The sequence below is a fragment of the Micromonospora sp. NPDC049004 genome, assembly GCF_040649315.1.
GTDB lineage: Bacteria > Actinomycetota > Actinomycetes > Mycobacteriales > Micromonosporaceae > Micromonospora.
In genome coordinates this window covers 230,928-343,987 of record NZ_JBEZFG010000007.1, presented here as the reverse complement: position 1 = coordinate 343,987, position 113,060 = coordinate 230,928, and the positions used below count along the sequence as shown (strand labels likewise).

Annotated in this window: 105 protein-coding genes, 1 tRNA gene and 1 pseudogene (2 of these 107 cut by a window edge); 54 read left to right on the top strand and 53 right to left on the bottom strand. The window is 71.9% G+C overall.

Features of this window, described 5'->3' with window-relative positions; genetic code table 11:
* Positions 1–355 carry the final stretch of an alpha/beta hydrolase gene (locus AB0B97_RS22720; protein ID WP_357496155.1) on the top strand. It extends 707 nt beyond the left edge of the window, so only the last 355 of its 1,062 coding nucleotides appear in the window; its start codon lies off the left edge, out of view; the stop codon is at positions 353–355.
* 244 nt (positions 356–599) lie between these two features.
* Here AB0B97_RS22720 and AB0B97_RS22715 read toward each other — a convergent pair whose 3' ends face one another.
* Positions 600–1,295, bottom strand: a complete 696-nt coding sequence (locus AB0B97_RS22715) for a hypothetical protein (protein WP_357496153.1) — start codon at positions 1,293–1,295, stop codon at positions 600–602.
* 158 nt (positions 1,296–1,453) lie between these two features.
* Here AB0B97_RS22715 and AB0B97_RS22710 point away from each other — a divergent pair.
* The 3 genes from AB0B97_RS22710 (at position 1,454) to AB0B97_RS22700 (ending at position 3,049) form a co-directional block, all read left to right on the top strand.
* Positions 1,454–1,526: transfer RNA gene (locus tag AB0B97_RS22710), tRNA-Arg, on the top strand.
* Positions 1,527–1,736: 210 nt separating this feature from the next.
* Positions 1,737–2,483, top strand: a complete 747-nt coding sequence (locus AB0B97_RS22705) for a class I SAM-dependent methyltransferase (protein ID WP_357496151.1) — start codon at positions 1,737–1,739, stop codon at positions 2,481–2,483.
* Between the two features lie 185 nt (positions 2,484–2,668).
* Positions 2,669–3,049 (top strand): VOC family protein, encoded by a 381-nt coding sequence (locus AB0B97_RS22700; RefSeq protein WP_234582169.1) that lies wholly within the window; start codon positions 2,669–2,671, stop codon positions 3,047–3,049.
* Positions 3,050–3,083: 34 nt separating this feature from the next.
* Here the strand turns inward: AB0B97_RS22700 and AB0B97_RS22695 are convergent, their stop codons facing one another.
* The gene (locus AB0B97_RS22695) at positions 3,084–3,344 is read right to left on the bottom strand and encodes a hypothetical protein (RefSeq protein ID WP_357496149.1); all 261 of its coding nucleotides are present in this window, start codon (positions 3,342–3,344) and stop codon (positions 3,084–3,086) included.
* A gap of 277 nt (positions 3,345–3,621) precedes the next feature.
* Between AB0B97_RS22695 and AB0B97_RS22690 the strand changes: the two genes are divergently transcribed.
* The 3 genes from AB0B97_RS22690 to AB0B97_RS22680 all read left to right on the top strand — a co-directional run bounded on the left by AB0B97_RS22690 (position 3,622) and on the right by AB0B97_RS22680 (position 5,677).
* Complete coding sequence (locus AB0B97_RS22690) at positions 3,622–4,101, top strand: hypothetical protein (RefSeq protein ID WP_357496144.1); 480 nt, start codon at positions 3,622–3,624, stop codon at positions 4,099–4,101.
* A gap of 77 nt (positions 4,102–4,178) precedes the next feature.
* Entirely contained in the window at positions 4,179–4,691 is a 513-nt protein-coding gene (locus AB0B97_RS22685) for a DUF3592 domain-containing protein (RefSeq protein ID WP_357496142.1), read from the top strand.
* Positions 4,692–4,783: 92 nt separating this feature from the next.
* Positions 4,784–5,677 carry a septum formation family protein gene (locus AB0B97_RS22680; protein WP_357496140.1) on the top strand — a complete coding sequence of 298 codons (894 nt, stop codon included), beginning with the start codon at positions 4,784–4,786 and terminating at the stop codon, positions 5,675–5,677.
* Positions 5,678–5,683: 6 nt separating this feature from the next.
* Here the strand turns inward: AB0B97_RS22680 and AB0B97_RS22675 are convergent, their stop codons facing one another.
* Complete coding sequence (locus AB0B97_RS22675; protein ID WP_357496138.1) at positions 5,684–6,703, bottom strand: hypothetical protein; 1,020 nt, start codon at positions 6,701–6,703, stop codon at positions 5,684–5,686.
* A gap of 277 nt (positions 6,704–6,980) precedes the next feature.
* Between AB0B97_RS22675 and AB0B97_RS22670 the strand changes: the two genes are divergently transcribed.
* The 6 genes from AB0B97_RS22670 (at position 6,981) to AB0B97_RS22645 (ending at position 11,822) form a co-directional block, all read left to right on the top strand.
* Entirely contained in the window at positions 6,981–7,364 is a 384-nt protein-coding gene (locus AB0B97_RS22670; RefSeq protein ID WP_357496137.1) for a hypothetical protein, read from the top strand.
* Positions 7,365–7,451: 87 nt separating this feature from the next.
* Positions 7,452–7,847 carry a VOC family protein gene (locus tag AB0B97_RS22665; protein ID WP_357496135.1) on the top strand — a complete coding sequence of 132 codons (396 nt, stop codon included), beginning with the start codon at positions 7,452–7,454 and terminating at the stop codon, positions 7,845–7,847.
* A gap of 118 nt (positions 7,848–7,965) precedes the next feature.
* Positions 7,966–9,144: an ATP-binding protein gene (locus AB0B97_RS22660; RefSeq protein ID WP_357496133.1), complete on the top strand. Its 1,179-nt coding sequence runs from the start codon at positions 7,966–7,968 to the stop codon at positions 9,142–9,144.
* 79 nt (positions 9,145–9,223) lie between these two features.
* Positions 9,224–10,351, top strand: a complete 1,128-nt coding sequence (locus AB0B97_RS22655) for a hypothetical protein (protein WP_357496262.1) — start codon at positions 9,224–9,226, stop codon at positions 10,349–10,351.
* Positions 10,324–11,037 (top strand): response regulator transcription factor, encoded by a 714-nt coding sequence (locus tag AB0B97_RS22650; protein ID WP_234582114.1) that lies wholly within the window; start codon positions 10,324–10,326, stop codon positions 11,035–11,037. The genes AB0B97_RS22655 and AB0B97_RS22650 overlap by 28 nt, the downstream gene beginning before the upstream one ends.
* A gap of 71 nt (positions 11,038–11,108) precedes the next feature.
* Complete coding sequence (locus AB0B97_RS22645; protein WP_234582113.1) at positions 11,109–11,822, top strand: hypothetical protein; 714 nt, start codon at positions 11,109–11,111, stop codon at positions 11,820–11,822.
* A gap of 30 nt (positions 11,823–11,852) precedes the next feature.
* On the opposite strand, the gene AB0B97_RS22640 is transcribed toward AB0B97_RS22645, so the two are convergent.
* From AB0B97_RS22640 to AB0B97_RS22625, 4 genes are all read right to left on the bottom strand, one after another.
* A complete protein-coding gene (locus tag AB0B97_RS22640) occupies positions 11,853–12,605 on the bottom strand; it encodes a lysophospholipid acyltransferase family protein (protein WP_357496130.1) in 753 nt (250 codons plus the stop codon).
* A gap of 93 nt (positions 12,606–12,698) precedes the next feature.
* The gene (locus AB0B97_RS22635; RefSeq protein ID WP_357496128.1) at positions 12,699–14,759 is read right to left on the bottom strand and encodes a glycogen debranching N-terminal domain-containing protein; all 2,061 of its coding nucleotides are present in this window, start codon (positions 14,757–14,759) and stop codon (positions 12,699–12,701) included.
* Entirely contained in the window at positions 14,759–15,130 is a 372-nt protein-coding gene (locus AB0B97_RS22630; protein ID WP_234582110.1) for an SCP2 sterol-binding domain-containing protein, read from the bottom strand. Before AB0B97_RS22630 ends, AB0B97_RS22635 begins: the two co-directional genes overlap by 1 nt.
* A 368-nt stretch (positions 15,131–15,498) precedes the next feature.
* The gene (locus AB0B97_RS22625) at positions 15,499–15,915 is read right to left on the bottom strand and encodes a CBS domain-containing protein (RefSeq protein WP_234582109.1); all 417 of its coding nucleotides are present in this window, start codon (positions 15,913–15,915) and stop codon (positions 15,499–15,501) included.
* Positions 15,916–16,125: 210 nt separating this feature from the next.
* Between AB0B97_RS22625 and AB0B97_RS22620 the strand changes: the two genes are divergently transcribed.
* A complete protein-coding gene (locus AB0B97_RS22620) occupies positions 16,126–16,707 on the top strand; it encodes a nucleotidyltransferase family protein (RefSeq protein ID WP_357496125.1) in 582 nt (193 codons plus the stop codon).
* A gap of 74 nt (positions 16,708–16,781) precedes the next feature.
* Here the strand turns inward: AB0B97_RS22620 and AB0B97_RS22615 are convergent, their stop codons facing one another.
* The 4 genes from AB0B97_RS22615 to AB0B97_RS22600 form a co-directional block, all read right to left on the bottom strand.
* Entirely contained in the window at positions 16,782–17,222 is a 441-nt protein-coding gene (locus AB0B97_RS22615; RefSeq protein WP_357496123.1) for a PPOX class F420-dependent oxidoreductase, read from the bottom strand.
* Between the two features lie 137 nt (positions 17,223–17,359).
* A complete protein-coding gene (locus AB0B97_RS22610) occupies positions 17,360–18,385 on the bottom strand; it encodes an aspartate-semialdehyde dehydrogenase (protein WP_357496121.1) in 1,026 nt (341 codons plus the stop codon).
* A 157-nt stretch (positions 18,386–18,542) separates the two neighbouring features.
* Positions 18,543–19,880, bottom strand: a complete 1,338-nt coding sequence (locus AB0B97_RS22605; RefSeq protein WP_357496119.1) for a pitrilysin family protein — start codon at positions 19,878–19,880, stop codon at positions 18,543–18,545.
* Complete coding sequence (locus AB0B97_RS22600; RefSeq protein WP_234582105.1) at positions 19,877–21,169, bottom strand: pitrilysin family protein; 1,293 nt, start codon at positions 21,167–21,169, stop codon at positions 19,877–19,879. The genes AB0B97_RS22605 and AB0B97_RS22600 overlap by 4 nt, the downstream gene beginning before the upstream one ends.
* A 93-nt stretch (positions 21,170–21,262) precedes the next feature.
* On the opposite strand from AB0B97_RS22600, the gene AB0B97_RS22595 reads away from it, so the two are divergent.
* Positions 21,263–22,024: a phosphodiesterase gene (locus AB0B97_RS22595; protein WP_357496117.1), complete on the top strand. Its 762-nt coding sequence runs from the start codon at positions 21,263–21,265 to the stop codon at positions 22,022–22,024.
* Here AB0B97_RS22595 and AB0B97_RS22590 read toward each other — a convergent pair.
* On the bottom strand, positions 21,991–22,209 hold the full coding sequence (locus AB0B97_RS22590) for a hypothetical protein (RefSeq protein WP_357496115.1): 219 nt from the start codon (positions 22,207–22,209) through the stop codon (positions 21,991–21,993). The two genes, AB0B97_RS22595 and AB0B97_RS22590, sit on opposite strands and share 34 nt — an antisense overlap.
* A 274-nt stretch (positions 22,210–22,483) precedes the next feature.
* On the opposite strand from AB0B97_RS22590, the gene AB0B97_RS22585 reads away from it, so the two are divergent.
* The 3 genes from AB0B97_RS22585 to AB0B97_RS22575 all read left to right on the top strand — a co-directional run bounded on the left by AB0B97_RS22585 (position 22,484) and on the right by AB0B97_RS22575 (position 24,359).
* On the top strand, positions 22,484–23,578 hold the full coding sequence (locus AB0B97_RS22585; RefSeq protein WP_357496113.1) for a 3-deoxy-7-phosphoheptulonate synthase: 1,095 nt from the start codon (positions 22,484–22,486) through the stop codon (positions 23,576–23,578).
* A gap of 313 nt (positions 23,579–23,891) precedes the next feature.
* Positions 23,892–24,116 carry a hypothetical protein gene (locus AB0B97_RS22580; protein ID WP_234582101.1) on the top strand — a complete coding sequence of 75 codons (225 nt, stop codon included), beginning with the start codon at positions 23,892–23,894 and terminating at the stop codon, positions 24,114–24,116.
* Between the two features lie 48 nt (positions 24,117–24,164).
* Positions 24,165–24,359 carry a hypothetical protein gene (locus AB0B97_RS22575; protein ID WP_007464327.1) on the top strand — a complete coding sequence of 65 codons (195 nt, stop codon included), beginning with the start codon at positions 24,165–24,167 and terminating at the stop codon, positions 24,357–24,359.
* Positions 24,360–24,423: 64 nt separating this feature from the next.
* On the opposite strand, the gene AB0B97_RS22570 is transcribed toward AB0B97_RS22575, so the two are convergent.
* The 3 genes from AB0B97_RS22570 to AB0B97_RS22560 are packed head-to-tail and all read right to left on the bottom strand — an operon-like array spanning position 24,424 to position 25,681.
* Entirely contained in the window at positions 24,424–24,966 is a 543-nt protein-coding gene (locus AB0B97_RS22570) for a DUF1360 domain-containing protein (protein ID WP_357496110.1), read from the bottom strand.
* Positions 24,967–25,016: 50 nt separating this feature from the next.
* On the bottom strand, positions 25,017–25,343 hold the full coding sequence (locus AB0B97_RS22565; protein WP_357496108.1) for a hypothetical protein: 327 nt from the start codon (positions 25,341–25,343) through the stop codon (positions 25,017–25,019).
* Positions 25,343–25,681, bottom strand: coding sequence for a DUF6158 family protein (locus AB0B97_RS22560; protein WP_234582098.1), 339 nt, complete (start codon positions 25,679–25,681; stop codon positions 25,343–25,345). The genes AB0B97_RS22565 and AB0B97_RS22560 overlap by 1 nt, the downstream gene beginning before the upstream one ends.
* Positions 25,682–25,811: 130 nt before the next feature.
* On the opposite strand from AB0B97_RS22560, the gene AB0B97_RS22555 reads away from it, so the two are divergent.
* Together AB0B97_RS22555 and AB0B97_RS22550 are read left to right on the top strand one after the other, a co-directional pair.
* Entirely contained in the window at positions 25,812–26,234 is a 423-nt protein-coding gene (locus AB0B97_RS22555) for a hypothetical protein (RefSeq protein ID WP_357496105.1), read from the top strand.
* Positions 26,235–26,260: 26 nt separating this feature from the next.
* Positions 26,261–26,587, top strand: a complete 327-nt coding sequence (locus AB0B97_RS22550; RefSeq protein WP_234582096.1) for a DUF3817 domain-containing protein — start codon at positions 26,261–26,263, stop codon at positions 26,585–26,587.
* A gap of 54 nt (positions 26,588–26,641) precedes the next feature.
* On the opposite strand, the gene AB0B97_RS22545 is transcribed toward AB0B97_RS22550, so the two are convergent.
* The gene (locus AB0B97_RS22545) at positions 26,642–27,124 is read right to left on the bottom strand and encodes a DUF6232 family protein (protein ID WP_234582095.1); all 483 of its coding nucleotides are present in this window, start codon (positions 27,122–27,124) and stop codon (positions 26,642–26,644) included.
* A 582-nt stretch (positions 27,125–27,706) separates the two neighbouring features.
* On the opposite strand from AB0B97_RS22545, the gene AB0B97_RS22540 reads away from it, so the two are divergent.
* A complete protein-coding gene (locus tag AB0B97_RS22540) occupies positions 27,707–28,639 on the top strand; it encodes a C40 family peptidase (RefSeq protein WP_234582166.1) in 933 nt (310 codons plus the stop codon).
* A gap of 72 nt (positions 28,640–28,711) precedes the next feature.
* Here the strand turns inward: AB0B97_RS22540 and AB0B97_RS22535 are convergent, their stop codons facing one another.
* The 4 genes from AB0B97_RS22535 to AB0B97_RS22520 all read right to left on the bottom strand — a co-directional run bounded on the left by AB0B97_RS22535 (position 28,712) and on the right by AB0B97_RS22520 (position 33,061).
* Positions 28,712–29,701, bottom strand: coding sequence for a sigma-70 family RNA polymerase sigma factor (locus AB0B97_RS22535; protein ID WP_083915936.1), 990 nt, complete (start codon positions 29,699–29,701; stop codon positions 28,712–28,714).
* Between the two features lie 400 nt (positions 29,702–30,101).
* Positions 30,102–31,025, bottom strand: a complete 924-nt coding sequence (murQ, locus tag AB0B97_RS22530) for an N-acetylmuramic acid 6-phosphate etherase (RefSeq protein WP_234582094.1) — start codon at positions 31,023–31,025, stop codon at positions 30,102–30,104.
* A 29-nt stretch (positions 31,026–31,054) separates the two neighbouring features.
* Positions 31,055–31,969 carry a MurR/RpiR family transcriptional regulator gene (locus AB0B97_RS22525; protein WP_234582093.1) on the bottom strand — a complete coding sequence of 305 codons (915 nt, stop codon included), beginning with the start codon at positions 31,967–31,969 and terminating at the stop codon, positions 31,055–31,057.
* A gap of 75 nt (positions 31,970–32,044) precedes the next feature.
* Positions 32,045–33,061 (bottom strand): NAD-dependent epimerase/dehydratase family protein, encoded by a 1,017-nt coding sequence (locus AB0B97_RS22520; protein WP_357496101.1) that lies wholly within the window; start codon positions 33,059–33,061, stop codon positions 32,045–32,047.
* A gap of 93 nt (positions 33,062–33,154) precedes the next feature.
* On the opposite strand from AB0B97_RS22520, the gene AB0B97_RS22515 reads away from it, so the two are divergent.
* Complete coding sequence (locus tag AB0B97_RS22515) at positions 33,155–33,847, top strand: SDR family NAD(P)-dependent oxidoreductase (protein ID WP_357496099.1); 693 nt, start codon at positions 33,155–33,157, stop codon at positions 33,845–33,847.
* Here the strand turns inward: AB0B97_RS22515 and AB0B97_RS22510 are convergent.
* Positions 33,832–34,620 carry a thymidylate kinase gene (locus tag AB0B97_RS22510; protein WP_357496260.1) on the bottom strand — a complete coding sequence of 263 codons (789 nt, stop codon included), beginning with the start codon at positions 34,618–34,620 and terminating at the stop codon, positions 33,832–33,834. The genes AB0B97_RS22515 and AB0B97_RS22510 overlap by 16 nt on opposite strands.
* 5 nt (positions 34,621–34,625) lie before the next feature.
* On the opposite strand from AB0B97_RS22510, the gene AB0B97_RS22505 reads away from it, so the two are divergent.
* The 5 genes from AB0B97_RS22505 to AB0B97_RS22485 all read left to right on the top strand — a co-directional run bounded on the left by AB0B97_RS22505 (position 34,626) and on the right by AB0B97_RS22485 (position 37,226).
* Positions 34,626–35,387 carry a nucleotidyltransferase gene (locus AB0B97_RS22505; RefSeq protein ID WP_357496097.1) on the top strand — a complete coding sequence of 254 codons (762 nt, stop codon included), beginning with the start codon at positions 34,626–34,628 and terminating at the stop codon, positions 35,385–35,387.
* Positions 35,384–35,659, top strand: a complete 276-nt coding sequence (locus tag AB0B97_RS22500) for a hypothetical protein (protein ID WP_234582088.1) — start codon at positions 35,384–35,386, stop codon at positions 35,657–35,659. Before AB0B97_RS22505 ends, AB0B97_RS22500 begins: the two co-directional genes overlap by 4 nt.
* A 10-nt stretch (positions 35,660–35,669) precedes the next feature.
* Positions 35,670–36,446 (top strand): metallophosphoesterase, encoded by a 777-nt coding sequence (locus tag AB0B97_RS22495; RefSeq protein WP_234582087.1) that lies wholly within the window; start codon positions 35,670–35,672, stop codon positions 36,444–36,446.
* Positions 36,437–36,580 (top strand): GPGG-motif small membrane protein, encoded by a 144-nt coding sequence (locus AB0B97_RS22490; RefSeq protein WP_007464364.1) that lies wholly within the window; start codon positions 36,437–36,439, stop codon positions 36,578–36,580. Before AB0B97_RS22495 ends, AB0B97_RS22490 begins: the two co-directional genes overlap by 10 nt.
* A 151-nt stretch (positions 36,581–36,731) precedes the next feature.
* A complete protein-coding gene (locus AB0B97_RS22485; protein ID WP_357496094.1) occupies positions 36,732–37,226 on the top strand; it encodes a TspO/MBR family protein in 495 nt (164 codons plus the stop codon).
* 54 nt (positions 37,227–37,280) lie between these two features.
* Here AB0B97_RS22485 and AB0B97_RS22480 read toward each other — a convergent pair whose 3' ends face one another.
* On the bottom strand, positions 37,281–38,054 hold the full coding sequence (locus AB0B97_RS22480; protein WP_357496092.1) for a peptidoglycan DD-metalloendopeptidase family protein: 774 nt from the start codon (positions 38,052–38,054) through the stop codon (positions 37,281–37,283).
* 250 nt (positions 38,055–38,304) lie between these two features.
* Between AB0B97_RS22480 and AB0B97_RS22475 the strand changes: the two genes are divergently transcribed.
* The 5 genes from AB0B97_RS22475 to AB0B97_RS22455 all read left to right on the top strand — a co-directional run bounded on the left by AB0B97_RS22475 (position 38,305) and on the right by AB0B97_RS22455 (position 44,542).
* Positions 38,305–39,651, top strand: coding sequence for an ABC transporter substrate-binding protein (locus AB0B97_RS22475; protein WP_234582084.1), 1,347 nt, complete (start codon positions 38,305–38,307; stop codon positions 39,649–39,651).
* Positions 39,652–39,721: 70 nt separating this feature from the next.
* Positions 39,722–40,771: a sugar ABC transporter permease gene (locus tag AB0B97_RS22470; protein ID WP_357496090.1), complete on the top strand. Its 1,050-nt coding sequence runs from the start codon at positions 39,722–39,724 to the stop codon at positions 40,769–40,771.
* On the top strand, positions 40,768–41,736 hold the full coding sequence (locus AB0B97_RS22465) for a carbohydrate ABC transporter permease (protein ID WP_357496088.1): 969 nt from the start codon (positions 40,768–40,770) through the stop codon (positions 41,734–41,736). The genes AB0B97_RS22470 and AB0B97_RS22465 overlap by 4 nt, the downstream gene beginning before the upstream one ends.
* A gap of 67 nt (positions 41,737–41,803) precedes the next feature.
* The gene (locus AB0B97_RS22460; RefSeq protein WP_234582081.1) at positions 41,804–42,850 is read left to right on the top strand and encodes a LacI family DNA-binding transcriptional regulator; all 1,047 of its coding nucleotides are present in this window, start codon (positions 41,804–41,806) and stop codon (positions 42,848–42,850) included.
* 33 nt (positions 42,851–42,883) lie between these two features.
* Positions 42,884–44,542, top strand: a complete 1,659-nt coding sequence (locus AB0B97_RS22455) for a glycoside hydrolase family 13 protein (RefSeq protein WP_357496258.1) — start codon at positions 42,884–42,886, stop codon at positions 44,540–44,542.
* A gap of 107 nt (positions 44,543–44,649) precedes the next feature.
* Here AB0B97_RS22455 and AB0B97_RS22450 read toward each other — a convergent pair whose 3' ends face one another.
* The 3 genes from AB0B97_RS22450 to xylA form a co-directional block, all read right to left on the bottom strand.
* Entirely contained in the window at positions 44,650–46,083 is a 1,434-nt protein-coding gene (locus AB0B97_RS22450; RefSeq protein WP_357496086.1) for an MFS transporter, read from the bottom strand.
* Between the two features lie 84 nt (positions 46,084–46,167).
* Positions 46,168–47,592: a xylulokinase gene (gene xylB / locus AB0B97_RS22445; protein WP_234582079.1), complete on the bottom strand. Its 1,425-nt coding sequence runs from the start codon at positions 47,590–47,592 to the stop codon at positions 46,168–46,170.
* A 9-nt stretch (positions 47,593–47,601) separates the two neighbouring features.
* Positions 47,602–48,789, bottom strand: coding sequence for a xylose isomerase (gene xylA / locus AB0B97_RS22440; RefSeq protein ID WP_234582078.1), 1,188 nt, complete (start codon positions 48,787–48,789; stop codon positions 47,602–47,604).
* Positions 48,790–48,867: 78 nt separating this feature from the next.
* On the opposite strand from xylA, the gene AB0B97_RS22435 reads away from it, so the two are divergent.
* Both AB0B97_RS22435 and AB0B97_RS22430 read left to right on the top strand, forming a co-directional pair.
* Positions 48,868–50,106 carry an ROK family transcriptional regulator gene (locus AB0B97_RS22435; protein ID WP_234582077.1) on the top strand — a complete coding sequence of 413 codons (1,239 nt, stop codon included), beginning with the start codon at positions 48,868–48,870 and terminating at the stop codon, positions 50,104–50,106.
* Positions 50,107–50,223: 117 nt separating this feature from the next.
* Positions 50,224–51,897, top strand: a complete 1,674-nt coding sequence (locus AB0B97_RS22430; protein ID WP_357496083.1) for a SpoIIE family protein phosphatase — start codon at positions 50,224–50,226, stop codon at positions 51,895–51,897.
* A gap of 1 nt (position 51,898) precedes the next feature.
* On the opposite strand, the gene AB0B97_RS22425 is transcribed toward AB0B97_RS22430, so the two are convergent.
* Positions 51,899–52,504 carry a MarR family transcriptional regulator gene (locus AB0B97_RS22425; protein WP_357496081.1) on the bottom strand — a complete coding sequence of 202 codons (606 nt, stop codon included), beginning with the start codon at positions 52,502–52,504 and terminating at the stop codon, positions 51,899–51,901.
* A gap of 132 nt (positions 52,505–52,636) precedes the next feature.
* On the opposite strand from AB0B97_RS22425, the gene AB0B97_RS22420 reads away from it, so the two are divergent.
* Positions 52,637–53,767, top strand: coding sequence for a PP2C family protein-serine/threonine phosphatase (locus AB0B97_RS22420; RefSeq protein WP_357496079.1), 1,131 nt, complete (start codon positions 52,637–52,639; stop codon positions 53,765–53,767).
* 10 nt (positions 53,768–53,777) lie between these two features.
* Here the strand turns inward: AB0B97_RS22420 and AB0B97_RS22415 are convergent, their stop codons facing one another.
* From AB0B97_RS22415 to AB0B97_RS22380, 8 genes are all read right to left on the bottom strand, one after another.
* Positions 53,778–55,262: a sugar transferase gene (locus tag AB0B97_RS22415; RefSeq protein WP_357496077.1), complete on the bottom strand. Its 1,485-nt coding sequence runs from the start codon at positions 55,260–55,262 to the stop codon at positions 53,778–53,780.
* A 213-nt stretch (positions 55,263–55,475) separates the two neighbouring features.
* Positions 55,476–57,230 (bottom strand): substrate-binding domain-containing protein, encoded by a 1,755-nt coding sequence (locus AB0B97_RS22410; protein WP_234582072.1) that lies wholly within the window; start codon positions 57,228–57,230, stop codon positions 55,476–55,478.
* Positions 57,231–57,395: 165 nt separating this feature from the next.
* Complete coding sequence (locus AB0B97_RS22405) at positions 57,396–58,433, bottom strand: lactonase family protein (protein WP_234582071.1); 1,038 nt, start codon at positions 58,431–58,433, stop codon at positions 57,396–57,398.
* A 151-nt stretch (positions 58,434–58,584) separates the two neighbouring features.
* The gene (locus AB0B97_RS22400; protein WP_234582070.1) at positions 58,585–59,187 is read right to left on the bottom strand and encodes an ATP/GTP-binding protein; all 603 of its coding nucleotides are present in this window, start codon (positions 59,185–59,187) and stop codon (positions 58,585–58,587) included.
* Entirely contained in the window at positions 59,168–59,557 is a 390-nt protein-coding gene (locus AB0B97_RS22395) for a DUF742 domain-containing protein (protein ID WP_234582164.1), read from the bottom strand. The genes AB0B97_RS22400 and AB0B97_RS22395 overlap by 20 nt, the downstream gene beginning before the upstream one ends.
* Positions 59,547–59,969: a roadblock/LC7 domain-containing protein gene (locus AB0B97_RS22390; RefSeq protein ID WP_234582163.1), complete on the bottom strand. Its 423-nt coding sequence runs from the start codon at positions 59,967–59,969 to the stop codon at positions 59,547–59,549. The genes AB0B97_RS22395 and AB0B97_RS22390 overlap by 11 nt, the downstream gene beginning before the upstream one ends.
* Positions 59,969–62,413: a nitrate- and nitrite sensing domain-containing protein gene (locus AB0B97_RS22385; RefSeq protein WP_357496073.1), complete on the bottom strand. Its 2,445-nt coding sequence runs from the start codon at positions 62,411–62,413 to the stop codon at positions 59,969–59,971. Before AB0B97_RS22385 ends, AB0B97_RS22390 begins: the two co-directional genes overlap by 1 nt.
* Positions 62,414–62,656: 243 nt before the next feature.
* Positions 62,657–64,147: a catalase gene (locus AB0B97_RS22380; RefSeq protein WP_357496071.1), complete on the bottom strand. Its 1,491-nt coding sequence runs from the start codon at positions 64,145–64,147 to the stop codon at positions 62,657–62,659.
* A gap of 229 nt (positions 64,148–64,376) precedes the next feature.
* Here AB0B97_RS22380 and AB0B97_RS22375 point away from each other — a divergent pair, with 229 nt between their 5' ends.
* The 5 genes and pseudogenes from AB0B97_RS22375 (at position 64,377) to AB0B97_RS22355 (ending at position 68,852) form a co-directional block, all read left to right on the top strand.
* The gene (locus AB0B97_RS22375; RefSeq protein ID WP_234582068.1) at positions 64,377–64,976 is read left to right on the top strand and encodes a hypothetical protein; all 600 of its coding nucleotides are present in this window, start codon (positions 64,377–64,379) and stop codon (positions 64,974–64,976) included.
* A 326-nt stretch (positions 64,977–65,302) separates the two neighbouring features.
* Positions 65,303–65,545: pseudogene (locus AB0B97_RS22370) on the top strand (hypothetical protein); the annotation flags it as partial.
* Between the two features lie 819 nt (positions 65,546–66,364).
* A complete protein-coding gene (locus tag AB0B97_RS22365) occupies positions 66,365–68,023 on the top strand; it encodes a sodium:solute symporter family protein (RefSeq protein ID WP_234582066.1) in 1,659 nt (552 codons plus the stop codon).
* A gap of 16 nt (positions 68,024–68,039) precedes the next feature.
* Entirely contained in the window at positions 68,040–68,348 is a 309-nt protein-coding gene (locus AB0B97_RS22360) for a hypothetical protein (RefSeq protein ID WP_357496068.1), read from the top strand.
* A 117-nt stretch (positions 68,349–68,465) separates the two neighbouring features.
* The gene (locus tag AB0B97_RS22355) at positions 68,466–68,852 is read left to right on the top strand and encodes a hypothetical protein (protein ID WP_234582064.1); all 387 of its coding nucleotides are present in this window, start codon (positions 68,466–68,468) and stop codon (positions 68,850–68,852) included.
* Between the two features lie 121 nt (positions 68,853–68,973).
* Here AB0B97_RS22355 and AB0B97_RS22350 read toward each other — a convergent pair whose 3' ends face one another.
* Entirely contained in the window at positions 68,974–70,779 is a 1,806-nt protein-coding gene (locus AB0B97_RS22350) for a glycoside hydrolase family 6 protein (RefSeq protein WP_357496066.1), read from the bottom strand.
* Positions 70,780–71,364: 585 nt separating this feature from the next.
* Here AB0B97_RS22350 and AB0B97_RS22345 point away from each other — a divergent pair.
* Both AB0B97_RS22345 and AB0B97_RS22340 read left to right on the top strand, forming a co-directional pair.
* A complete protein-coding gene (locus tag AB0B97_RS22345; protein ID WP_357496064.1) occupies positions 71,365–72,666 on the top strand; it encodes a hypothetical protein in 1,302 nt (433 codons plus the stop codon).
* Between the two features lies 1 nt (position 72,667).
* The gene (locus tag AB0B97_RS22340; protein WP_234582061.1) at positions 72,668–73,375 is read left to right on the top strand and encodes a class F sortase; all 708 of its coding nucleotides are present in this window, start codon (positions 72,668–72,670) and stop codon (positions 73,373–73,375) included.
* Between the two features lie 72 nt (positions 73,376–73,447).
* Here AB0B97_RS22340 and AB0B97_RS22335 read toward each other — a convergent pair whose 3' ends face one another.
* The gene (locus AB0B97_RS22335; RefSeq protein WP_357496062.1) at positions 73,448–78,529 is read right to left on the bottom strand and encodes an NAD-glutamate dehydrogenase; all 5,082 of its coding nucleotides are present in this window, start codon (positions 78,527–78,529) and stop codon (positions 73,448–73,450) included.
* Between the two features lie 286 nt (positions 78,530–78,815).
* Here AB0B97_RS22335 and AB0B97_RS22330 point away from each other — a divergent pair, with 286 nt between their 5' ends.
* On the top strand, positions 78,816–80,780 hold the full coding sequence (locus AB0B97_RS22330; protein ID WP_357496060.1) for a penicillin-binding transpeptidase domain-containing protein: 1,965 nt from the start codon (positions 78,816–78,818) through the stop codon (positions 80,778–80,780).
* Between the two features lie 133 nt (positions 80,781–80,913).
* Here the strand turns inward: AB0B97_RS22330 and AB0B97_RS22325 are convergent, their stop codons facing one another.
* The 5 genes from AB0B97_RS22325 to AB0B97_RS22305 all read right to left on the bottom strand — a co-directional run bounded on the left by AB0B97_RS22325 (position 80,914) and on the right by AB0B97_RS22305 (position 86,135).
* Positions 80,914–82,272: an arginase family protein gene (locus tag AB0B97_RS22325; protein ID WP_357496058.1), complete on the bottom strand. Its 1,359-nt coding sequence runs from the start codon at positions 82,270–82,272 to the stop codon at positions 80,914–80,916.
* Positions 82,273–82,357: 85 nt separating this feature from the next.
* A complete protein-coding gene (locus tag AB0B97_RS22320; RefSeq protein WP_357496056.1) occupies positions 82,358–83,281 on the bottom strand; it encodes a tetratricopeptide repeat protein in 924 nt (307 codons plus the stop codon).
* 161 nt (positions 83,282–83,442) lie between these two features.
* The gene (locus tag AB0B97_RS22315; RefSeq protein WP_234582057.1) at positions 83,443–85,131 is read right to left on the bottom strand and encodes a methylmalonyl-CoA mutase family protein; all 1,689 of its coding nucleotides are present in this window, start codon (positions 85,129–85,131) and stop codon (positions 83,443–83,445) included.
* A 198-nt stretch (positions 85,132–85,329) separates the two neighbouring features.
* On the bottom strand, positions 85,330–85,590 hold the full coding sequence (locus tag AB0B97_RS22310; protein WP_357496054.1) for a hypothetical protein: 261 nt from the start codon (positions 85,588–85,590) through the stop codon (positions 85,330–85,332).
* A 134-nt stretch (positions 85,591–85,724) separates the two neighbouring features.
* The gene (locus AB0B97_RS22305) at positions 85,725–86,135 is read right to left on the bottom strand and encodes an Asp23/Gls24 family envelope stress response protein (RefSeq protein WP_234582055.1); all 411 of its coding nucleotides are present in this window, start codon (positions 86,133–86,135) and stop codon (positions 85,725–85,727) included.
* A 156-nt stretch (positions 86,136–86,291) separates the two neighbouring features.
* On the opposite strand from AB0B97_RS22305, the gene AB0B97_RS22300 reads away from it, so the two are divergent.
* Together AB0B97_RS22300 and AB0B97_RS22295 are read left to right on the top strand one after the other, a co-directional pair.
* Entirely contained in the window at positions 86,292–86,858 is a 567-nt protein-coding gene (locus AB0B97_RS22300) for a LemA family protein (protein ID WP_357496052.1), read from the top strand.
* 3 nt (positions 86,859–86,861) lie between these two features.
* On the top strand, positions 86,862–88,565 hold the full coding sequence (locus AB0B97_RS22295) for a hypothetical protein (protein ID WP_357496050.1): 1,704 nt from the start codon (positions 86,862–86,864) through the stop codon (positions 88,563–88,565).
* A 33-nt stretch (positions 88,566–88,598) separates the two neighbouring features.
* Here the strand turns inward: AB0B97_RS22295 and meaB are convergent, their stop codons facing one another.
* Together meaB and AB0B97_RS22285 are read right to left on the bottom strand one after the other, a co-directional pair.
* The gene (meaB, locus tag AB0B97_RS22290) at positions 88,599–89,603 is read right to left on the bottom strand and encodes a methylmalonyl Co-A mutase-associated GTPase MeaB (protein WP_357496048.1); all 1,005 of its coding nucleotides are present in this window, start codon (positions 89,601–89,603) and stop codon (positions 88,599–88,601) included.
* On the bottom strand, positions 89,600–90,799 hold the full coding sequence (locus AB0B97_RS22285; RefSeq protein ID WP_234582051.1) for an acetyl-CoA C-acetyltransferase: 1,200 nt from the start codon (positions 90,797–90,799) through the stop codon (positions 89,600–89,602). Before AB0B97_RS22285 ends, meaB begins: the two co-directional genes overlap by 4 nt.
* Before the next feature lie 62 nt (positions 90,800–90,861).
* Here AB0B97_RS22285 and mce point away from each other — a divergent pair, with 62 nt between their 5' ends.
* From mce to AB0B97_RS22260, 5 genes are all read left to right on the top strand, one after another.
* On the top strand, positions 90,862–91,335 hold the full coding sequence (mce, locus tag AB0B97_RS22280; RefSeq protein ID WP_234582050.1) for a methylmalonyl-CoA epimerase: 474 nt from the start codon (positions 90,862–90,864) through the stop codon (positions 91,333–91,335).
* Positions 91,336–91,827: 492 nt separating this feature from the next.
* The gene (gene ccrA / locus AB0B97_RS22275) at positions 91,828–93,183 is read left to right on the top strand and encodes a crotonyl-CoA carboxylase/reductase (protein WP_357496045.1); all 1,356 of its coding nucleotides are present in this window, start codon (positions 91,828–91,830) and stop codon (positions 93,181–93,183) included.
* Positions 93,184–93,468: 285 nt separating this feature from the next.
* The gene (locus AB0B97_RS22270) at positions 93,469–94,731 is read left to right on the top strand and encodes a cell division protein DivIVA (protein WP_234582048.1); all 1,263 of its coding nucleotides are present in this window, start codon (positions 93,469–93,471) and stop codon (positions 94,729–94,731) included.
* 177 nt (positions 94,732–94,908) lie between these two features.
* Positions 94,909–97,107 carry a hypothetical protein gene (locus tag AB0B97_RS22265; RefSeq protein WP_357496043.1) on the top strand — a complete coding sequence of 733 codons (2,199 nt, stop codon included), beginning with the start codon at positions 94,909–94,911 and terminating at the stop codon, positions 97,105–97,107.
* Positions 97,108–97,449: 342 nt separating this feature from the next.
* On the top strand, positions 97,450–98,544 hold the full coding sequence (locus AB0B97_RS22260) for an AI-2E family transporter (protein ID WP_357496256.1): 1,095 nt from the start codon (positions 97,450–97,452) through the stop codon (positions 98,542–98,544).
* Positions 98,545–98,547: 3 nt separating this feature from the next.
* On the opposite strand, the gene AB0B97_RS22255 is transcribed toward AB0B97_RS22260, so the two are convergent.
* The 7 genes from AB0B97_RS22255 to AB0B97_RS22225 all read right to left on the bottom strand — a co-directional run bounded on the left by AB0B97_RS22255 (position 98,548) and on the right by AB0B97_RS22225 (position 104,884).
* Positions 98,548–99,396, bottom strand: a complete 849-nt coding sequence (locus AB0B97_RS22255) for an alpha/beta hydrolase (RefSeq protein ID WP_357496254.1) — start codon at positions 99,394–99,396, stop codon at positions 98,548–98,550.
* Between the two features lie 19 nt (positions 99,397–99,415).
* On the bottom strand, positions 99,416–99,745 hold the full coding sequence (locus tag AB0B97_RS22250; protein WP_053658704.1) for a hypothetical protein: 330 nt from the start codon (positions 99,743–99,745) through the stop codon (positions 99,416–99,418).
* Positions 99,746–99,783: 38 nt separating this feature from the next.
* Positions 99,784–100,839 carry a hypothetical protein gene (locus AB0B97_RS22245; protein ID WP_357496041.1) on the bottom strand — a complete coding sequence of 352 codons (1,056 nt, stop codon included), beginning with the start codon at positions 100,837–100,839 and terminating at the stop codon, positions 99,784–99,786.
* A complete protein-coding gene (locus AB0B97_RS22240; RefSeq protein ID WP_357496039.1) occupies positions 100,836–101,330 on the bottom strand; it encodes a SigE family RNA polymerase sigma factor in 495 nt (164 codons plus the stop codon). Before AB0B97_RS22240 ends, AB0B97_RS22245 begins: the two co-directional genes overlap by 4 nt.
* Before the next feature lie 40 nt (positions 101,331–101,370).
* A complete protein-coding gene (locus AB0B97_RS22235; RefSeq protein WP_357496037.1) occupies positions 101,371–103,161 on the bottom strand; it encodes a 3-hydroxybutyryl-CoA dehydrogenase in 1,791 nt (596 codons plus the stop codon).
* A gap of 120 nt (positions 103,162–103,281) precedes the next feature.
* Positions 103,282–104,385, bottom strand: a complete 1,104-nt coding sequence (locus tag AB0B97_RS22230) for an alpha/beta hydrolase (RefSeq protein WP_357496035.1) — start codon at positions 104,383–104,385, stop codon at positions 103,282–103,284.
* A gap of 133 nt (positions 104,386–104,518) precedes the next feature.
* Complete coding sequence (locus tag AB0B97_RS22225; RefSeq protein WP_357496034.1) at positions 104,519–104,884, bottom strand: FHA domain-containing protein; 366 nt, start codon at positions 104,882–104,884, stop codon at positions 104,519–104,521.
* Positions 104,885–105,191: 307 nt separating this feature from the next.
* On the opposite strand from AB0B97_RS22225, the gene AB0B97_RS22220 reads away from it, so the two are divergent.
* Together AB0B97_RS22220 and AB0B97_RS22215 are read left to right on the top strand one after the other, a co-directional pair.
* Positions 105,192–106,688, top strand: coding sequence for an aldehyde dehydrogenase family protein (locus tag AB0B97_RS22220; RefSeq protein ID WP_357496032.1), 1,497 nt, complete (start codon positions 105,192–105,194; stop codon positions 106,686–106,688).
* 79 nt (positions 106,689–106,767) lie between these two features.
* The gene (locus AB0B97_RS22215) at positions 106,768–107,427 is read left to right on the top strand and encodes a class I SAM-dependent methyltransferase (protein ID WP_357496030.1); all 660 of its coding nucleotides are present in this window, start codon (positions 106,768–106,770) and stop codon (positions 107,425–107,427) included.
* Between the two features lie 4 nt (positions 107,428–107,431).
* Here the strand turns inward: AB0B97_RS22215 and nucS are convergent, their stop codons facing one another.
* Positions 107,432–108,091, bottom strand: coding sequence for an endonuclease NucS (gene nucS / locus AB0B97_RS22210; RefSeq protein ID WP_234582038.1), 660 nt, complete (start codon positions 108,089–108,091; stop codon positions 107,432–107,434).
* 71 nt (positions 108,092–108,162) lie between these two features.
* Between nucS and AB0B97_RS22205 the strand changes: the two genes are divergently transcribed.
* Positions 108,163–108,780 carry a DUF4126 domain-containing protein gene (locus tag AB0B97_RS22205; RefSeq protein WP_234582037.1) on the top strand — a complete coding sequence of 206 codons (618 nt, stop codon included), beginning with the start codon at positions 108,163–108,165 and terminating at the stop codon, positions 108,778–108,780.
* 203 nt (positions 108,781–108,983) lie between these two features.
* On the opposite strand, the gene AB0B97_RS22200 is transcribed toward AB0B97_RS22205, so the two are convergent.
* Positions 108,984–109,547, bottom strand: coding sequence for a hypothetical protein (locus AB0B97_RS22200; protein ID WP_357496028.1), 564 nt, complete (start codon positions 109,545–109,547; stop codon positions 108,984–108,986).
* Positions 109,548–110,771: 1,224 nt separating this feature from the next.
* Between AB0B97_RS22200 and AB0B97_RS22195 the strand changes: the two genes are divergently transcribed.
* Complete coding sequence (locus AB0B97_RS22195; RefSeq protein WP_357496026.1) at positions 110,772–111,068, top strand: DUF1540 domain-containing protein; 297 nt, start codon at positions 110,772–110,774, stop codon at positions 111,066–111,068.
* Between the two features lie 14 nt (positions 111,069–111,082).
* Here the strand turns inward: AB0B97_RS22195 and AB0B97_RS22190 are convergent, their stop codons facing one another.
* Positions 111,083–113,060 carry the 3' portion of a protein meaA gene (locus AB0B97_RS22190; RefSeq protein WP_357496024.1) on the bottom strand. The gene runs 23 nt beyond the window's last position, so 1,978 of the gene's 2,001 nt are visible here — the last part of the coding sequence; the start codon falls outside the window, past its right edge; its stop codon occupies positions 111,083–111,085.

The following is a 113,060-nucleotide window of genomic DNA, read 5'->3' as shown; positions in this document are numbered from 1 at the left end:
GGTGCTGCTGGCCTGCTCGACCCGCTCCTTCCGGGGCACCAGATGGCACGACAACGCGACAGTGGCCGACGCCGTGCTGGACGTCGAACACATGGTGCGGTACGCGCCCCGCCTCGGCCGGCACGTCACAGTCGCCCGCTTCGACGGCGGGTTGCACGATCTCACGCTCTCCGGCCCCGCCGTACGCGCCAAGGTCTTCGACGAGGTCGGCCGCTGGGCCGAGGCGTTCCTGGCCGCCGGCCCCACCGCCCCGGCCGCCGACCCCACCGCCGACGATCCCGCCGATGCACCCACGCTGCCGCAGAGCCGACGCCCGTCGACCGGCCACGCCGAGACGACGGCGATCGGCGACTGACGAGCTGACCGCCACGGCCGCGCAGCGCGACGCCCCCGCTGCCGACCTGACCGCCGCCCCGCCGCCCCGCCGCAGCTCGAACGACCAGCCGCGGCGAAGCCACGACGTTCGGCGACTGACCCGCCCCGGCTCGAACGACCGGCCCCGGCGAAGCGACGGCGCTCGACGGCCGCTGACCCCGCCGCAGCTCAGGCGACCGCACGCCGGAGCGCCGGCGCTCGGTGACAGGTCAGTCGAGCCGGGTTCAGGCGTCGCCGGGCGTGGCCGGGAGGACGGCCCGGATCCGGTCGAAGGTCGCCACCGGGTGACCGTCGACGCCGGGCAGCACCAGGCCCAGGCAGTACAGCGAGACGTCGCCGGTGGCGTCGGCCTGCACGACGAAGACGGGCGCACCGACGTACCCCGACGGCAGTTCCGTGGTGATCCGCACGTCGTCCCCGTCGCGGACCACGCGCTCGATCCCCACCTCCAGGGGGCGCGAGGCGTCCTCGCGTACCCCATGGGCCAGCACGAAAGCGGAACTGCCGTCGGCGCCGAGGCGGGCGACGGCCTCGGGCCCGGCGGCGATCCCCGCCGGCACCGGCTGCACGCGCCACCGCCAGCCGCCGTCGCCGGCGTACCGGTGCAGGCCAGCGGTCGGCAGCACCGCGACGCCATCGCTCGCAAAGCGCGCCCAACCGGGCACGATCTCGCCCTCCGCGATGACGTCCGGGGCGACGCCGGCCGGCTCGGTGACGCTCTCCCGCAGGCCCAGCTCCCCGCCCGCAGGGCCGACGAGGTCGGCGGCCGTCAACAGCGCCTCCCCCACCGGGTCGTCGCCGTCCTGAAAGAAGAAGGCGGTGCCGTAGGCGTCGGCCGTCCGGTACGGCAGGATGGCGCGGCCGACGACCTGGCACAGCTCGTAGGCGACGCCGCTCTCGGCGTCGGGGTCCAGCAACACCAGCCGAGGGTACGGGCCGACGCACGGCCATTCGGCGGGAACCCGGATGCCAGGCGGGGAGGCTCCGTGAGACCCTGCTCGGCAACGTGGACGCGGGCACCCTTTTCGTCGTCGGGCAGCCGGACGGCGGTACCCTCTGGGCGCGACATCCACACCGCGCGCCCGTAGCTCAGCGGATAGAGCAGGGGACTTCTAATCCCAAGGCCGCAGGTTCGAATCCTGCCGGGCGCACCCTTACCACCACAGGTCAGCGGCTCGCCTGCGCCGATCGGGCCACAATGCATCGGGGGTTACGCTGACCCGGTGGCGAGGGACAAGTGGGCCCAGTGGCTCTTGACCCGCCGGGACGGCGACAGCGCAGGCCTGCGCGCCCGCAACGCCCTGGATCTGGCGGCGTTCCGGGACGGCGTCCTTGAGGGAGCTGGCCTGGCGGCCGACGACGTGGTCCTCGACGTGGGCTGCGGGACGGGGCTGATCGGTTTCGGCGCGCTGGATCGGCTCGGCCCGGACGGCCGAGTCATCTTCAGCGATGTCTCACCGGATGTGCTCGACGAGTGCCGGCGTACCGCCGATGGCGACGGGCGGTGCAGCTTCGTGGTCGCGTCGGCCGATGATCTCGTCGGAATCGCTGACGCCTCTGTCAACGTCGTGACCCTTCGGTCGGTGCTCATCTACTCTGAGCGCAAGGCCGCCGCCTTCGCGGAGTTCTTCCGGGTCCTGCGGCCGGGCGGACGGATCTCCCTGTTCGAGCCGATCAACGGCTTCGCGGAGCGGCTCCGGCCCGATGATCTGTTCGGCTTGGGCGACTCGCCCGTCAACGACGTGGTCGCCAAGGTCAGCGATTTCCACCGGAGCACCACCGCGGAAACCACCCGACCGATGATGGACTTCGACGAGCGGAATCTCGTCGACTGGGCGTTGGCCGCCGGCTTCGAGGCGGTGGAACTGGACTATCGCGCCCAGATCGACGTGCCCGCCGACCCGGTCGGGGACTGGGAAACACTCAAGCGCGTGGCGCCCAACCCGCTGGTCCCCACGTACGGCGAAGCGATCGCCGCCGCCCTGACCGACGACGAACGCGAGCGTCTCGACACGTACATGACCGCTCTGGCTGCGGCCGGCACACCAACGCGGCGCACGATGGCCACGGCGTTCCTTCGCGCACGGCGTCCGCACAGGACGCGCTGAGGACGCACGGCGCTGCCACCGAGAACGACGGGGTGAAATCACGAATGCAGCGGTTTCACCTTCCGATATGCGATCCACCACCCTGCGGCGTCGCGGTACCGACTGGCTGATCTGCTCGACCCGACCAGGACCGGGCGCTGACGCGGATCGGCCGAAACCCACGCTGATAGCGTCGTCGCGTGTCGATGTTCCGGACTCCGCAGGTGATCCTCTTCAGCGAGGACGTCCCTCGCGCCGCCGAGTTCTACGCCGGCCTCGGTTTCACCGAGACCTTCCGGGTGCCGACCGAGGGCGAGCCGATCCACATCGACCTGGCGCTCGACGGCTACAAGATCGGTATCGCCTCGGTGGCCTCCACTCGCGACGATCACGGACTCGACCCCGTACCGCAGGGGCAGCGGGCCGCGGTGATCCTCTGGACCGACGACACCGCTGGCGCGTACGCGGCCCTCACGGCGAACGGCGCCCCGGCCCTGGCCGCACCGCACCGGTGGCTCGACCGCCTGCTGATCGCGTGGACGGCCGACCCGGACGGCAACCCGATCCAGATCGTCCAGCAGCTCTAACGACTTCAATCGTCTGCGGCGAAAGGCGTAGCGCCTACTCGTAGAAGCATCCGGCGCGCAGGGCGTCCGCGAGGAGTTGCCAGGTCGGTTGCGCCGGGAGAGGTTGGCCGGCACGCTTCTGCAGGCGGCTACGGTCCTGGAGGTACGCGGCGCACGCCTCCAGGTAGCGGTCTGTGGTCATGTTCTCGACCGTGTCCGGATCGCGAGCGACATCGTCAGCTATCCACCGCAGCCAGGTAACCAGGTCGTCCAGGCTGTCGACCCGCTTCAGCGGGCGGTTGTCGTCCTCGGTCATTGCCGCCCCTCCTGCATGCCGCCACCACCATCCGCGATGTCCTTCTCATGACAACGCCGCAGGTTCGAATCCTGCCGGGCGCACCCGAGCCATCGTGCTGCCCGTGGTCTTGGTGGGTTCGGACGATGGGCCGTTCAGGTCACGTCCGGCGAGCGACGTGGTCTTCAGCGCGGGGCGGCAGCGTCGACTCGGTCAGTCGGCACATTGGCGTAGCCCGCGTGTACGTTCTCCCGGTCGCCCCACAGATGGTGACGTGTCAGCCGATCGGGAGGCTTTCGTGGGTGTGCTGTACGACTACTTCCGCGCTTCTGACGACGAGGCCGTCGCGAAGCTGATGGCCGTCACCGACGGCGGCCCGGTGGTGTGCGAGGGAGATTCTTCCGTCGAGGATGCGGTGGACGGCAAGGGGATCGATCCGCCCGTCGTCCTCGGCCAGGTCGTCTCGTTCGCCCTCGACGTGCCGTGGGAGCCCAACCTTGTCGGGGAGCGGCTTATCTGGCCGGACGGTGCTGCCGAGGACCGTGAGTACGAAGGACCGTGGGTCGTCGCGTTGAGCGATCGCACCCGGGACGTGCTTGCGGAGATCCCGGATGACCGCTTGCCGAGCCTGGCCGAGCAGTGGTCACGCATCGAGGAGCTGTCCCACTACAGCGACACGGGACCGGAGGTCATGCTGTCGCGCTTGCGGGAGTTCGTTGGACTGGCCCGACGAGCAAGCACGAACGGGGAGCACATCTACTGCTGGATCTGCCTGTAGCAACGGCCGACAGGCGACGTCGACCACCCCGACTCCTGGTGACGTCGACTGTTGCGCGTGCGATGGACGATGGCCGGATGACCAGACGACGGCGTCAGTCGCCGCCACCCGCTCCGACCGGTCTGCGTCCGCGCACGCGCGTGCTGCTGACCGCGCTGCCCATGCTGCTGCTAGGTGTGGGCCTCGTTGTCGGCGCGGTCGCCTACCGCTGGCGCGTGTCGTCGGAGGCGGACCGTCTGCGGGCCGAGGGCGTTCGGGTCACGGCCTACGTCTCCGATCGGGCCGGGGGCCAGGGACGGGGCAGCGGTGTCGACCGGATCGAGGTCTCCTACCTCTACGAGTCGAGGTCGTACAGCACCTGGATCCCCTGCGCTGGCGAGACCGGCTGCCGCCAGACTCCCGGTCCGACGATGGACGTGTGGGTGGACCCGGACGCACCTGGCACGTTCGTGGCGGCAAACGGGCACACCGATGGCTCGCTGTCGTTCCTGATGTCCTGGACGATCCCTCCCGTCGGGCTCCTCCTCGCCGCCGTCGGCACCATCCTGCTGGTGCTTGTCGTCCGCACGAGGGACGAACAGTGGCGGTAAGGCCGGCTCAGCCCCACCGGAAGCCGGTGCCGACCCGTCGCGCCGGTGCCATATGCTGCGCGCGTCCACACGGGGGCCACGGGGAGAATCACATGCGACGGTACGGCAGGGCAGCGCTCGCGGCTGCGTTCCTCACTGTGGCGCTGGCGGGCTGCGGCACGCCTGCCGGCACGGACGGTGACCTGTCCGACGACTGGCGACCGATGGCTGCGGCGCAGCAGTTCACCCCGAAGGCCGACGAGTGCCACGTGATCGACGAGGCCACGTCGTACCTGAGCAGCTACTCCCCCGTCAACTGCGTCCAGACCCACAAGGTGGAGACCTTCTACGTCGGCACCTTCACCGGAGCTCTGGCCGCCCGGACCGCGCCGCCCAAGACGGAGTCGGCGTCGATGCGGTCGACCTTTGCCGACTGTGACAGCCGCGCCAAGAAGTTCGTGGGCGGCGAATGGCGCGATGCCCGACTATCGGTGCAGGTCGCGCCGACGTCGCCAGCCGCCTGGGCGGGTGGCGCGCGCTGGTACCGGTGCGACATCTTCGAGTTGGACGAGATCAACGGCCCGAACGGCGAGAGCGATGCGGCGATCCAGCGGTCCGGCTCGCTACGCAACGCCCTGGCCAGCAGTTCCCCGCTGCACTACGGGTGCATGAACGAGGACAAGTGGGGGATGCTGCGTCCGGTCGCGTGCACTGCCGGGCATCAGTTCGAGTACGCCGGCGCCTGGACCGCGCCGGATCGCTCCTGGGCGGACGCGACCCGGGACGAGGCCTCCATCCACTCGGCCTGCCGGACGGTCATCGCCCGGTACGCGAAGGTGCCCGTGGACAGCAACCTGCAATACCGCACCGGGACCTCGTACCGCTTCCCGAACCGCCTGCTGTGGGAACGCGGTGATCGTGGCGTGCGCTGCTACTACTGGTCCGGCGGCCCCATGATCAAGCGTTCGATCGCTGGCGGCGGCACGAAGGCGCTGCCGATCCGCTGAGGCGGGTCAGATCGGTCCCAGCAGCGCCGCCAACGCGGCGTCACCCTGCCCGAGTTGCGTTCCACCGGGTGAGGCCACGACCAGGAAGCGTCGGCAGGCGTCCAGCTCGACGTACCACTCGGGCCCACCCCCGTCCAGGGACCGGAGCACCGCGAAGCGGGACGCCGGGGTGGCACAGTCGGCCGCCGGTCGAGTCGTGGCCAGCGCTTGGAGCGCCTTCGCCTGCCGCTGCGGTGGCAGCGGCCCGCCGTACACGAAGTCGCCTGCCGGTTTGCCGCCGCCGCGCTCGGACGGGGGCACCTCGTAGACGCAGAGGCGCAGCGGCCCGGCCTTCGGACTCGCGCCGGGCACGACACGTCCGGGACGTCCGAGGTGGGTCTCCACCCACACCATGTCGGACCACCGCTGCTCGCAGCCGGCGGTCTCGGCCGCCGACGATTCGACAAGCCCGACCGTGCGGGTGTCGACAGTGGTCAGGCGCAGCCCGTCCAACGCCGCACGCACCTCCGGGCGCGGCTTGCCGCACGAGTCCGTCGGCAGGTACGGCCGCAGCCAGCGGCCCCGGTCGTCGAGCAGCGCCAGCCAGGGTGGGACGAGCAGGTCCAGGGTGCAGGCGACCTCCCCTCGACCCCGGCCCTGGTCGGGCAGGCGCAACGCGGCCAGCAGCGCTGCGATCTCGTCGGCGCGGCGCTCGGTGGCCACCTGTTCCCGGCCGCCACCGGCCCGTGGCCGGACCTCGCGGCCGCAGAGCACTGCGGCGACCGGAACGAACGCGGGGTCGATCCGCCCGATCGTCGGCTCGGTCCCGGCGGGCGTCGGCGCCGCGGGCCCGTCCGACCCCGGCGGTACGGGCAGCACGACGCCGGCCTGCGGCGCGACCTCGGCGCAGGAGGTCCACTTCCCGACGATCTCGGCCGGACCGGGATCGTTGGGCGTGTTGGCCGGCCCCGCGCAGCCGCTCAGTACCAGGCCGCACAGCCCCATGCCGAGCAGCGCCACCGCAAGTGTCGTTCCGCCCGAGCGCATCCGGCTCACCACCTCTCGCCAGGAGATGAGACGGCCGGTGCCGCTCCCCGGTTCCGGCCGTCGAGACGGCCGGCGCGATGCTCACCCCGACTGGCGAATCCGACCCCTGCGGGAACGCGTGCCGGTCCTGCCGCGTCGCATGGGAATGGATGCGAAGACCCTCGCCCGGATGGCCACTCTCGCCGTTGCGCCGCTGCTGGCCGCGGCAGGCTGCGCAGGGTTCGCCACGTCAACGAACCCGCCTCCCCCGGTATCGCGCGACGCAACGCCAGGGTCCGTGGTCTCGCACCCGCCTCCCAGCGCGACACCAGCCGCCATCCGCCTCGTCGACGAGGACTCGGCCGACCTGCACCTGTGGGTGAGCAATCAGTCGTTCGAGGACGACCGGGTCACCGTCGTGGTCAGCATCGACGGCACCCGGCTCGTCGATCAGCCCTTCGACGTGCAGAGCCAGCACAACTGGATCCTGTTCCCCATCAAGCTCCCGCCGGGCAGCCACGAGGTGACCGCCACCTCGCCGACGGGCGCCGAGACACACCAGCGGCTCACCGTGCCCGAGCAGGGACGCCGGTACGCCGTGCTCAGCTACTGGACCGAGCCGGGCCGAGACAATCGTCAGCTGAGTTGGTCAGTCCAGTCCCACCCGGTCGCCTTCCAGTAGACGAGCCAGCCGCTGGCCAAGGGTGATGTCGCCGACGCCGGGCGGCGCCGCCGGTCGGACCACCTCGCCCGTCGGCATGATGGCCCGATGGCACATCTGGGACTGGTCTCGGTACTGGTACGCGAGTACGACGAGGCGATCGACTTCTACGTGGGCGGCCTCGGCTTCGAGCTGGTGGAGGACACGGCCCGCCCGGACGGCTCGCGCTGGGTGGTGGTGCGGCCCGCGGGGGCTCGGGAGACGGCGTTGCTGCTGGCCCGGCCGAGCAGCGCCGAGCAGCAGGCCCGGGTGGGTGACCAGACCGGCGGCCGGGTCGGCCTGTTCCTGCACACCGAGGACTTCGCCCGGGACCACGCCCGGATGGTCGCGGCCGGGGTGCGGTTCCTGGAGGAGCCCCGGCACGAGGCGTACGGTTCGGTGGCGGTATTCGTCGACCTGTACGGCAATCGGTGGGACCTGATCCAGCCTCGCAGCGCAGAGTGACGACAAGGCGACACCATGCGTACGGTGGGTGAACGCTCACCGTACGCCATGCTATTCTCCGATGTCGATCTCTGCAGCGCGGACCCGGACCGGGTCGTTGTCGGAAGGACAGCTCCCGATGCCGGCGACTGCCGCCCCGACCGTGCCACCGCCCGTCCTGGACAGTCCGGCCGGCGGGGCGTTCAGCCTCATCTTCACCACGCTGCCGGCGCTGCTGCGGCTGACGTGCGGGCTGGTCGGCGCCGCGGTGGCGCTGTCGGTGCGTACCCCGCCGGTCGATGAGGCCCTGCTGTGGCCCGGCGTGGCCGCGCTCACCGGATGGTCGCTCTGGTATGCCGGCCGCGCGCTGCGCCACGGGATCACCCCGGCACTGGTCGCCGGTGACGTCGGGATCACCGCGCTGGCCTGCCTGCTCATCCCTCGCCTGGTGGCGCCCGAGGTGCTGCCCGGCGAGGGCAGTTGGATCGCGGTGCTCGCCAGCACCACGGTGATCAACGCGCAGGCCACCGCCCCGGCCCGCTGGTCGGTCCCGGCCGGGCTGCTGGTCACCGCGACGTACGTGGTCGGCGCGCAGGCGGCCGGCAACCCCGCCGAGTCCCGGGCGCACGCCGCCACCCTGCTGGTGCAGACGGCCTGCACGGCGATGATGACGGGGGTGATGCGCCGCCGGATCGGGCGGGCCGACCGGGCGTTCGCCGAGCACCAGCGGTTGACCCGGGAGGCGTTGGTCGCCCGCGCCGCCCGCGAGGCGGAGCGCCAGCAGAATCGGGACCTGCACGACACAGTGCTCGGCACCCTGACCATGGTGGGGCTCGGCGCGGTGGCTGGCCCGTCGGCCGCGTTCCGCGACCGCTGCGCCACCGACCTGCGTACTCTCGTCGCGCTGACCGACCTGGGTCCGGCGCCCGGCGACGGCCCGGTCCCCCTCGACGCTCGGTTGCGGACGGTGCCCGACCGGCTGCCCGAACTGTCGGTCGGCCTGGAGCTGGCCTCGTGCGCGGTGCCCGCCGGGGTGGCCGACGCGATCACCGAGAGCGCCTACGCGGCACTGTCCAACGTGGTCCGGCACGCGCCGGGCGCGCAGGCCACCCTGCGGCTGACCCGCGACGCGGTCGCCGTCGTGGTCGAGGTGGTCGACGACGGCCCCGGGTTCGACCCGGGCACCGTCCCGGCGCACCGGTACGGGCTGCGGGAGTCGATCCGCGGTCGGATGGCTGCGGTCGGCGGGCGGGCCGAGGTGCGCTCCGCGCCCGGTGCGGGCACCCGGATCCGACTGGAGTGGCCCGGTGTCGGCTGACCTCGGCGCCTCGGCGGAGCGCACGCGCATCCGCGAGGCACGCGTTCCGAGGCCGTCGCCCGGCCCCGCCGACGGGCCCATTCCGCCCGAGCCCGCGGTGCTCGCCGCGCCGGCCGCGGTGGCGCACGCCTCCGACCGGGGGGCCCGGATCGTCGCCGTCGCCATCGCGCTGGCCTGGCATGTCGCGATCGGACTTCCGGCGGTGCTGGCGATGCGGACGCAGTTCACCGCGCCGACGGTGGTGCTCGGCGGTTGGATCCTGGTCGCCGTGACCGGCGCGGTGGCGGGCGTCCGGCTGCTGCGGGGAGCGCCGCTGCCGCCCTGGCCGCTCGCCGGGCTGCTGCTCGCCGTCGACGCGGCCGTCTTCGCGGCGGTCGGCGAACGGCAGCTCTTCGCCGCCGCGAACTGGGTGTGGGGCACGCTCGGCTGGTTCTTCGTGCTGGCGCTGTGGGGTCGGCGGGTCAGCGGTCTGGTCGCGCTGCTGACCACGCACGCGCTGATCGCACTCGCCGCCGTCCTCGCGCACGGCCCCGGCGCGGCCGACCTGGCCCGCTACACCATGTACGTCTACGGCACCTTCTCGCTGCCGGTGGCGGTCTTCGTCGGCAGCGCGGTGATCGTCGGCCTGGCCCGGGAGCGGGCCGCCGCAGCTGCCGCGATGCACACGCTCGCCGCCGAGCGGGCGGCCGCCGAGCGGAGCCGGCAGGAACGCCGGGACCGGCTCGCCCTGGTCGGCGCGGCGGCCGGACGGGTGCTCGGCGAGCTGGCCGCCGGCGAGGTCGACCCGGACGACCCGGAGGCGCAGCGCCGTTGCGTGCTGGCCGCGGCCCGGCTGCGTCGCCTGATCGCCGAGTCCGACGACGTGCCCGACCCGTTGCTGCACGAGCTGCGGGCCGCCGCCGACCTGGCCGAACGCAACGGACTGCCGATCGACCTGATCGCCATCGGCACCCCACCGCCGCTGCCGGTCCAGATCCGCCGCCGGCTGGCCGACCCGCTCACCGGCCTGCTCGCCGACGCCCGGGGGTGGGCGCGTCTGACCGTGGTGTCCGGCCCCGACGAGGTGGTGGTCAGTCTGGTCACGCCGGACCGGGAGGGACCGGACGCGACCGGCCCTCCACCCGGGGAGCACGACGACGGGCCGGTGCAGCACCTCTACGAACGGGACGGGGACATCAGATGGGCGCAGACCCGGTGGTTGGGGTGACCGGTGACCGGCTGGTCGGGGTGGCGATCGTCGACGACCACCCGGTGGTCGTCGAGGGGGTGCGCGCCTGGCTCGCCAGCGAGCCGCGACTGACCGTGCTGGCCACCGGGGACGACCCGGACGAGGTGCTGCGCGCGGCACCGGACGCCGACGTCGTCCTGCTCGACCTGCGGCTGCACGGCCGGATGGCGCTGGACAAGCTGGCCGAGTTGAGCGCCACCGGGCGACGGGTGGTGGTCTACTCGGAGCACACCGACCCGGGGACGATGCTCGCCGCGCTGGACGCCGGAGCCGTTGCCTTCCTGGCCAAGCACGAAGGTCGGGAGCACTGCGTGGCGACCGTGTTGGCGGCGGCGAGCGACCGCCCGTACGTGCCACCGGCGCTGGCCGGCGCGATGGTCGGCGATCCGAGGCCGGACCGGCCGATGCTGTCCGACAAGGAGCGTGAGGCGCTGCTGCTGTGGTTCCAGTCGATGTCCAAGGCGTCGGTGGCCCGTCGCATGCGGATCAGCGAGCACACGGTGAAGCAGTATGTGGACCGTGCGCGGATCAAGTACACCCGGGCGGGGCGGCCGGCAGCCACAAAGGCGGCGCTGCTCGCCCGTGCGATCGAGGACGGGCTCGTCCGCCCGGAGGAGATCGGCATCTACCGGTCACAGGCGACGCACGACCGGCCGACCCCCTAACGGGCGTCATGACAGTGGCCGGCGGATCGGCGAGGCTCAACCCACAGCCAGCTGACCGGGAGGTCGTGACGATGCACGCCGACGCGTCCCCCTTTTTCATCGGCCCACACCGGTTCGACGCGCCGGACGACGATGTGGGCCCGACCCTCGACCGGCGTTACGACATGCGCCCGCTGCCCGGCGAGAAGGTGCTCGGCAGGCACCGGCTGCTCGTCGCGGGCTACCTGCTCGGGCCGACCGAGACACGACGCGGCTGGCAGCTTCCGGGGCCGGTCTCGGTGACCGTCACCGACCAGCGGATCTGCTGGGTGGGCACCGGCTCGCAGCTGTCCCTGGTCGCCGACGACGCGCCGCGGCCCCGGCCGGCGGGGCGGCTGACCGGGCTGATGACCGGCCAGATCCGCTGGCAGTGGCCGTCCCGGCTGGAGCTTCCCCCCACCGATCCGGCACAGCTGATGATCGTCTGCGACGCGTTGCGGACCATTCAGCAGCCGGCGCTGGCCCTCGGCGGGTCACCTGGTGAAATCATCGCCCTGGCCCGGCAGGTGCGCCGGGCGGTGGCCATGTTCCGGCTCACCCGCCCGCAACTCGTGGACCTCTCCGCGCAGGAGCGCGACGTTCTGCTGCTGCGGGCCGGTCCCGCGCTGCCCGCCGGGGAAACCCGGATCACCCTGCCCGGCTCGCTGCCGGTGGAGTTCCGCTCCCGCGACGACTACTACCGCTCGGGACCGGAGCCGACCTCCTGGGACGGTTTCGCAGGCGGCGCGGCGTCCGGGCGTTGGTGAGGCCGCGCCGCGCGACAGGTCTGATCGTTCTCAGACGCTCGGGGTGCGCTCCTCGCCGACGGCGTCCAGCGTGGCGGCCTCCTCCGGCGTCGGCGCGGTGCCACCGAGGTGCGCCGGGAGCCACCAGCTGTCCTCCGGGCCGGCCGGCGCGTCCGGGTAGTCGCGCTGGGCCCGCTCGACGAGCGCGCTCAACCGGGTGGTCAGCTCGGCGGCCAGCAGGTTCGGGTCCGGGAAGTCCGCCGGCTGGATCGGCTCGCCGATCAGGATGGTGATGGGGGTGTGCCGACGGGTGAGGGTGCGGGGCCGGCCCTTGGTCCAGAGCCGCTGCGTGCCCCAGAGCGCGACCGGCAGCACCGGCACCTTCGCCGAACGCGCCATCCGGACGGTGCCGCTCTTGAGCTCCTTGACCGTGAACGACCGGCTGATCGTGGCCTCCGGGAAGACGCCCACCACCTCGCCGCGCTTGAGCGCGGCGACTGCCGAGCGGAACGAGGCGGCACCGGCCTCCCGGTCCACCGGGATGTGGCGCATGCCGCGCATCAGCGGGCCGGAGATCCGGTGCGTGAAGACCGACTGCTTGGCCATGAACCGCACCAGCCGACCCGACGCGTTGGCACCCAGGCCGGCGAAGATGAAGTCGAGGTAGCTGACGTGGTTGCTGGCCAACACCGCCCCGCCGGTGCGGGGTACGTGGTGGGCGCCCTCGATGGTGATCTTCAGGTCGAGGACCCGGAACATCGTCTTGGCGGCGGCGATAACGGGCGGGTACACGAGCTCCGGCATCCGCAGAATCTACCCTGCCCGGCTGGGGATCGCCTGGGTGGCGGCCCGGCGGCGACGCGGGTGGCGCCCCGCCGCCGGTACGCCGGCAATGCCTCAGTCGGCGAGACTGTTCAGATCGAGCCGACCCCGGGCGAAGGCGTCCACCCGACCCCAGCGGCCCGGGATGTCCAGCACCTCGATCCGGCCCATCCCGACCGGCAACCGCGGTTCCACCGCCAGGTGCCCCTCGTGCGGTTCGAGGCCGAGCATGGTGCGCAGCAACAGCAGGGGCGTGCCCGTCGACCAGGCCTGCGGGCTGCACGCCGTCGGATACTCCACCGGGAACTTCGTCAGCTCCCGCGGGTAGCCGCCGAACGCCTCAGGTAGCCGCCCGTCGAAGTAGGTGGCCGCGTCCAGGATGCCGTTGGCGAGGGTGGCGGCCTCCTCGGCGAAGCCGTACCGGCGCAGGCCCCAGGCGATGAAGGAGTTGTCGAACGGCCAGATCGTGCCGTTGTGGTAGCCGATCGGGTTGTACCGCGTCTCCCCCTCGGCGAGGGTCCGCACCCCCCAGCCGGAGAACAGTCGCGGCCCGACCAGGTGCGCCGCCAGCTTCTCCGCGCGCTCGGGCAGGACGATCCCGCTCCAGAGCAGGTGGCCGATGTTGGAGCTGAGAACGTCGCACTGACGGCCGTCCGGGTCGAGGGCCAGGGCGTAGTACTCGCCATCGGCAACCCACCAGTCCCGGTTGAACCGCTCCTTCAGCTCCGCCGCCTCCCGCTCCAACTGGTCCGCGAACTCCGGGTCACCCCAGAACTCGCGGGCCATCCGCGCCGCGCGGACCTTCGCGTCGTACGCGTAGCCCTGCACCTCGCAGGTCGCCCGCGGGAAGGGCGGCAGGGTGCCGTCGGAGTAGGAGATCGAGTCCCAGGAGTCCTTCCAGCACTGGTTCTCCAGGCCGGTCTCGGTGTTGCGCCGCTCGTACCAGATGTAGCCGTTGCCGACCAGGTCGGCATAGCTGTCGATCCACTTCAGCGCGGCCCGGGACTCCTGCTCCAACTCCTTGACCAGCGCGACGTCCCCGGTCCACCGCTCGTACTCGTCGAGCAGCACGACGAACAGCGGCGTGGCGTCCACCGACCCGTAGTACGGCGAGTGCGGCTGCTCCTCGAACGCGGCGGTCTCGCCGTAGCGCATCTCATGCAGAATCCGCCCCGGGTCCTCGTCCCGGAAGTCGTCGAACCGGCTGCCCTGCAGCGACGCCAGGATGCGCAGGGTCGTCTTCGACAACTGCGGGGTGAACGGCAGCGTCTGCAGGCAGGTGAGGATGCTGTCCCGGCCGAACATGGTCATGAACCAGGGCAGGCCGGCGGCGGGCAGCGTGGCGCCACCGAGCGAGAGGGGCGAGAAGCGCAGCGCCGCCAGGTCGATCAGGCTGCGCCGGTACGTGCTGGCCACCCGGCCGTGCTCGCTGTTGACCTTCGGGGCGTCCGCGATCCACTGCTCCAGGTCATGTTGCAGGGCCAGCCGCTCACCGCCGTGCACCCGCAGCCCCATCCGCAGGTCCCGGTCGCCGGGCCCGACCGCGCGCGTCTGCACGTCGATCGCCGCCTCCCACTGCTCGTTCGGCTCCAGGTGCACGGTGTACGCGAAGCCCTGACTGTCGTACCGGGCCGCCATCGACGAGGAAATGATCGTCTCGCGCCGGAAGTTGCCCCGGCGGTAGCCCAGACGCAGTTTGTCGGCCTCGACCTCGGTGTAGATCTCGCCCTTCTTGTTCAGGATCTCGTCCTTGACCTGGAACAGGTCAGCGAAGTCGGACGCCGCGTCCATCCGTATTTCCAGGTCGACAGCCTTCTCGTCGTGGTTCAGGATGGTGAGCTGCTCCCGGAAGCTGCCGCCGACCGCACGCTCCCGGATGATCGACAACTTCGCGTCGACGTAGTGCGTGGCCATTCCCGGCACCAGGAAGAACCGCGACTCGAAGTACTGCAGGTCGTCGTACGACAGCGAGTTGAGTCGTTCACCGTTCACGCTCAGGACCCACGTGGACAGGAACCGGGTGTCGATGGAGAAGAGGCCGGTCGGCTCACTCGGTGTCGCCTCGATGTCACCGGTGTCCTCGCAGACGACGAACGTGTTGCCGTCCAGGATCCGGATCGTGTTGCTCTGGCCCATCAGCGCACCTCCCCCGCGAAACGGCGACGCGGCCCACGGGCGTCCGGCGACCCGGGGAAGATCCGCTCCACCAGCACCACCAGCCGAGCGTCGCCGGACACCGTCATGTCCCCGCGCAACAGGGCGGCCAGGCCGTGCTCACGGCCGGCCGCGATCTCGTCGAACAGCATTGGGCTGGCGCCGATCACCGTGTCGGCCTCCCGGTCCTCCTGACTGACGTTGAGTCGCCCGTGGTCGATCGCGAGCAGCCAGTGCCGGGTCTGCGCCCCCTCGTGCAGGTCGATCCGCAGTGTCCCGGAGGTCTTCGCCAGCAGAGGCTCGTACCCCCGCCGGTCCAGGTCCTCAAAGAACCTCGTGGTCGCGTCCACCATCGGGTCACTCCTCCCAGTTGGCCGGGCCCGGGATCCCACCCGGCGCGCTCGCGTCGCGCGCACGGCCGGCGTTGCACGTCCCCGCACGGGTCCCCGAGCCGCGCACGCCCAACCTCGCCCACATCGGGTGACCCCACCCCCACCCACCACCCCCCGCCCCGCCCGGCCCCGCCCCGCCCGGCCCCGCCCCGTTCCGGTGATCAAGAGGTTTGCGTCACCGCTTCCGGCGTGTCGTGACGCGAACCTCTTGATCACCGAGGCAAGGCGAGGTGGGGCAGGGCCGGGCGGGGCGCCGAGGGCGGGGTGGGGGCAGGGCGGCGCCGGCCCTCCCCCCGAAGGGAGAGGGCCGGCGCGTTGGCTGCGGGTCGTCAGTTGTTCGGATCGTCCGCGCTGATGTCGGCCAGCACCGACTGCGGTTCGCGCTCGACCGCGAGGTCGCCCATCGAGACGAGGCCGACCAGGCGCCCGTCGTCGATCACCGGCAGCCGGCGTACGGCGTACGTGCGCATCAGGTCCGCGGCGGACACCGCGTCGTCGTACTGGCTCACGGTGATCACGTCGCGGCTGGTGATCTCGTTCAGCCGGGTCGAGCCCGGGTCCATGTTCTCCGCGACACCACGGACCGTGATGTCCCGGTCCGTGACGATACCGACGACACTGTCGCCATCGGTCACCACCACGTCACCTATCGCGCTGTCGCGCATCTCCTGCGCGGCGGCGATGAGCGTGTCGTTGCCGTCCATCGTCACCAACCGGGTCGTCATGAACTCTCCGACCGTTGTCATGGTGCTCCCCTCTCGGTGTCGGCACGCCCCGTCTACCCGCCGCCCGGGAGGGGGTAACGCCGGCGGCGGTGCGGTGCGGGCCGCCATTCGCGTGGGGCGGCGGGAAGAAACCCCGCGACACCGCCTGATCGACAACCGTTGTGACGCCGGGCGAGTTAATGGCACAGACCCCACCAACTCGCCGAGGGCGGCACCGCCTAGCGTGGTGGGGTGCTGACGGGCGAGCGGGAGCTGAGGGACCTCGTCGGCGGCAACGCCTGGCTGACCCGAGCGCTGACCGTGGTCCGCGACTCCGGACTGCCGGACGCCTGGATCGGCGCGGGCGCCCTCCGCGACCTGGTGTGGGGCGAGCGGTACGGCGACGGGTTCGACCCGGCGACGGTCCGCGACGTGGACGTGGTCTTCTTCGACCCGACGAGACTGTCCCGCGACGACGACCGCCGGGCCACCGCCCGACTCGCCGCGGCGTGGGCGGCGCCGCCGTGGGAGGCACGCAACCAGGCGGCGGTGCACACCTGGTACGCGTCGACGTTCGGCGGCGATCCGATCGCCCCGTACCGCAGCGTCGCCGAGGCGGTGGCCACCTGGCCGGAGTACGCGACAGCCGTGGCCGTGCGGCTACGCCCGAGCGGTGGGCTGGAGGTGTGCGCCCCGTACGGCCTGGCGGATCTGCTGGGCGGAGTGTGGCGGCACAACCCGGCCCGGGTCGGCGTCCCGCTGTCCCGGCAGCGACTGGCTCGCCACCGGCCCGCGCAACGCTGGCCCGGCGTGACAGTGATCGAGCCCGGCTGAGCCGGGCGGGGGCGGTCGTCAGTCGCGAAGCGCGGTCTGCGGCCGCTCAGGCACGGGCGTGGTTCCCGACCCTCTCAGGCGCGGGGCGCGATCCCGTAGACGCGCTCCACGTGCAGGCGCAGCACCAGCCGCCGTTCGGCGACCATCGCGTTGCGGTATTCGGCCCAGTCCGGGTGCTCGCCCCGAAGCGCCCGGTAGAGCCCCACCAGCTCCTCGACCGTGGCGTCGTCGACGCCGGCTGCCGGAGCGGTCAGCTCGGCCCGAGCCTCGACCACCGCGTACGCCCAACCATCCTCGCTGCTGACGTGGAAGCTGGCCCGCGGGTCCCGGCGAAGGTTGGCGGTCTTGGCCCGGCCCTCGGTGACGGACACCCGGATCAGGCCGGCCGCCCGGTCGAACGAGTAGACCACTGTGGACAGCTGGGGTCGCCCGTCGCGTTTGACTGTGGCCAGCACGCCCATCGAGCGGCTGGCGATCAGGTCGGTCAACGCCTGCTGGGTGGGGTCCTCCGGCACGGCTTCCTCCAGGTGGCACGGTTGGCTACGTCCATCCAAACATGACCGGCGTGCTCCCGCCCCCGATGAGCCGCCGCCCGCCACGGACTGCGGGCCCCCCACCGAGACCGGCCGGGAGCCCGCAGTTGTCGCAACTGTCAGCGTCGCTCGGCGGCCACCAGCTCGGCGAGCTGTACGGCGTTGAGGGCGGCGCCCTTGCGCAGGTTGTCGTTGGAGCAGAAGAGCGCCAGCCCGTACTCGACGGTCTCGTCGGCGCGGATGCGGCCCACGTAGGTCGGGTCCTGCCCGGCGGCCTGCAGCGGCGTCGGCACTGCGGTAAGCGCGACACCGGGCGCGTCGGCGAGCAGCTCGTGGGCCCGCTGCGGGGTGAGCGGACGGGCGAAGCGGGCGTTGATCTGGAGCGAGTGGCCGGTGAAGACCGGCACCCGGACGCAGGTGCCGGAGACCTTGAGGTCGGGGATCTCCAGGATCTTGCGGCTCTCGTTGCGGAGCTTCTGCTCCTCGTCGGTCTCGAACGAGCCGTCGTCGACGATCGAGCCGGCCAGCGGCAGCACGTTGAAGGCGATCGGCTCGGCGAACGAGCGCGGCGCGGGGAACTCCACGGCCGACCCGTCGAAGGCGAGGCCGGCGGCGTGCTCGGCGACCTTGCGGACCTGCTCGTCCAGCTCGGCGACGCCGGCCAGGCCGGCGCCGGAGACCGCCTGGTACGTCGAGACGACCAGGCCGACCAGCCCAGCCTCGGCATGCAGCGGACGCAGCACCGGCATCGCGGCCATCGTGGTGCAGTTGGGGTTGGCGATGATGCCCTTCGGGCGGTCGGCGGCGGCGTGCGGGTTGACCTCGGCGACCACCAGCGGCACCAGCGGGTCCATCCGGAACGCCGACGAGTTGTCGATCACCACGGCGCCGGCCTCGGCGACCCGGGGCGCCAACTCCCGGGCGGTGCCCTTACCCGCCGAGAAGAGCACGATGTCCAGCCCGGAGTAGTCAGCGCTCGCGGCGTCCTCGACTGTCACCTCGCCGTCGCGCCACGGCAGCGTCCGCCCGGCGGACCGCGCCGAGGCGAACAACCGCACCTGCTCCGCCGGGAACTCCCGCTCCGCCAGCACCTGCCGCATCACGCCACCGACCTGGCCGGTGGCCCCCACAATGCCGATCCTCATGCCCGGAGGCTACCCACCCCACAGCCGAAACCGGGACCCCTTTCCCACCCCCCGGGTCCCACCTCACACCCGACCCCCTCCCCCGTCGATCATGAAGTTGTTGCCGCGACACGCCGTGACGAGTGACAACAACTTCATGATCAACAGGGACCGTGGGTCAGGGGAGGAGGTCTCCCAGGGCGGCCGATTCCAGGTCGTTGCGGATTACTGCGGCGTCGCCTTCGATGACCAGGGTCAGCGCTTCCGGGTGCAGGTGGGTGGCCGCCGCCGCCGAGACCTGGTCCACGTCGGCGGTGAGCAGTTCCTCGCGCAGCCGGGCGTGGTAGTCGTCCGGCAGGTCGTGCACCACGAGCGTGGTCAGCGCGGACGCGATCGCCCGGGGGCTCTGCAACTCGACCGACAGCTGCCCGGCCCGCCAGGAACGGGCCACCGCCAGCTCGTCCTCGGTCACGCCGCCCGCCTGCGTACGGGTGATCTCGCCCACCGCCTCGACCAGGGCCGGCGCGGTGACGGCGGTCTGCACGCCCGAGCTGACCGCGAACCGCCCGAACCGGCGGGACGAGGCGAATTCGCCCCGGATGCCGTACGTGTAGCCGCGCACCTCACGGATCAGGTGGTTGAGCCGGGAGGTGAACGCCCCACCGAGCACCGTGCCCGCGAGCGTCATCGGCACGTGGTCGGGGTGCGCCCGGTGCGGCGACGGGTGGCCCAGCCGCAGCGTGGACTGCACCGAGCCGGGCCGGTCCACCAGGATGATCCGGCGGTTGGTGTGCAGCGGGACCTCGATCGGGCCGCCCCGCTCGGCCGGACCGCCGCCGGTGCCGGCGAACGCCGCGCCGGCCAACGCGTCCAGGTCGATCCGGTCCAGGTCACCGGCGACAATCAGCGTGCCGGGGCGCAGGAACCACTCGGAGTGAAAGACGGTGATGTCCTCCACGTCCAGGGCGGCCACCGAGTCCGGATCGCCGTACATCGGTCGGCCCCAGCGGGTGTCGGCGCCGAACAGGTCGGCGCGCAGCGCGGCGTCGGCGCGCGGGCCGGGGTTGGCCCAGTCCATCCGCAACGCGGTGGCCTCGTCGTCGCGGACGCGCCGGACGTCGGCCGGGTCCAGCCGGGGCGTCCGGACGGCCTCGGCGAGGAGCTGCACCGCGGCGGTCAGCCGGTCCACCGGGACCTGGACGCTGATCTGGAACGAGTCCCAGTCCAGCCCGGTCACCAGCTCGGTGCCCAGCGCCTCGATGGCCAGCGCGTACGCCGTGGCGTCCCGCTGCGCGGTGCCCTCCTCCAGGGCCTTGGCGAGCACGCCGCCCAGCCCTTCCTTGCCGGTCAGCTCCCGGCCGGCGCCGGCGTCGAGCAGCAGCAGCGCGACGGCGAGGTTCTGCCCGGGCAGGTGCGCGGCGACCACCTGGCCGCCACCCGCCGCGCGGCGGACCACCGGCGGGAACCGGTACGGGCGAGCGGCGCCCGGGCCGGGACGGTCGGCGATCAGCGTCATGCGGTCTCCTCGGGCAGGTAGGTCAGGGTCACCCGGTCGGCGGCGCCGAGCACCTCGGCGGCGGTCTCGGCGATCTGCTCGGCGGTCACCGCGAGCCAGGCGGGCAGCCGGTCGGCGGCCCGGGCCGGGTCGCCGAACTGGGTCGTGTACCGGCCGAGCGTGTCCGCGCGGCCGTCCACTGTCGACATCTGCCGCCACCACGCGGTGCTCAGCAACGCCTTCGCCCGGTCCAGCTCGGCGGCGGTCACCGGCACGGTGGCCAGTTCGTCGACGACCTCGGCCAGCCCTTCGGCCAGCCGCTCGCCGCTGATGCCGGGGCGGGCGGTGGCGGTGGCGATCAGCGGCGCCGGGGCGTGCGCGAGGTCCACCCCGTACGCGCCGACCAGGTCGGGTTGCGCGATCCGCTCACCGTCGGCGAGCCGCTGGTAGAGCCGGCTGCCCCGGCCGCTGCCGAGGACTGTGGCGAGGACGGTGAGCACGTCGTAGCCGGGGCTGCCGAACGGGTGGCCCCGATGGGCGATGTAGACGCGGGGCGCCGGCACGTCGGCGGTCACGATCTCCACGGCGGGCTCACCGGTCGCCGGGACGCTGCGGCCGTCGGGCGCTGGCGGGATGTCGTCGCGGGCGGGCAACGCCCCGAAGTACTTCTCGGCCAGCGCGAACACCTCGGCGGCCGGGGCGTCGCCGACGACGGTGAGCACCGCGTTGTTCGGCGCGTAGTACGTCTCGTGGAACGCCTGGAAGGTGGCGAGGTCGGCGGCGTTCAGGTCGGCCATCGAGCCGATCGTCGAGTGGTGGTACGGGTGCCCCGGCGGGTAGAGCAGCGGGAGCAACCGCAGCCAGGCGTCCCCGTACGGGACGTTCTCGTACCGCTGCCGCCGCTCGTTCTTCACCACGTCGCGCTGGTTGTCGAGCGTCTCCTGGGTGAGCGCCGGGACCAGCCCACCCATCCGGTCGGCCTCCAGCCAGAGTGCCAGCTCCAGGTGCTCGGCCGGGACCGTCTCGAAGTAGTTCGTCCGGTCCGGGTTGGTGGTGGCGTTGAGCGAGCCGCCGGAGCCCTGGATCAGCTTCATGTGCTCGGTCTTCGCCACGTTCACCGAGCCCTCGAACATCAGGTGCTCGAAGAGGTGGGCGAAACCCGTCTGCCCGGCCGGCTCGTGCCGGGATCCGACGTCGTACCAGAGATTGACGGCCACCGCGGGTGCGGTGCGGTCCTCGCTCACCACCACACGCAGGCCGTTGTCCAGTCGGGACGTCTCGATGGGCCAGGGGTAACCACTGTCGGGCATGGCACGACGCTATCCGATCTCGCGGGCGGAAAGGTGACGTGCCGCCGGTCGGCGAGCCGGCATCGACTCCGCCGGTCGGGGTACCGCAGAGCAATGACCCCACCGACCCCCACCCCGCCCGCGCGCCGCACCGTCGGACCGGCCGCCCGAGCCGTCGAACGCGCCACCGCCGCGCTCGGCCGGCTGCGCCACGGCCGGCGGCTGCTGCATCCGGCCGGGCTGTCGTTCGCCGGCGAGGTGACGATCTGGGGTACGCCCGGACCGCCCACCGGGGTCGCCCTGCTGGACGACCCCGGCCGGTACGCGGCCACGGTCCGGCTCTCCAGGGGTACGCCCACGCCGGGCGGTTGGCCGGACGTGCTGGGCCTGGCGGTGCGCGTGCACTCCCGGACCGGCCGCCCGTTCGACCTGCTGGTCAGCTCCAGCGGCGCCGCTCCGGTGCTGCGGAACCTGCCGCTGCCCCGCCGCGGCTTCACCGGGACGTACAGCACGATCATGTGTTACCGCGTGGGCCGGCGTCGCCTCTGGTTGGCCGCGTTGGCCGACCCGGACTCGGTGGACCTCGGCCGCACGCTGGCCTCCGTCGCCGCCGCGGCCCGGGCGGACGCGCCGCGCGTGGTGCTCGCGGTCGCGTCCGCCGTCGGGCCGTGGCGGCCGGTCGGCCAGGTCAGCATCGGTGCCCCGCTCGATGCCGGGGAGGACGCCGCGCTCGCGTTCGACCCGGTGGGCAACCTGCCACCCGAGCTGCGGGCGGCCGGCCCACTCACCTGGCTGCGCGAGCAGACCTACCGGGGGTCACGCCGGGCCCGCGGCGCGCGGGCTCAGTCCGGCGGTTCGACGGCGGCGACCGTCTGATCCGAGGTACGGCGTTCCAGCACCGTGTCCGGGGCCGCGTTCTGGTCCTCCTCGCGGATGTCCGACTCGGCGAGGATGGCCTCCGCCTGCGCCTGGGGGTCATCGCTGCCTACGGCCGCCTCCTCGGGGAGGAGGTGGTGCGCGCGGGACTCCACCCGCTCCTGATCGCTCTGCTCGTCACTCATGGCACAGCTGTTACCCCGGGCCCGGCCTCGGCACGCGATGTTCACCCCGCATCTTGGGACGATGCCCCGGGCATCCCCGCCCGGTCGGGTACGCTGGCCCCCGTGACGCGTTCCTATCGATGGTTTAGGCAGCCGGCTCCCACGCCGGTGACTTCACCATGAACTGACGTCACCACGGACCGAGCCGGCTGGGCAGGAGCTGTCGTTCCTGCCCTTTTGCGTACGAGCAGCCGGCTCGTCCCGGGCACCGGCCCCGGGCACGGTCGGCGGAAGGATGCCCACCGTGACGACCCCGGAGACCGATCGGGTCAGCGATCAGCGGATCGACCGTGTCGTGCCGCTGACCACACCCGCCCTCCTGCACCACGAGCTGCCCCTGGACGCCCCGCTCGCCGCCGCCGTGCTGACCGGCCGACGCGCGGTGGGCCGCGTGCTGGACCGCGAGGACGACCGCCTGCTGGTGGTGGTCGGCCCGTGCTCGGTGCACGACCCGGCCGCCGCCCTCGACTACGCCGAGCGTCTGCGCGCCGCCGCCGACCGGGTCGCCGACGACCTGCTGATCGTCATGCGGGTCTACTTCGAGAAGCCGCGCTCCACCGTGGGGTGGAAGGGCCTGATCAACGACCCGGGGCTGGACGGCAGCGGCGACGTCAACACCGGCCTGCGCCGGGCACGGGCGCTGCTGCTCGACGTCCTGCGCCTCGGCCTCCCGGTGGGCTGCGAGTTCCTCGACCCGATCACCCCGCAGTACATCGCGGACACGGTGGCCTGGGGTGCGATCGGCGCCCGCACCGTGGAGAGCCAGGTGCACCGGCAGCTCGCCTCCGGCCTGTCGATGCCGATCGGCATGAAGAACCGCCCCGACGGCAGCATCGGCACCGCCGTGGACGCGATCCGCGCCGCCGGAGTGCCGCACGTCTTCCCGGGCATCGACTTCTCCGGCACGCCGGCGATCATGCACACCCGCGGCAACACCGACGGGCACCTGGTGCTGCGCGGCGGTGGCGGTCGGCCCAACTACGACGCGGAGTCGGTGGCGGGCGCGCTGGACCTGCTCCGGGCGGCCGGGTTGCCGGAGCGCCTGGTGATCGACGCCAGCCACGCCAACAGCGGCAAGGACCACCGCAACCAGCCGCTGGTCGCCGCGGACGTGGCGGCGCAGATGGCCGCCGGCCAGCGCGGGATCACCGGTGTGATGCTGGAGTCGTTCCTGCTGCCCGGCCGGCAGGACCTCGACCCGACCCGTGAGCTGGTGTACGGCCGTTCGGTCACCGACGCCTGCCTCGGTTGGGACGACACCGCCGAGGTGCTCGACCACCTGGCCACCGCCGTACGGGCCCGCCGGGCCACGCTGCCGACCCGGGCGTGACTGTGTGACGGCCGGCACTGCGGTGCGCGGAACATGCGACGGTGGGGCCTGGTTAACTGAGGTGTCGGTGTGCTCAGTGTCCCCGGGCCTCACCTAAATAGCCCTCGCGGAATACCGTTCGGCTGGAGCCGCGTCGCGCCACTCGCCGAGAGGCGACCTACACACCGACACCAGCGCCGCCCCCGGCCCACAAGGCTCGGGGGCGGCGCTGTCTGCTGCGGTGCCGCTGCCCGGAACGCGGGCTGTGCCGCTGCCCGGAACGCGGGCCACCGGCGCGACGTTTGACCGATTCCGCCCCGGGTAGCTGATCGGCGTGACCGACGACGCATCTGTGGCCGACGAGCCGGACACCCGCGCCCTCGACGACCTGCTCGACGACATCTTCCGAGGTCAGGAGCGGGTCACCCAGGCGGACATCTATCGCCGGGCGGTGGCGGCCGACCTTCCCGCGGAGCTGCTCGCGCGCATCGACGCGCTGCCCGAGGGCGAGTACGCGGTGGACGAGGCCAGCGACCTGCTGGGCGGCACCGTCGCCTGAGCCGCGCCAACGCAACAAGCGAAGCCAGCGACCCGAAGGGACACCACCATGACGCACCACGAGGACCATGACGAGAAGGTCCCGGCGCTGGGTCAGCCGCCGAAGGGCCGGGACACGACGCCCGAGCCGGACTTCGCCAACGAGCACGACCGCACGGCGGTGGACCGGGACATCATCACCGGCGAGGACGAGGACGAACGGGAGCCGGAGTCGCCGCACGGCTGGTCCGGCATGCAGCGCTGACGCGTACGACAGCGGGGGCCGGCGAATCCGCCGGCCCCCGCTGTGCTGCGCTCGTCAGGTCGCTTCAGTCCTCGTCGTCGTGCCCACCCTCGGCGGCCTGCTGCGCCGTGGCGTACGCCATCTGGAGGAAGTCGGACACGGCCACCGCCGTCAGCGCGGTGGCCACCAGACGCGTGAGGCGGGGGGCGAGCACCAGGCCCCCGGTCAGCCCCGTGGCGACCCAGACCGCCAGGCAGAACGGGCAGCTGAGCAGCTCGCCGATGGCGTGCCGGGTGGAGCTGCCCGAGTCGCGGACCTGCTCCATCACCTCACCGCTGCCGATCGGCCGGTCATAGCGGGTGAACGGTGCCCGCAACGGGCTGGTGACCGCGTCCTTGGACAGCAGCCGGCTGAGCTTGTGCGTGGCGATGGAGAGCAACACGACGTCGGCGGCTGCGGGACGTTCGGGCACCGGGCGGCCGGTCACCTTGACCAGACCGGCCAGCGCCCCGGTCACCCCGGCGTAGGTGCCCATCGCCACCAGGTAGCCGCCGAGCGGCCGGTGCTCGTGCGGCGCGTACGCCCGGCGCAGCCGCGCCGCCTTCTGTCGCAGGCCAGTGTCGCTCACCGTTCTCCTCACATGTCGTCGTGGTGCGAAAGCGGCCGTCGGTGCCGGTGTCAGCCGGCCTGGAGGTTGTCGGCGACCTCGCGGGCGAGGTTGGTCAGCGCCTCGTCGGCCAACTGGTCCGGGTCGGTGTCCGAGCCGTCGGTCAGGTCGAGCTGGACCCGGGCGCCACCGGAGTCGGCCGGAGCCACCCGGATCTCGGCGGCCCAGTCGGCGTCGCCCCAGCGGGCCCGCAACTCCTCGCCGCTGATCTCGGCGGGTGGGCTCCCGTCGGAGCGCAGTGGCGCCGGCAACCAGGCCGACGCCCGAGCCGGGTCGGTGGCCGTGTTGAAGACCACCTCGGGTGGCGCGGACACGCCGCGCACGGCTCGCGCCGGCATCAGGCGTCCCGCAGGCGGCTCGGGTCGACCTCCCGGCCCGGGTGACGGGCGAGGTACTCGGTCTCCAGTTCGGCAGTGCGCCGCAGGTGGTTGGCGAGCGCGGAGTCCGCCGCGTGCCGGAGGGTGTCCAGTCGGGTGCGGTGCAGGCTGTGCATCTCGCGGATCAGATCGTCGTCGGTCAGCTCCGTCGGGTCGACGCCGAGCGCGTCGCCGTCGAGATCGGCACCACCGGAGTCGGCGAGGTGGTCGCCGCCCCACTCGGGCACCCGCTGCTCCGGGCTCATCTCCGTGCTGCCGCTGGACCCAAAGCCGTCCTCGCGTACCGATCCGGTCATCATCGCCCCCCTGGTCTCGTTTGGGCTGGCGTCTAGACGGATGCCCACACCGGGTGACGCCAAACCATCGGACCCACGTGGCACCTACGACACGGTGTCGGAGACCGCAGCCGTTCCCGGTACCCTCGACGCCATGAGGAGGCTCTGGACCCCGGCGTGGATCGCACGTCACGTGGCCATGGTCGTGCTGGTCGTGGGCTTCCTCGGGCTGGGCTGGTGGCAGATCAGCCGGGCCACGGCCGGCAACAACCTCAGCTGGGGGTACGCCGTCGAGTGGCCGATCTTCGCCGGCTTCGTGGTGTACGTCTGGTGGCGCGAGGTGCGGCTGGCCCGCCGCAGCGCGCACGGGGCCGCCGAGCCACCGGCGGACCCCGCCGTCGAGCCGCCGCCGGCCGCGACCGTCGGCTCCCGTCCGGCGGTACGCCGACCGGTGCGGGTGGCCCGGGTGCCGGTCGACGCGACGCGCGGCGACGACGCCGACCTGGCCGCCTACAACGACTATCTGTCATGGTTGAACGCCAATCCGGGCGCCCGGCCCGGTGACTATCCCGGCTGAGCCGGGGCTCGGAAGGACGGACGAAGGTGGGCGCAGCCCTTACCCGGTACCGCGTGATCGCCTGGATCGTGGGCGTGGTGCTGATCCTGCTGGTAGTTGTCGGCATGCCACTGAAGTACGCGTTCGACAACCCGGTGGTGGTGGAGACGGTCGGGCCGGCGCACGGCTTCCTCTACATGATCTACCTGGTGGCCGCGTTCGACCTGAGCCGCCGGGCCGACTGGCCGCTGAAGCGGATGCTCCTGGTGATGCTCGCCGGCACCGTGCCGTTCGTCTCGTTCTACGCCGAGCGTCGCGTCACCGCCTGGCTGGACCGGCCCGCGACCCGTACGCCGGAGCCGGTCGCCAGCTGACCGGCCGGCGGGAGCCGAGCAGGGCCGGGGCCACCACACCACCGGCGGGTCTGGTCAGCGGTTCGGCCGCCAGGGGTCGGTTGAGGCCAGCGGGTCGACCCAGCCGCCGTACCGGTTGACCTCCCGGGCACGCAGCAGCGCCCGGGTGACCTGGCCGAACTGCCTCTCGTCGTCGGCGGTGAACAGCAGCACCTCGGCGCCCCGATGCCATCCCCACAGCTCGTACGGCGGCGGGCGCCAGCGGTCCCCGACCAGGGCGAGTGCCGCCGGCAGCAGGAGCACCGCCCCGAGGATGAGGTACGCCTCGGCGGTCAACCGTTGCAGGCCGCCGCTGAAGCCGAGGAGCAGGCCGACCACGCCGATCATGGATGCGGTGATCACGACGGCCCGGACGGCGATGCGGTCGTGCGGGCCCCGGGTGGTGCGTAGGTGGGTCAGGTCGACGATGCGATAGCTGGTGCGGCCGACGGTGAACCGGTCGACGGTGACGATGATGCCGGGCCGCGCGTACAGCAGCGTGGACCTGGCTCCGGGCACCGTTCGTTGCGGTCGCGTCTTTGCGCCTTCACGATTCACGGTTCCTCCCGTGGGGCGGTCTGCCGGGTTCGGTCCGTGGCCGGGCATCGCTGCCCGGGGACGGGATTCCCGGCTGCGGCTCCATTGTGTTGGGGCACCGCCACTCCACCTGGGCATTTACGATTCCGACCTGCTCACCCGACCGGGGGACATCGTCGCGAAACAGCATCCATTTCAGCTTTTATCGGATATTGGCGGAGGTCATCCGACGGCATACGCCCGGAACGACGAAAGTCAGATATCGGTCAGTGAATGCGAAAAGGGACTCACGACGATCCCCCGTTCCGCGTCAGCAGCCCCGCTGGTGTCACCGACAGCAGCGGCACTTCCCGCCACTTCGCCAACATTCGCCCCTGCTTCAACTGCGCGGCACAACCGTCCCGGGTTAGGTTGGGCGAGCCGGTCCGGCCCAGTGCCGTCCACCCGGGTGGCCCCGGCCGGTGTCGCCGAGGGCGTCAGCAGCCCCGTCGGCGACCGTGGGAGAGGGGCCCTTCGCTCTTGTCATCCCTGAGAACCCTGCTGCGTACCGCGGTGCTGGCCGGCATGTCGGCCGCACTGATCGCCCCGACGGCGGTGGCCCACGCCGAGCCGTCCCCCGCCGACCTGACCCACCGGATCGAGACCTCCTCGGCCGAGTTGGAACGGATCGTGGAGTCCTACAACAAGCTCACCGAGGACATCAAAGTCAACAAGACCGCGGTGGCCCGATTACAGGCCCGCATCGGCCCTCTGGAACAGCAGGCCGAGCAGAGCCGCGCCGACGTCGCGGCACTCGCCAACACCGCGTACAAGAGCGGTGGCCTGAGTACGGCGGACGCGCTGCTGCGTCCCGGCGGCTCCGTCGCTCTGCTCGACCGGCTCGGCACCCTCGATCAGCTGACCCGCCAGCGCCAGGAGCGCATCTCCGGCTTCACCGCGAACCAGCGGCGGCTGCTCGACGAGAAGACACGCCTGGACGCCACGCTGGCCCGGCAGGCCGCCCAGGCCCGCGAGCTGGCGGCGGGCAAGAAGCGCATCGAGAGTGACCTGGCCGACCTGTACGAGCTGCGCCGGCAGGCGTACGGGGCCGCCACCGAGCGACCCGCGCCCAAGGCGGCGGAGGCCGAGGCCAGGAACGTGCCGGCAGTGGCCGGGGACGCCGGCGCGGCGGTGCGCTACGCCTTCGGGGCGATCGGCAAGCCATACGTCTGGGCCGGCGACGGGCCGAACGGCTACGACTGTTCCGGACTGACCCTCGCGGCCTGGCGGGCGGCCGGCAGGTCGCTGCCGCACAGCGCACGGCTGCAGTGGGGAGCGGTCGCCCACATCGGTCGGGGTGACCTGCGGCCGGGAGACCTGATCTTCTACAGCGGGCTCGGGCACGTCGCTCTGTACGTGGGCGACGGTCAGGTCATCGACGCGCCGAGCGCCGGTCGCAACGTGCTCAAACGCGGCATGAACATGATGTCCATCCACGGCTACGGCCGGGTCCGCTAGCCCGACCCAGTGACGGCGAACGGCCGGCGTCCCCCTATCGGACGCCGGCCGTTCGCCGTCATTACTACCAGGTCAGGCTGCCTGCAGCCCCTCTGCCCGGGCCAGCTCGCGGAGCCGGCCGAGGGCCTGGATCTCCAGCTGCCGGATCCGCTCGCGGGACAGCGAGAAGCGGGACGCGACCTCGGTCAGCGAGTGCTCGCGGCCGTCCTCCAGCCCGTAGCGGGCCCGCATGATGCCCGCGGACCGGTCGTCGAGGTGGTTGAGCAACCCCTCGATGCGCTGCCGCTCCAGCCCGCTGAGGACGATGTCCTCCGGCGACGGCGCGTCGCTGTCGGCGACCAGGTCGCCGAGGTTCGTGTCGCCGTCGTCGCCCACCGGGGTGTCCAGCGAGACGGTGTCCTGCGACCAGCGGCGCAACTCGTTGACCCGCTCGACGGTGACGCCGAGCGACGCCGCGATCTGCTCCGGCTCCGGGTCGCTGCCCAGCTCACGGGTGAGCTGCCGGGTCACGTTGCGCATCCGGTTGACGTCCTCCACCAGGTGCACCGGCAGACGGACGGTGCGCTCCTGCTGGGCGATCGCCCGGCTGATGGCCTGGCGGATCCACCAGGTGGCGTAGGTGGAGAACTTGTAGCCACGCTCGTAGTCGAACTTCTCGACCGCCCGGACGAGGCCGGTGTTGCCCTCCTGGATCAGGTCCAGCATGGGCATGCCCGAGCGCACGTAACGACGCGCGATCGACACGACCAGTCGCAGGTTGGCGCGGATGAAGAGGTCCTTCGCGCGCTCACCCTCGACGACCAGCCGCTCCAGGTCGGCCCGGTCGACACCGTCGGGGACGGCGTCCTCGCCGAGCAGGTGCTCCGCGTAGAGGCCGGCCTCGATCGCCTTGGAGAGATCGACCTCCTTGGCGGCGTCCAGCAGTGGCGTCCGGGAGATCTCGTGCAGGTAGACGCCGACCAGGTCGCGCTCCTCGGCAACCTCGTCGGTGCGCATGCCGATGTTCTTGTCCACGTTGCCCACGGTCCCCTCGCTCGCGCCGGTTGCCCGGTTCCTTGCCATTCCCCACGTCCGGTCAGCCCCTGGTAACTTCTGCTGTGCCCACCGTCGCTGACACCTACACAACAGATGAGACGTGTCGGGGATTCCATGTCGTGAGTCGAAAGTGTCACGAATGCCTGAGTAGTTGCTGAGAGCACGGTCCATGTTTGCTGTCAGCACCCGTCGGGTGGCTCGCCGCTGGGCACCTCGAACGGGTTGGTGGGTCGACGAATCGCTGATCGCCCGCACCATGGCAACACCGCCCGCTGTGCCGGCACAGCGACCCGGGTCACCTCCGTGCTGCGATCCTGGTCACTGCCAGATACGCAGCGATGGAGCCGTCGGTTCATCCACGGGGGTGTTATTACCCCCCGCCCCGATGAACAATCCGGAGCCCCGTTCGCTTCCCGGGCGGTACGGGCTAGGAGGCGAGCAGGGCGAGAGCCCCGCGAACCTGGTCGGCGGAGCGCGCCAGGGCGGCTCGGGCGGCCGCCACCTCGGCTCCGGAGACCAGTGAGACCAGCGCCGTCTTCAGGTCGCCGTCGGCCTCGTTGAGGGCCCGCCGGGAGACCTCCTCCGAGCAGCCGGTCGCCTCGACCAGGATCGAGATCATTCGTCCCCGGAGCTTCGCGTTGGTGGCCACCATATCGATCATGAGGTTCGAGTAGACCCGACCCAGGCGCACCATGACGGCGGTCGAGAACGTGTTCAGCACCAGTTTCTGCGCGGTGCCCGCCTTCATCCGGGTCGACCCGGTGACCACCTCGGGTCCGGTGTCCACCCCGATGAACACGTCGACCGACCGGGCGGCCTCCGCCTCCGGATTGGCGCACAGCAGCACCGTCGAGGCGCCCGCGGCGCGGGACGCGGCGAGCGCCCCGAGGACGTACGGGGTGCGTCCGCTGGCCGCCAGACCGACCACCAGGTCACCGGCGCGCACACAACCGGCAGCCTCGTCCGCCCCGTTCCGGTCGTCGTCCTCGGCGTCCTCCACGGCCCGCCACATGGCGTCCGGGCCGCCGGCCAGATGGGCGCAGAACCAGTGCCGGGGCGAGTTGAAGGTGGGAGCCAGCTCGGCCGCGTCGAGCACGCCCAGCCGGCCGGAGGTGCCGGCCCCGAAGTAGTGCACCCGGTGCCCGCCGCGCAACGCCGCCACCGCCAGGTCGACTGTGGTGGCGATCTCGTCGAGCACCGCGGCGACAGCCGCCGGCACCCGCCGGTCGGCCTCGTTGATCACGGTGAGCACGTCCCGGGTCGACATCAGGTCGAGGTCCGCGCTGAGGGGGTTGCGCCGTTCGGTGGGTGCGCCCACCCGGACCGTCGGGCGGGCTGGCGGTGCTGACATGTCTTCGTCCGGCTCCACCGAACCGGGCGTCATGCCCGCCTCCGACTGGCACCCACCCGGTGCGACTGAACCGCCTCGGCGGTCGCCTCCAGGGCCTTGCGGGCCCGGGACCGGTTGCGGGCGGCCACCCCGACGAAGAGGCAGTCGACGACGGTGAGCTGGGCGAGCCGGCTGGCCGTCGCTCCGGAGCGGTAGGTGGTCTCGCGGGCCGCGGTCGTCAGCACGAAGTCCGCGACCTCGGTGATCGGCGAGCGCGGGAAGTTGGTCAGCGCCACGGTGACCGCGCCCCGCGTCCGGGCCTGCTCCAGCACCTCGATGACGTCGGAGGTGCTGCCGGTGTGCGAGATGCCGACCGCGACGTCACCGCGGCCGAGCAGGGCGGCCGACGTCAACGCGGTGTGCACGTCCGGGAAGTAGAAGGCGATCCGCCCGATGCGGTGCAGCTTCTGCTGAAAGTCGGAGGCGACGAAGCCGCTGGCGCCGGCGCCGTAGATGTCGATCCGGCCCGCGCCCGCGATCGCCTCGACCACCTGCTCGCAGACGGCCGGGTCGAGCTGCTCGGCGGTCTCCTCGACGGCTCGGGCGTCATTGAACGCGATGGTGGCGATGATCTGGGCGAGGTCCGCGCCGGGCGGGATGTCGCCGCCGACGACCCGGGCGTCCGGCGGCTCGATGCGGCGGGCGGCCTCGGCTGCCAGCCGGATCCGCAGCTGTGGATAGCCGTCCATGCCTACCGATCGGCAGAACCGGATGACTGTCGCCTCCGACGTCTCCGCTGCGGTGGCGAGGTCGGTGATGGTCCGCCGGGCGGCAGCGGCCGGATCGGACACGACCAGCCGGGCGACCCGCTGCTCGGCGGGCGACAGCGATGGCAACAGCCCGCTGATGTGGACGATCAGCCCACCAGGCTCGTGACTCGCAGAAATCTTCGGACTCTTCGCCACGGATGAAACTTACTTTCACGAGGCGTGAGCGTCAACCATGACCACATGTAGTGGGAAAAGTGTCGACGACCGGGATCACGCGTTCCGCCCAGCCTGCCACTCCTGGAGAATCGCCGCCTCATCCGCCGGGTCGAGTCCACCTTGCCGTACGGCGTCGGGCCGCGCTGTCATCCAGGACACTGTCGCCCGAACGGTGTCGGACAACTGACGGACCGTCAGACCCGCGTCCAGTGCCGGCCGGGCGTCCCGGTCCATCAGGCCAGCCGACTCCGGCAGCCGCACCCAGAGCGGCAACGCCCGCTCCCCCGACCATTCGCGTACGTCGTGGGCCGACAGGAAGTCCTGATCGATCCAGGTGAGGCGCGCGTCGGTGGCACCCAGACCGGCCGCCACACCGGTCAGCAGATCGGCGCGGGACATCGCCGGGCCGATGCCGTCGTACGTGCCGGCGAGGCGGGAGTCGGCGGCGTGCAGCAGCCAGCCGGCCAGGTCGGCGACGTCCACGAACTGCACCCGGTCGGTCGGCCGTCCGGGCGCGAGAACCTCCCCGCCGCGCGCCAACCGGCGCACCCAGTACGGGAAGCGGTCGCTCGGGTCCTCCGCGCCGACGATCAGCCCCGCCCGGCAGATGAACGACGGCCGCGCGCCCCTCAGTTCGCGGACCAGCCGCTCGATGCTGACCTTGCACTCGCCGTACCAGCGGTGGTCCGGGCCGACCGGAGCGTCCACGTCCGGCGGGGCGGGCGACAGCAGCGGCGCGTCCGCAGCGGTCTGACCCGGGGTGGTGTTGTCCGCGTACACCGAGATCGTGGACACGAACGACCAGTGGCCGACGTGGTCGGCAAGCGCGGCGAGCGCGTGCCGGGCATGGCTGACCTGGCGGGTCACGTCCACCACCGCGTCGAACCCGGCGCCGGCGAGCGGCACCAGCGCCTCGGGGTCGTCGCGGTCGACCGGCACGAACCGCGCACCGGTCGGCACGACACCTGACACGCCCCGAGCCGCGCAGGTCACGTCGTGGCCCTGCGCCACGGCGAGCCGGGCCACCGCCCGGCCGAGAAACCGGGTGCCACCGAGAATCAGGATCCGCATCCGCCGATCCTGCGCCGAGGCCGACCAGAAAGACGAATCCCTCTGCTCTCGGCAGACAGCACCCCGCTCGGTGGACGCGTTAGCGTGTGGCGCATGGCGGAGCGCAGCGTGGTGGTGACCGGAGGCACGGGTGGGCTCGGCGGGGCGGTCGTCGCCTCGTTCGTCGAGGCGGGCTGGCGGGTGGTCGTACCGCAGCGGGCCGCCCGGCCCGGCTCGGAGCCGGCGGCGGACGGGGTGGTCCCGCTCGTCGCGGACCTGACCGATCCGGCCGGCGCGGCCCGCGTCGTCGAGGCCGCCGTCGGCGACCCCGCGGCGCCGCTGCGGGCGGTGGTCAACCTCGTCGGCGGGTACGCGAGCGGTGGCCTGGTGCACGAGACACCTGTCGAGGAGTTCGAGCGGATGCTCACCGTCAACCTGCGACCCACCTACCTGGTCACCCAGGCCGCGCTGCCGCACCTGGTCGCGGCCGGTGGCGGCGCGGTGGTGTGCGTCTCGGCCCGTGCGGCCCTCACCCCGTTCGCCGGAGCGGCCGGCTACGTCACGGCCAAGGCTGCGGTGTTGGCGTTCGCCAACGCGGTGGCGGTCGAATACCGCTCCCGCAACGTGCGCTGCAACACCGTGCTGCCCAGCGTCATCGACACCCCGGCGAACCGGGCCGCGCAGCCCGACGCCGACCACTCCCGCTGGGTCACGCCTGCCGAGATCGCGCCGGTGATCCGCTTCCTCGCCTCGACGGACTCCGCGCCGACCACCGGGGCCAGCGTTCCGGTCTACGGACGCGCCTGAACGAGCAGGGACGCGACCTCGCCGCGCCCGGTGCGCTCCTGCGGCGGCGCGGCGGGCGGGGGCGCCGGCTGCGCCGACGCGGGCGGGGACGCCGGGTGCGGCTCGTCGGGGGGCGGCGGTCCCTCCGCCGCTGCACCTGTGGGATCCGGGCGGACGTCCGAGCGCAGCCAGGTCGCCAGGTGCGCCTGGATCTGCTCGGTCACCTCCTCGGTCGAGCGGCCCGCGTCGACGAGGACGAAGCTCGGGAACTCGGGCAGGGTCCGATAGGCGGTGTCCGCCGCCGTGAGCCAACCCATCGACTCGTGGTCGGTGCCGCGCTCCTCGATGCGCTGGTACGCCACGGCCGGGTCGACGGCGAGCAGGAAGGTCACCTGGGGCATCGGAAACAGCCGGTAGCCGGCCCGGGCCAGACGCTCCCAGCGGTGCCCGCCGTGCGCGCGGATGCTGGCGTACTGGCAGGCCGAGTAGCGGTCCATCACCGCCGTGCGGCCGGTGAGCAGGCAACTGAGCAGGGCCACGGCGATGGCGAGCCAGCGCAGCACGGACTCCACCGCGAGCACGCCGTCGCGCCCGACGAGCCGCTGGGCGTCCGGGAGGCCGAGCCGGTGCGCGACGCGGCCGAGCCAGCGACGCCCGCTGGCGTTGCGGCGGTACGTCGCGGGGCGGCCGGCGGCGGTCAGCGCGTCGGCGAGCCGGTGTGCCTGCGTGGTCTTGCCCGAGCCGTCGATGCCGATCAGGGCGACGGTGCGCAATCGGGCTCGGCCGCGTCGCATCCCCGATGATCTGGCCACCCTCGACAGAATATCCGACCGATGCTTGCGCGCCGCGCTGTTTGTGGCCGTTTGTCCCCGTTGGCACCCGAGCGCGACGACAGCAGGTGTGGGCGACCGGAATGCCGGGTACGGGAGTTCGAATCCAACCGCCTGTCCACCAACACGACCGACGGGAGATCCAGATGGCTGAGCGCGGGGACGAGAGTCTGGTGCACACCCTCAAGAAGGTCGCCGCCGTGCTCAAGCAGTCCGAGATCCCGTTCGCCCTGGGCGGCAGCTTCGCCGTCTACGCCCACGGCGGCCACTCGAGCGACCACGACGTCGACTTCCTGATCCGCGAGGCCGACGTCGAGCGGTCCCTGGAGGCGCTCGTGGCAGCGGGCTTCCGCGCCGAGCGGCCGCCGGAGGACTGGCTGGTCAAGGTCTTCGACGACGGGCGGATGGTGGATCTGATCCACCGGCCGATCGAGACGCCGGTGACCGAGGAGACGTTCGCCGACACCGTCGTGCGGCCGGTGGACGCCATCCACATGCCGGTCCTCTCCGCCACCCAGCTCATGGTGCACAAGCTGCTGAGCTTCTCCCAGCACTACTGCGACTTCGCCCGCGGCCTGCCACTGGCCCGGTCGCTGCGGGAGCAGATCGACTGGGAACGGGTACGCAAGGAGACGCAGCACTCGCCGTACGCCGAGGCGTTCCTGGTGCTGCTGGACCGGCTGGAGGTGGTGCCGGAGCCCGGCACCACGGCAGGAGAGGAGACACCGTGACGAGCGATCAGGCCGGTGGCGCGGCGCCACCCGACGAGTACGTCGAAGCGGAGATCCAACGGCTGCTCACCGAGGATCCGGCTGTCGCCGAACAGGGGATCACCGTCATCCGCCGGGAGGACACCCTCGTGCTGTACGGCGAGGTGGAGAGTGCGCACCGGCGGGAGGAGATCCTGCGCCGGGTGGCGGAGCGCTTCCCGGACGTGCCGATCTCCAGCGACATCGGTGTGATCCGCGCCCAGGCGCCCACGGAGATCGAGCAACTGCCCTGAGGGAGGTTTCATGGTGATCCGGATCGCCGCCGTGGGCGACGTGCATCTGGACGAGGACGTGGTCGGCCGGTTCCGCCCGGCACTGGAGGAGCTGCCGGAGTGCGCCGACGTGCTGCTGCTGGCCGGCGACCTGACCCGGCACGGCACCGAGGCCGAGGCGCGCTGCGTGGCGCAGGAGTTCGGCGGGTTGGCCGTGCCGGTGGTGACCGTGCTGGGCAACCACGACCACCAGTGTGACCAGGTGCCGCAGGTCGTGAAGGTGCTTGAGGACGCGGGCATCACCGTGCTGGAGGGCGACGGCGTGGTGCTGGACTGCGCGGGCGGCCGGCTCGGCATCGCCGGCGTGAAGGGCTTCGGCGGAGGGTTCGCCGGCCGGTGCGCGAGCGACTTCGGCGAGCCGGAGATGAAGTCGTTCGTCCGGACCACCAACGAGAGCGCGGAGCGCCTCGGTGCGGCCCTGCGCTCCCTGGACTGCGACATGCTCGTCGCGCTGACCCACTATTCGCCAGTCCCGGACACGTTGGTCGGTGAGCCGCTGGAGATCTACCCGTTCCTGGGGTCGTACCAGCTCGGGCAGGCGATCGACTCGGCGCCCACGGCGCTGGCCGTGCACGGGCACGCCCACGCCGGCACCGAGCGCGGCACCACCCCTGGAGGCGTCCGCGTCCGCAATGTGGCGCACCCGGTGATCAAGCAGGCGTACAGCGTCTTTCATGTCGGGGATCAACTCGACACCGACCAGGTTTCCCCGATCGGAGGGTCGGGTAGTCAGAGGTCATGGAGCTGATTCTCTGGATTCTCGCAGTCGTACTCGTGGTCGCCGGCATCCTCGCGCTGTTCCGCCGGCAGATCCTGTGGGGCATCGTCCTCATCGTCGTCGGGCTGTTGGTCGGCCCGGGTGGTGTCAGCATCTTCAATTGACGTTCGCACCCTCTGACAACTCATCGGAACACCGGGACCCGTCGGGGTCGCCGCGACCGGAGCTTCGTCCTCCCGACAGAAGCACCGGCCGCGGCGGCCCCGGCGCTGCTGTGTGGGTTTGACCCGACGGTCGAGCGGCAATATCTCGACCATGGAGACATCTCGCGAGGCACGGCCCACGTCCGGCCGACGGTCGCGCTGGGCGCTCGCCGGCTTCGCGGCGGCGGTCTTCGTCGCGGCCGCGATCGGCGGACTGGGTGTGCAGGGCACCACCGACGAGTACGCGAGCCTGCGACAGCCGGGCTGGGCACCGCCGTCCTGGCTCTTCGGCCCGGTCTGGACGGTGCTCTACGCGCTGATCGCCCTGGCCGGCTGGCTGGTGTGGCGTCGGGTCGGCTTCTCCCCCGCGCTCTGGGCGTGGACCGCGCAACTCGTCCTGAACGCCATCTGGACGCCGCTGTTCTTCGGCGCGGGGCGGTACGGGCTGGCGTTCGCCGAGATCGTGGTGATGTGGCTGGCGATCGGCCTCACCGTGGCGCTCTTCGCCCGGGTGTCCCGGGTCGCGACCGCGCTGCTGCTGCCGTACTGGGCGTGGGTCACGTTCGCCGCCGCGCTCAACCTGGCGATCTGGCGGCTGAACACCTGACCGGCGAGGCCCCCGGCAGGCGCTCGCCTACCGGGGACCACCGTGCGCCTGCGTTCAGCAGCGGGGGATGCCCGGGATGTAGCCGTCGTAACCGGTGTAGACGTACGCGTCGGCGATGAAGCGCCCGCTGCCGATGCGGTCCCAGATCGAGCTGGTGCCGTACGTGCCGGTGACCGTGGTGCCGCTGATCTGGCAGGCGATTGTCACCCGGGTGCCGTCGGCGACGGTGCCGACCGAGGCGTAGCCCGTGCCCGGGCCGGAGCGGACGGTCAGCGGCGTGCCACTGGTGTCGACCGTGGCGTTGCCGGTGCCCGACGAGCAGCCGTTGTTGCTGGTGTAGGTCTTGGTGCCCCAGTACAGGGCCAAAGTGCCGTTGAACCTGACCTTGATGTCGCTGCCGTTGAGGCGCTGCTCGTAGTGCAGGTGCGGGCCGGTGGATCCGCCGGTGCTGCCCACCCAGCCGATCACCTTGCCGTAGCCGACGGTCTGCCCCACCGAGACGTTGAAGCCCTGGAGGTGGGCGTAGTAGGTCGTGTAGCCGCCACCGTGGTCGATCCGGACGTACTTGCCGTAACTGGTGCCACCGAGGTCGGTCACCCGGTCGACCGTACCGGGGGCGCTGGCCACCACCGGGTCGCCGACGTCGTCGGTGCGGTTGAAGTCGACCGCGTTCGCCGGGCTGTGATCCGACCGGGTCTGCCCCGACCAGGACTGGCCGCACGGGAACGGCACCTTGAAGGTCGGCGCGGCCAGCGCCGGGCTCGCCGGCGCGAGGACTCCCCCGACGAGCAGGCCCGTCACCAGCAGGCTGATCCACCGCTTACGCATCCAGCTCCTCCTATGTTCAAAACCTTCGATGAGGTGGCCTCAGCCTGACAGATATCGCCAATCTTCGAAAGAGGCGGGATTCCCGACTGGGAGCGCGCCCAACCAGCGGCCACGAGGTTTCGGGATTGTTACTCGCTCGTGTCTGACAGGGGGTGGACCAGACCGGATGCAAGCGCTTACATGTGTGCACGCCCAATCGGACCGGCGAGGGTCACCAGCGGAGACCACGCCGGCTAGGAAGGAGGACGGCATGGCGGTCTTTACCAGACCACGCCAGGCCTTCGTGATCGCCGGTGTGCTCGGGCTGGCGCTCAGCGCCACCGCTTGCGGTACCGGTGACGACAAGAAGAGCGACAAGGCGGGCTCCGCGGAGTGCGCCCCATACGAGAAGTACCAGGGCAACGACGGCAAGAAGGTCTCCATCTACGCGTCCATCCGTGACGCCGAGGCCGACCTGCTCGAGCGCTCGTGGTCGCAGTTCACCGACTGCACCGGCATCGAGATCGCGTACGAGGGCAGCGGCGAGTTCGAGGCCCAGCTCCCCGTGCGGGTCGACGGCGGCAACGCGCCCGACATCGCCTTCGTGCCCCAGCCGGGCCTCGTGAAGCGGTTCGCGGACGCCGGCAAGCTGAAGTCCCTCGGCGCCGACACCAAGGCCCTGGCCGAGCAGAACATGCCGGCCGACTGGCTGAAGTACGGCACCGTGAACGGGACGCTCTACGGCGTGCCGCTCGGCGCCAACGTCAAGTCCTTCGTCTGGTACTCGCCCAAGACGTTCAAGGAGAAGGGCTGGGAGGTTCCGACCACCTGGGACCAGCTCATCGCCCTGAGCGACAAGATCGCCGCCAGTGGCATGAAGCCGTGGTGCGCGGGCGTCGAGTCCGGTGACGCCACCGGCTGGCCGGCCACCGACTGGATCGAGGACGTCCTCCTGCGTACGGCGGGCGCCGAGGTCTACGACCAGTGGACCACCCACCAGATCCCGTTCAACGACCCGAAGATCGTCGACGCGGTCGACCGCGCCGGCAGCATCCTCAAGAACGAGAAGTACGTCAACGGCGGCTTCGGCGGCGTCAAGAGCATCACCACCACCGCCTTCCAGGAGGCGGGCCTGCCGGTGACCACCGGCAAGTGCGCCATGCACCGACAGGCGTCGTTCTACGCCAACCAGTTCCCCGAGGGCACCAAGGTGGCCGAGGACGGCGACGCGTTCGCCTTCTACTTCCCGGCCATCGACGCGGCCAAGGGCAAGCCGGTGCTGGGCGCGGGCGAGTTCGTCGTCGCCTACGCCGACCGTCCCGAGGTGCAGGCGGTGCAGACCTACCTGGCCTCCGCCGAGTACGTGAACAGCCGCGCGAAGCTCGGCAACTGGGTCACGGCGAACAACAAGCTGGACATCGCCAACGTCGCCAGCCCGATCGACAAGCTCTCCGTCCAGCTCCTGCAGGACAAGACCGGCGTCTTCCGCTTCGACGGATCCGACCTGATGCCGGCCGCCGTCGGCGCGGGAACGTTCTGGAAGGGCATGGTCGACTGGCTGAACGGCAAGGCGACCGCCCCGGTGCTCCAGGGCATCGAGAGCAGCTGGCCTAAGTGATCCCGGCGGTGGCCCGGTCCGCGAGCGCGGACCGGGCCACCGGCCGAGGTGGACCCGGAAGGGAGGGTTGATGGAGTTCGACTTCGCCGACGAGCAGCCGAAGCTCCTCATGCTGATGTACGGGCTGGTCGCCTTCGTGCTGGTGGTGGGTGGTCTACTCCTGCTGCTCGACGCGGTGCCGGCCTGGTTCGCCCGGCGACGGGAGGCGCAGCTCGTCGCCGCCTCGGCGAGTGGAGCTCCCCTCCCCCGCCGAACGCGGCCACGGGAGGGAATCTTCGCGTTCTTCTTCCTGCTGCCCACGCTGTTGCTGCTCGCCATCGGCCTGGTCGTGCCGGCCATCCGCACTCTGCTGCTCTCCCTGATGAACAGGACCAGCACGGAGTGGGTGGGGCTGGACAACTTCGGCTGGATGTTCTCCGACGACTCGATCGTCCGAGTCCTGATCAACACCCTGGTCTGGGTGCTCCTGGTCCCCCTGGTGGCGACCGGGTTCGGCCTGATCTACGCCGTGCTGGTGGACAAGGCCCGGTTCGAGGCAGTGGCCAAGTCGCTGATCTTCCTGCCGATGGCCATCTCCTTCGTCGGCGCGAGCATCATCTGGAAGTTCATCTACGCGTACCGCGGCGACGGCGACCAGATCGGCCTGCTCAACCAGATCGTCGTCAGCCTCGGTGGTGAGCCCAAGCAGTGGCTGCTCGAATCACCCCTGAACACGCTGCTGCTGATCGTCATCATGATCTGGATCCAGGCCGGCTTCGCCATGGTGGTGCTCTCCGCCGCGATCAAGGCCATCCCCGGTGACATCGTCGAAGCCGCCCGGCTGGACGGTGTCAGCCCGTGGCAGATGTTCTGGCAGATCACCCTGCCGAGCATCCGGCCGGCGCTGATCGTCGTGGTGGTGACCCTCACGATCGCCACGCTCAAGGTCTTCGACATCGTCCGGACCTCGACGAACGGCAACTACGACACGAGTGTGATCGCCAACGAGATGTACAACCAGGCGTTCCGGTACGGCGAGAACGGGCGGGGTTCCGCGCTCGCGGTCTTCCTCTTCATCCTGGTCATCCCGGTCGTGATCTACCAGATCCGTAACCTCCGTCAACAGCGGGAGGGCAGATGACCACCGCAACGCCCACCGTCGCCGTCGGCGCACAGCAGACCGAGGGCACTCCGACCACCACTGCCGGCCGGGTCCGCAAGCGCCTGAACAGCCGCACCGCGACGCTCGTCTCGATCGTCATCGCGCTGGTCTGGACCATTCCGACCTTCGGTCTGTTCGTCTCCTCCCTCCGCCCGGAGGACGAGATCAAGACGACCGGCTGGTGGACGGCGTTCACCAACCCGCAGTTCACGTTCGAGAACTACCAGCAGGTCCTGTTCGGGCGGTCCTCGTCGTCGGGGCAGCTCGCCAGCTACTTCATCAACTCGCTGGCGATCACCATCCCGTCCGTGCTGTTCCCCCTGGCCTTCGCATCCCTGGCCGCGTACGCGCTGGCGTGGATCAACTTCCGCGGACGGGACTGGCTCTACATCGGGATCTTCGCGTTGCAGATCGTCCCGCTGCAGATGGCCCTGGTGCCGTTGCTGAAGTTCTTCTCCACAGGCGTCACCCTCGGCGGCGTCACCCTGATGCCGGCCTGGGACCTGGTCGACGAACAGAAGTTCGCCCAGGTGTGGTTCGCGCACACCTGCTTCGCGCTTCCGTTCGCGGTCTTCCTGCTGCACAACTTCATTTCGCAACTCCCCGGAGACCTGATGGAGGCGGCCCGGGTCGACGGGGCCACCCACCCGAAGATCTTCCGGACCATCGTGCTGCCGCTGATCACCCCGGCCCTGGCCGCGTTCGGCATCTTCCAGTTCCTCTGGGTCTGGAACGACCTGCTGGTCGCGCTGATCTTCGCCGGTGGCGGCAACGAGACCGCCCCGCTCACGGTCCGTCTGGCCGAGATGGCCGGTACGCGGGGCAACGAGTGGCAGCGACTGACCGCCGGAGCGTTCGTCTCGATCGTTGTTCCGCTCGTCGTATTCCTGTCCCTGCAGCGCTTCTTCGTGCGAGGTCTGCTCGCCGGCAGCGTCAAGGGCTGACCCGTCTGCCCGCCGCCGCCCGGCCCCTGAAGGCGGCGGCGGGCGAGGGGTATCGAGCGGGGGAACCGTGACGAAGATTGATGATGTGGCTCGGTTGGCCGGGGTCTCCACGGCAACCGTCTCGCGGGCCCTACGCGGGCTGCCGACGGTCTCGGCCGCCACCCGACGCCGAGTCCTCGCCGCCGCCGAGCAGCTCGACTACGCGGTGTCGCCGAGCGCGTCCCGGCTCGCCGGTGGCCGCACCGGCACGGTCGCGGTGGTCGTACCCCGGATCACCCGCTGGTTCTTCAGCACGGTCGTCGAGGCCGTCGAGGAGTATCTGCACCACTCCGGCTACGACCTGCTGCTCTACAACCTGGGCGGTCGGGAGCAGATCCGCCAGCGGGTGCTGCGCACCGCCAACCTGCACAAGCGGGTCGACGCCATGATGCTTGTCGCCACACCGCTGCGCCCGGCGGACCTGACCGCGCTGGCCACCCTGGACCTGCCCGGCGTGACCATCAGCTCGGGTAGCCGGGTGCCCAACTGGCCGTGCGTACGGATCGACGACGTGGCCGCCGCGCGGATGGCCACCCGCCACCTGCTCGACCTCGGCCACCGGCGGATCGCGCACATCTCCGGGGACCCCGACGACGAGCTGGCCTTCACCACCCACCTCGACCGGCGCCGGGGCTACCAGGCGGAGCTGCGGGCCGCCGGCCTGCGACCCGACCCGAGCCTGGACGTCGAATCGTCGTTCACCATCGACGGCGGCAACCGGGCCGCCGCCGAACTGCTGGCCCGCGGTGTTCCGCCGACCGCGATCGTCGCCGCCTGCGACGAGATGGCGATGGGCGCGATGACGGCCCTGCGCGACGCCGGGCTGCGCGTACCGCAGGACGTCAGCGTGGTCGGCATCGACGACCACGACCTCGCCGGCGTGCTCGGGCTCAGCACCGTCGCCCAGCCCGCCGCCGAACAGGGCCGGCTGGCCGCCCGGATGCTGCTCGACCCGCTCGGCGCCCGCAACCTGAGCCCGATCATCGGTCAACGGACCGCCGACGGCGACACGCCGGTGATCCTGCCCACTCGGCTGGTGGTCCGCGAGTCCACCGCGCCGCCGCGGGCACACTGACACATCAACCGCAGCACGACACAGGAGACGACCCTGAACACCGACCCGACTCAGCAGACCACCACCGGCTGGTGGACCGAGGCCGCCATCTACCAGATCTACCCACGCTCGTTCGCCGACTCCGACGGCGACGGCATCGGTGACCTGCCGGGCATCACCGCCCGCCTCGACCACCTCGTCGAGCTGGGCGTGGACGCGGTGTGGCTCTCCCCGTTCTATCCGTCGCCGCAGGCCGACGCCGGTTACGACGTGGCCGACTACCGGGACGTCGACCCGCTGTTCGGCACGCTCGCCGACGCGGACAAGCTGATCACCGAGGCCCGCTCCCGCGGCCTGCGGGTGATCGTCGACCTGGTGCCGAACCACACCTCGTCGGCGCACCGCTGGTTCCAGGCCGCGCTGACCGCCGCGCCGGGCAGCCCGGAACGGTCCCGGTACATCTTCCGCGACGGCCTCGGCCCGGCCGGTGACCAGCCGCCGAACGACTGGCAGAGCGTCTTCGGCGGGCCGGCCTGGACCCGGACGGTCGACCCGGACGGCCGACCCGGCCAGTGGTACCTGCACCTGTTCGACACCGGCCAGCCGGACCTCAACTGGGACAACCCGGAGGTGCACCAGGAGTTCCTGGACGTGCTGCGGTTCTGGCTGGACCGCGGGGTGGACGGCTTCCGCGTCGACGTGGCCCACGGCCTCGTCAAGCAGGCCGACCTGGCCGACTGGCAGGAGCCCCAGGAGATCCTCTCCGGCAACGAGGTGGACAAGCCGCGCCCGCCGATGTGGGACCAGGAGGGCGTCCACGAGATCTACCGCCAGTGGCGGCGGGTCCTGGACAGCTACCCCGGCGAGCGGGTGCTGGTCGCGGAGGCGTGGGTGGAGCCGGCCGAGCGGCTGGCCCGCTACGTCCGCCCGGACGAGATGCACCAGGCTTTCAACTTCGAGTACCTGCTCGCCTCCTGGACCGCGCCGGCCCAGTACGCGGTGATCACCCGCTCCCTGGAGGCGACCGACTCGGTGGGGGCGCCGACGACCTGGGTGCTGTCCAACCACGACGTGGTACGCCACGCCTCGCGGCTCGGACTGGCCATCGGCGGCGGCCGGCCCAACGGCATCGGCATCGGCGACCCGCAGCCGGACGCCGCGCTCGGCCTGCGCCGGGCCCGAGCGGCCACCCTGCTGATGCTCGCCCTGCCCGGCTCGGCGTACCTCTATCAGGGCGAGGAGCTGGGCCTGCCCGAGCACACCACGATGCCCGACGAGGCCCGGCAGGACCCGACCTGGGCGCGCAGCGGGCACACCCAGCGGGGCCGGGACGGCTGCCGGGTGCCGATCCCGTGGGAGGCCGATGCCCCGTCGTACGGCTTCGGGCCCACCGACGCCAGCTGGCTGCCGCAACCGCCGTCCTGGGCGGAGTACGCGCTGGACCGGCAGCGCGACGTGCCCGGCTCGACGTACGAGCTGTACCGCTCGGCCCTGCGGCTGCGCCGCGCGCACGGCCTGGGCCGGGGCACGCTGGAGTGGCTGTCCTCCAACGACGAGGTGCTGGCCTTCCGCAACGGCGAGCTGACGGTCCTGACCAACTTCGGCGACACGCCGGTGCCGGTTCCGGCCAACGCCGAGGTGCTCGCCTCCAGCGCACCCCTGGACGACCAGTCCGCGATCCCGACCGACGTGACGGTCTGGCTCCACGCCTGACCTACCTACCCCGCGCCGATCTTGCACTTTCGGTCGATGGTATGAGGCACTTCGCCCATATTGTCGGGACAGAAAGTGCAAGATCGCGGGATGGGTGGGTGACGGGGTTAGAGGCGGTTGGCGCGGGTGTGGAGCAGGTTGTGGACGTTGTCGATGTCCCGTGGTGAGGTTCGCGAGGCGAGCCAGTACATGACGCCGGTGGGAATGAAGAAGAGCTGGAACGCGGCCAGCCCGACGGCGAAGTTCAGCGGTGGCGGGAAGGCCGCGCGCAGTCCCTGGAACGCCACGCCGACCAGCCCGTTGCCGGCCGCCCGGCCGACCCCGTTGACCAGGTTGCCGAGGCTGTAGACGGTCCCCCGGTGCTCGGGTGGGTTCACGTCGGCGATCAGCGCGAACCAGTTCGGCGAGTTGGCCGAGGTCAGCGCGAGCGCCACCACGGCGGTGAGCAGGCTGAGGCCCACCGACGGCTCGGTGACCACGCTGGACAGCACCGCGCCGATCACCGCGCCGGCGCTGCCACCGTCGGGCACGTCGATGGTCACCGGCACGAAGAACAACACCAGGTAGAACGGCAGCGCCGCGAGGATGCCGACCGCCGCGACCAGGGCCCGCCCCCGGGGGGTCCGCCGCTGCACCGCGTCACCGACCAGCCCACCCACGATGGAGAGCACGCCACCGAGCTGGAACAGCGTGGCGAAGACGCTCCCCACCACCACTGCTGTCGACTCCGAGTAGCCCTGGGCCTCGGCCCGTTCGGCGAACAGCACCGGCAGCCAGACCAGCGAGCCGAACGCCGCCTGCGCGGTCAGGCCCTGCAGGATCAGCCACCGGTTGGTCCGCCGGGCCAGGATTCTCGGCACGTCGGCCCGGCTGATCCGGTAGTCGTAGTCCGCGCCGGCGTCCAGCGCGTCGGCCAACTCCGGCTCGCTCTGGCCGCGCCGAACGTCGTAGGTGAACAGGTACGCCACGGTGGCGGCCAGGCCCACCCCGGTCAGCAGCAGGAACGGCCGCCGCCAGTCCGCCGCGCCGAGCAGGCCGCCGACCAGCGTGCCGGCGAGCGTGCCGACGCCCTGGGAGAGCCCCCAGAAGCTCATCACCAGCCCGCGCCGGGCCGGCGAGATCAGGTCGGTGACCACCGAGAAGCCCACCGAGCCGACCGCGCCGAGACCTACCGCCGCGACGAGTTGGGCGGCCAGGAACGTGAGGTACCCGCCGGCGAACGCGCTGCCGCCGGTGCCCGCCGCCCAGAGCAGTGTGCCCACCATGAGCAGCGGTTTGCGGTTGCTCCGGTCCCCGACGTACGCCCAGCCGACCGCGGCCACCGCGCTGACCAGGAAGCTGACGGCGGTGACCAGCCCGAGCAGCCGCCCCGACACGTCGAACGCGCCGGCGATCGGCTTGTAGAGCGGTGGGACGAGCCCGATCGCCACGTTGTCGAGCGAGGCGAGCAGCACGAACACCGCGACGCTGTACAGCCGGTGCGCCCGGCCGCCGCCCCGGCCCCGCCGGCGCTGGCCGGGCCCGCCACTGGTCACGCTCATGACGGGCAGCCAACCAGACTCCGGCACGCACGTCGCGACGCGGGTGGCTGCCGGTCGGCTCCCACCCGCGTCGACTCCGACGGATCAGCGGCGATCGAGGACCAGTCCGCGGGCCGCTGCGTACTGGTCGCGGACGGCGGGGACGGGCTCCGCCGCGTACTCCTCGGTGCCCTTGATCTCCCACTGCGGCGGCGTCGGACCGCCGAGGGCCACCCAGGCGGCCTGGCGGGCGGCACCGTCGGCCACGTACTCCCCCGCGGGCGGGACGACCACCGGGCAGCCGAAGACCTGCGGTGCGATCCGGCGGACCGCGGCCGAGCGTGCCCCGCCGCCGACGAGGATGACCCGGCGGACGGTGGCACCCTGCGCGGTCAGCGCGTCCAGGCCGTCGGCGAGCGCGCAGAGCATGCCCTCCACCGCGGCCCGGGCCAGGTGCGCGGGGGTCGACGTGCGCAGGGTCAGCCCGTGCACCGCGCCGGTGGCGAGCGGTCGGTTGGGCGTCCGCTCACCCTCCAGGTAGGGCACCATGACCAGCCCGTCCGCGCCGGCCGGCGCGGAGAGCGCCAGCTCGGCCAGCTCGTCCAGGCCGACGCCCAGCATCGTGGCGGCCGCGTCCAGCACCCGGGCGGCGTTGAGCGTGCAGACCAGCGGCAGGAAGCGGCCCGACGCGTCGGCGAAGCCGGCCACCGCGCCGCTCTCGTCGGCGGCCGGCACGTCGGCCACGCTGAACACCGTGCCGGAGGTGCCGATCGAGACGACCACGTCACCGGGGCCCGCGCCGACGCCGAACGCGGCGGCGGCGTTGTCGCCGGTGCCCGCGCCGAGCAGCGCGCCACCCCCACCCAGCTCGTCGGCCAGCGTGCCGGCCGACTCCGCCGGGCCCAGCACCTCGGGCACGACGAGCTGCCGGCCGAAGGCCCGTTCCAGCAGGTCCAGACGGTAGGAACCGGTGGACGGAGACCAGTAGCCGGTGCCGCTGGCGTCACCCCGGTCGGTCCGCAGCCCCGCCAGCCCCGGCGCACCCGCGAGCCGCCAGGTCAACCAGTCGTGCGGCAGGCAGACGGCCGCCACCCGGGCAGCCAGATCCGGCTCGTGCCGGGCCAGCCAGCGCAGCTTGGTGATGGTGAAGCTCGCCACCGGCACGCTGCCGGTGGCCTCGGCCCAGAACCGCCGCCCGGCCGAGCCGCCGCCGGCCTCCTCGATGAGGTCGGCGGCGGCGTCGGCGGAGCGGGTGTCGTTCCACAGCAGGGCCGGGCGGACCACCCGGCCCGCCTCGTCGAGGCAGACCATGCCGTGCTGCTGGCCGCCGACGGAGACCGCCGCGACGTCGGTCAGCCCGCCGGCCTCGTCGGCGGCGCTGCGCAGCGCCTGCCACCAGGCTTCCGGGTCGACCTCGGTGCCGTCCGGGTGCGGTGCCCGGCCCTGCCGGAGCAGAGCGCCGGTCTCCGCATCCCGGATGACCACCTTGCACGACTGGGTGGACGAGTCGACGCCTGCGACCAACGGCATGGCGGGGCCTCAGCGAGCGCCGAGCAGGTGCTCGACGGCGAGCTGGTTGAGCCGGACGAAGGCGAAGCCCCGCGCGGCCACCGCGTCCACGTCGACGTCCTCGAACGCGGACCGGTCGGCCAGGAACTCCTCGTAGCCCTCGCCGTCGCCGAGCGTCGGCGTGCTCAGCTCGCCGACCTTGCTGGCGGCGAGCGCCTCGATGACCTCGGGGTCGGCACGGAACGCCGCGGCGCGCTCCTTGAGCAGCAGGTAGGTGCTCATGTTGGCCGCGGCCGACGCCCACACCCCGTCCATGTCCTCGGTGCGCGACGGCTTGTAGTCGAAGTGCCGGGGCCCGTCGTAGGCCGGCCCGCCGTTCGGACCGCCGTTCTCCAGGAGGTCCACCAGGGCGAACGCGTTCATCAGGTCACCGTGGCCGAAGACCAGGTCCTGGTCGTACTTGATGCCCCGCTGGCCGTTGAGGTCCAGGTGGAACAGCTTGCCCTGCCAGAGCGCCTGGGCGATGCCGTGCGCGTAGTTGAGCCCGGCCATCTGCTCGTGCCCGACCTCCGGGTTGAGGCCGACCAGCTCCGGGTGCTCCAACTGGGAGATGAAGCCGAGCGCGTGGCCGATGGTGGGCAGCAGGATGTCGCCGCGCGGCTCGTTGGGCTTGGGCTCCAGGGCGAACCGCAGGTTGTAGCCCTTGTCGATCGAGTACTGGGTGAGCAGGTTGACGGCCTCGCGGTAGCGGTCCAGGGCGGCCTGGACGTCCTTGGCGAGGTCGTACTCGGAGCCCTCCCGGCCACCCCACATGACGAAGGTGCTCGCGCCCAGCTCGGCGGCCAGGTCGAGCTGGCGCAGCACCTTGCGCAGCGCGTAGCGGCGAACGTCGCGGTCGTTGCTGGTGAAGCCGCCGTCCTTGAAGATCGGGTGGGTGAAGAGGTTGGTGGTCACCATCGGCACCACGAGGCCGGTCTCGTCGAGCGCCTTGCGGAACCGCGCGATGTGCTGATCGCGGGTCGCGGCGTCGGCCCCGAACGGGATCAGGTCGTCGTCGTGGAAGGTGATGCCGTACGCGCCCAGCTCGGCGAGCCGGTGCACTGCCTCGACCGCGTCGAGCTCGGGACGGGTCGCGTCGCCGAACGGGTCGCGGGCCTGCCAGCCCACGGTCCAGAGCCCGAAGGAGAACTTGTCGGCGGGGGTGGGACGGGGTGCCATGAGGGACCTCCGGGGTGGTGATGTCAGGTATTTGTTCAGCGATTGAATTATTTGCCCGCCCTATGGCACTGTCAAGGGGTGAGCCCCACCCACGCCCCGGCCGGCGCAGCCCGTCAGGGCAGCCTCCGCGAGCTCAACCTCGCCCTGGTTCTCGGCCGGATCGCCGCCGCCGACCGTCCCCCGTCCCGGGCCGACCTGGCCACCGCCACCGGCCTGACCCGAGCCACCGTCTCGGCGGTGGTCGAGGACCTGCTCGCGGGCCAACTGGTCAGCGAGGCCGACCCGGCGCCCCGGGCGGGCGCCGGACGGCCGGCCCGGGGGCTGGTCCTGGCCGACCAGGGCCCGGCCGGGCTCGGCCTGGAGGTCAACGTCGACTACCTGACGGTATGCGTCGTCGACCTCGCCGGCCAGGTCCGGCACCGCACCGTGCACCGGGCCGACCTGCGCCCGGTCGCCCCCGCCGACGCGCTGGCCCGCCTCGTCCACCTGGCCGGGGAGGCCCGCGCCGACGCGGCCCGCCAGGGCCTCACCCTGGCCGGAGCCGCGCTCGCCGTACCCGGCCTGGTGGACGACGCCGGCCTGGTCCGGCTCGCGCCGAACCTCGGCTGGCGCGACGTCGCGGTTCCCGAACTGCTCAGCGGGCACCCGCCCCTGACCGATCAGGTGCCCGGCGTACCGGCCCTGGTGGTGGACAACGAGGCCAACCTCGCGGCGCTCGGCGAGCTGCACTCCCGCCCGCCCGGCCCGGCGAGCTTCCTGCACATCTCCGGCGAGGTCGGCATCGGCGCGGGGATCGTCCTGGACGGCGCGCTGTTCCGCGGCGTACGCGGCTGGAGCGGCGAGATCGGCCACCTCCCGGTCCACCCCGAGGGCCGTCCGTGCCGCTGCGGAGGGCAGGGTTGCCTGGAGCAGTACGCCGGCCAGGAGGCGATCGTGGCCGGCGCCGGGCTGGTACGCGCGGAGCTTCCCGCGGACACCGCGACGGCGCGGCTGGCCGAGTTGGCCGAGGCCGGTGACCCGGCCGCGCTGCGGGCGCTGCACGACGCCGGTACGGCACTCGGGGTGGCGGTGGCCGGCGTGGTCAACCTGCTGGACCTGGACACCGTCGTGCTCGGCGGCGGGTACGCCCCGTTGGCGCCCTGGCTGTGCCCGCCGGTGCTCGCCGAGATCGCGGCCCGGGTGCTCACCGCCGCCTGGTCACCCGTAACGGTCCGGCCCTCGACCCTCGGTCCGGAGGCCGCAGCCGTGGGCGCGGCCGGCTCGGTGGTACGGCGGATCGTCGCCCGCCCCGCAGGCTGGCTGAACCGCTCCGCCTGACGCGCTCTGGGCGTGCGTCGGTACGGCTCGGTACGCTTGCCGTCGAGCAACGATCGGCAGGCGAGGAGCCGGGAGCAGCATGCGTACAGGTCGTCGGACACCCGGCGGCGTCGGGCCGTGACCACGACCCGACGGGGCGGCATCGCCGGTCCGGTCGACGGCGACGGGCAGGCGTCGCGCCGACCGACCCGCCAATCCGGCGGCGGTGCGCTGCCGGCCGACTCGCCGCTGGCCCGCGAACTGCTCGACGGGCTCGCCGAGGCCGTGCTGACGACCGACGAGACCGGCCGGGTCACCCTCGTCAACGCCCGGGCCGCCCACCTGCTCCCGGAGATCGTCGCGGGCGTCGAGCTGTCCGAGTGTCAGGTGGCGGCACTGGCCCGGGCCGTCCGGGACGGCGCCGAGAGCTTCGACGCCGAGCACCACGGCCGGCACCTGCGGGGTGGTCGACGGCAGCTCGCCGGCAGCCGGTACGCCTGGTACGTCCGGGACGTCACCGAGGAACACGCCCGCACCGACGCCCTGCTGGCCGAACGCTCCCGTACGGCGTTCCTCGCCCAGGCCGGCAGCCGGCTCGGGCTGTCCCTGCACCGGGACCAGACGCTCCGCTCCACCGCCACCCTCGCCGTGCCGTACCTGGCCGACGCGGCCGTGGCGGTGCTCCGGCCGCCCGCGCCGGCCGAGCCGCACCCGCGCTGGACGCGGTACGCCGACGGTGACCCCGCGCCGGTCACCGGGGTCGCCGGCCCGGAGCTGGCCGACGCCGTCCCCGGCCTCAGCGAGGCGCTCGACGGCGTAGCCACCGAGCCGAGCCCTCGGCGGGACGCCGAGGCCGCGGACCTGAGCGCGGTGCTTCCGGCCGGGTTCGGCCCGCCGGGCGCGGTGCTGGTCAGCCCGATGCCCGGTTCCGGGGGGTCGGCCGGCGCGCTGGTGCTGGTCCGCCGTGCCGGGCGGGCCGGCTTCGATCCACGCGACGTCGAGCTGGCCCGCGAGTTCGCCGCGCGGGCCGGCGCGGCGCTGGCCGCCGCCGAGCTGTACGGCGAGCAGGCCCACCTGGCCCGGGTGTTGCAGACCAGCCTGCTCCCGCCGGAGCTGCCGGCGGTGCCCGGTGTGCGCATGGCCGGTGGCTACCGGGCCGCCGGGGACACGCTGCGCATCGGCGGCGACTTCTACGAGGTCTTCCCGCACGCGCGGGGCGCGCTGTTCGCGTTGGGCGACGTGTCCGGCAAGGGCGTCGGGGCGGCAGTGCTCACCGGCCGGGTCCGCCAGTCGCTGCAGACCCTGCGACTGGTCGAGCAGCGACCGCTGGAGCTGATCCACCTGCTCAACCGCACCCTGTTCGACGCGCCCGACGCCGCACGGCGCAGCCAGCTCACCACCCTGCTGCTCGGGTCACTGGAGCGCGGGCCGGCGGGGGTGGACATCCGGATCGCCGGCGGCGGCCACCCCGCGCCGCTGCTGGTCACCGCCGCCGGTTCGGTGGTCCCGGTTCCGGTGGGTGGAATGCCGGTCGGCGCGCTGGCCGACGCCCGGTTCGCCGAGGCCCGGGTGCACCTCGACCCGGGCGACCTGCTCCTCGCGTACACCGACGGGGTGACCGAGGCGAACGGCGGGCCGATCCACGCCGAGAAGTTCGGTGCGCAGCGGCTGCGCGCCGCGCTCGCCGCCGCTGCCGGGCTGCCTCCGGCCGCGCTTGTCGACAGGCTGCTCCAGGTGGTGGACGAATGGCTGGGCGGGCAGGCGCACGACGACATCGCCATGTTGGCGGTGTGCGCGTCGACGCCGGCCTGAGTCAGGCGGTCCGGGCCACCGGCGGTTCACCGCTGGGCCATTCGCGGGCCGGGCCCACCGCCCGCTCGGGGCCGCTCTGCCACACCGCTCGGGTCGACGGCTCCGGGTGCTCCGACGAGTCCCTCGCCGGCCTGGTGGGCCGGTCCGGGTCCCGCGGGTCCGCGTCGTCCGGCCAGTCGTCCCGCCCCGGCGGCCGGTCCCCGTCATCCGGCGCCGAGCCGCTTCGGGCCTGCTGCCGACGGGCGGCGTCGTCGAACTCCCGCATCCCGCTCACCAGGGCGGCCCGGCCTGCCGGCGTCATCGCCGCCAGCACGGCGGAAATCCGCTTCTGGCGGTCCGCGCGCAGCTCCGTGAGGAGTCGACGGGCCTCCGGGGTGAGATGCAGGGAGATCTCCCGCCGGTCGAAGCGGCCCGGCTCGCGCTCCAGCATGCCGGCCGCCACCAGGCGGTCGCAGAGCCGGCTGGCGGAACTGAGCAACATGTCCAGGCGGGTGGCGAGCCGGCGTAGGTTGATCCCGTCGTGTTGCTCGACCACCATCACAGCCCGTAGTTGGGCTCCGGAGACCCGGCTGGCGGTCGCCTCCCGGGCGGAATCCCATACGCCCAACAGGGCACCCGCCGCCGCGTCCAATGCGGCAGCCATACTCGTCGCAGGGTCCGGTGGACCGTGTTCTTCGGCCATGGTGGCCCGAGAGTACTCCGAAGCCACTGGTCGTCGAGCTTTGATCAAGGAGGCCTGATGAGCGAACCGGTCAATCGGGCACGACGTACCCTGAACGAGACACCCGCCGACCGTCTCGTGGGCGGCATCGGGGGGATCCTCGACGAGGCGTACGGGATCACCGAAGCGGAGTTGTACCAGGTCGACTACCGCCTCTCGGAGCTGCTGCCACTCACCGAGGGTGACTCCCTGCGGGGCGCCGGACACCCCGCCTGGCGTGCCTTCGACCACCAGTCGCCTCTGCTGGTCGACGGCACCGCCTGGGTGCCGGTCAGCATGCGCGGCGAACGGCGGGGCGTCCTGCGCCTGGCGCCGGTGGCCGACGACCCGGCCGTGCTCGGTGAGCTGGCCGACATCGCCACCGCGCTCGCGCACGAGCTGGCGGCCGTCTCCCCCGGCACCGACGTCTACAGCGTCGCGCGGCGCAGCCAGCGGCTCACGCTGGCCGCCGAGATGCAGTGGGACCTGCTCCCCGGCCGCAGCCGGATCCGCCCCTCGTTCAGCCTGGCCGGGCAGCTGGAGCCGGCGTACGCCGTGCGGGGGGACAGCTTCGACTGGTCCGACGACGGGCAGAAGCTCTGGCTCTCCACGGTCAACGGAACCGGTGAGGGCGTCGCGGCTTCCCTGCTCACGTCGCTGGCCACCCACGCGCTGCGCAACGCCCGCCGGGCCGGCCTCGGTCTGGGTGATCAGGCAGCCCTCGCCGACCAGGCCATCTACGACGAGTACCGGGGCAAGCGGCACCTCTCCGTGCTGTTGATGGAGCTGGACCTGCGCTCCGGGACGATGACAGTGGTGGACGCCGGCTCGCCACGGCTCGTCCTGCTGCGGCACGGGGAGGTCACCGAGCAACCGCTGGAGGCGCAGTTCCCGCTCGGCATGTTCGAGGCGACCGACTACCACGAGCAGACGTTCACGCTGGAACGCGGCGACCGGCTCTTCGTGGTCAGCGACGGCGTGGTGGAGGCCACCGGGCAGAGCGTGCGCTACGGCGAGACGGCACTGGACCGGTTCCTGCGCCGGACGGGCCCGATGGAGCCGCTGGACGCCGTACGGTCGCTGATCGGCGACCTGCGCGCGTTCGTGGCCGGCGACCTCGTCGACGACGCCGTGGTGGTCTGCCTGGACTGGACCGGCCCGCAGGAGTGAACGGCGGCGGTCAGTACGCGCCGCGGCTGTTCAGCACCGCGCCGGCGGTCTTCCAGAGGATGGTGAGGTCGGCGGCGAGCGACCAGTTCTCCACGTAGTAGAGATCGAGTCGGATGCCGTCCTCCCAGCTCAGGTCGGACCGGCCGCTGACCTGCCACAGCCCGGTCATGCCGGGCTTGACCAGCAGCCGCCGGGCCACGTCACCGTCGTAGCGGGCGACCTCCGAGGGCAGCGGCGGACGCGGCCCGACCAGGCTCATCTGGCCCAGCAGCACGTTGACCAGCTGCGGCAGCTCGTCGAGCGACCACTTGCGCAGCAGCCGGCCGACCCGGGTCACCCGGGGGTCGTCGCGCATCTTGAACATCAGGCCGTCGGTCTCGTTGCGGGTCGCCAGCTCGGCGAGCAGCGCGTCGGCGTTGACCACCATCGTCCGGAACTTGAACACGCCGAACTCCTGCCCGCCCCGGCCCACCCGGACTTGGCGGAAGAGCACCGGCCCCCGGCTGTCCAGTTTGATGGCCACCGCGATGACCGCGATCAGCGGCAGCAGCAACGCCAACGCCAGCGACGACGCGGACCTGTCGACGAACCCCTTGACCAGCTTGCGGGCACCGCGGAACTCGGGCGCCTCGACGTGGATCAGCGGGAGCCCGGCGACCGGACGGGTGTGGATGCGCGGGCCGGCCACGTCGGTAAGCGCGGGTGCCACGACGAGGTCGACGCCGGTCCCCTCCAACTGCCAACCGAGCCGACGCAGTCGGGCCGCCGTCAGCTCACCGGAGGCGGTCACCGCGACCGTGTCCGCCCCGATCGCGGTGGCGGCCTCCGGGATGCCCCGGAACGAACCCACCACCGGCACGTCACCGAGTCGCTGGGCCACCGGAGCGAGCAGCGCGTCGGGGATGCACGCGCCGACCACCTGATAGCCGGCGTACGGCTCCCGGCGCAGGGTGTGCACCAACTCCAGGACGTGTGCGGTGTCGCCGACCACGAGCACCTTGCGCGACCAGCCGGCGCCCTTCGAGCGGGCCCGGTGCAGGCGTTTGCGCGCGACGAACCGGGTCACCTCCAGCCCGAGGGTGCCGACCGCGAACGAGATGCCGAGGAAACCCCGGGAGACGCCGACGTCGGCGATGTAGCCGGCGATGGCGATCGCGCCGGCCAGCCGCAGGCTCGCCGAGCTGACCCGCCGGTACTCGTCCGCCCCGTAGCCGACGACCCGGTCGTCGTAGCAGCCGAGCGCCTTGAGGGAGATCAGCCAGGCCAGGACCAACCCCGGCGCCACCAGCACGTACGGGATCTTGGAGCCGACCGGCTCCTCGTCCCCGAACCGGCCGACGTACCCGACGAGCAGCGCGATGATGAGGATGGTGGTGTCCAGCACGACCAGGACCCGGACGTAGGACCGTTCGTCGGCGCGGGCCACCAGCCCGTTCGGCGGGCCTTCCGGAGTCGCCGAGGTGCTGGCAGGGGTCAACAGGGTCGCCGCGGTCACCGGCCCTCCCACTCTGCTCAGGACGGCCCCGGCCGACGAGTCGGACCGGAGGCGGACGGACGATGCCGGGACACGTCGACATCCTGCCCTGATAACTATGACTGCCGATTGCTTCCGACGTATTGCCGTCACTTTTCTTCAACCCTGCGGCCATAAAAGGAACCCGCCGCACCGCTGACGCGGTACGGCGGGTTTCTCCTGCTGTGCGGCCGGTCAGCGCGGCGCCGGGGGGCGGCGCGCGATGGCGGTGAGGAAGATGCTGCCGATCTCGTTCGGGTCCTTGGTGACGAACACGTCGCCGCCGGTCACCTTGGTGATCGACTCCAACTCGGTCTTGCTGACGCCCTCGCCGATACCGATCATGATGACCTGCACGGGCCGCTCCGGGTCGGCGATCTGCTTGAGCTTGGCGAGCAGTTGCGCCTGGTTGAGACCGTTGTCGTCCTCGTTCTTGCCGTCGGTGAACAGCACGATCGAGTTGACCCGGCCAGGCTGCCAGTCCTCCTGCACCGCCTGGTACGCGGCCAGCATGGTGTCGTAGAGGCCGGTGTCACCGCTGGACGGCTTGATCGTGGCCAGCGCCCCCTCCAACTGCGTCCGCTGGCCGGAGAGCGGCCCGATCGGGACCAGTTCCCGGTAGTCCCGGTTGCCGACCAACTTCGTGGAGAAGGTCCACAGGCCGATGGACCAGGAGTCGTCGAAGAGGCCCAGGCCGCGGCGGGCCGCGTCCACGGTGACCTCCTCGCGGCTGCGGTTGTTGGCGCTGGGCACCTGGTCCTTCATCGAGCCGGAGACGTCGATGACGGCGAGCATCCGGCCGGACTGGGTGGCGATCGACCAGCTGGAGACGACACGCTGTATCGCGGCCGGGTCCAGGCCGCCCGCCGCGGTGCCGCCGGCCGCCGGGGCGGTCGACGCGCCGCCGGCCGGGCTCGGGGCGCCCTGCGGCGCGTTGAAGCCGGCACCCCAGTTGCCGTCCGGACCGCGCAGCGACTGCGCCGCCAGCCGGTCCCGGAACTTCGGGGCGGTGAGCAGCTCGAACAGCACCTTCGCCGCGGCCGCCTTGGTCGGCTCGATGCCGGGCAGCACCGCGTACGGGTAGTCCAGCGGCATCGGGGCCGGCTCCATGTAGAGCGCGGCGAGCGGCACCGGGGGCTTCTTGCTGTTGTAGGCGATCACGTCTTCTTCGGAGAGCGCCGCCGCTCCGAGCGCGCTCGCGATGGACGTCGGGTCCGTGGCGGTCGGGAAGCGGGCCAGCAGGTCGTTGCGGAGCGAGGAGCGACCCGTGGCCAGCGCCCGCAGCGCGCCGACGGTTTTGCGCTGCGCGTCCCCGCCGGAGCCGCTGGCGGCCGTGGTCAGCGAGAGCAGGCCGGACAGGCCGGCCGCGTCCCGGGTCGGCTCGACGATGCCGGTACGCAGCGGCTTGCTGCTGTTGACCTGCTTGAGCAGATCGGTCCAGGTGAACTTGGCGTTGGGCCACCCCAGCCGCGTGGCCACCGGCTCGGGCATCGCCACGACCACGGGGCTGCGCGCGATGGAGGCGCCGTTGGTCGGCGCGAACGCGGTGGCGTCCTTCTTCAGACGCAGCAGCCAGGTCGACGAGTCCGGCACCCAGACGTCCGGGGTGACGGCCGTTCCGCTGGCCTGACCGACGCCGGCCAGCACGGCACCGTGCTTCGCGGCCACCACGGCGGCCACGTCGACCGGGTCGGACGCCGAGACGTCCACCCGGATGCAGGTGGGGCCGACCGCGGCGCCGTCCTTGACCCACTGGGACGCGGCGGCGTCCACCGCGGGCGCCAGCTCGGAGGCGACCGCGACGGCGAGTCGAATCTCTCCTGAACAGCTGGGCTGGATCAGCTCCTTATAGCCGAACCAGACGCCGGTGGTGACGACGAGAACCGTCGCCGTCGCGGCGGCGGCTGCTAGATGGAGTTTCGAACGCATGCGATGGCGGCCTGCTGACACGCTGACCATCTTGCGTATTAGGTGCCGTCTCTGCCACATCCGTTCGGACTAAAGTTACGCAGGAGAAACAGTTGATCACTTTTTAGCAACAGAGTGTGACGAGATGGCCCCACGCCGTTGCCAAACCGGTTTCTCTCTCACGTCCGGTCCCGCCGCCCGACCGACTCACGGCAGCACGCAGGTCGGGCTCGCCACCGCGACGGGCTCGCCGACCGGTGCCGGGATGCCGGTGCTCGCGTCCCGCCGGAAGGCCCGCACCATGTCCGCCCGCTCGTCGGCGACGTACAGGTGCTCGCCGATGAGGGCGAAGTGCCGCGGCCACTCACCGCCGGTGTCCACTTCGGCCACCAGCTCGGGCAGCTCACCGGCCAGGTCGAAGACGGCGATGGTGCCGACCCCGCGGTTGGCGACGTAGAGGAAACGGCCGTCCGGGTCGACCGCGACCTCCGACGGCTGGACGTGGCCCGCCCGCTCACTCGCCTCGACCCGGCCACGCTGGTGCAGCGCCCCGTCGTCGGTCAACTCGTACGCGGTGACCGAGGCGTCCAGCTCGCCGACCAGATAGCAGCGCCGGCCGTCGGGATGGCGGGCCAGGTGCCGGGGCCCGGTGCCGGGCGCCGTCCGCATCCGCGGACCGCGCGGGACCAGCCGCCCGCTCGCCCCGTCCAGGTCGTACCGGTAGACCGAGTCGGTGCCGAGATCCACCGCCAGCAGCGGCCCTCGACCCCGGCCCGGGGAGACCATGTGGGCGTGCGCCCGGTCCTGGCGTTCCGGGTCGGGGCCGTGCCCCTCGTGCACCACCAGATCGGTGCGCTCGCCGGGAACGCCCTGCGCGTCGAGCGGGAAGACCGCGACGCTGCCGCCGCCGTAGTTGGCCGCCGCCAAATGGTCACCGTCGGGCAGCACCGCCAGGTGACAGGGCTCGGCGCCGCCGGTCGAGAAGCTGCCGAGCGCGTCCAGCGCGCCGTCCGGACCGACCTGCCAGGCGCTGATCGCCCCGTCGGTCAGCTCGTTGACCGCGTAGAGCACCGGACGGGTGGGGTGCCGCACGAGGAACGACGGCGACGGCGTGACCGCCACCGTGCCGAGGGAGGTCAGCACCCCGGTTGCCGGGTCCCGGTGAGCGGCGACGATGCCGCTGCCCCGCCCTCCGCTCTGCGCGGTGTAACCCCCGATGTGGACGATCCCGCCCTGACCAGTCACGCTGCACCCCTTTGCCGGCATCCTGGAGTAGATCCAACCAGAGCTGCCCACGGAGCCGACCCGCTAACCGGCTTTCCGGGGACCGGATCGGCCCGCCGATCCCGCGTCGGCGGGCCGGTGCCAGGTCGCCCGCCCGCACGGCGGGGTCGGGTCAGGCGGCCGGCACCGGCTCACCGCGCTGCCGGGCGACGTGCTCGACCAGGGAGATCAACACCAGCTTGCCGGACTGCCGGTCCCGGGCGTCGCAGAGCACCATCGGCACGTCCGGATCCAGGTCGAGCGCCCGGCGTACGGTCTCCAGCTCGAACCGACGGGTGTCCTCGAAGCAGTTCACGCCCACCACGAACGGGATGCCACGCTGCTCGAAGTAGTCGATCGAGGGGAAGCAGTCGGCCAGCCGCCGCGTGTCGGCGAGCACCACCGCGCCGAGGGCGCCGAAGGCCAGCTCGTCCCAGAGGAACCAGAACCGGTCCTGGCCGGGGGTGCCGAACAGGTACACCTGAAGGTCGTCGTTGATGGTGATCCGGCCGAAGTCCATCGCCACCGTGGTGGTCGACTTGCCCTCCACCCCGGAGATGTCGTCGGTGCCGACGCCGGCGTCGGTCAGCACCTCCTCGGTCTGCAACGGTCGAACCTCGCTCAACGCGCTCACCAGCGTCGTCTTGCCGGCACCGAAGCCCCCGGCGATGAGGATCTTCAGTGCCAGCGGGACGGTGACCGAGGTGCCCGCCTGGTCATAGCGCACGGAGTCCACTGACCACCGCCTTGAGGATGTCGTCGTCGGGAAGGTCGCTGCCGGCCGGCGGCTCGTGCACCGCGACCAGCCCCTGAGCGAGGAGGTCACCGAGCAGCACCCGGATCACCCCGACCGCGAGGTCCAGCTCGGCCGCCAGCTCGGCCACCGACACCGGACGTCCGGCCAACGTGACCAGCCGCCGGTGCTCCGGCGGCAGCTGCGGGTGGGCCGCCAGGTCGAGGTCCGAGGCGGCCAGCACGAACGCGACCAGGTCGAACCCGTCGACGGCCGAGCGCACCCGGCCGCCGGTGAGCGTGTACGGGCGGACCACCGGGCCCGCGTCGCCGTCCAGCCACTCGTGCTGGGGGCCGGGCGGCTCAGCCCGCATCACCGGCATCCGTCGATCCTCGGGCGGCGGCGGTGAGGTTCTCCCCCACGCGGATGACGAGCATCGCCATCTCGTACGCGACCAGGCCGATGTCCGCGTCGGCGTCGCTCACCACGGCCAGGCAGGCACCCTGCCCGGCGGCGGTGACGAAGAGGTACGCCGACTCCATCTCGACCACCGTCTGCCGGACCGGACCGCCGTCCACGTGCCGGCTCGCGCCCCGGGCCAGGCTGGAGAACCCGGCGGCGAGCGCGCAGAGGTGCTCGGCGTCGGAGCGCTCCAGCTCGGCCGAGGCGCCGAGCAGCAGCCCGTCGGCGGAGAGCACCACCGCCTCGCGGGCGGCCGGCACCCGTTGCACCAACTCGTCGAGCAACCAGTCGAGGCTGGCGCTCTGCTTCGTCGTCTGCCGCACTAGGCGTCCCTCTCAGTCGCGGTCGGAGGTTCGGAGGCCGTCGGAGGCGCCGGTGTCGGGCCTGCCGCAGCCGGGGTCGCATCCGCGCGGTTCGCCGGAGCGGTGGTGCCGGGCGCACCGCCCCGAGCGGTCGAGCCCGGGGCGACGACTGTGGCCCGGCCGCGTGCGGTACCGGCCTGGAGGGCCGCCATGACCCGGCGTACCTCCTCCGGCGAACGTGGCGACGGCGCGTCGGCGACGGTGGACCGGGGCTGGGCGGTGGGGGTACGCCGGCGCACCCGGCGGGGCAGCCCCTCCAGGTCGTCAGCCGTCCCGTCGGAGGACGACCCGCCGTCGGCGCCAGGGACGTCGGCGCTGGCGCCCGATCCGTCGGCGGACGGGCGGTCGGGCGTCGGGCCGGTGGGAAGGGCCAGGGTGGGCAGGTCGTCGGTGGCGGTCGCGGCCACGGCCGTGCTGCCACGGCCGGCGCGGGGCCGGGGCACCGCGCCTCGGCGCACCGGTCGGGCCAGCCGCCGGTCGCCCGCCGTGGCGGGCAGCGTGGCGGGGTCGGGGCCGGCCGGCGGCTCGGTGGTGATCAGGTCGGCGGGGACCAGCACCACGGCGGTGACGCCGCTCGCCGCGGAGGACCGCAGCTGTACGCGGACAGCGTGCCGGGCCGCCAGCCGGGCCACCACGAACAGGCCGAGTCGGGCACTCTGCGCCGGGTCGAACTCGGGCGAGCTGGCCAGCCGGGTGTTGGCGCTCTCCAGCGCGGCAGCGGACATTCCCAGCCCCTGGTCGGTGACCTCCAGGACGTACCCGTTGGCGACCTGCTCCCCGCTGATGGTCACCCGGGTGTCCGGCGGTGAGAAGGCGGTGGCGTTCTCGACCAGCTCGGCGAGCAGGTGGATGATGTCGCCGACCGCCCGACCCAGCACGCCGACCGGCTGCACGGTGGTGATGTCCACCCGGTCGTACGCCTCGACCTCGCTGATCGCGCCGCGGACCAGGTCGACCATCGCGACCGGGTTGCGCCACCCTCGGCCCGGCGCGGAGCCGGCGAGAATGACCAGGTCCTCGGCGTGCCGGCGGAGTCGGGTGGCCAGGTGGTCCACCTGGAACAGTTCGGCGAGCTCGTCCGGGTCCTCGGCGCGACGTTCCATCCGGTCCAGCAGGTGCAGCTGCCGGTGCACCAGGCCCTGGCTGCGTCGGGCGATGTTGAGGAACACCTCGTTGAGCCCCCGGCGCAGGGTGACCTCGTCCACGGCGGCCTGGACGGCGGTGCGCTGCACCTCGGTGAAGGCCCGCCCGACCTCGCCGATCTCGTCGTTGCCGTACTCCAGGGGTGGCGCCTCCCGGGCGACGTCGACCTGCTCGCCGCGGCGCAGTCGGGTCACCACGTCCGGCAGTCGGTGCTCGGCCAGCTCCAGGGCGGCGGTACGGACCCCGCTGAGTCGCCGGACCAGCGTGCGGCCGACCCGCAGCGACACCAGCACCGAGACCACCACGGCGGCGAGTCCGAGCACACCGGCGGCTGCCAGCCGGACCAGGATCCAGACGGCCATCGGCACCGAACGGTCGGTGAGCGCGTCGGCCTCGGACAGTTCGAAGTCACGCAACTGCTGCTGTACGGCGTCGTGGCTGGTCTGCCACGACGCCGCGTCCACAGGTGGCCGCCCGGACCGGTTGGCCCCGATCAACGCGTCCTGCATCGCGCGCAGGCTGGTGAACTCCGGGCTCTCGGTCAGTCGCTGGTACGCGGTGCGCCCGGCCTCGGGCAGGTCGGCCACTGCGCTCTCGGTGAGCCACCGCTGGTTGCCGATGGCCTGCACGAGCAGGGCGTGCTCCCCCTCGGCGAACGTGCCGGCGGTCAGCACGCCGGCCAGCATGGCGTCGGTCTGGCCGAGCAGCTCCCGGGAACGGCCCAGCGAGGTGAGGGCGAGCGCCTGTCGGTTGATTGCCGGATCGCTCAGATTCGCCATCGCGGAGAACGCCTGGAAGGCTGCCGTGACCATGCCGCTGTAGAGGCCGAGAGCCCCGGCGCGGTCCATCATGCCGTCGTCGATGAAGTCGCGTCCGGTCGGCAACGCCGCCAGCGCGGTGACCAGCCGGTCGACCCGGTCCTCCAACAGCTCGTCGGCGGCGTCGCGCAACGCCTCCCCGTCGACCCGGCGGCGCAGCTCGGCGATCGCCCGATCCGTACGCTGGCGCTGCTCGGCCAGGGCGGGCAGCTCGGTGGTGCCGGCGAGCTGCACCACCGACAGTCGACGCTCGCGTTGCAGCTCGGTGACGACCGCCTCGCCGGGACGGCCCAGGTCGTACAGGAGGGTGCGCGCGGAGAGCAGGTTGAGGGCGGGGCCGAACGTCAACGTCGTCGCGAAGATCCACAGCGCGAGGAGCGCGGTCACCGGAGCGACGACCAACGCGGTCAGCTTCGAGCGGATCGGCCAGTCGCGGGTTCTCATCAGACCTCGCCCGTCAAGGGGTGGCAGGAGGGGCGCCGGCACCGCCGGGCAACGCGCTCGCCGGTCGCGCACCCGGTCGTCAGGCCGGGCACCGGCGCGGGCGCCTTGGGCAGGATACGTAATCGCGCCCGGTTGCACTACCGCCCGTCGCACCGACATCGACGCTGCGGAACGCGCCTGCCTCCCGGTACGACGAGCGCCCCACCGGTGACCGGTGGGGCGCTCGTGCCGGCGCGGTACGGATCAGACGTTGTCGGCGAGGCCGAGCCCTTCGGCGACGCGGCGGCCGTAGCTGGCGTCGCACTGGCTGAAGTGCCAGACCATCTTCTCCTGGATGTGCTTGTCACACTGGGCCAGCAGCGTGGTCAGGTTGTGCACCAGGTCGTCGCGCTCGGCGTCGGTCATCTCGCGGAAGCGGCGGCCGGCCTGCGCGTAGTTGTTCTGCCGCTCGATCGGGGCCTTCATGACGTGCCCGGAGACGAAGGGCCGGTACTCCCGGTAGGACTCGTCGGCCTCCTGGAGACCGGCCACCGAGGACGGCTCGAAGTTGATGTGCGGGTTGCCGCCGCGGTCGTCCACCCCGTACGACATCTGACCGCCGCCCTGGTTGGTGTTGACCTGGACGTCCTCGCGCGGCCGGTTCACCGGGAGTTGCAGGTAGTTCGGGCCGACCCGGTAGCGCTGGGTGTCCGAGTAGGAGAACGTCCGCCCGACGAGCATCTTGTCGTCGGAGAAGTCGATCCCGTCGACGAGCACGCCGGTGCCGAAGGCGATCTGCTCGTTCTCGTTGTGGTGGTCGGTGATGTTGCGGTTGAGCGTCATCATGCCGACCGGCAGGTAGGGGAACTGCTCCTCCGGCCAGATCTTGGTGTCGTCGAGCGGGTCGAAGTCCAGCTCGGGGTGCTCGTCGTCGCTCATGATCTGCACGTTGAGCTCCCACTGCGGGTACTCACCGCGCTCGATCGCCTCGTACAGGTCCTTCGAGGCGTGGCCCAGCTCGGTGGCCTGGATGGCGTCCGCCTCGGCCTGGGTCAGGTTGTGCTCGCCCTGCTGGGTCAGCCAGTGGAACTTGACCAGCACGCCCTCGCCCTGCGCGTTCACGAGGCGGTAGGTGTTCACGCCGGACCCGCGCATGGTGCGGTAGTTGCGCGGAATGCCGTACGGGGAGAAGAGCCAGGTCAGCATGTGCATCGACTCGGGCGTGTTGGACATGAAGTCGAAGATGCGGTTCGGCTCCTGTCGGAAGGTCACCGGATCGGGCTTCAGCGAGTGGATCACGTCGGGGAACTTGATCGCGTCGCGGATGAAGAAGACCTGCAGGTTGTTGCCGACCAGGTCCCAGTTGCCGTCCTGGGTGCGGAACTTCACCGCGAAGCCGCGCGGGTCGCGGGCGGCCTCGGAGGAGTCCCGGCCGCCGATGACCGTGGAGAAGCGGATGGTGACCGGGGTCTTCGCGCCCCTGGTCTGGAACAGCTTGGCCCGGGTGTACGTGGCGGCCGGCTTGTCGCCGATCGTCCCGTACGCCTCGAACTCGCCGTGCGCGACGAAGCCGCGCGCGTGCACCACCCGCTCCGGGATGCGCTCCCGGTCGAAGTGGCTGATCTTCTCCAGGAAGTGGTAGTTCTCCAGCGTGGCAGGCCCGCGTGAGCCGACCGTCCGCTGCTGCTGGTTGTTGTGCACGGGGTGACCCTGGCGGGTGGTGAGGGTCGGCCTGTCGGCCTGCGGGTCGCTCATCGGTCTCCTCCGGATGCGTGGTGCGGCGTGCCTGACCGGTCCCGGGTCGGTCGGGCGGGTCGCTCGCGGGCGTACGGCGGGCACCACCCACCCAAGCGCGTTATCTGGAATGAGTCAAGTTTTTGCGCCGAAATGTGGCGACCCCGGCCGAGACCAGCGAGGAAAGTGCCTCGGATCGGGATTGGCGATCAGTACGCGGAGGGAATACCAGAGGACGAAGGAGGAGCCCATGTCGCCCACGCAGATAATCGTCATCGTGCTCGTCGTGCTGGTGATCGTCGCGGCGATCGCCGTGGCCGTCCGGACGGTCGGCCGTCGCCGCGCGCTGCGCAGCCGGTTCGGGCCGGAGTACGACCGGGTGGTGCAGGAGCAGGACAGCCGGTCCGCCGCGGAGCGCGAGCTGCGCGACCGGGAACGCCGGCACTCCGAGCTCACGCTCACCCCGCTCAGCCCGGAGTCGCGGGCCCGTTACGCCGCCGCCTGGGAAGAGCTCCAGATCCGCTTCATCGACTCGCCGGGCGAGACCGTGGGTGACGCCGACGAACTGGTCACCCGGCTCATCGAGGAGCAGGGCTATCCGACCGGGGACTTCTCCGACCAGATCGCCCACCTCTCCGTCGAGCACGCCCGCACGCTGACCAACTACCGGGACGCGCACGAGATCCACCTCCGCAACTCGCGGGGCGAGGCGAGCACCGAGGAGCTGCGCCAGGCGGTCGTGCACTACCGGGCCCTCTTCGCCGACCTGCTCGGCGAGGAGCCGGTCGGTCAGCGCACGCCCGAACAGGGTTCCCACCCGGACACTCCGCACGACGCCACGAGCCGCTGAGGAGGCCACCGATGCGCCACGAAGAGCAGCAGGTGAGCAACGACCATCCGGAGGCCGTCCGGTCCGCACCGGTGCCGGTGCCGCCGACCGACGACCGGGCCGCCCGCTCGGACGTACCCGAGGACGCCCTGGACGACCGGGGCACCTTCGACGATCCGACCACCGACCACGACCGGGCCACCGACCACGACCCGACCATCGACCCCGACCCGGCGGACGAGCACGAGCGGGCCAACGGCACCGACCCGGGAGCCTTCCGGGACCGGACCGACGACGACCGGACCGACGACGACCTGACCACCGACCGGACCGACGAGTGGGCCGACGACCAGCGGGCCGAGGACACCGACCGCCGGAGCCGGCCCGACGACGAGGGTGGCTTCCACGAGCCGGGGCCGCTGCCGACCGCCTTCGGCGCCACCACGGTGGCCGACGCGGTGGCGGCGTCCGCACTGGCGAGCCCGTACCCGCAGGACCAGCCGGACCCGCGGGCCGAGCGAACCGCCCAACCGGGCGACGGCGCCGAGGACGGCGAGCGGGAGGGTCTGCGCGCCGACCCCACCGCCGAGCTGCACCGCCGCGACGGCGTCCCGGAGACCGACCTGGACGCCGCAGCGACGACCGACGAGGACGCCGACCTGGACGCCGAGGGCCGGCGCTCGGACACCGACACCTCCACCCGCACCGTCGTCGCGGCCGACAGCACGGACGGCGCGGCCGAGCGGCGCGGCGACCTGACCGACTGGGCCGGCGATCCCGACGCGGCGGGCGCGGCCGGCTACGGCAGCGCGTCTCCGGAGATGGTGGACCCGGACGCCGACGCCGAACCGGTCACCGCCGTGGCGGCCGGCGGCTCCCTGGAATCCGCCGGGACGTCGCGGCCCGCCGGCTCGACAGTCGCCGCCGAACCGGCCACGCTCCTCGACGGGGACACCGCGCAGGGATTCCGGGACCGCTGGCGGGACGTGCAGCTGCGTTTCGTCGACGATCCGCACGCCGCCGCCGGCGAGGCTCAGGCCCTGGTGGAGGAGGCCATCCAGGCTCTCGCCTCGGCACTGGCCGCGCAGAAGAACACCCTCGGCGGGTGGCAGGACGCCGGCTCGGCGGACACCGAGCAGCTGCGGATGGCCGTCCGCAACTACCGGGACTTCCTGGACCGCGTACTGGGTCGCTGAGGCGACTCGATCGAAAAGGGGCGCTCCGGCCGGCCGGCCGGGGCGCCCCTTTCGCGTCCTGGGGGCGCTGCGTGCGCCCCACCCGTCGAAGGGCGAGCCGCCCGAGCGGGCGAGAAAGCACCGGAGCGGACGCGCAGGCGTGAAACCTCGCGTAGTGGGTAATAGGGCGCGCGCATCAAATCCGGTGCCAACGTCGGGACGAGGGGTGACGGGATGGACGGCGGCGGTCTGCGGCTCAACATGAACGGGCTGGACTACCTGATTCTTGCGCTGTACTTCGTCACCGTCCTCGGAGTGGGCTTCGCCGCCCGGCGGGCGATCCGGACCAGCGTCGACTTCTTCCTCTCCGGTCGTTCCCTGCCGGCCTGGGTGACCGGCCTCGCGTTCGTCTCCGCGAACCTGGGCGCGCTGGAGATCATCGGTATGGCGGCGAACGGCGCCCAGTACGGCGTCATGACGGTCCACTACTACTGGATCGGCGCCGTGCCGGCGATGGTCTTCCTGGGCATCGTGATGATGCCCTTCTACTACGGGTCCAAGGTCCGCAGCGTGCCCGAGTACCTGCGGCTGCGCTTCAACCGACCGACCCACCTGCTGAACGCGCTCAGCTTCGCCGTCGCCCAGGTGCTGATCGCCGGGGTGAACCTCTACGCGCTGGCCCTGGTCATGCAGGCGCTGCTCGGCTGGCCGCTCTGGACGGCGATCGTGGTCGGCGCGGCGATCGTGCTCGCGTACATCACCATCGGCGGCCTGTCCGGGGCGATCTACAACGAGGTGCTCCAGTTCTTCGTCATCCTGGCGGGCCTCATCCCGGTCACCGTGATCGGCCTGGTCAAGGTCGGCGGAGTGAGCGGGCTGATGGACGCGGTCCGCGACTCGAAGCTCGGCGAGGCGGGTCTGCACGCGTGGCAGGACACCGCCAGCACCGACAACCCGCTCGGCGCGCAGTGGATCGGCATCGTGTTCGGCCTCGGTTTCGTGCTCTCGTTCGGCTACTGGACGACGAACTTCGCCGAGGTGCAGCGCGCGCTTTCGGCGAAGAACATGAGCGCCGCCCGGCGTACGCCGATCATCGCCGCGTACCCGAAGCTGTTCATTCCCCTGGTCACGATCATCCCCGGCCTGGTGGCCCTCGTGACGGTGAAGGGGCTCGGCGCGGACAGCGGTGACCTGCAGTACAACAACGCGATTCCGCTGCTCATGCGGGACCTGCTGCCCAACGGCGTGCTCGGGGTGGCGGTCACCGGCCTGCTCGCGTCGTTCATGGCCGGCATGGCGGCCAACGTGAGCGGCTTCAACACCGTCTTCACCTACGACATCTGGCAGGCGTACGTGCGCCGCGGCCGGTCCGACGAGTACTACCTGCGCATCGGTCGGTGGGCGACTGTCGGCGCCGTGGTGATCGGCATCGGGACGGCGTTCATCGCGTCCGGGTTCAGCAACATCATGAACTACATCCAGGCGCTCTTCTCGCTGTTCAACGCGCCGTTGTTCGCCACGTTCATCATCGGCATGTTCTGGAAGCGGATGAGCGCGCTTGCCGGTTTCTGGTCGCTGCTGCTCGGCACGCTGGCGTCGCTGGCGACCTACCTGCTCTACAAGGGCGGCGTGATCGACTTCAACTCCGACCTGGAGGAGAGCTTCTGGGGCGCCGGCATCGCGTTCGTCACCGTGGCGGTGGTCGCCGCGATCCTCACCCCGCTCACGGCGGCCAAGCGCGACGAGGAACTGCGCGGGCTGGTCTACGGCATGGGCGGCGTCGACCTGAAGGGCGACGTGCTCGCCGGGGACGCCGTCTGGTACCGCTCCCCCGTGCTGCTGGGCGTGATCGCGGTCGCGCTCGCCGCCCTCTTCTACATCCCGGTCTTCTAGGAAAGGAGTCGGCCAGATGAGCAACGACGGCCAGCCGGCGCAGGACCCGTTGATCGACGAGACGCAGGCCGAGGAGCGCCGCTCCGCCGCCGCCCGACTGTTCGACATCCGTCGGGTGATCGGTGGCCTCTTCGTGGCGTACGGGATCATCGTGACGCTGATCGGCGTCTTCGACAGCCGGGCCGAGATCGACAAGGCCGAGGGTGTCCGCATCAACCTGTGGGCCGGGCTCGTGATGCTCGCGTTCGGCCTGCTCATGCTGCTCTGGCAGTGGCTGCGCCCGGCGGAGGCGCCGTCCCCGAACGAGCAGCAGCCCGACAGCTGACCTCATGCCCGCCGCGCCGGCGCCGTCCACACGGACGGCGCCGGCGTCGCGCATGGGCTTCCCCGCACCGGGTACGCGAGGGGGGATCAGGCACCGTGTCGGACACAGGAGGGCACCATGACCGATCGCGACCGCCGACCCCCGCTGGAGGAGAGCCCGGAAACGGCAGCTGCCGTGGACGACGACAGCACCGTCGGGCAGCTGCGGACCGGAGGCGGGCCCGACCGTGACACGCCGACCTTCACCGAGCCCCGCGACCGGCCGGAGGACCTCGCTCCGGACATCGACGACCTCATCGGCGATCCGTACGCCGCCGGCACCGGCGCCACCGGAACGGGCACCGGCGCGGGCGGCGACAACATCCGTACCGGGGCCGAGCAGCCCTGGGAACCGGAGGACCTGGTGATGGCCCGCGGGCAGGACCTCACCCCGGAGAACCTGGAGAAGGCCCGTCGCGACCTGGCCGAACACGGGCGCGCGGCGATCGAGCGCACCGTGCCCTGACGTGGGCGGACAAGGGGGTCCCCGGCCCGACCGTACTGGTCGGACCGGGGACCCCGGGGAAACCTGCCGCCGGCAGTGCCTCACCTACTGCCGGCAGCGGGTTGGCGCGTGAGCTACCCGATCAGAGAGCCGGGTACGCGTTCTGCATCAGCTCCCGGAACTGGGCGGAGAACCACGCACCGGAGATCGGCGCGTTCGGCAGGGCACCGGTCGGGTTGTTGCCGTTGCGGGCGTTGCCGCCGTACGTCGGGTCGCACATCCGGTCGAAGCCCTTGCCCTCGTTGTTCGGGATCTCCGAGCTGGAGCCGTCCGACTCACCCGGGGGCTTCACCCAGACGTAGGCGTCGATGCCCGGCGCCGGGTTCGCCTGCGGTCGCTCGCCGAGACCGGCACCGGCCTGGTTGCACCAGTTGCCGGCGTGGGCCCGACGGTCGATCCGGCCACCGTTGACGTACGTGTCCACGCTGGTGGTCGCGCCCGGTCCGGTGGGCCGGTTGGCACCGCCCCAGCCGTTGCGGGACGTGTCGATCAGCATGCCGATGTTGGAGTTGAAGCCGACCGAGATCAGCTTGGTACGGAACGCCTGGGCGAAGGACAGCTCGTCGACGTAGAAGTTCCAGTCGACCCACTTGGACTGCCGCACCGTCTGGCCGTTCACGTTGTCGGTGACCTTGAAGTACGGCTCCGTGAGCGCGGAGTAGTTGGCGGTGTTGGTGATGAAGCCGTGCACGTTGTTGACAGTGCTGCCGGAGGCGACAGCTGCGGTCTTCAGGATGTCGGCGGTCGGGCCGAAGTTGCTGTCCCAACCGAGCCAGCCGTGGTGCCCGGCGTCGATGTAGTTGTAGACGTTGCCGATCGCGCCCAGCTTGGCGAGGGCGTAGCCGACACCGTTCACGTACGCGCCGTTGGCCTTGACCGTGTCACACATGACCGTGCCGCCGGCCTGGCCGGACGTGTTGGTCACCAGGTTCGGCAGCGAGTCGATCTCGATGACGTTGATGATCCGGATGTTCCGGTACTTCGAGTCGCTCTGGATCGCGGCGATCGGGTCGATGTACTCGGCCTTGTACCGGGGCAGTTCGTTCGGGCCCAGCTCACCGTTGGAGGCGAGCGCCGAGCAGTCCCGGCCGGGCAGGTTGTAGATCACGAACTGGATGTAGCCGGCGCCCTGACGCAGCGCCTCGTCCAGGTGCTCCCGCACCCCGAACGCGCCGTTCGAGCTGCTGTTCGGAGTGCCGTTGATGGCGGCGATCCGGTCCAGCCAGACGGCGGTGGGGTTGTTCGAGACCCGGCTTCCGCCCGGCTCGGCGTCCGCCTTGGCCTTCCACTCCGGGTTCACGTATCCGCGCACACCGGCGTACGGGTTGTCGACCTTGGTCCCGGGGGGCGGGGTGGTCGGCGGCGGCGTCGTGGGCGGAGGGGTCGTGGGCGGAGGCGTGGTGGGCGGGGGCGTGGTCGGCGGGGGCGTGGTGGGCGGCGGGGTGGTCGGGTTACCGGTGCCACCGTTGCAGACCACACCGTTCAGGGTGAACGAGGTCGGCTTCGGGTTGCTGCCGCTCCACGCGCCGTTGAACCCGAGGGTCGTCGAGGCGCCGGTCGCCAGCGTGCCGTTGTAGGACATGCTGCGGGCGGTGACCTGGCTGCCGGACTGGGTGAACTCCGCCGACCAGCCCTGCTGCACCCGCTGGCTCGAGTTGGGGAAGGTCCAGCCGAGCGTCCAACCGTTGACCGGGTCGCCGAGGTTCTTGATGGTGATGTTGGCGGTGAAGCCGCCCTGCCAGTCATTGGTCGTGTACGCGATGTCGCACTGCGTCGCGGCCTGCGCCGCGGTGACCGGGATCGTCACCAGCCCGCCGGCGACCAGAACGCCCGCGCCGGCGAGCGCGAGGGTCCGGCGTGGGCCGGACAGCCTTCTCCACACATTCATGCCACTGATCTCCTTGGGCGAGACCGGGCGCGCGTTCGGCCCGGCGAGACGGCCCGGTGGGCGTCCTGCACGGACGGCCTCCGGCGCCACGGGATTCATTGGGGGTGCCCGACCCGGACGGGCGGTGGTGGTGGTGATTGGCCGGCGCGAGGCCGACCGTTCGGCGGCCGGTTGTCGCCCGGCGAACCGGATGCCCTCGACGACCTGCCTGCGCGGTGTGGCTCCCCGAACCGCGTGCGCCGATTCTTGCATGGGAGCGCTTCCATGGCAATGGCTCGATGCGCGGCCTGCCCTCAACTCGGACGATACCCCCGAGCAGCGCGAGCGGCACCTGTCGCCTCTTACCGGGATGACCACTGCGGGTCGCGCACTGGGGGGCGGTAACAGCGCGGGCCGCACGCAAGGCCGCGCGGGTCCCGAGACGGCCCTGCGAGCAGGGAAAGCCGCGTAGCACTCCTTAGCCGCTTACCACCAGCAAAGGTCAAAACGCGAATCTTTCACTTCATAAGTCATGAAACGGTCTAACGTCGGTCTTAGCTCGGTTGTCGCCGAGCTCAGGACAACAGGGATGGAGTGACGCAGGTCATGGCTAAGAAGATGCTCGGGAAGGTCGTTGCGGGCGCCGCGCTCGGCGGCGCGTCGCTCCTGGTGTTCGCGCCGGGGATCGCGTTCGCCGACGGGCACCACGACGATGACGGCAAGGTCTACGCCAAGCCGCACGTCGTGAAGGCCGGCGACGAGGTCAAGCTCCTCGAGATCTGCCCGGATCGGCAGGAGCACGCGTACGTGTGGTCCAAGGTCACCGGCAAGGTCAAGCTCAAGCCGGCGCGGGAAGACCGGGGCGAGGACCGCGGCGAGTGGAGCGAGGAGGAGGACTCCTACGACCACGACGACAAGGGCAAGGACGAACAGGGCAAGGACGACAAGGGCAAGGACGAACAGGGCAAGGACGAGCACGGCAAGGACGAGCACGGCAAGGACGACAAGGGCAAGGACGAGCACGGCAAGGACGACAAGGGCAAGGACGAGCAGGGCAAGGGCCACGAGGGCAAGGACGAGAACGGCAAGGGCGAGAACGGCGACGACGAGTCGCAGCCGCCCGCCGACGACGCCCAGCCTGGTGGCCAGGGCGGCGGCGCTGCCGCCGACGCCTACGGCGACGAGGACAGCAAGGACTGGAAGGGCGAGGAGCACGGCCAGGACGCGGACGACAGCCGCGACCAGAAGGACTGGGACTCCAAGGACGAGGGCAAGAAGGACTGGGAGTCCAAGGACGAAGGCAAGAAGGACTGGGAGTCCAAGGACGAAGGCAAGAAGGACTGGGAGTCCAAGGACGAAGGCAAGAAGGACTGGGAGTCCAAGGACGAGGACAAGAAGGACTGGGAGTCCAAGGACGAGGACAAGAAGGACTGGGACTCCAAGGGCCACGAGTACGGCTCCGACGACGAGTACGGCTCGGACAAGGAGTACGGCTCGGACAAGGAGTACGGCTCGGACAAGGAGTACGGCTCGGACAAGGGCTGGGAGTCCAAGGGCCACGAGTACGGCTCCGACGACGAGTACGGCTCGGACAAGGAGTACGGCTCGGACGAGTACGGCGACCACGGCAAGGGCGAGAACGGCCGGGAGCACGAGCGCGAGTTCGTGTACTACGGCGAGGCCAAGGTCGACAAGGACGCCAAGCCGGGCCGTTACGAGCTCAAGGGCTCGTGCGGCGAGGGCGAACTGGTCGTGCTGCCCCACGGTGGGGTCGACGGTGGTGACGGTGGCGTCAGCGCCGGCACCGACCGTGGCCTGGCCACCGGTGGCGCGAGCCTGCTCGGCGCTGCCGCGCTGGGCGGGATCGTTCTGATGCGTCGTCGGCGGACCGATGGTTCCCTCGTCTGACGTGACGGCGACACGGGCCGGCGGCCGTCACGGGAGACCGTGGCGTGCCGCCGGCGCGGCCGTCGTCGTCACCCTGGCCATGATCGGCGCCGGCATGATCGGCGCCTCGTTGCAGACCGGGCCCGCTCCCCGCCCTCCGCAGCCGCAAGCCCAGGCCGGCCCCGAGGTCCCCGGGCCGACGGCCACCGGGGACGACGCCACGAATCCGGGCGACGGCGAGCACGCCGCGCAGGGCGACGTTCCCGTCGGGCTGGACCGGGCCGCCCCGACCACCATCGAGATCCCCCGCATCGGCGTCAACGCGACGATCATGTCGCTCGGCACCAACCCGGACGGCACCGTCCAGGTCCCCCCGTTGGAGCAGGCCGACCAGGCTGGCTGGTACGAGCCGGGCGCGAGCCCGGGTGAGACCGGCAACGCGGTAATCGTCGGGCACGTGGATTCGGCGAAGCTCGGCCCGGCCGTGTTCTTCAACCTCGGTTCTCTCGTGCCCGGCGACACGATCACGGTGCAGCGGGCGGACGGCCAGCCGGCGACGTTCCGGGTCGACTCGGTGAAGTCGTACCCGAAGACGTCGTTTCCCACCGAGCTGGTGTACGGACCGAACGACCGGCCCGGTCTGCGGGTGGTCACCTGCGGCGGCCAGTTCGACGAGGCGGTGCGCAGCTACCGGGACAACGTGGTCGTCTTCGCCACCCTGGCGGCGTGAGGCGGACGTACACAAAAGCGGTCCGGCCGGTCGGGTCACCCCGACCGGCCGGACCGCGTCCGGCGTAGCGAATCAGGCCGCGCCAGAGGTCCGCACGAGCGTGCGGATCTGTCGCAGCAGCACGGACAGGGCTGCGAGGTCCGCCCGCGACTCGTCGAACTCCCCCATCGCCCGGCGGGCCCGGTGGATCGACGTGGCGTTCGACTGCTCCCACTGCTGCACCCGCTCGTGCGGCGGCTGATCCTCCGGGGTGGAGTCGAGCACCTCCGCCGTGAGCGCGGCCAGCGCGGCGTACAGGTCGTAGCGCAGCGCCATCCGTGCGAGGGTCTGCCAGCGGTCCTCGCGCGGCAGCAGGGAGATCTTCGACAGCAGCGAGTCCACCCGGAACAGGTCGGAGAGCACGAAGTAGACCGAGGCCACCTCGCTGACGTCCCGTCCGCTGCGGGTCGCGGTCTCCACCACGTCCAGCAGGCCGAAGCTGTACATCAGCCGCGTCGCCCGCTCGGCCAGCTCGCGGGGCAGCCCCCGCTCAGTCATCGAGTCGATGTGCGCCTCGATGGCCTGCCGCTCGCCGCCGTAGAACAGTTCCTCGAGCCCGGGCAGCAGCCGGGCCACCCCGTCCCGCAGCCGGTTGATCTCGGTCGGTACGTCGATCGGCGAGCGCCGGTTGGTGACCAGCCAGCGCACCGCGCGGTCGAGCAGCCGACGGGTGTCGAGGTAGACGCTCGTCTGCAGCTCCGGGGAGACCTTGTTGTCCAGCGCCTCCACCGTGTCCCACAGCTCACGCAGCCCGAAGACCTCGCGGACCACCACGTACGCCCGGATCACGTCGGCGGCGCTGGCCGCCGTCTCCTCGACGACCCGGAAGACGAACGAGATGCCGCCCCGGTTGATCGCCTCGTTGACCAGCACTGTGGTGACGATGTCCCGACGGAGCCGGTGCCGGCCCATCCGGTCGGCGAACCGCTCACGCATCGGCGTCGGGAAGTAGTTGACCAGCACGTCGGTCGTCCACTCCTCGTCGGCCAACCCCTCGGTGAGGATCTCCCGTTCCAGGACGATCTTCACGTACGCGAGCAGCACCGCGAACTCCGGCGCGGTCAGCCCGGACTCGCTGCGCACCGCCAGTTCCTCGTCCGGCGGCAGCGCCTCCAGCGACCTGTCGAGCGCGCCGGAGCGCTCCAGCTCATTGATCATCCGGCGGTGCACCGGGAGCAGCGAGGCGGCCTGGGCCTGGGCGTTGTTGATCGCCCGGGCCTGGTCGTAGTTGTCCCGCAGCACCAGCTCGGCGACCTCGTTGGTCATCCCGGCCAGCAGCTCGTCCCGCTCGGCAGTGGTCAGTTCGCCGTCGGCGACAGCAGTGTTGAGCAGGATCTTGATGTTCACCTCGTGGTCGGAGGTGTCCACACCTGCCGCGTTGTCGATGAAGTCGGTGTAGATCCGGCCACCGGTCAGCGCGTACTCGATCCGGCCGAGCTGGGTCCAGCCCAGGTTGCCGCCCTCGCCCGCCACCCGGCAGCGCAGGCTGCGCCCGTCCACCCGGATCGCGTCGTTGGACTTGTCGCCCACCTCCGCGTTGGTCTGGGTGGACGCCTTGACGTACGTGCCGATGCCGCCGTTCCAGAACAGATCCACCGGAGCGGTGACGATCGCCTTCATCAGCTCCTGCGGCGACAGCTGCGTGACGTCGTCGTCTAGGCCGATCGCCGCCCGGACCTGCGGCGTGAGCGGGATCGACTTCGCGGTACGCGGGAAGATGCCGCCCCCGGCCGAGATCAGCTCGGGGTTGTAGTCCTCCCAGGAGGAGCGGGGCAGCTCGAACAGCCGCCGACGCTCCGCGTACGAGGTGGCGGCGTCCGGGTCGGGGTCGAGGAAGATGTGCCGGTGGTCGAACGCGGCCACCAGCCGGATGTGCTCGGAGAGCAGCATCCCGTTGCCGAAGACGTCGCCGGACATGTCGCCGACGCCCACCACCGTGAAGTCCTGGGTCTGGGTGTCCAGGCCCAGCTCGCGGAAGTGCCGCTTGACCGACTCCCACGCCCCGCGGGCGGTGATGCCCATCTTCTTGTGGTCGTACCCGGCCGAACCGCCGGAGGCGAAGGCGTCGCCCATCCAGAAGTTGTGCGCCTGGGAGATCTCGTTGGCGATGTCGGAGAACGTGGCGGTTCCCTTGTCCGCCGCCACCACCAGGTACGGGTCGTCGCCGTCGTGCCGGACCACGTCGTCGGGCGGCACGATCTGCCCGCTGACGATGTTGTCGGTGACGTCCAGCATCGCGCCGACGAACTCCTGGTAGCAGGCGACCGCCTCGTCCCGGTCGCCCGGCTTCTGCTTCAGCACGAAGCCGCCCTTGGCGCCCACCGGCACGATCACGGTGTTCTTCACCATCTGCGCCTTGACCAGGCCCAGCACCTCGGTGCGGAAGTCCTCGCGACGGTCGGACCAGCGCAACCCGCCCCGGGCCACCGGCCCGAACCGCAGGTGCACGCCCTCGAACCGCGGCGAGTACACGAAGATCTCGAACTTCGGCCGGGGCGCCGGCAGGTCCGGGATGGCCTGCGGGTCGAGCTTGAACGCCACGTACGCCTTCGGCCGCCCGCCGACCGGCTTCTGGTAGAAGCTGGTCCGCAGCGTCGCCTCGATGAGCGTGAGGTACGAGCGCAGGATCCGGTCCTGGTCGAGGCTCGCCACGTCGTCCAGCGCGCCCCGGATCGTCTCCACCAGCTCGCCGCTGCGCTGCTGCCGCTGCTCGGCGGTGAACTCGCCCGGCGCGAACCGGGTCTCGAACAGCTCCACCAACAGGCTGGCGAGCTTCGGGTACGCGATGAAGGTCTGCTCCATGTAGTCCTGCGAGAAGACCGTGCCGGCCTGCCGCAGGTACTTCGCGTACGCCCGCAGCACCACCACCTGCCGCCAGGTCAGCCCGGCGCGCAGCACCAGCTCGTTGAACCGGTCCACCTCGGCCTCGCCGCGCCACGCCGCCGCGAACGCGTTCTCCACGTGCGGGCGTACCTCGGACAGCTCGTGATGCCCCTCGGGCAGCATGAGGCCGAAGTCGTACAGGTAGACGCGACCGTCGATCCGGTCCACCTCGTACGGGTGCTCGTCGACCACGCGGACGCCGAGCGAGTGCAGCACCGGCAGCACCGCGGAGAGCATCATCGGCTCGCCGTACCGGTAGACCTTGAACCGCACGTTCGTCGTGTCGGCGAGGTCCGCACCGGGCACCCGGGTGCCCGGCCGGGGTGCGAGCTGCTTGCGGAACAGGTGCATCTCCAGCTGGCCGGGCTCCTCCAGCAGCTCCAGCTTGGCCAGGTCCTTCATCGCCTCGTACGGCGTGTGCCCGTCCTTGTAGCCCTCCGGGAACGCGTCGGCGTACCTGGTGAACAGGTGCTTGGCCTGCTCGTCGCCGAGCTTGCGTTCCAACACCAGCCGGTAGTCGTCGTCCCAGAGCCGTGTCGCGTCGGCCAGCTCCTCGGCCAGCAGGTCGGCGTCGATGTCGCCGGGTGGCCGGGTCGGGTCGGTGCGGACGATGAAGTGGATCCGGGCGAGCATCGACTCGGTGACCCGGGTCGTGTAGTCCACCCCGACGCCGTTCAGCTCACGCAGCAGGATGTCCTGCATGCGCAGCCGGTTCTGGGTGGTGAACCGGTCCCGGGGAAGGTAGATCAGGCAGGAGATGAACCGCCCGTACGCGTCCCGGCGCAGGAACACCCGCAGCTGCCGGCGGCCCGCCATCCGCAGCACACCGATCACCGCGTGGTACAGGTCGTCGGTCTTGATCTGGAACAACTCGTCGCGCGGGTAGGTCTCCAGGATCTGGAGCAGATCCTTGCCGGAGTGGCTGCGCCGGCTCAGGCCGGAGCGGTCGAGCACCTCCGCGACCTTACGACGCACCACCGGCAGCTCCCGGACGCTGGTCCGGTACGCGGCGGTGGAGAACAGGCCCAGGAAGCGCCGCTCCCCGATGACCTCGCCGTCGGAGTTGAAGATCTTGAAGCCGATGTAGTCCAGGTACGCCGAGCGGTGCACGGTGGCCCGCGAGTTGGCCTTGGTGATGATGAGCAGGCGCTTCTCCAGCACCTTCTCGTGTGCCTCGTGCGTCATCGACGACAGCGACCGGGCCTCCGGGGAGTCCGAGCGCAGGATGCCCAGGCCGGTGCCGAGCACCGCCTCCAGCGCCTTGCCGTCGACCGGGTCGGCGGTGTTCCCGTCCGGGGCGTCCACCAGGCGGTACTCGCGGTAGCCGAGGAACGTGAAGTGGTCGTGCGCCAGCCAGCGCAGCAGCTCCACCGAGTCGGTGATGTCCTTCTCCGGCACCGGCGGACGGTTGTCCGAGGTGCGGGCCGAGGCCAGTTCGTCGGCGAGCGCGAGCGCACGCTGACGCATCTTCGGCCAGTCCTCCACTGCCTCCCGCACGTCGGTGAGCACCCGTTGCAGCTCACGGCGCAGCCGGTCGCGTTCGGCGGCGTCCCGGACCGGGTCGATCTCGATCCGCATCCAGCTCTCGATGATGTCGCCGGCGATCGCGTCGTCCGGCTCCACGTCCGCCGAGACCTCGGTGAGGCGGCCCAGCGGCTCGCGCCGGACCACCACGAGCGGGTGCACCAGCAGGTGCACGTCCAGGTGGTACGAGTTGAGCAGCGCGGTCACGGAGTCGACCAGGAACGGCATGTCGTCGGTGACGATCTCGACGACGGTGTGGTGCTGGTCGGCGTGCGGCTCGTGGATGCGCAGCTTCAACTCGCCGGGCACCCGCTGCTGCGCGAGGTCCCGGTGTGCCCGGGCCGCGTCGAGCATCTCCTCCGCCGTGAAACCGACCAGTTCCTCGTCCGGGGCGAACCGCCAGAAGCGGCCGACCAGGGTCGCCGCGTCGTGGTCGTCCCCTGCGAGCGCGACAGCCTGGGCCACCAGACGCTCCGCGTTGGGGACCGGTTCGTCGAGCTCGGCGTCCTCCACGTCGTCGGCCAACGCCTCGGTCGGCAGGCCCAGATCGTAGATGGTGTCGATGCTCGACCCGGTCAGCCCCGTGACGCCCGTGTCGAGCCGGCCGTAGCCGTCCCCGTCGGTCGCCGAATCGAAGCTGTCATCGTCCCGGCCGGAGTCATCCTGCCGGAGGTCGGGTTCCGGTTTGATCGCCGGACGCCGGTCCATCGGTGCCACTCCCCTCGACCCACCGCGTTGTGGGTCACTCTGCCGCCCAGCGTAAGCCTGTCGTTTCCCGCCTTGGTCGGCGGACCACTGGCCGGACGTCCGGATCGGGACTTTGTCCTTTCACCCGTTGCGGGTCCGAGGTTGGCCGGTTGCGGGATACCCCGCCCCGCGATGTTCATCACACCGGCCCGGCCCGTCTTTCCGCACGTCGAGCCCCACACGGGACGTTGGGGACACCCTTCGCGTACTACCGTGCAGAGCAGCCCGAGACCGGAAGGACCGCTTCATGACCTTGTCCTACCCCCGGCCCCACCGGCCGAACCGCACCCGGCGGATCGCCGCTCTCACGGCGACTCTGCTCACCGCTGGCGTCCTGTCGGCGTGTTCCGGCGACGACGGGCCGGAGCGCAGCGCCGACGCCTTCCTCGCCGGCTGGCGCAGCGGCGACCTGCAGGCGGTCGCGATGGTCGACACGACCGGCGCCAAGGTGCCGGCGGCCGAGGTGACCAAGGAGATCAAGGAGCTGTCCGGCGAGTTGGCGGCCACCCCGCCCGCCCTGGCCCGCCAGGGTGAGCCGAAGATCACCAAGAACATCGCGACCACGACGATCCGGGTCGACTGGTCCCTGCCGGGCCAGGCGCACTGGACGTACGACCGGGAGCTGCGGCTCGTCAAGGGCGACGACGACCAGTGGCAGGTGATGTGGGAGCCGCGGGTGCTCCACGAGCAGCTCACCAAGGGCGACCGGCTGGGGCTGCGCCGCGACACCGGCCCCCGGGCGGGGCTGCTGGACGCGGCCGGCACGCCGATCGTCGCGCCCCGTCCGGTGGTGCGGGTGGGTGTGCAGCCGAACCAGGTCACCGACATCAAGAAGCTGGTCAAGGATCTTGACGCCGCCTTCAAGGCGATCCGTCCGGCCCTGGTCCCCGCCGTCGACCTGGGCGACCTGCCCAAGCGGGTGGCCGAGGCCGACCCGGGTGCGCTCGTCGAGGTGGTGACCCTGCGCGAGGACGCGTACCGGCAGATCAAGCCTCGGATCTACGACCTGCCCGGCACCAAGTTCGTCTCCGACAAGCTCGACCTGGCGCCGACCCGGGAGTTCGCCCGCGCCCTGCTCGGCTCGGTCGACCAGGCGCAGGCCGACGACCTCGCCGCCCACCCGGACCGGTACGTCGTCGGTGACCTGGTCGGGCACGGCGGGTTGCAGGGCCGCTACGACGAGCGGCTGCGCGGCGCCCCCGGCCTGACGGTAGTGGTCGAGCGACCCGCCGAGGACGGCAAGCTGGCACCCACCGGCGCCGAGCTGTTCCGCCGCGAGCCGCAGCCCGGTCAGGCGCTGAAGACCACCCTGGACGTGGCCACCCAGAACGCGGCCGACGCCGCCCTGCGCGCCGAGCCGCACCGGTCCGCCCTGGTGGCGGTACGCGTCAGCGACGGCGCGGTGCTCGCCGCCGCCAACGGTCCCGGGCCGGCCGGCGAGAACCTGGCCTTCACCGCCCAGGTGCCGCCGGGCTCCACGTTCAAGATGGTCAGCGCGCTGGGCCTGCTGGATCGGGGTGCGGTCACCCTGGACGGGCCGGTGGAGTGCAAGAAGACCTTCACCGTCGACGGCCGGTCCTTCAAGAACTCGGACAACTTCGAGTTGGGCTCGGTGCCGTTCCGCACCGAATTCGCCAAGTCCTGCAACACGGCTTTCGCCTCGCTGGCGCCGAAGCTCGGCGGTGACGGGCTGGCCGCCGCCGGCCGCTCGCTGGGCCTGGAGGGGCAGTGGGATCTCGGTGTGGACGCCTTCACCGGCAAGGTGTCGACCGGCGGCAGCCCGGCCGAGCAGGCCGCCGCGTCGTTCGGCCAGGGCACCACGCTGGTCAGCCCCCTGGCCATGGCCGGCGCCACGGCGGCCGTCGCCCGGGGCGCGTTCATCCAGCCGAAGCTGCTGGTCGACCCTGCGCCGGCCAAGCCGGCCGTGACCGACGGACCGCTCAAGCCGCAGTCGATCGAGCCGCTGCGCACGATGATGCGCGAGGTCGTCACCGCCGGCACCGGCAGCGCCCTCAAGGACGTTCCGGGCGGCGAGGTGTACGGCAAGACCGGCACCGCCGAGTACGACGACAACCCGGCCCACACCCACGCCTGGTTCGTCGGCTGGCGGGGTGACGTCGCGTTCGCCGTGTTCGTGGAGAAGGGCGGGGCCAGCACCGCCTCGGCCGTCCCGATCGCCGAGCGCTTCCTCCGGGCCGTGCCCGCCACCTGACCCGCCGTACGCCGCTGGTCGCCACCCGCGCCAGCGGTGATCCACCCGGTGGTGCGGCGAACCGGGGTGTCCGGGCCGTCCGGGCACCCCGGTTCCGCTCATTGCGGGGTGGAGCGCGGCGCGGTGGACCGGGTCAGGCGGAGTCGGCCTCGTGCCGGTCCGGCGGGGTCTCGGCCGGCGGCGCGGGCCGTCGGAGCAGACCTGGGCCGGCCGAGGCAGGCGGGCCGACCGGTTCGCGATCGACAGTGGCCGCGAGGCCGGTTGGCTCGGCTGGGGGCCACTCGCCCGCGCCGTTCGGCTCCGCCGCGGGCGCGACGGCGTCAGCCACCTCGTCGTCAGCCACCGCGCCGACCGACGAACGGACGCCTGCGGGCTGGTCATCGGAGACGCCACTCTCGGGGAGGTCGTCGCCGCCACGCTCATCGACCCGATCGGGGCCGTCGCGCCCGGCGAGGCGCGCGGCACGATCGAGCCCGTCACGCCCCGCGAGGCGCTCGGCGGCTGTCGCGCCCCGCCCGTTGCCGCGCCGTGGGGAGGGCGTGGGCCGGGGCGACAGCAGTCGGGGTGGCACCGCCTCCGGGGCGGTGACCGGGGCCAGGCCGGCGACCACCGTGTTGACGATCTCGGCGGCGTACGAGCCGTCCGGGTCGTAGTCGGGGTCGAAGACGGTCAGCTCGACGCCGAGGCAGTGCGGGGTGTCGACCAGGCCGGCGAGCAGGATCTCCAGCTCGGCGAAGGCGATGCCACCGGGGTCGGGGGCGTCCACGGCCGGCATCACCGCCGGGTCGAGCACGTCGACGTCGATGTGCACCCAGTAGCCCGCGCAGTCGGCGAGCTGCTCGTGCGCCCACTGGGCCGTCCGGGCGGCGCCTTCGGCGCGCAGCGCCGGCACCGGCCGGGTGGTGATGCCCGCGGCCTGGAGGTCGAGGCGGTACTCGTCCTGCGCCCGGATGCCGAGCACCACCACGTCGATGTCGCGGAAGTAGGGCCGACGGCCCTCCAGCGCGGCCAGGTCGGCCTGCCCGCGCCCGGTGACGAGGGCCAGGTCCTCGCCGGCGGCCGCGCCGACGTAGGAGGCGTTGCCGGGGTGCCGGAAGTCGGAGTGCCCGTCGACGAAGACCAGCCCGATCCGCCCGCCTACCGCCTCACCGAGGCGGTGCATGGCCAGGGCGGAGCCGAGCAGCACGGAGCAGTCACCGCCCAGCACCACCGGGAACTCACCCCGGTCGATGATCGAGCCGATCCGCTCGGCGAGGGCGAGGGAGTAGTCGGCGATCTCCCGGGCGTGGCACACGCCGTCACCGGGCCGCCAGTCGCCCGGGTCGTACCGGGGTGGGGTGACGCAGCCGGCGTCGCGGGCCCGCAGCCGGGCCAGCAGGTCGTGGTCACGCAACGCGCCGGGCGCCTTGGCGCAGCCCGGTACGGAGGTGGACGTCGGCGGTCGCAGGCCGAGATTTGTCGGCGCGTCGAGGACGGCGATCCGGCGCATCATGAGCTCCCGTCCTCGGTGGTCGGGCGGGCCGGCGAAACGCCGGCCCGCGCTGGCGTACTACGAACTCACGATCCGTGCGGCTGACTCAGAACAGGGCGCTGGCCAGGGCCCGCCGGGCCGAGGCGACCGCCGGGTCGTCCGGGCCGGCGATGGAGAACAGCGACACCAGGTGCTGGCGGACCGTCTCGCGGTCCTCACCGGCGGTGCGTCGGACCAGGCCGACGAGCCGGGCGTACGCCTGCTCGGCCAGGCCGCTGAGCACCTCGATGTCGGCGGCCAGCAGCTGGGCCGCGACGTCGTCGGGGGCGCTCTCGGCGGCGGCCAGCGCGGCGGCCGGGTCGGCGCCCGCGACCCGGCGGGCCACGCCGACCTGGGCCAGACCCGCAGTGGCGGCGGCGTCCGCCGGTGCGTCCGCGAGGATCTTGCGGTACGCCTGCTCGGCGGCGTCCAGGTCGCCGCTCATGAGCGCGTCGTCCGCCTCGTCGAGGCGCGGGTCCTCCGGTTCGGCGACGGCCACGCCACCGGCCTTGAGCACCGCCTGGATCCACTGGCGGAGCTGGGCCTCGGGCACCACGCCGGAGAAGGCGTCGATCGGCTGACCGCCGACGACCGCGTAGACCATGGGGATGCCCTGGACCCGGAACATCTGGGCGATCCGCGGGTTTTCCTGCACGTCGACCCGGGCGAGCACCCAGGCGCCGGCGCCCTCGGCGGCCAGCCGCTCCAGCACCGGGGCGAACTCGTCGCTCTCCGGGAAGCCGGCCGCACCGAAGAAGACGATGACGGGCATGGCCATCGACCGTTCGAGCACATCGGCCTGGATGGTGGCCTCGGTGACGTCGACGATGGCGGCGTTGCCGTCGGCGGTCTGCGCGCCGGGCACGCCGGCGGACGGGCCGCCCTGCGGGGGTGTGCCGGGGCGGGTACTGGCTGGTGCGGGGCCGCGCAGCGTGCTGAGGTCGACCGCGCCGCGGGTGAAGATCGACGAGGTGATCCGTGGGTCGCTCATGGTTACCTAGTCTCGCACGCGAGCCCGGATTCCCGGCTCACCCACAACTCCGACGTTGCAACTCTCACGCCCCAATCCCACCTCCGCGATCTTGCACTTTCTGTCGCCGAAACGGGGCATTGACCCCGTTCGTCGGGACAGAAAGTGCAAGATCGACGGGGTTAGAAGCGGGCGGGTTCGCGGTAGGTGCCCCACTCGGCCCGGAGGGCGTCGCAGATCTCACCAAGGGTCGCTTCGGCGCGGACCGCGTCGAGCATGGCGGGGATCATGTTCTCGTCGGTGCGGCTGGCGTCGACCATCCGGGCGACAGCCGCGCGGACCGCCGGCTCGTCGCGTCCGGTCTTGCGCTCGGCGAGCACCCGGCGCTGCTCCAGCTCCACCTCGTGCGAGATGCGCAGGATCTCCAGCTCCTTGGCCACCGTGCCGGTGTGGCAGTTGACCCCGACGATCTTCTTGTCGCCCTTCTCCAGGGCCTGCTGGTAGACGAAGGCCGACTCGGCGATGTGCCCGGTGAACCAGCCGTCCTCGATGCCACGCAGGATGCCGGAGGTCATCGGGCCGATCTGGTGCGGCCCGTCCCCGCCGAGTTGCCGGATGCGAGCGAAGATCTCCTCCGCCTCGGCCTCGATCTTGTCGGTCAGCGCCTCGACGTACCAGGAGCCGCCGAGTGGGTCGGCCACGTTGACCACACCGGTCTCCTCCATCAGCACCTGCTGGGTACGCAGGGCGATCTCGGCGGACTCGTCGGTGGGCAGCGCCAGGGTCTCGTCCAGTGCGTTGGTGTGCAGCGAGTTCGTGCCGCCCAGCACCGCCGCGAGCGCCTCGACGGCGGTGCGTACGACGTTGTTGACCGGCTGCTGAGCGGTCAGCGACACTCCGGCGGTCTGCGTGTGGAACCGCAGCCACAGGGCCTTCTCGCTGGTCGCGCCGTAGACGTCACGCAGCCAGCGGGCCCAGATCCGACGGGCGGCCCGGAACTTGGCGATCTCCTCGAAGAAGTCGAGGTGCGAGTCGAAGAAGAAGCTCAGCCCCGGCGCGAAGACGTTCACGTCCAGCCCACGCGAGAGGCCCAGCTCCACGTAGCCGAAGCCGTCGGCCAGGGTGTACGCCAGCTCCTGCGCGGCGGTCGAACCGGCCTCGCGGATGTGGTAGCCGGAGACCGACAGCGGCTTGTAGCGCGGGATTTCCGCCGCGCAGTACTCCATCAGGTCGCCGATCAGGCGCAAGTGCGGCTCGGGGTCGAAGAGCCACTCCTTCTGCGCGATGTACTCCTTGAAGATGTCGGTCTGCAGCGTGCCGTCCAGCTTGGACAGGTCGGCGCCCTGCCGCTCCGCGGCGACCAGGTACATGCAGAACACCGGCACGGCCGGACCGGAGATGGTCATCGAGGTGGTGACGTCGGCCAGGTCGATGCCGTCGAAGAGCGCCTGCATGTCGGTGGCGGTGTCGATGGCGACCCCGCAGTGGCCGACCTCGCCGAGCGCCTGCGGGTCGTCCGAGTCGCGGCCCATCAGCGTCGGCATGTCGAACGCGACCGAGAGCCCGCCGCCGCCGGCGCCGAGGATCATCTTGTACCGCTCGTTGGTCTGCTGCGCGTTGCCGAAGCCCGCGAACTGCCGGATCGTCCAGGTCCGCCCGCGGTAGCCGGTCGGATGAAGACCCCGGGTGTACGGGTACTCGCCCGGCCAGCCGATCCGCTCGAAGCCCGGGTACGCGCTGCCCTCCGGCGGCCCGTAGACCGGCTCCACAGGCATCCCGGAGAGCGTGGTGAAGTCGGCGTCCCGCTTGCGCGCGGAGTCGTACCGGGCCTGCCAGCGCGCCCGTCCGGCGTCGATCTCGTCGGCGTCCATGCGCAGGGCTCCTCCTCGGTTCCTCGATTGCACATCGAGTGTAGAGCCCCGGCCTGAACGATCGCTAAGTCACGTCGTACCCGTGGGTAACGTGAGGTGCGGGAATCCCAGGTCGGGAGGCGGGCCGAGGTGTCGACCACGCGACGGGCGCGGGTGGTCAACGACCACCCGCGCCCGCAGCCGAGCCAGATCGCTGATCTAGTAGTTGCGGGTCTTCACCAGGAACGCGTAGCCGACCACCGTGGTGCCGTTCCAGTTGTACATCGGGTAGCACTGCTGCGGCGACGTCCACGTGGAGACGTAGGTCGGCCGTGCCGCCTTGCACGCCGCCATCGTCGGGTACATCGGACTGCTGTAATCCGCCAGAGCCGGCGAAGCAGTGCCCAGCACCAGACCGCCAGCCAGAGCGACAGCGGCGATGACGTTACGAGAGCGGGGGCGGCGCGAGATTTTCGCCATCTACAGTCCATTCCTGACGAGTTGGTCCATCAAGGTCCCTGACGCCAGGAGCCTAGTGGCATCCAAGATCGTCGAAGCGACGGCCCGACATGCCTGCAGCCGACCAGGCCGCCGGCCGATCCGGCTCGTCGAGGTCAGACCGTGGGAGTCGCGGGTCCGCCCATCGCCACGTCGTCGACCCGGATGTTGACCTCGTCGACCCGCAGCCCGTACGCCTCGACCGCCTCGGTGACCCGGGCCCGCACCTGCCCGGTGATCTCCGGGACCGGCTGACCGGCCTGGATCACCAACACCAGGTTGACCACGGCCGCGTCCCCGGTGACGTGGGCCGAACAACCCCGCCGGGCGTCGCCGACCTGGTCCAGCCCGACGCGATCGAGGACCGCGTTGAAGAACCGCGCGACGTCCCCGCCCATCTCGGCCACACCGGGCACCGAGCTGGCGGCCGCGACGGCGATCTTCTCGATCACCTCGTCGGAGACCTTCGTCGTCCCGCCGGCCACCGCCGGCACCGTGCCCAGCTCGCGCGTCGCCTCGTCACTCACGTCCCGCTCCCCTGCCGTCGTCCCGCACCGACCCCGCCCGGGGCCCGCGCGAGCGGTGCCCGCGCGAGCGCGAGCCTACTGCCTCCCGGAGCCCGCACACCGTCCGCTGTGAACGCGAGGGGGCACCGCCGGCGCCGGTTCGCTATCTTGCCCCCCATGGCATGGATTCTTGCCGCCGCGCTGGCGGGCTCGGCGGTCGTCCTCCTGGTCGCGGTGTGGCTGGTTCGGCTCTACAACAGGCTGGTCCGGATGCGTAACCAGGTGGATGCGTCCTGGTCCCAGATCGACGTGCAGCTCAAGCGACGCCACGACCTGATCCCGAACCTGGTGGAGACCGTCAAGGGGTACGCGTCGCACGAGCGCGACACCCTGGCCGCCGTGCTGGCCGCGCGCGGCGAGGCCAGCACGCACACCGCCGGCGACCCGGGGAGGGCCGAAGCCGAGAACGCGCTGAGTCAGGCTCTGGGTCGGCTCGTCGCGCTCGCCGAGGCGTACCCGCAGTTGCGGGCGAGCGAGAACTTCGCGGCGTTGCAGGGCGACCTGGCCACCACCGAGGACAAGATCGCCTACTCCCGGCAGTTCCTGACGTACGCGGTACAGCAGTACAACACGGCGATCCAGAGCTTTCCGGCGAACCTGGTCGCCGGCCCGCTCGGCTTCCAGCGGCGCGGACTGTTCGCCGCCACGGACTCCGACCGTGGCGTGATCGCGGTCGGTCTCTGAGCGGTGACGGACCTCCTCCTCGCCGGCGCCGCCGTCGGGCTCTGGCTCCTCGCGTACGGAGCCTGCCGGGTCGCCACCCGACCGGCGCCACCGGCGGCCCGACCGGCCACCATGGACCTCGGCTCGGAACCACCCGCCGTGGTAAGCATGCTGGTCAACGGCGGGTCGACGCGCGCGGGTGCGGCCGAGTCGATCCTGCTCGACCTCGCCGCAGCCGGCTACTACGAGCTGCGGCAGCCGGACGCCGACCCCTATCGCACCACCATCCATCTCGCCGGGGGCCGTCCGGACGACAGCGGCCTGCGGCCGTACGAGCGGCAGGTCCTGGCGCGGGTTCGGGGGCTCGCCGTCGACGGGGTGGTGCCGCCGACCGCGCTGGCCCTGCGCGACGAGGACGAGGCCAAGAACTGGAACAGCCAGCTGCGCGCCGCCGTGGTCGCCGACGCCCGGGCGGCCGGGCTGTCCCGGCGCCGATTCGGGCAGACGATGATGACCGCGCTCTACGTCGGCGCGGCCGCGGTGGGCGTGGTCTGCGGCCTCGTGGCGGTGCACCGCACGCACCTGAGGTGGACGTTCCTGTTCTCCCTCACCGTCGCCCTGGTGCTCGCGGGCCTGGTGCAGCGCGTCGGCGAGCGAGCGACCCCGGCGGGGCTGGAAGCCACCTCCCGGTGGCTCGCGGTGGGTGCCTGGTTGCGCAGCCACGAGCAGTTCGCCGAGCTGCCACCCTCGGCGGTGGCGATCTGGGACCGTTACCTGGCATACGGCGCCGCGCTGGGCGTGACCCGCCGCGCCAGTTACCTGCTCGGCCTCGACGTCGGCAGCCAGCGCGACCTCTGGTCGTCCTACCGGGGCGGCTGGCACCGGATCCGGGTGCGCTATCCGCGCGGCCGACCCGGGTACGGCAGCTCCACGCCCACCCTGCTCTGGCAGGCGGTGCTGGCGGTGGTGTCGGGACGACTGGTGCTGGCCGTCACCGGCTACACCAGCTGGTACTCGCTGCCGGCGTATCCGCTGCTCGTCGGCGGCACCTACCTGCTGGTCGGCGCGCTGGTGGACCGGGTGCGGTCGGTGACCGTCACCGGGCAGGTGCTGGCGCTGCGCCCGCACCAGCGGGCCAGCCGCCACCTGGTCCACCTGGTGCTCGACGACGGGACCGCCGACCGGACCACCGCCTGGGCGACGCCCGGCGGCCGGGCCGACCGCTGCCGGCCGGGCGACGTCGTGACGATCACCGCCCGGCCGTGGAGCCGCCGGGTCGACACCCTCACCCGACGCTCGCCGGCACGCCCGGACACCCAGCGGACCGAGCCGCTGGTCACGGACGTCTTCGGCGAGGTACGTCAGGTGCCGGCCGGGCCGCTCCCGATCTCCGTCGAGGACGTCGCGCGGGTCGTCGGCCATCCCGTACGCGTGGCACGCGGGCCGCGGCGCGTCGACTTCCGCTCCGAGCGCGACGACAGCACCGTGCTGCGCGCCGCCTGGGCGGACGGTACGGCGGGACAGATCGCGTGGCGGGCCAACGCGCGTGGCGTCGCCACCCCGCTACCGGGCGTCGGCGACGAGGCGTACGCCAGCGGCAACAAGGTGGTGCTGCGCGTCGGCGACAGCACGCTGGTGCTCACCGCGCTCGGCAGCGGGCGGCTCGGGACGCCGCACCTTCCGTGGCTGCTCACCAGATGTGCGCGCGACGCCCTCACGGGTGCCTGACCCACCGCTGGGGTGGGCTGTCGAGCGGGCGGCTCAGGAGCCGAGCTGATCGAGCAGCTCGTCGGCCGCCGCGTACGGGTCGAGGGCACCCTCGGCCACCGAGGCGGCGAGCGTGCTCAGCTGCGTACCGTCGCGCAGTGAGCCGATCTTGGCGCGGAGGGCGCCGAGCGCGATGGCCTCGATCTCGGCGGCGGCCCGCGCCTCCTGGCGGCGGCGCAACTCGCCGTGCTCGACCAGCCAGCCCCGGTGCTTGTCGATGGCGGCGGCGATGTCGTCGATGCCCTCGCCCCGGGCCGCGACAGCCCGGACCACCTGCGGTCGCCACTGCCCCGGCCCGCGCTCACCGAGGGCGATCATGCCCTGGATGTCGCGGACTGTGGCGTCGACGCCGTCCCGGTCGGCCTTGTTGACCACGAACACGTCGGCGATCTCCAGGATGCCGGCCTTGACCGCCTGGATCGCGTCGCCCATGCCGGGGGCGAGCAGCACGAGCGTGGTGTCGGCAAGCGAGGCGACCTCCACCTCGGCCTGCCCGACGCCGACGGTCTCCACCAGCACCACGTCACAGCCGGCGCCCTCCAGCACGCGGACCGCCTGCGGTGTCGCCGCCGCCAGCCCGCCGAGGTGCCCCCGGCTGGACATGGACCGGATGTAGACGCCCGGATCGGTGGCGTGGTCCTGCATGCGCACCCGGTCGCCGAGGATCGCGCCGCCGGTGAACGGGCTGGACGGGTCGACCGCCAGCACGCCGACCCGGTGCCCACGTTCCCGCAGCGCACGGACCAGCTCGTTGGTGGTGGTGGACTTGCCCACCCCCGGCGAGCCGGTGAGGCCGACGACCTGGGCCTGCCCGGCGTACGGCGCCAACGCGGCGGCGACTGCCGGCAGCAGTTCGTCGCCGTTCTCCACCAGCGTGATCAGCCGGGCCACCGCGCGGGGGTCACCCGCGCGGGCCCGCTCGACCAGCAGGGGTACGTCCCGGCTGCGGCGCACGGACGTGGTGGCCGCCGCCGGGACGCCCTCGATCGCATCGCTCACTGTGCAGCCGCTGCGCTTCCCGGCACGTGGATGATCAGCGCGTCGCCCTGGCCGCCACCGCCGCAGAGAGCCGCCGCGCCCGTGCCGCCGCCGCGCCGCTTCAACTCAAGGGCGAGGGTGAGGACGAGACGAGCACCGGACATGCCGATCGGGTGACCCAGCGCGATCGCGCCGCCGTTGACGTTGACCTTGTCGGAGCTGACGCCCAGGTCGCGGGCGGACTGGATGCCGACCTGCGCGAACGCCTCGTTGATCTCGATGAGGTCCAGGTCCTCCACGCTCAGGCCGCCCTTCTTCAGGGCGTGGTTGATCGCGTTGGACGGCTGCGAGTGCAGGGAGTTGTCCGGGCCCGCCACGTTGCCGTGCGCACCGATCTCGGCCAGCCAGGTCAGGCCCAGCTCGTTGGCCTTGGCCTTGCTCATGACGACAACTGCCGCCGCGCCGTCGGAGATCGGCGAGGAGCTGCCGGCCGTGATGGTGCCGTCCTTGGTGAACGCGGGGCGCAGCTTGGCCAGCGACTCGGCGGTCGTGTCCGGGCGGATGCCCTCGTCGTCGCTGATCACCAGCGGGTCACCCTTGCGCTGCGGGATCAGCACCGGGGTGATCTCCTCGGCGAAGTGGCCGTTCTTCTGCGCGGCGGCGGCCCGCTGGTGACTGGCCGCGGCGAACGCGTCCTGCTCCTCGCGGGAGATGCCGTGCTTCGTGCCGAGACGCTCGGTCGACTCGCCCATCGAGCAGCAGTCCCAGGCGTCGCTGAGCCCGTCGTGCGCCATGTGGTCCTTGACCACCACGTCGCCGTACTTGTAGCCGGAGCGCTGGCCCATCAGCAGGTGCGGGGCGTTGGTCATCGACTCCATGCCACCGGCCACCACGATGTCGAACTCGCCGGCCCGGATGAGCTGGTCGGCCAGGGCGATCGCGTCCAGCCCGGAGAGGCAGACCTTGTTGATCGTCAGCGCCGGAACCGACATCGGCACGCCGGCCTCGACGGCCGCCTGCCGGGCCGGGATCTGCCCGGCGCCTGCCTGGAGCACCTGGCCCATGATCACGTACTGGACCTGGTCCGGGCTGACCCCGGCCCGCTCCAGGGCTGCCTTGATGGCGATCCCGCCGAGCTTGGTGGCCGGAAGGTCCTTGAGGTTGCCCAGCAGCCGCCCCATCGGGGTCCGCGCGCCGCTGACGATCACCGAAGCCATGCCTGCCTCCGAGGGGGGTGCCGAGCTGTACGCCTTAACGATTGTTCGGCCAGACTAGCGCCATGGCTGAGAACTCCCCCGTCGAGCCCGGTGCGGACTACGTCACAGACATCGGGCTTCGCAAGATTGACCACGTCGGCATCGCCGTCGCCGACCTGGATGCCGCGATCGACTTCTACCAGCGGACCTTCGGGATGCGCTGCGTACACGTCGAGACCAACGCCGAGCAGGGCGTACGGGAAGCGATGCTGGCCGTCGGGCCGACCGCCGAGGGCGGCTGCGTGCAACTGCTGGCCCCGCTCACCCCGGAGTCGACGATCGCGAAGTTCCTCGACCGCAACGGGCCGGGCGTGCAGCAGGTCGCGTACACGGTGGCGGACATCGACGTGGCCTGCGCGGCGCTGCGCGAGCGGGGGGTGCGACTGCTGTACGACGCCCCGCGCCGCGGCACCGCCGACAGCCGCATCAACTTCGTCCACCCCAAGGACGCCGGAGGCGTCCTGATCGAACTGGTCGAACCCGCCCCCACCCACTAACCCCACCCAGCCCGACCCCGCACGCACTCCCGGCCCCGCTCCCCGCGCCCGGCGCCCGCTCTCGCGCCCGGCCCCGCGCCCGCTCCCGGCCTCGCGCCCGCTCCCGGCTCCCGCGCCCGGCTCCCGGTGATCAAGAGGTTTGCGTCAATCCGCGCCCAGCAGATGACGCAAACCTCTTGATCACCGGGAGCGGCCGGGGGCCGGCCGGGGGTGAGGCATGGGGGTCGGCCGGGGGGCGGGCGTGGGAGTCGGCCGGGGGTCGGCGCGCACTTCTGTGCGTGGTTCGCGGGGTGGCCGGGCACCTTCACGCATCGGTCGATGCAGTTTTTCACAGAGGACTTCCCGCCCTAGCTACCGTTCAGTAACGTCCCGGCCCACAGGAGCGCGACCGGGGCCGGATGTGTCGAATGCCGACATGGTGGTCGTGCTCACCGGCGCCGACGATGGCAGCACCCGGGCCCGTGCGGGTGCGGGGACGAACCGGAGGTCACCGTGCAGGACATCCTCGAAGCGATCATGGCGGCGGAGGAATCGAACGACCCGGACCGCGAGCTGGCGGGTGTTGCCGGACTGCCCGTGCCGGAGAGTTACCGAGGCGTGGTCGTCCGCGCCGAGGAGTCCCGGATGTTCGACGGCATGGCCACCCGGGACAAGGACCCCCGCAAGGCGCTGCACGTGCAGGAGGTGCCGACGCCGGAGCTGGCGCCGGGCGAGGCGTTGATCGCGGTGATGGCCAGCGCGATCAACTACAACACCGTGTGGACCAGCATCTTCGAGCCGGTGTCCACCTTCAAGTTCCTCGAACGCTACGGCCGGGTCTCCGAGCTGACCCGCCGGCACGACCTGCCGTACCACGTGGTCGGCTCGGACGCGGCAGGCGTGGTGCTGCGTACCGGCCCGGGGGTGACCCGGTGGGCGGCCGGCGACGAGGTCGTCGCGCACTGCCTCTCGGTCGAGCTGGAGGACGCCGCCGGCCACGACGACACCATGCTCGACCCGCAGCAGCGGATCTGGGGCTTCGAGACCAACTTCGGCGGCCTGGCCGAGCTGGCCGTGGTCAAGGCCAACCAGCTGATGCCCAAGCCGCGGCACCTGAGCTGGGAGGAGGCGGCCAGCCCGGGGCTGGTCAACTCCACCGCGTACCGGCAGCTCGTCTCGCACCACGGCGCCAACATGAAGCAGGGCGACGTGGTGCTGATCTGGGGCGCCTCCGGCGGCCTCGGCGGGTACGCCACCCAGATGGCCCTCAACGGCGGCGCGATCCCCGTCTGCGTCGTCTCGTCGCCGGAGAAGGCCGAGCTGTGCCGCCGGATGGGCGCGGACCTGGTCATCGACCGGGCAGCCGAGGGCTTCCGGTTCTGGAAGGACGAGGAGACCCAGGACCAGAGCGAGTGGCGGCGCTTCGGCGAGCGGATCCGTGAGCTGACCGGTGGCGAGGACCCGGACATCGTCTTCGAGCACCCGGGCCGGGAGACGTTCGGCGCGAGCGTCTACGTGGCCCGCCGTGGCGGCACCATCGTCACCTGCGCGTCCACGAGCGGGTTCCAGCACCAGTACGACAACCGCTACCTGTGGATGCACCTGAAGCGGATCGTGGGCAGCCACTTCGCCAACTACCACGAGGCGTGGCAGGCCAACCGTCTGGTCGCGCTCGGCAAGGTGCACCCCACGGTGTCGCGTACCTACCCGTTGGAGCAGACCGGTCAGGCCGCGTACGAGGTGCACCGCAACGCGCACCAGGGCAAGGTCGGGGTGCGCTGCCTCGCGCCGGCCGACGCGTTGGGCGTCCGTGACGGGGAGTTGCGGGCCCGGCACGAGGAAGCGATCAACCGGTTCCGGGGGCACTGAGCGGGCCACCGGCCGGACGGATGAGCGGCCGATGGCCAATGCGGTGATCGGCCATTGTTCTTCCAACCCCATTAGCTGGAACCCAACCGGATCGAACAAAGGGCCACGGGTCGCACCCGTGGCCCTTTTTCGCGTTACGCTGCGTGGCGTCCGTCCCGCCCGGGACCTGCCAAGATCGCCGATTGGTCCGGCCTCGTCGGCCAGGTCAGTTGACCATGTAATGAGGACACGAAAGCTCCGTACCGCTCTTGCGAAGCACCCTGGGGCGTCTGCCAGTATGTCCCAATGCCCCAGCAGCAGTCCTCCCCTCTCGCGTTCTTCGATAACGCGAACTCGCAGCCAGATTTCACCGTTGGCCTGCGCGGATACAACACTCACCAGGTCGATGACTTCATCGGCCGGATGACCGCCGCGCTGACCCAGTCCGAGCAGGCCCGTGCCGAGGCTGAGCAGCGGATGAACGACGCCCAGCGTCGCCTCCGCCAGGCCGAGCAGCGCATGAGTGCGCTGGAGCAGAAGCTCACCGACACGAACAAGCAGCTCGAAGAGAACAGCCGGCCCACCCTCTCGGGGCTCGGCACCCGCGTTGAGCAGATCCTCCGGCTCGCCGAGGAGCAGGCCAACGACCACCGCAACGAGGCCAAGCGCGAGTCGGAGGGCATCCTCTCCGCCGCCCGCCTCGAGGCCCGGGAGATCACGGACAAGGCCCGCGCCGAGGCCGCCGCGATGAAGGCCAGCGCCGAGCGCGAGGCCGGCAACCTGCGCACCGCCGCCGAGCGTGAGGCCGCCGAGGTCCGGGTGCAGGCCCGCCGCGAGGCCGACACGCTGCGCGCCGACGCCGACCGCGAGACCAAGCAGCTGCGTACGGTGACCGCGCACGAGGTGGCCGAGCTGAAGTCGACTGTCGAGCGTGAGGTGGCCACCCTCCGGGCCACCGCCGAGCGGGAGATCACCCAGCAGCGGGCCAAGGCCGCCCGCGAGGCCGAGGAGAAGCGCGCCGAGGCCACCAAGCTGCTCACCGACGCACGGGACAAGCGCGACAAGGACCTCCAGGCCCTGGAGCTGCAGCTGGCCGAGCGGCGCGAGAAGGCCGAGCGCGAGGAGTCCGAGCGGCACGCCGCCCAGGTCGCGCAGACCCAGAAGCTGGTCAGCGAGGCCGAGCAGCGTGCCCGGGCCGCGCAGGAGCGCGCCAAGGAGATCGAGCAGCGCGCCGAGGCCCGCCGGGTCGAGTCGGAGCGCCACGCCAACGAGACGATCGATAAGGCCAAGGCGCACTCCGAGAAGACGCTCAACGAGGCCAAGGCCGAGTCGCAGCGCCTGCTCACCGAGGCGCGCACCGAGGCCGAGCTGACCACGCAGGCCGCCCGCCGCGAGGTCGAGGACCTCACCCGGCAGAAGGACGCGGTCACCTCGCAGCTCGGTCAGATGCTCTCCGGGCTCGCCGGCATCGTGCCCGGCGTGCCGGCGGCGGCTGCCCCGGCGGCCAAGCCGGAGGCGAAGAAGACCGACGGCGGACAGGAGCGGGTGACCGCGGAGACCGCCGGCTGACCCGAGGCGTCAGGTTGGGGCATCGACGGCGCGAGGTGACACCGGGTGACCGGTGTGACCTCGCGCCGTGTGCGTTTCCCAACCCTCGGTGTGGTGCCCTCGCCACGGAGTGAAGTAGGTCCCACAAGCGGCGTCCGTATCGCCCCAGCAGGGGGCGATGCGTGTGAGGATGGGGGCATGTCGCACGGCGAGGAACTGTTCGCTCTCGGCGGGGACGTGACCACGGAGCCCAGCTTCGAGTCCGCTCTGCGGGGGTACGAGAAGAAGCAGGTTGACCGGTACGTCGCGCGTGCCGAGCACGAGATCGCGACCCTCGCCGCCGAACGGGAACAGGCCTATACACAGATCCACAAGCTCGCCGGCCAGGTCGAGGTTCTGCAACGGGATCTGACCCAGGTCCGCAAGCAGATGAACGTGGTGGACCGGGCCTCCTTCCGGCACCTGGGCCCCCGCGTCGAGTCGATCCTCACCCTCGCCGAGGAGCAGGCCGAGCAGATCCTGTCGGCGGCCAACGAGGAGATCGACGCCCGTCGCGCCACCGCCGAGCACATCATCGAGGAGGCCCGCGAGCAGGCCGCGCGGGCGTTGAAGGACTTCGAGATCGCGCTCGCCGCCCGACGCCAGGAGGAGGAGCGGCACAGCGCTTCTCGCCGCGCGGAGGCGGACGCGACCCTGCGGTCGGCCAAGGACGAGTCGGCGAAGCTGCGCAAGGCGGCGCAGGACGAGTTGGCCAAGGCCCAGCAGGAGGCCACCCAGCTGCGGGACACCGCCAAGGAGATCCACACCCGGGCGCAGCAGGAGGCCACCAAGCTGCGCGAGGCGGCCCGCGAGGCGCTGACCACGGCCCGGCAGGAGGCCGGCGAGCTGCGTGAGGCTGCCAAGGAGGTACACGCCAAGGCCCAGCAGGAGGCCAAGCGGCTCACCGACACGGCGACCGAGGCGGGCCGGGCGACCCACGCCAAGGCACAGCAGGAGGCCAAGCAGATCATCGACGACGCGTCGATGGCCGGTCGGGCCACCCGCGCCAAGGCACAGCAGGAGGCCGAGCGGCTCACCACGCAGGCGTCCGAGTCGGCCAAGCGCAGCCGGGCCGAGACCGAGGCGTACGTGCAGCGGATGCGCAGCGAGACCGAGGCGTACGTCCAGCAGTCCCGGGCGCAGACCCAGCAGGAGCTGGGCGCCTGGCGGGCCGGCGTGGAGCAGGAGGTCAACTCGCGGCGCGAAGCTGCCGATCGCGAGCTGGCCCAGCGACGGTCCACCGCCGAGCAGGAGTTCGCCAAGCGACGCGACGAGCTGGACAAGCAGCACGAGTCCCGCCAGCAGGAGCTGGAGTCGGGTTGGGCCGCGCGCAGCGCCGAGCTGGAGACCGAGTACACGGCACGCCGCGACGAGCTGGAGACCGGGTACACGACCCGCCGCGACGAGCTGGAGACCGAGTACACGACCCGCAAGAACGAGATCGAGCAGGGCGCCGATGCGATCCGCCTGGCGGCCGAGCAGGACGCGTCGACCCTGCGCCAGCGCGCCGAGACGGAGGCGGCCGAGCTGTTGAGCCGCGCCGAGACCGAGGCGGGCGACAAGCGCCGCAAGGCCGACGAGCACGTCGCGGCCTCGCGCCGCCAGTTCGAGGAGTACGCGGCCACGACCCAGCAGCACCTGGCGACCACGCAGCAGCACCTGGCGGCGACGCAGCAGGAGGCCGCCGCGGGCCGGCAGCAGCTCGCCCAGGTGATGTTGGAGATCGCGCAGGCCCAGCAGCAGCTCGCCGACCTGCGGCAGGAGACCTGGAAGGCGCGGCAGGAGTCCGACGAGCTTGAGCGGCAGATGGCTGAGGTGCGGCTGCGCAGCACCACCGGCCCGATCGACGGCCCGACCGCACCCGCCACGGACGACAGCCCCGTCGCGACGGCCGTGACCGGGTCGGGTGCCGACGACGCCGGGGCGCCGGTCGCCGCCGGCACCGCGAACGGCCTCAAGCCCGAGCCCGACGACGCCGGCGCACCCGTCGCCGCCAGCACGGCGAACGGTCTCAAGCCCGAGCCCGACGACGCCGGGGCACCCGTCGCCGCCGGCACGGCCAACGGCCTCAAGCCCGAGCCCGACGACGCCCGGCAGCCGGCGAACGCCGCCGCGGGCGGCGAGTCCGGGCAGTCCACGACCCGTCCGGTGGCCGAGCCGGTGACCACTGTCGACGGCGGCGCGGCCAGCGCCGGGGTGGACGGCGAACCGACCGTGGCGGCCGTTCCGGGCGAGGGTGGCCGGGGAGCCAAGCCGACGAAGATCACCAGCACCGGCGAGAACGGCAAGCGTCCCAGCAAGCCGACCACCGACGAGCGCAGCGCCAAGCCCAGCAAGGTCACGATCGAAAAGGACTGACGGTACGTCCCCGAGCTTCGAGATCTTGGACAGTTTCCGTTAGCAGCTAACGGAAACTGTCCAAGATCTGCGGGTGGACCGGGCGGTGCGGGGGCTGGTGGCGGATGACGGGCTCGTGGTGGACTGCGAGTGTGGGGTGGCTACGCTCCTGGCGTCCCACGGACTGACCCGGAGGTTCTGGTGCCGCAGCATGACCCGTCGGCCGACGACCCGGACGCCGCGCCCCCGCGAGCTGACGCCGCCGCACCCTCGCGAGCGGACGCCGCGACGACACCCACTGCGGCCGAGACGAGATTGACCGAGCCCGCAACGCCACCGGTCGGGACGCCGCCTCCCGTACCGGTGCCGGCACCGGGGATCGACCCGGAGGAGCCGCCGGCCGTGCCGTCGGGCAAGTTCGGTACGCCAGGTCGGCCACTGCGACGCAGCAGCTTCCTGATCGGCTTCACGGGCGCGCTGGGTGTGCTGCTGGCGTACACCCTCTATCTGGGGATCCGCAATGCCGGCGGCATCCTCGTGCTGGTGGTGATCGCGCTCTTTCTCGCGGTGGGCCTCAACCCGGCGGTGGTGCGGCTGCGCGCCTGGGGCGTGCCCCACGGCCTGGCGGTGACGGTCGTGGCGTTGACAGTGGTGCTGCTGCTCTGCGGGGGCGTGGTGGCGCTGGTCCCGCCGATCGTGACGCAGTCCGGTCAGTTCATCGACCAGATCCCGAGCCTGCTCGACGAGTTGCGCCGGAATCCGACGGTCAATGACCTGGTGGAGCGGTACGACGTGGTGGAGCGGGTGCAGGGCGCGGCCAACGCGGACACCATCGGCCGGGCGCTCGGCGGGGTGCTCGGCGGCGCCCAACTGATCTTCGGCACGGTGTTCCGGACGTTGACCGTGCTGGTGCTGACCATCTACTTCCTGGCCTACTTCAACCGGCTGCGCTCGCTGGGCTACTCGTTGGTGCCCCGGTCGCGGCGGGAGCGGGTGCAGCTGATCGGCGACGAGATCCTGGCGAAGGTCGGCGCCTACATGGTCGGCGCGTTGAGCATCGCCGTGCTGGCCGGCGCGACCACCTTCGTCTTCGCGTTGATCGTCGATCTGCCGTACCCGTTCGCGCTGGCCGTGGTCGTCGCGGTGACCGACCTGATCCCGCAGATCGGCGCAACCCTGGGCGCGGTGATCGTGAGCCTTGTCGGTTTCGCCGCCGACCTGCCCACCGGCATCGCCTGCGCGGTCTTCTTCCTGATCTACCAGCAGGTCGAGAACTACCTCATCTACCCGAAGGTGATGCGGCGATCGGTGGAGGTCAACGAGGTGGCCGCCCTGCTGGCCGCGCTGCTCGGGGTGGCGCTGCTGGGCGTGGTGGGCGCGCTGATCGCCATCCCCACGGTGGCCGCGCTGCAACTGATCCTGCGCGAGGTGGTGCTCCCCCGTCAGGAGCGGAGTTGACTGTCAGTCGGCCGGCCCGGGGACGGGCGTGTCCGCGAAGGCGGCCACGGTCCGGTCGGCGTACGCGCTGACGTCGCCAGCCTCCATCGGGCCGTCCCAGGTCGTCGGCAGCGGCACCTCGACGGCGGGGTTGACCCGCTTGACGATCTCGTCGAGCACCGTCTCGGCGTCGCCGACCCAGAGGTGCTTCGCGCCGGGCACCCCGACCACCTCGGCCTGCGGCACCGCGGCGAACCGCTCCCGCGCCTCGGCCGGGCGCAGATAGTCGTCGAACTCCGGCACCAGCGCCACCAGCGGCCGACCCGAGTCGGCCCAGGTGGCCAGGTCCTCGGGAGCCGAGAAGCGCAGCGGCGGGGAGAGCAGGATCGCCCCGGCGACCGCCGGGTCGCAGCCGTACTTCAGGGCCAGGTCGGTGCCGAACGACCAGCCGACCAGCCAGATGTCGGGCAGCTCGGCGAACTCCGCGTACTCGATGGCGGCGGCCACGTCGTAGCGCTCGCCCACCGCGCCGTCGAAGGCCCCCTCGCTGGTGCCGCGCACACTGCTCGTGCCCCGGGTGTTGAACCGCAGCACGGCCAGGTCGGCCAGCGCGGGCAGCCGCCACGCCGCCTTGCGGAACACGTGGCTGTCCATCATCCCGCCGTGGGTGGGCAGCGGGTGCAGGCAGACGAGGGTGGCCACCGGGGGCCGGTCGGCCGGCAGGGCCAGTTCGCCGACCAACCGCAGACCGTCGGCGGTGTGCAGCTCGATGTCCTCCCGGCGGCCGGGCAGGATCGACGACGCGCGGATCGCTGTGCTCACCGCCCAAGTCTGTCGCGAACTCGCCGCCGCCGCCCGCCCAGGCACGAACAGGGTGATCCAGGTCGCTCGCTCAGTAGCGCGGCGTGCCCCGCCCGCGCTGCACCGCCGGGCCGCGCCGTTCCCGGGCACGCCAGCACCCGCTGTGCCAGTGCCGGCGGTCGGTCAGGTCACCCAGGCCGTCGGCGGGCCAGGCCACGAGGTGCGCCACCCCGGGTCGGATCTCCTGGTCACAGCCGGGGCAGCGGTAAGTCTTGACCGACGCGCCCGCCCCGATGCCGCGTACCTGCCAGGCGCCGTCGGTCCACTGCTGCACCGAGGCGACACCCTGCCGGACGCGATCGGCGTCCAGGTTGGCGTTCTCGTCCCGACGAGGGCGGTTGCGACGGGGGCTCACAGTCACCAAGCGTACGGTCCGGCGGGCGGGAGGGCCCGGGGCGGTCACCAGGTCGTGGGCCGGTCCAGGTGCTCGGCCACCTGCGCCCCGCTCAGCACCGTGGCCGCGTCCGCCTCGGTGTACCCCTGCGCCGGCCAGCCGAAGTTGGCGGTCAGGTGGGCCTTGGGGAAGCCGAGCAGCTCAAGCTCCCCGCTCCGATCGACATGCGCTATTTTGCCGTTTATTTCACGGTTTCCTGTGGTACGGCTTCCGGCAATGCCGACCGCGTACTGCAACTCGACCTGGATGCCCCCCGGGCTGCTCCCGGTGACCGTCAGCTGCACGCCGAACGCGGCCGGGAACGGCGCCACCGTCACCTCGCACCTCGTCACCTTCGCCCCCGCCGGCAGCGTCGTGAGCCGCAGCGGCCCACCGCAGCGGTGCGCCTGGTCGAGCCGCAACGCGCTGGCCGCCTCGAACAGCTCCCGCTCGTCGTCGGCGATGGCGGTGGCCCGGGCGTACACCCCGGGGGCCGGTTGCCAGTGCCGCAACCAGACCGTGACGCCGTACGGCCCCGCGGCGTGCGACACCGACCCGTCGAAGACGCCCTCGGTGATCAGCTCCGGTACCAACGCCGGCAGCCCGGGGGCGCGCATGGGCAGTGCCTCGGCGGACGCGGAGAGCTCCAGCGTGACCGTGTGGCCGTCGACGTCGAGCCGCGCCATCTCCACACCGCTCTGCACGGACCAGGAGAGGTAGCGGAACCCGTCCGAGGCGAACCCGAAGTGCAGCAACTGCGGGTCGGCGCCGAGCAGATCCGGTCGGGCGGCCGCGCCCGGCACGTCGTCGACGCGCGGCGGCACCACTGCCACCACGGCATCCGCCGGCAGACCGGGACCCGGCGGCACGTCCGGGCCGGAGTCGACCAGGCCCACCGGGTCCGTCACCACGCCCAGACCCAGGATCGCCACCACGCCGAGCGCGAGACCGGCGGCGGTACGTCGACGGCGTACCCGGCCGCGTCCCCGCACCACGGCGGCGGCCAGCAGCCGGTCGGTGTCCACGCTGCCCTCGGCGCGCTCGCGCAGCGTCTGGTTGATCCGCTGGTCGAGGTCGGTCACGGTCGGCTCCCGTTCGTCGTCGGGACGCCGCAACGCTCCCGGAGGTTGGCGAGGGCCCGCATGGCGTGGGTGCGGACGGTGACCGGCGAGCAGTTCAGGATCTGGGCGATCGTGGCGTCGTCGAGGTCCTCGTAGTAGCGCAGCACCAGCACCGCCCGCTGACGGCCGGGCAGGGCGAGGATCAGCCGCCACATCTCGTCCCGGTCGGCCGCCTCGCCGCCGACGTCGCCACGGTGCGGTCGGTCGCCGACGGCGTCGATGACCACTTCCCGGTTCGAGCGGCGTCGCCACCAGGAGTTGTTGGCGTTGACGAGCATCCGGCGCACGTACACGTCGGGCCGGTCGGCGCGGGAGATCCGACGCCAGTGCACGTACGCCTGGGACAGCACCTCCTGGGTGAGGTCCTCGGCCCGGTGCTCGTCACCGGTGAGCAGTCGGGCCAGCCGGACCAGGGCCGGGCCGCGGCTGCCGACGTACTCCTCGAAGGTCACATCCTGTAGACGCGGCCGGGGCCCTCCGGCGTTGACCGGCTCAGCGGTGCGAGTGGTCGCGGAAGCCGCGGCGGGTCTTGCGGCCCAGGTAGCCGGCGGTGACCAGGTGCTCCAGCAGCGGCGCGGGCGCGAAGCCCGGCTCGCGCAGTTCCAGGTACAGCTCCCGCTGGATGGCCAGCGAGACGTCCAGCCCCACCACGTCGAGCAGCTCGAACGGGCCCATCGGGTAGCCGCAGCCCAGCTTCATGGCGTGGTCGATGTCGTCGGCGGTGGAGTAGCTGGCCTCCAGCATCTTCACCGCGTCGTTCAGGTACGGGAAGAGCAGCGCGTTGACGATGAACCCGGACCGGTCGCCGCAGACCACGCCGGTCTTGCCCAGCGCGGCGCAGACGGCCCGTGCGGTGGCGGTGGCCTCCGGGGAGGTGCGGATGGTCTGGACGACCTCGACCAGCGGCATGACCGGCGCCGGGTTGAAGAAGTGCAGGCCCACCACGTCGGCCGGCCGCTGGGTGGCCATCGCCACGTCGATCACCGGCAGGGACGAGGTGGTGGTGGCCAGCACCACGCCCGGCTTGCAGATCTCGTCGAGGCTGGCGAAGAGCGCCTTCTTCACGCTCAGCTCCTCGACGACCGCCTCGACCACCAGGTCGACGTCGGCGAGGTGGTCGAGCGTGGCCGACCAGCTGATCCGGCCGAGCGCGGCGTCCCGGTCGGTCTCGGTGAGCTTGCCGCGCACCACGCCCTTGTTCAGCGAGGTCTTCACCGCCTCGCAGACCGCCGCGGACTTCTCCGCGCCCCGGGTCACCGAGACGACCTCGTAGCCGGCCTTCGCGAACACCTCGATGATCCCGGTGGCCATGGTCCCGGAGCCCACGACGCCGACCTTCGTGATGGCCCGCGCGCCGTCGGCGAGCGCGGCGTCCGTCGCCGGCGGCGTCGCCTCGTCGGGTACGACGACCGGGGAGCCCGGCCGCTGGTAGGTGTAGAAACCCCGGCCGGACTTCCGGCCGAGCAGCCCCGCCGTCACCATCTGCTTGAGCAGCGGCACGGGGGCGTGCCGGCGGTCCCGCCCACCGCGTCGGTACATCGTGTCCAGGATCTCGTACGCGGTGTCCAGGCCGATCAGGTCCATCAGCGCCAGCGGGCCCATCGGCAGGCCGCAGCCGAGCTTCATGGCCGCGTCGATGTCCTCCCGGGTCGCGTAGTGCGCCTCGAACATGCCGACGGCGTGGTTGAGGTAGCCGAAGAGCAGCGCGTTGGCGATGAAACCGGCCCGGTCGTTGATGGTGACGTCGACCTTGCCCAGCCGGGCGCACAGCGCCTCGACGTCGGCGACCACCTCGGGTGCGGTGACGACGGTGCGGACAACCTCGACCAGCTTCATCACCGGTGCCGGGTTGAAGAAGTGGATGCCGATCACCTGGTTGGGCCGGGTGGTGGCGACCGAGATCTCGGTGACGCTCAACGACGAGGTGTTGGTGGCGAGGATGGTGTCCGGCCGGCAGACCCGGTCCAGCTCCGCGAAGATCCGCTGCTTGAGGTCCAGGTGCTCGGGCACGGCCTCGATCACCAGGTCCACGGAGTGCAGGGCGTCCAGGCCCACCGCGAAGCGCACCCGCTCGTGCAGCGCGTCCCGGTCCGCCTCGGCGAGCTTGCCCTTGGCCACGGCGCGATCGGTGGAGCCGGTGAGGGTGGCCCGGCCGCGCTCCAGCGCCGCTTCGGAGATCTCGACCGCGAGCACGTCGATGCCGTTGCGGGCGAAGACCTCGACGATGCCGGCACCCATGGTGCCCAGCCCCACCACACCCACGGTGCTGAACTCGCGCGCCACGAACGGCCTCCCCAGACACTCCGCACGGCCACTGAACGGCCGCTAAGGTTATGCGCGCGAGTCTGCCACGTGACGCTCGGTTGTCGAGACGCCGTGGGATATTTCACCCACGGTGCGCCCCTATGCCGCCGACATGTCGGTCAGTGCGAGCAGCTCCGCGACGAACTCCGCCGGGCGTTCCAGGTGCGGGCTGTGCCCGCAACCGGGCAACACCACCTCGCGGTACGCGCCGCCGGCCGCCGCGTACCGCTGGAGCACCGCTCGGGTCTGGCCGATCATCGGCTGCGGCGGGCAGGACTCCTCACCCGGCCAGCCGGGCACGACACCCAGCGAACCCAGGTACGCCAGGTCGAACAGCGACGTGTCCGAGACGATCACGTCGGCGTCCCCGCGTACCCAGGTGACCGGCGGTTTGGGTGCGACGGCCACCAGCTCGTCGGCGAGCCGGAACCAGGTCGGGGCGAGCGCGTTGAGCACGCCGCGCTCCCCCGGCGCGGTACCCGGCCAGTTCGCCGACGGCACCGCCGTACCGGGGTAGTTGTCGTCGCCGGTCGCCGTGGACAGGACGCTGTCCAGCAGCAGTTCCTCGTCGGTGCCCAGCACGGCCGGATCGGCCACGTAGGTGGCCCGCAGCACCGCGCGCGGGCTGGCCGGCGCGTCGGCGCCGCGATCACCGGCGGCGAGCCGCGCGACGAAGTCGGCGTTTGCCGTCCCGGCACCGGTGCCGGCGAAGTCGGGGGTGGTCGGCGTGCCGGTCAGGTCGCGGGTTCCACCGAAGCCGTACGGCGACACCGGCGCGGCCAGCAGCAGCGCGCCCACCCGGTGCGGGTGGTCGACCAGCAACCGCATCGCCACTCCCCCGCCCAGGGAGTGCCCGACCACCACGGGCCGGCCGCTGCCGCCGGTGGCGGTGGCGGTGGCGGTGGCGCTGGCGCTGGCGCTGGCGAAGAGCGTCGGGTCGTCCAGCAGGGCGGCGATGTCGTCGGCGAAGTCCCGCAGGCCCCGCGTGGCGTCCACGGGAGCGGTCGCGGAGTCGCCGTACCCCCGTAGGTCGGGAGCGACGACCCGCAGCGTCGGTGGCAGCCGCCGGAGCAACGGCTCCCAGAACAGCGAGGACGAGCAGTTGCCGTGGATCAGCAGCACCGGAGTGCCGTCCGGCGGGCCGGCGACCCGTAGCGCCTGGGTGGTGCCGTTCGCCGTCACGACCCGCTGCTCGCTCTGCATCCGCGGCATGTTGCCACGCCGTTCTCCGCCGGTCCAGGTGCGGGACAGCCACCCCGCGGCACCGCCGGAGTGTGGCGCACCACCAGTCGTGGCCCCGGCCGCCCACACACCGGCGGGCGGCCGTCGCCGTGGGTCAGCGGCGGGCGCTGGGCGGCGTGGCCAACGGCAGGGGCAGGGTCGGTCGGATGTCCCGCCGGGACACCCCGAAGCTGAGCCCGACCGGATCCGTGTGGGCGACCCCCGGGTCGAACAGGCGCAACTCGGTGCGGCCGAGCCGGATCACGTCGCCGTCGGCGAGTCGTTCCACCTGGGTGATCCGGCGGTCGTTGAGCCAGGTGCCGTTGGTCGAGCCCAGATCACGCAGCGACGCGCCCTCCGAGGCCAGCCACACCTCGGCGTGCCGGCGGCTCAGGTGCGGGTCGTTGATGACCACGTGGCCGGTCGGCGCCCGACCGATCACCTGCGGCTCGGCCCGAAGGCGAAAGCTCGCTCCGCGCATCGGCCCACCAGCGACCGTCAACAACGGCAGTAGTTCCGGATGTTCCTCCATGGACAGTCAGCCCTCCACCCCACACCGTTACTCCGCGCGTCAGCCTGCCATCAGACGGTAATCGTCAATACCGACCAGCCGGTCAGCTCCTCGTCACCTCCCGGCCACCCACCGTTCGACGGTTCGGGCGGCCGGCCTGCGGCACCCGACCCCTGACCTGCACTGATCAACGAGCGGACGACCCGGGGCGACTTTCGTCCCCTCGATCCGAATTCGTGCCCTACCGGTGAGTAATCTTCGGGTCTAGACTTCCGCCATGACGGCTGTGCATGCCCCCGGCACCCCTCTCATCGAGGCGGACGAGCTCGTCTCCACCAGTCCGGCCACCGGCGCCGAGGCGGGTCGCCTCCCGGTCGCCACCGACGCCGACGTACGCCAGGCCGTCGACGAGGCCCGCGCCGCCAGCGAGTGGTGGGCCGGCCTGGGCTTCAGCGGCCGCCGGCAACGGCTGCTGCGCTGGCGCGCACTGCTCGCCCAGCGGATTGAGCAGCTCGCCGAGCTGGTGCACGTCGAGGGCGGCAAGCCGGTCCCCGACGCCATCGTCGAGATCGTCACCGCGATCGAGCACGTCGACTGGGCGGCACGCAACGCCCAGCGGGTGCTCGGCCCCCGCCGGGTCCGGTCGCGGCTCATCCTCGCCGAGTTCTCCGGGCACCTGGAATACCAGCCGTTCGGCGTGGTCGGTGTGATCGGCCCATGGAACTATCCGGTCTTCACCCCGATCGGCTCCGCCGCGTACGCCCTGGCCGCCGGCAACGCCGTCGTGCTCAAGCCCAGCGAGTACACGCCCGCCGTCGGCCAGTGGCTGGTGGACACCTTCGCCGAGGTGGTGCCCGAGCAGCCGGTGTTCACCGCCGTGCACGGCCTCGGTGACGTGGGCGCGGCGCTGTGCCGCTCCGGCGTCGACAAGGTGGCCTTCACCGGCTCCACGGCGACCGCCCGCAAGGTGATGGCTGCCTGCGCCGAGACGCTGACCCCCGTGCTGATCGAGGGCGGCGGCAAGGACGCCATGATCGTCGACAGCGACGCCAACCTGGACGCCGCCGCCGAGGCGTGCGTCTGGGGCGCCATGACCAACGCCGGCCAGACCTGCATCGGTATCGAGCGGGTCTACGCCGTCGACGAGGTCTTCGACGCCTTCGTCGACAAGGTCGTCACCCGCGCCGGCCGGCTGACCGTGGGCCCGGAGGGCGCCGACATCGGCCCGATCACCATGCCCGCCCAGATTGAGGTGATCCGCCGGCACATCGACGCCGCGGTCAGCTCCGGCGGTCGCGCCGTGCTCGGCGGCCCGGATGCGGTGCGACCTCCGTACGTGCACCCGACCGTGCTGGTGGACGTTCCGGAGGAGTCGGCCGCCGTCCGCGAGGAGACCTTCGGCCCGACGCTGACCATCAGCCGGGTCCGCGACGCCGACGAGGCCGTCGCCCGCGCCAACGCCCTGTCGTACGGTCTCGGGGGTTCGGTCTTCGGCCGGCGGCGTGCGGTGGCCATCGCGCGGCGCCTGCGCTCGGGGATGGCTTCGATCAACTCCACCCTGACCTTCGCCGGGATGTCCACGCTGCCGTTCGGCGGGGTCGGTGACTCCGGCTTCGGGCGGATCCACGGCGAGGACGGCCTGCGCGAATTCGGCCGCGCCAAGGCCATCACCCGGCGTCGGGCACGATCGCTGCTGCCGTCGATGACCTTCGAACGCACCCCGACCGACGTGGCACGCCTCATCAAGGCCATCAAGGTGATGTACGGCAGATGAGTGTCGGATAACCGATCTCGACGCTGATCGGCGTATCCACATGTTTATTGGTTGTGCTCGCGGCGGTACATTGCGTTAAATGGGCCACAATCGATTGCGCCACCGCCTTGTCGACAGTGACCAGTCGTGGAGCGCCCGGCAGCGGCGTCGTCGTTCGGACTGGCTGGCGCGCACCTTCCCCGACATCGGCGACATGCACGTCGTCGACCTCGGCGGCCGGCTCGGCACCTGGCACCGCGCCACCGTCCGACCGGCCCGGGTCACAGTGGTCAACCTGGAACAGCCGCCCGCCGCAGTGCCGGAATGGGCCCACGTCGAACAGGCCGACGCCTGCGACCTGCCACCCCACGTCGCCAACGGCGCGTACGACCTGGTCTTCTCCAACTCGGTGCTGGAGCACGTCGGCGGGCACGAACGCCGGCTGCGGTTCGCCGCCGCGGCCCGGTCACTTGCCGATCGCCACTGGGTGCAGACGCCCTACCGCTATTTCCCCATCGAACCGCACTGGATCGCGCCGGGCATGCAGTTCCTGCCGATCCGACTGCGCACCGCGCTCGCCCGCCGCTGGCCCCTCGGGCACAAACCCACCCGCAGCCACGAAGCCGCGATTCACCAGGTGCTCTGGACCGAACTGCTGGACCGTTCGCAGATGCGCCACTACTTCCCCGACTCGCGGATGCTCGTCGAGCGGGTGGCCGGCCTGCCGAAGTCGCTGATCGCCGTTCGAACCGGGGCGTGAGCGGTCAGAAGAGGGTCAGCTCGTCCTTCTCGATGCCGCGCAGCCGGTCGTAGTTGACGACCACGCACCGGATGCCGCGGTCGGCGGCGAGCACCCGGGCCTGCGGCTTGATCTCCTGGGCGGCGAAGACGCCGGTGACCGGGCTGAGCAGCGGGTCACGGTTCATCAGTTCGAGGTAGCGGGTCAACTGCTCCACCCCGTCGATCTCGCCACGCCGCTTGATCTCGACGGCGACAGCACCGGAGTTGGCGTCCCGGCACAGCAGATCCACCGGGCCGATCGCCGTCATGTACTCACGGCGCACCAGCGTGTACCCCTCACCGAGCACACCCGGATTGGCCGCCAGCAACTCCTGGAGGTGCGCCTCGACGCCGTCCTTGCGCAGGCCGGGATCCACACCCAGCTCGTACGAGGTGTCCTGGAAGACCTCCTCCAGGGTGATCCGCAGCTCCTCGCCGGCCTTGTTGACCACCCGCCACACGCCGGGGGCCTCCTCCAGCCGACACGGCGGGCTCATCCAGTTCAGCGGCTTGTACGCACGATCGTCGGCATGGATGGACACCGACCCGTCCGCCTTCACCATCAACAGCCGGGTGGCCAGCGGCAGGTGAGCCGAGAGCCGTCCGACGTAGTCCACCGAGCACTTCGCAATGACCAACCGCACCCGACGAGGGTAGCCGAGCCCCCGGCGACCACCACCGAGCGGCACTGGCGCGTCGGTGCGATGCTGAGACGGTGTTCGAAGTCCTCACCGGCACCGGCCTCGCCGCCTCGGCGGGGCTGAACGCCTACATACCCCTGCTCATCCTCGGCCTACTCGGCCGTTACACCAACCTGATCGACCTGCCCAGCGGTTGGACGTGGCTCGGCAACGGCTGGGTCATCGTCATCCTGGCCGTCCTGCTCGCCGTCGAGATGGTGGCGGACAAGGTGCCGGTGGTCGACCACATCAACGACGTGGTGCAGACAGTCGTCCGACCCACCGCCGGCGGCCTCGCCTTCGGGGCCGGTTCGTCCTCGGAGACCGTGACCGTCAGCGACCCGGGGAGTTTCTTCACCTCCCACCAGTGGGTGCCGGTGGCCACCGGCGTCCTGCTCGCCTTCGGCGTGCACCTGCTCAAGTCCGCCGCGCGGCCGGTCGTGAACGCGACCACCGCCGGGTTCGGCGCCCCGGTGGCCAGCACCGCCGAGGACGCGACAAGCGTGGTCGTCTCGCTGATCGCGATCATCCTGCCGGTGCTGGTGCTCGCCTTCCTGGTGGGCCTGGTCGTCTTCATCTACTGGTTCTTCCGTCGACGATCCGAACGCCGTCGCGAACGCGAGGCGGCCCGCGCCGCCGGCTTCCGCGTCTGACCGGGGGCCTTCCTCGCGGCGAGCACCGGCTTCGCGGCGCCGGCGCCTTCAGATCTTGGACAGTTTCCGTCAGCTGGTGACGGGAACTGTCCAAGATCTCCCGGGCACGACGATGGCCGGCACCCCGGGGTTCGGGGTGCCGGCCAGGTACGCCGATGGCCGGCACCCGTTGTCGGGTGCCGGCCATCGGTCGGTGCGGTGGGTCAGCTGTTCCAGTGCTGGGCAACCAGGTCGGTGGCCTGCTGCTCCCACTGGGCGTACGCGTCGGGGTAGGCCGAGACCTGCACGGTCTGCGCGGCGTCGGTCAGGGGCATGTCCTGCCAGCCGTCGACCTGCTTGAGGCCCTTGAGGAACGCGGTCGTGGAGTACTCCGGGTTGGTGATCTGCTCGGGGGTGCCCCAACCGGAGGTGGGGCGCTGCTGGAACAGGCCCAGCGAGTCGTGGTCGTTGGCGTCGCCGAGGTGACCCAGGTTCTCCAGCTTGGACTCCTGCAGGCTCGTCGCGATCGAGATGACCGCGGCGCGCTCGGGCAGGCCGGCCTTCTTCGTGGCGGCGATGATCGCCTTGACGTTGGCGGTCTGCTCGCCGTTGAGGTCGATGTGGGACTGGTCGCCCTGCGGCTTCGGCGCCGTGGTGTGCACCGCGGCGGCGGCGGTGGGCTTGGCGTCGACGGGGTTGGCGTGGGCGGCGATCGGGCCGGCGAAGACTCCACCGGCGAACGCGAGACCGGCCACGGACAGCATGCTCTTACGGAAGATCGTGTTCATGGGGGTAGCTCCTTCGGGGGTAGGAACACCCGCCTCACCGCCGGGGAGCGGCGACGCGGATGTGAGCACCTCGTCCGGCGCTGCACAAAACAAGGGGAAAAGATGTGGGGGCGGCCTGCGGGCTGATCGCCTCGTAGCGCCCGAGGGGCGGCAGCCGGCGAGCGGGGGGCTCGCGGCGCCTGGACGGTGTGTAACGACCCGCGATCCGGGGTCATTCCCGGCGGCCTGCGAGGCGGGCTCGCGGTGCCGGACCGTGTGTAACGACCCGGGGTCCGGGGTCATTCCCGGCTGCCCGCGAGGGGGGCTCGCGGCGCCGGACCACGTGTAACGGCCGACCGTCCGGGGTCATTCCCGCGGCGGCCCGCGAGGGGGCTCGCCGCGCCGGACCGTGTGTAACGGCCGGCTGTCCGGGGTCATTCCCGCGGCGGCCCGCGAGCGGGGCTCGCGGGCCCGGACCGTGTAACGGCCGCCGGGCTGGGGTCATTCCCGCGCCCTCGCCGGGGCCCCGGGGGCGGGGTCACGGGGTGTTCGGGGGTCTGCAACGACCCGGCCCGACCGGCCATTTCCCACCCGGTCGAGCGGACGGGGGCGGGCCGTGGTCCTGCGATCGTCAGGGTATGCAACGACCCCCGGCCCGCCACAATTCCGGCCCACGGATGCGACCGGTCACAACCCAGCGACCGCCCAGAAACGGACATCCCGCCTATTCCGACGCAGCGGACGCGGCGGACGCGGCGGGCGGGGTGTGGCTGGGTGGTGATCGACTCGGGTTCGCCGATATCGGGGTATCCGGGACCGGTTGATACCCCGATATCGGCGAACCCGTGTTGATCACGCCCGTTTCGGCCTGCCGAAACCGGCAGACACCCCGACATGGCCGACCGCGCGCTTCGATCACGCCGACCGGTCGACACCCGACATCGGGGACCTCGTGTCGATCACCTCGGTGCGGGACATCCGGCGGCTTTGACACCCGACATCGGTGATCCCGCGTCGATCCCGGCCCGCCGGTTGGCACCCGACACCGGCGAGCACGTGTCGATCGGGTCCGACATGGGATATCCAGGCGCTGGCACCCGACATCGGGGACCTCGTGTCGATCTCGTCGGCGCGGGTACCCGGCCCGGACACCGGGGGCCACGGCTGATCGTCAGGCGGACATATCGGGCCTTCGGCGACTGACAAATGCCTAGGATCGTGACAAGAAGCCTAGAGGAGGTCGGCATGACCACAGCGATGGAGATGCCCCGGGTCCAGGAATGTGTGGTCGCGGCATGTGCGTACAACCAGGGCGGTGACTGCCACGCCTTCGCGATCACCATCGGCAGCATGGACCACGCGCACTGCCACACCTTCGTCGAGTCGCCCGTCCGGGGCGGGGTGGACGGCCTCACCGCCCAGGTGGGTGCCTGCCAGCGTTCCGACTGTCGGCACAACGAGCAGTTGGAGTGCCACGCGTCGTCCATCAAGGTCGGCCCGGACAACGACATGGCCGACTGCATGACGTACACCAATCGCTGACCCGCCAAGCGGGCTCAGGGCAGGTCGTTGGCCTGCCGGATGACAGTCACCAGGTCGTCGATGATGCCGGTGAGGGCGAAGTCCTTCGGGGTGAAGACCCGGGCCACCCCGGCGGCCCGCAGGGTGTCGGCGTCGCTGGCGGGGATGATGCCGCCCACCACCACCGGCAGGTCCGCCCGGCCGGCGGCGCGCAGCCCGTCGAGGACGGCGGGTACGGCGGCCAGGTGTGAGCCGGACAGCACGGAGAGCCCGACCAGGTCGACGTCCTCCTCGACGGCGGCGGCCACGATCTGCCCGGCGGTCAGCCGGATGCCCTGGTAGACGACCTCGAAGCCGGCGTCGCGGGCGCGTACCGCGATCTGCTCCGCGCCGTTGGAGTGCCCGTCCAGGCCGGGTTTGCCGACCAGCAGCCGCAGCCGGCCGGTGCCCAGCTCACGGGCGGTGGCGGTGACGCGCTCCCGCACTGCCGCGAGGCCCGGGTCGCCTCCGCTGCCGGTGGCGCCGGCCAGGCCGGTGGGCGCCCGGTACTCGCCGAAGACCTGGCGGAGCGCGCCGGCCCACTCGCCGGTGGTCACCCCGACGCGCACGCACTCCAGGGTGGCCGGCATGAGGTTGGCGGTGGTCGCGGCGTCCGCGCGGAGCTGGGCCAGCGCCGCGTCGACGGCGTCGTCGTCCCGACGGGCACGCCATTGACGTACGGAGGCGACGGCGGCCGCCTCGACCGCGGGGTCGACCTGTTCGACTGCCTCGGCGCCGGCTGCGGTGAGCGGGGAGGGCTCGGTCTCGGCGTACCTGTTGACGCCGACCACCACGTCGGCGCCGGACTCCATCCGGCGGCGGCGTTCAGCAAGCGAGGCGACGAGCGCGCTCTTGAGGTAGCCGGTCTCCACAGCGGCTACCACGCCGCCCAGTTCCAGCACCTTGTCCAGCTCGACGCGCGCTCCGGTGACGATCTCGTCGACGAGTGCGGTCATGACGTGCGAGCCGGCGAAGAGGTCGGGATATTCGAGCAGGTCAGACTCGTACGCCAGGACCTGCTGCATCCGCAGCGACCACTGCTGGTCCCAGGGGCGGGGCAGGCCGAGCGCCTCGTTCCAGGCGGGCAGTTGCACGGCGCGGGCGCGGGCGTCGCGGGACATCGTCACGCCGAGCATCTCCAGCACGATGCGCTGGATGTTGTTCTCCGGTTGCGCCTCGGTGAGGCCGAGGGAGTTGACCTGCACGCCGTAGCGGAACCGTCGCTGCCGAGCCTCGGTCACCCCGTACCGGTCCCGGGTGATCTCGTCCCAGAGCACGCCGAACGCGCGCATCTTGGCGATCTCCTCGACGAAGCGCACCCCGGCGTTGACGAAGAACGAGACGCGCTGCACCACGTCACCCATCCGCTCGGCGGGCACCTGGCCGGAGTCGCGGACCGCGTCGAGGACGGCGACGGCGGTGGCCAGGGCGAAACCGACCTCCTGCACGGGAGTGGCGCCGGCTTCCTGGAGGTGGTACGAGCAGATGTTCACCGGGTTCCACCGGGGCATCTCCCGCAGCGTGTACGCCACCACGTCGGCGGTGAGCCGCAGGGAGGCCGCCGGCGGGAAGATGTACGTCCCCCGGGACAGGTACTCCTTGATGATGTCGTTCTGGGTGGTGCCGGCGCAGCGGGCCAGTTCCGCGTCCTGTTCGAGGCCGACGGTGCCGTACAGGGCCAGCAGCCACATCGCCGGGGCGTTGATGGTCATCGAGGTGTTCATCTCGGCGAGCGGGATGCCGTCGAAGAGTGCCCGCATGTCCCCGAGGTGGGCCACCGGCACGCCGACCCGGCCGACCTCACCGGCGGCGAGTTCGTGGTCCGGGTCGTACCCGGTCTGGGTGGGCAGGTCGAAGGCGACCGACAGGCCGGTCTGCCCCTTGGCGAGGTTGCGGCGGAAGAGCGCGTTGGTGGCCGCGGCCGACGAGTGACCGGCGTACGTGCGCATCACCCACGGGCGGTCCCGCTCGGGC

What these genes read in the sequence shown, in the direction of transcription:
- AB0B97_RS22640 (WP_357496130.1), bottom strand. Translation starts at nt 12,605, where the DNA reads ATGCCGGAGCTCGTGTACCCGCCCGTTATCGCCGCCGCCAAGACGATG.
- AB0B97_RS22465 (WP_357496088.1), top strand. Translation starts at nt 40,768, where the DNA reads ATGACCACCGCAACGCCCACCGTCGCCGTCGGCGCACAGCAGACCGAG.
- AB0B97_RS22195 (WP_357496026.1), top strand. Translation starts at nt 110,772, where the DNA reads ATGACCACAGCGATGGAGATGCCCCGGGTCCAGGAATGTGTGGTCGCG.
- AB0B97_RS22645 (WP_234582113.1), top strand. Translation starts at nt 11,109, where the DNA reads ATGCACGCCGACGCGTCCCCCTTTTTCATCGGCCCACACCGGTTCGAC.
- AB0B97_RS22420 (WP_357496079.1), top strand. Translation starts at nt 52,637, where the DNA reads ATGAGCGAACCGGTCAATCGGGCACGACGTACCCTGAACGAGACACCC.
- AB0B97_RS22575 (WP_007464327.1), top strand. Translation starts at nt 24,165, where the DNA reads ATGACGCACCACGAGGACCATGACGAGAAGGTCCCGGCGCTGGGTCAG.
- AB0B97_RS22685 (WP_357496142.1), top strand. Translation starts at nt 4,179, where the DNA reads ATGACCAGACGACGGCGTCAGTCGCCGCCACCCGCTCCGACCGGTCTG.
- AB0B97_RS22600 (WP_234582105.1), bottom strand. Translation starts at nt 21,169, where the DNA reads ATGCCCGACAGTGGTTACCCCTGGCCCATCGAGACGTCCCGACTGGAC.
- AB0B97_RS22625 (WP_234582109.1), bottom strand. Translation starts at nt 15,915, where the DNA reads ATGACAACGGTCGGAGAGTTCATGACGACCCGGTTGGTGACGATGGAC.
- AB0B97_RS22220 (WP_357496032.1), top strand. Translation starts at nt 105,192, where the DNA reads ATGACGGCTGTGCATGCCCCCGGCACCCCTCTCATCGAGGCGGACGAG.
- mce (WP_234582050.1), top strand. Translation starts at nt 90,862, where the DNA reads ATGGCTGAGAACTCCCCCGTCGAGCCCGGTGCGGACTACGTCACAGAC.
- AB0B97_RS22590 (WP_357496115.1), bottom strand. Translation starts at nt 22,209, where the DNA reads ATGAGTGACGAGCAGAGCGATCAGGAGCGGGTGGAGTCCCGCGCGCAC.
- AB0B97_RS22595 (WP_357496117.1), top strand. Translation starts at nt 21,263, where the DNA reads ATGACCCCACCGACCCCCACCCCGCCCGCGCGCCGCACCGTCGGACCG.
- AB0B97_RS22610 (WP_357496121.1), bottom strand. Translation starts at nt 18,385, where the DNA reads ATGAGGATCGGCATTGTGGGGGCCACCGGCCAGGTCGGTGGCGTGATG.
- AB0B97_RS22285 (WP_234582051.1), bottom strand. Translation starts at nt 90,799, where the DNA reads ATGGCTTCGGTGATCGTCAGCGGCGCGCGGACCCCGATGGGGCGGCTG.
- AB0B97_RS22355 (WP_234582064.1), top strand. Translation starts at nt 68,466, where the DNA reads ATGACCGATCGCGACCGCCGACCCCCGCTGGAGGAGAGCCCGGAAACG.
- AB0B97_RS22650 (WP_234582114.1), top strand. Translation starts at nt 10,324, where the DNA reads ATGGGCGCAGACCCGGTGGTTGGGGTGACCGGTGACCGGCTGGTCGGG.
- AB0B97_RS22485 (WP_357496094.1), top strand. Translation starts at nt 36,732, where the DNA reads ATGGAGACATCTCGCGAGGCACGGCCCACGTCCGGCCGACGGTCGCGC.
- AB0B97_RS22365 (WP_234582066.1), top strand. Translation starts at nt 66,365, where the DNA reads ATGGACGGCGGCGGTCTGCGGCTCAACATGAACGGGCTGGACTACCTG.
- AB0B97_RS22270 (WP_234582048.1), top strand. Translation starts at nt 93,469, where the DNA reads ATGCCCCAGCAGCAGTCCTCCCCTCTCGCGTTCTTCGATAACGCGAAC.
- AB0B97_RS22360 (WP_357496068.1), top strand. Translation starts at nt 68,040, where the DNA reads ATGAGCAACGACGGCCAGCCGGCGCAGGACCCGTTGATCGACGAGACG.
- AB0B97_RS22345 (WP_357496064.1), top strand. Translation starts at nt 71,365, where the DNA reads ATGGCTAAGAAGATGCTCGGGAAGGTCGTTGCGGGCGCCGCGCTCGGC.
- AB0B97_RS22200 (WP_357496028.1), bottom strand. Translation starts at nt 109,547, where the DNA reads ATGAACACGATCTTCCGTAAGAGCATGCTGTCCGTGGCCGGTCTCGCG.
- AB0B97_RS22630 (WP_234582110.1), bottom strand. Translation starts at nt 15,130, where the DNA reads ATGGTGGACGCGACCACGAGGTTCTTTGAGGACCTGGACCGGCGGGGG.
- AB0B97_RS22695 (WP_357496149.1), bottom strand. Translation starts at nt 3,344, where the DNA reads ATGACCGAGGACGACAACCGCCCGCTGAAGCGGGTCGACAGCCTGGAC.
- AB0B97_RS22475 (WP_234582084.1), top strand. Translation starts at nt 38,305, where the DNA reads ATGGCGGTCTTTACCAGACCACGCCAGGCCTTCGTGATCGCCGGTGTG.
- AB0B97_RS22315 (WP_234582057.1), bottom strand. Translation starts at nt 85,131, where the DNA reads ATGGACGCCGACGAGATCGACGCCGGACGGGCGCGCTGGCAGGCCCGG.
- AB0B97_RS22350 (WP_357496066.1), bottom strand. Translation starts at nt 70,779, where the DNA reads ATGAATGTGTGGAGAAGGCTGTCCGGCCCACGCCGGACCCTCGCGCTC.
- AB0B97_RS22470 (WP_357496090.1), top strand. Translation starts at nt 39,722, where the DNA reads ATGGAGTTCGACTTCGCCGACGAGCAGCCGAAGCTCCTCATGCTGATG.
- AB0B97_RS22555 (WP_357496105.1), top strand. Translation starts at nt 25,812, where the DNA reads ATGAGGAGGCTCTGGACCCCGGCGTGGATCGCACGTCACGTGGCCATG.
- AB0B97_RS22215 (WP_357496030.1), top strand. Translation starts at nt 106,768, where the DNA reads ATGGGCCACAATCGATTGCGCCACCGCCTTGTCGACAGTGACCAGTCG.
- AB0B97_RS22335 (WP_357496062.1), bottom strand. Translation starts at nt 78,529, where the DNA reads ATGGACCGGCGTCCGGCGATCAAACCGGAACCCGACCTCCGGCAGGAT.
- AB0B97_RS22565 (WP_357496108.1), bottom strand. Translation starts at nt 25,343, where the DNA reads ATGCCGGCGCGAGCCGTGCGCGGCGTGTCCGCGCCACCCGAGGTGGTC.
- AB0B97_RS22385 (WP_357496073.1), bottom strand. Translation starts at nt 62,413, where the DNA reads ATGAGAACCCGCGACTGGCCGATCCGCTCGAAGCTGACCGCGTTGGTC.
- AB0B97_RS22635 (WP_357496128.1), bottom strand. Translation starts at nt 14,759, where the DNA reads ATGGGCCAGAGCAACACGATCCGGATCCTGGACGGCAACACGTTCGTC.
- AB0B97_RS22520 (WP_357496101.1), bottom strand. Translation starts at nt 33,061, where the DNA reads ATGCGGATCCTGATTCTCGGTGGCACCCGGTTTCTCGGCCGGGCGGTG.
- AB0B97_RS22325 (WP_357496058.1), bottom strand. Translation starts at nt 82,272, where the DNA reads ATGATGCGCCGGATCGCCGTCCTCGACGCGCCGACAAATCTCGGCCTG.
- AB0B97_RS22310 (WP_357496054.1), bottom strand. Translation starts at nt 85,590, where the DNA reads ATGGCGAAAATCTCGCGCCGCCCCCGCTCTCGTAACGTCATCGCCGCT.
- AB0B97_RS22540 (WP_234582166.1), top strand. Translation starts at nt 27,707, where the DNA reads ATGTCGGCCGCACTGATCGCCCCGACGGCGGTGGCCCACGCCGAGCCG.
- AB0B97_RS22680 (WP_357496140.1), top strand. Translation starts at nt 4,784, where the DNA reads ATGCGACGGTACGGCAGGGCAGCGCTCGCGGCTGCGTTCCTCACTGTG.
- AB0B97_RS22515 (WP_357496099.1), top strand. Translation starts at nt 33,155, where the DNA reads ATGGCGGAGCGCAGCGTGGTGGTGACCGGAGGCACGGGTGGGCTCGGC.
- AB0B97_RS22605 (WP_357496119.1), bottom strand. Translation starts at nt 19,880, where the DNA reads ATGACGCTGATCGCCGACCGTCCCGGCCCGGGCGCCGCTCGCCCGTAC.
- murQ (WP_234582094.1), bottom strand. Translation starts at nt 31,025, where the DNA reads ATGTCAGCACCGCCAGCCCGCCCGACGGTCCGGGTGGGCGCACCCACC.
- xylA (WP_234582078.1), bottom strand. Translation starts at nt 48,789, where the DNA reads ATGGCACCCCGTCCCACCCCCGCCGACAAGTTCTCCTTCGGGCTCTGG.
- AB0B97_RS22495 (WP_234582087.1), top strand. Translation starts at nt 35,670, where the DNA reads ATGGTGATCCGGATCGCCGCCGTGGGCGACGTGCATCTGGACGAGGAC.
- AB0B97_RS22505 (WP_357496097.1), top strand. Translation starts at nt 34,626, where the DNA reads ATGATCTGGCCACCCTCGACAGAATATCCGACCGATGCTTGCGCGCCG.
- AB0B97_RS22450 (WP_357496086.1), bottom strand. Translation starts at nt 46,083, where the DNA reads ATGAGCGTGACCAGTGGCGGGCCCGGCCAGCGCCGGCGGGGCCGGGGC.
- AB0B97_RS22675 (WP_357496138.1), bottom strand. Translation starts at nt 6,703, where the DNA reads ATGCGCTCGGGCGGAACGACACTTGCGGTGGCGCTGCTCGGCATGGGG.
- xylB (WP_234582079.1), bottom strand. Translation starts at nt 47,592, where the DNA reads ATGCCGTTGGTCGCAGGCGTCGACTCGTCCACCCAGTCGTGCAAGGTG.
- AB0B97_RS22265 (WP_357496043.1), top strand. Translation starts at nt 94,909, where the DNA reads ATGTCGCACGGCGAGGAACTGTTCGCTCTCGGCGGGGACGTGACCACG.
- AB0B97_RS22320 (WP_357496056.1), bottom strand. Translation starts at nt 83,281, where the DNA reads ATGAGCGACCCACGGATCACCTCGTCGATCTTCACCCGCGGCGCGGTC.
- AB0B97_RS22700 (WP_234582169.1), top strand. Translation starts at nt 2,669, where the DNA reads ATGTTCCGGACTCCGCAGGTGATCCTCTTCAGCGAGGACGTCCCTCGC.
- AB0B97_RS22380 (WP_357496071.1), bottom strand. Translation starts at nt 64,147, where the DNA reads ATGAGCGACCCGCAGGCCGACAGGCCGACCCTCACCACCCGCCAGGGT.
- AB0B97_RS22665 (WP_357496135.1), top strand. Translation starts at nt 7,452, where the DNA reads ATGGCACATCTGGGACTGGTCTCGGTACTGGTACGCGAGTACGACGAG.
- AB0B97_RS22375 (WP_234582068.1), top strand. Translation starts at nt 64,377, where the DNA reads ATGTCGCCCACGCAGATAATCGTCATCGTGCTCGTCGTGCTGGTGATC.
- AB0B97_RS22490 (WP_007464364.1), top strand. Translation starts at nt 36,437, where the DNA reads ATGGAGCTGATTCTCTGGATTCTCGCAGTCGTACTCGTGGTCGCCGGC.
- AB0B97_RS22660 (WP_357496133.1), top strand. Translation starts at nt 7,966, where the DNA reads ATGCCGGCGACTGCCGCCCCGACCGTGCCACCGCCCGTCCTGGACAGT.
- AB0B97_RS22510 (WP_357496260.1), bottom strand. Translation starts at nt 34,620, where the DNA reads ATGCGACGCGGCCGAGCCCGATTGCGCACCGTCGCCCTGATCGGCATC.
- AB0B97_RS22480 (WP_357496092.1), bottom strand. Translation starts at nt 38,054, where the DNA reads ATGCGTAAGCGGTGGATCAGCCTGCTGGTGACGGGCCTGCTCGTCGGG.
- AB0B97_RS22535 (WP_083915936.1), bottom strand. Translation starts at nt 29,701, where the DNA reads ATGGCAAGGAACCGGGCAACCGGCGCGAGCGAGGGGACCGTGGGCAAC.
- AB0B97_RS22230 (WP_357496035.1), bottom strand. Translation starts at nt 104,385, where the DNA reads ATGCAGAGCGAGCAGCGGGTCGTGACGGCGAACGGCACCACCCAGGCG.
- AB0B97_RS22395 (WP_234582164.1), bottom strand. Translation starts at nt 59,557, where the DNA reads ATGCGGGCTGAGCCGCCCGGCCCCCAGCACGAGTGGCTGGACGGCGAC.
- AB0B97_RS22585 (WP_357496113.1), top strand. Translation starts at nt 22,484, where the DNA reads ATGCCCACCGTGACGACCCCGGAGACCGATCGGGTCAGCGATCAGCGG.
- AB0B97_RS22330 (WP_357496060.1), top strand. Translation starts at nt 78,816, where the DNA reads ATGACCTTGTCCTACCCCCGGCCCCACCGGCCGAACCGCACCCGGCGG.
- AB0B97_RS22300 (WP_357496052.1), top strand. Translation starts at nt 86,292, where the DNA reads ATGGCATGGATTCTTGCCGCCGCGCTGGCGGGCTCGGCGGTCGTCCTC.
- AB0B97_RS22225 (WP_357496034.1), bottom strand. Translation starts at nt 104,884, where the DNA reads ATGCGCGGAGCGAGCTTTCGCCTTCGGGCCGAGCCGCAGGTGATCGGT.
- AB0B97_RS22560 (WP_234582098.1), bottom strand. Translation starts at nt 25,681, where the DNA reads ATGATGACCGGATCGGTACGCGAGGACGGCTTTGGGTCCAGCGGCAGC.